Genomic DNA, 115,343 nt, shown 5'->3' with positions numbered 1-115,343 from the left:
GCCTGGAAGAGGCCAATCAAGTAGTGAAAGACTGTACAGCAGAACATTATCATCAGATGGCTCAGCAAGCCAAATATACGTCATTCTTAATTCGAAATGGTTATTTTACAAAAAAATTATTCGTCGATGCGATGATGACCTTGAATGAATGATAAAAAACTGAATGGTGGAAATATCAGTGAGTTAAAATTAAGTTCTTCAGATCCGATTCTGATGGACTTTTTTGATGGAAACATCCGATTTCTCAAGATAAAATAGGGAGAGAAAGAATCCAATTTCAAAAAGTGGTAAATGATTTCAGGAAAAGCTAAAATATGGTAAAATAAAAGAAGAATTAGTGTCTTTGATAGACCCTTTGTTTCATTGTAACAAAAGGATTTTTAGAAGATTCTAATAAGTCCGGAGAAAGAAAAATTATTTAAATTAACATGATGAAACGATCAGAAGTTGGGAAACGATTTTGTTGGACGATTTTATTCGTCTTTATTTATGTGTTTGGTAGTAAAATTGCATTGCCATTTGTTGATTTGTCACGAGCGCTTAATGTGAATGAAACCACTGCGACGGGCCTGCAACTATCCAGTGCCATTATGGGAGGAAATTTACGAGGAATGTCGATTTTTTCAATCGGCCTTTCTCCTTGGATGTCTTCGATGATTTTGTGGCGGATGTTTACCGTATCCAAACGCTTTAATCTCGAAAAGACCAGTGCAGATATTGTAGAGCGACGAAAAATGTATCTAACCTTGGTACTCGCCTTGGTCCAAGCCTTGGCTGTTTCCATGTATTTACCTCTACAAACCAGTCTAGATTCAGCACTTGTGATTGCTGTCAACACGATGATTATGATTGCAGGCACCTTCTTTTTAGTCTGGCTCTCAGATTTAAATGCCGCGCTCGGTTTGGGGAATTCAGTCGTTATCATGATGGCTGGGATGGTGATGTATCTGCCAGAGGATATTATGCGAACCTTATCTAAAATTGATATTCCAACTTATTGGTATACAATTGGTCTCTTTCTCATCTTAGTTTTTGTTTTTACAGCCGTCTTGATCGAGTATGCTCGGTATCGCATTCCAGTTAATAAGCTTGGGATTCACAACAACCTAAAAAGTTATACGTTTTTAGATATTAAGCTAAATCCAGCTGGAGGGATGCCGTTTATGTATGCCATGACCTTGGTATCGATTCCACAGTATGTGCTGTTGTTGGTTCTCTCAATGGATTCAAATGCTAAGTGGGCTGCTAAGCTTGCGAAAGAATTGGTGATGGGTGAGCCTGTCTGGATCCTCCTCTACGTGTTCATGATTGCCCTCTTGTCCTTTGCATTTTCTTTTGTCAATGTCAATGGAGAGGAAATCGCTGAAAAAATGATGAAAAATTCAGAGTATATCGATTCGGTTTATCCTGGTCCAGATACTCGAAAATTTATTAATAGGATTGTGTTACGCCTAACTGTTTTTGGGACCCTCTACCTCATTCTTTTTACTGCCCTACCGTTTTCAGTTTTACTTTGGGATAAGGACTTATTGCGCTTAACAATGATTCCAGGCACCTTCCTTATGTTTGTCGGAATGATATACAACATTCGGGAAGAGATTCATGCTCTCCAAGTAAATCAACGATATACAAGACTATTCTAGGAGTTATCATGTATTACTTTATACCAGCTTGGTACGGGTCAGAAAGGACCTGGCATAGCACCACCATCCCTTGGTACTGGATGAAGGATTCAATCGAGTTTGATGATACCATTAACCAGGTGCGCGTCTTCCAAGATGCAGGGATAGAGCGGAAGTTACTGATTCCACATTATGCTCCGCAACTACGCTATTTTTTACACCGTCAAGATTTGTTAGAAACAGACTATCTTTCTGTCTTTGATCACTTGCAGGGGGTCTCTCCAGATCAGGAAATGATGCCTGTCCAGATTGAGGATTTAGAGTGGCCTTCAGAGACCACTTTTGCCTACACCCCTTTTCAGGTAGTGGCTTTTCGTCGAGGGGAGATGATTGCAAAAATTGATGTGGGTGTAGATGGCAATATCCTCTCTATTACTCGCCTCAAGGATGGAGAGATTGCCTTCATTGAATATTTAGATGATCGTGGCTTCATTTCTAGTGCTATTTATTATAAAAGTGGGCATCCTTATTTCCAAGAGTATCTCAGTGTAGACGGAACTTGGGTTCTACGTGAAATGCTGACGGAAGATAATCATTCGGTTTTTGTGAATGAGCATGTTCAATCCTTATTTAAGAAAGAAGTCTACTCGGAAATCAAAGAAGTCATCATGGAGAAAATGAAGTTCCTGCTTGGGACCATCGTACCTCAGCAAGATCAAGCAGTTTTTGCAGCTCATCCTGCCAACTTGCCCTTCTTGCAAGAATTAGGATTTGGAGTTAAAAAAGTTCTGTCTTTTTATGGAAAACGCCAGCCCTTGTCTCCAGATGATTCCCTACTTCATTTTTGCTTAAAGGATGTCAAGTTGATTGTCACAGATAGTGAACAGACAAAAGAAGCCATTCTTGAACTTTCTCCAACCTTGCAGTCAAAAGTCCACCGGGTGACCTCTTTTGACTCTCGTTTACGATTAGGAAATAGTCAGGAACGCAAAGAATCAAAAATCTTTTTCTATGTGGGAGAAGACGGTTTTCTATCGAAAAAGCTCCTAAAGAATTTGCTGGAAATCTTGGCTAAGAACTCCTTGTTTGAGCTTGTTTTTGCCTTTTACAGTGCATCTGAAAATCATGTGCTTACCTTAAGAAGTCAATTAAATCAATTGATAAAAGAAGAGATTGCCTTAGCTTCAGTGCAACTAACAGTCACAGAGCAGGAACTTGGGGAGAATAAGATCCAGGATGATGAGTTAGCTGTAGAAGCGCCAGAATATCGTTATACAGTGAAGAACTTCTTTAATGAGAATGATATTATCAAGGAGTTGGAACAGACCCGCTTGATTGTAGACCTTAATGATGAACCAAATCTTTATACACAAATTGCGGGGATCTCAGCGGGGATTCCTCAGGTCAATCGAACCAAGACGGAATTCGTTGATCATCTAAAGAATGGCTATATCATATCCAAAGAAGGAGAATTAGAGAAGGCTTTGAAACACTACTTAACAACCTTGAAACCCTGGAACGAAGCTCTGGTTTACTCTGTCGATAAAATTCAAGAGTATACGGGTCCGCGTTTGATAGCCAAGTGGGAAGGATGGATGAAAGAATAGTATGGACAAACAGTCAAAAACAAGTCATATTCTTCAAATTGGTTCAGAAAATTGGCTGGAACAAGTAGAGATTCCAGAAGAAATGGGGTGGCATTATTTTTCAGGCCAAGATTTGCCCTCTTTAAAAGAGTATATGGAAGAGCAGGAAATCCAAAAATTCAAAGCCTTGCTACTAGATCGACCTGAAGATTTGTTGGCTCTAAAGGATCAGATGGACTTTTTTCAACCCTATACCATTTTTTACAATCACCATTTCCAACAAGAAGCCTTTCCGGAAGAAGTGAAGGAGTTGCTTCGGTTGAAACAGGTTAGGGCTTGGGATTTTTCAGACAAATCCCGTTTTCTTTATCAAGTCACTCGTTTCCTTTATGATGGTCAGTATGGGGATGCTTTTACGGCCTATGATATCCGCATTCGTCCTGATTTTCCAGGCTCGCAGACAGTTTTGGGGAAACACCTCTTGCAGCTGAAGGGGGCTTTCGGGAAAGATTTTACTCCCTTGGCTCAGTGGGTTTATAACTATGTTTACGATGGGATCACTCCTATTAATTTATGGTTAGAGTATGAAAAAGAGCCCTCTTGCCAACTTCAATTGCGCATTCAATTCTTCCAAAGTGGGGGCATTAGTGAGCTTGTAAAAGAGATTGTCTACTCTGAGGAAGACCTAAAAGAGCCAATCTTGTTGGATGATTTTGAGCGATATTATCTGTCCTTTTGTCTGGAAGCAAAAGGAGAAGGGGAGTTGAAGATTGGGGCCTTACACAAGCGTTTTTCTCATGGTCCATTCGGAGAAATGACCATTGGAGCTCAAACACTTCGGGACAGCAAGCGTCAGGAAATCTTTGCCTACTTCCATCCAGGAGACCTGAAACCACCTTTAAATATTTATTTTTCAGGGTATCGTCCGGCAGAAGGGTTTGAAGGATTTGTCATGATGCGAAGAATGGGAAGTCCCTTTATTCTCTTCTCAGATCCGCGCTTAGAGGGTGGCTCCTTCTATATGGGCTCTCAAGAACTAGAAGACCAAATAGTTGCTTACATTGATCAGCATCTAGACTGGTTAGGATTCGGTCCAAAAGAGATGAATTTTTCAGGACTTTCTATGGGAACCTTTGGAGCTTTGTACTATGGGGCCTCCTACTCGCCTCATGCCATTTTAGTTGGGAAACCGATTATTAATCTTGGGGATGTGGCAGCTAATTTGAAATTCAAACGCCCTGATGAGTTTGGGACGTCCTTAGATATGATGCAGTTGCTTGTCGGACAAGTCTCAAGGGAGGGCATTGATTTATTGAACCAACGATTTTGGAATCGTTTCAATCAAGCGGATTTGAAGGATACTATTCTGGCCTTGGCCTATATGAGAGATGATGACTATGATCAACTGGCCTACCCGAAAATTTTGGAAGCCCTCTATGATTACCCTGTGCGGATCATTAGTTCTAGTCGACCTGGTCGACACAATGATGCCACTGCACCGATTGTTGAATGGTTTTTAACCCAATACAAAGAAATCATGGAAAGAGATTTTGGAAGGATCGAATGATAACTATTAAACAACAAGAAGCCAGACGGCATTATTGGGGGCCCTTGTCTTCAGCAGACTATTTATGGGGATCGCTTATCCAAGGCTTTGCGAGGGATAAGGTTGTTTTTAAGAACCCCTTGATGCCTTCTGGTCAAATTTTAAAGACCTGGAAATCAATGAGCAATTTCAGCGACAATCGTTTGGCTCCTAGTCTTCCTCTCTTAAAAAGAGGTCAATCTTATGTATTAGATGTGAGCATGACTTCTACGCCTTCTCATACAGTGATGGTGGAGATTGTTTTTCAAGATCGTTTTGGTGTGGCTGTCAAACGTCAGGTAGCATCAGATGGGAGCTTGGCTTTTGTTTATCCAGAGAATGCCTACGCCTACGAAGTGCATCTCCTTAGCGCTGGCATGCAAGAATTTGTTTTTCATTATTTCACTATTACACCCAATTCGTCTGAGGGAGCAGAGGTTCTCGCATAGACGAACCAGACTGCTAGTAAAAGAGGATCACATTGGATTATTTTAAATTAAGAAAAATTAAAAAGATCTTGAAGGAAGTGAATAGCTGGAAAGATCATATGGCCCAATTAACGGATCTCCAATTGCAAGAAAAAACTATAGAGTTTCGTCAACGATTGGCCCAAGGAGAAACTCTGGATGATTTATTGCCAGAAGCCTTTGCGGTAGCTCGAGAAGCTGACCAACGGGTTTTAGGAATGTTTCCCTATGATGTTCAAGTCATGGGAGGGATCGTCCTCCACCAGGGGAATGTCGCAGAGATGAATACCGGTGAGGGGAAAACCCTAACAGCGACCATGCCAGTTTATCTAAATGCTCTAGAAGGCAAGGGAGTGATGGTGATCACGACCAACACCTATTTGGCTACACGGGATGCTGAAGAAATGGGGCAGGTCTATCGTTTTCTAGGTTTGAGCGTTGGGGTGCCTTTGAAGGCTTCTGAAGATGAAGAGCTACCTGCAGATGTTAAGCGCGAAATCTATCGTTCAGATGTGGTGTATACCACTAATACCAGCTTGGGATTTGATTACTTGACAGAAAATTTGACAGCTTCGGTAGATGGACAGTTCTTAGCAGACTTCAATTATGCCCTCGTGGATGAAATTGATTCTGTTCTCTTGGATAGTGCTCAAACGCCTTTGATTATTTCAGGTTCTCCTCGTGTTCAATCCAATCTCTATGGAATTATTGATACCTTGATTCAAACATTCAAAGAAGGGGAAGATTATAAGTTTGACGAAGATAAAAAGCGTGTTTGGTTAACACAAAAAGGAGCTAAATCAGCCGAATCCTTTTTAGCCATTCAAAACCTTTACGACCCTCAGCACAGGGATTTAGTCCGTCATATTAGTTTGGCTCTCCAAGCTAATAAAAACTATACCCGTGACAAGGACTATGTCATCCATCCTAATGCAAGAGGGGAGATGGAAGTCGTTCTCTTGGATCAGGCAACCGGTCGTCTCATGGAAATGACCCGTCTGCAAGGGGGACTTCACCAAGCTATTGAGGCCAAGGAAGGTCTTAGTTTAACGCAGGAGACCCGGGCTATGGCCTCCATCACCTATCAAAATCTATTCAAGATGTTTCGTAAGCTTGGAGGAATGACGGGGACAGGGAAGGTGGCAGAAGCCGAGTTTTTGGATACCTATGCCATGTCCGTCATCAAAATTCCGACTAACCGAAAAAAAATCCGAAAGGATTTGCCGGATGAGATCTATCAGACCCTGCCTGAAAAAGTGTTTGCATCCTTAGAATACGTCAAAGAAGTCCATGAAAAAGGCAATCCAATCTTAGTTTTTGCTGGTTCCGTTGAGATGTCCATCCTTTATTCCAATCTTCTATTGCGGGAGGGCATTGCACACAACCTCTTGAATGCCAATAATGCTCCTCGGGAGGCCCAAATCATTTCAGAATCTGGCCAAATGGGAGCAGTGACTGTAGCAACCTCCATGGCTGGTCGAGGAACCGATATTAAGTTGGGGTCTGGAGTGGCTGAACTAGGAGGGCTAGTAGTTGTCGGGACCGAACGGATGATGAACCAACGGATTGACTTGCAGATTCGAGGCCGTTCGGGTCGCCAAGGAGATCCTGGACGGACCAAATTCTTTGTCTCTTTGGAAGATGACTTGATGAAAAACTGGGGGCCAGATTGGATTCAGGATACTTACCATGACTATGATGTAGACGAGCGAATTGGTGCCACTAAGCCGTTGACCAAACGAAAATATAAGAATCTGGTAGAACGGGCTCAAAATGCAAGTGAAAGTTCGGGTCAGGCCAGTCGTCGCATGACGCTCGAATTTGCAGAAAGTATGAATATTCAGCGGGATATCATCTACAAGGAACGTGACCGCTTGATTAAGCAAGAAGGGCGTTTGGATGAAATTGTCGAACAGGTAGTTCGAGAAGTCTTTGTGAGAGTGGCAAAGAATAAAGATTACATAGAACCCATTGCTTTTTATCGTTATATTTTGGACAATGTGAGCTATCAGGTAGACCCGCAGACAGCCCATCAATCATTCCGTTCTAAAAAAACCAAGGCAAACTTCTTATGGGAAATTGCTCAAAGAGAGTTGGAAGCAAAATATGAGATTTTGGGGACCGATGAAGTAATTGCTCAATTCCAGCGGATGGCTATTTTAAAGGCCATCGATGAAAACTGGGTCGAACAGGTCGATTATCTGCAGCAACTTCGAGCTGCTTTGTCTGGTCAATATGCTAGCCAAAAGAATCCATTAGTTGAGTTTTTCCAGGAAGCCTATCAATCCTTTGAGCGGATGAAGGCTTTGTCTAAAGAACAGATGGTTCGTAATCTTTTACTCAGCCGGGTAGAAATCAATAAAAAAGGGGAAATTGTATTGCATTTCCCATAATAAGAGGAAGTTATGACAGTATACAATATCAATCTTGGAATTGGATGGGCGAGCAGTGGTGTTGAATATGCCCAGGCCTATCGGGCCAAGTTGTTACGAAATATCCAGCAACCAGCTAAGTTTGTTTTTATGGATATGATTTTAGCAGACAATATTCAGCATTTAACCGAAAATATCGGCTTTAAAAATGATGAGATCATTTGGCTCTACACTCATTTTACGGATATTAAAATTGCGCCAACCACTTATACGGTGGATCAAGTCTTGGCAGGCTTTGACGGTCATCCGACTCGAGAGGAAAAAGACGGAAAAGTGAAGCGCTTCTTCTATGAGGACCAGGATAGCTTTTTGACTTGTTATCTTCGGTCCCAAGATAGTCCTTATGTAGAGCGCTGTGAGTATGTTTCAAGAGGAATTTTAGTTCGAAAAGATTATTTCTCCTATACTCGTTACTGTACAGAGTACTTTATTCCTAAAAATAATCAGGCTAACTTGATTGAACGCCGTTTCTACAATGAAGATGGGAGCGTGGCATACAGTATGCAAATGGCGGATGGCCGGGAAATTTACCGTTTTCCAGATCGTTATCTCCTTGGTCGCCAGGAATTGATTCGCTACTTCATGCAAAGCCTCAACTTGACCAAACAAGATATTGTTATCTTGGATCGAGAGACTAATATCGGTCAACCCATCTTTGAAGAAGCTCAAAAAGCTCGACTTGGGGTGGTTGTCCATGCGGAACACTATAGTGTCAATAGTACCGATGAACAATATATTTTGTGGAACAATTATTACGATTACCAATTTACCAATGCAGACAAGGTGGATTTCTTTATCGTGGCTACTGATCGTCAAAAGGAAGTTTTGGCGGCTCAATTTGAAAAGTATACAAATCATTCTCCTGCTATCTATACCATTCCAGTTGGTAGTTTGGCCAGTCTACCACGTACAGACCAGCGCAAACCGTTCTCTATGATTACAGCTTCTCGCCTTGCGACTGAAAAACATATTGACTGGTTAGTTCGAGCTGTCGTGCGAGCCAAAGAAGAGATTCTAGAACTTTCCTTTGACATTTATGGAAAAGGGGGAGAAGAAGGGAAACTTCGTTCCTTGATTGAAGAGTTAGGAGCGGGCGATTATATCCACCTGAAAGGCCATGCGGACTTAGCAGAGATTTATAAGAACTATGAAGTTTACCTCTCGGCCTCTACCAGTGAAGGCTTTGGATTGACCTTGATGGAAGCGATTGGTTCTGGTCTGCCGATTATTGGATTTGATGTGCCATATGGAAACCAGACCTTTGTAAAAGAAGGAGAAAATGGCTATTTGATTCCGAATTTGGCCGACCAAGTCGTGGACCGGATTGCTTCTTCCTTTGCGGATAAGATTATAAACATCTACAAGAATCAGGATATCAAAGCCCTACGTCAAGCATCCTACGCGCGTGCGGAAGACTTTTTGACTAGCCGAGTGGAGGAAGCTTGGTCTCAATTGATAGAAGAGGTGACTCATGTTGAATTTATTTGATAGTTATTCCCGTGAAAGTCAGGATTTGCTCCATTCTCTCCAGGAAGCCGGCTATCAGCAACCGACAGTTGTATTAGAACCTAATGGATTTTTACCAGATGGTGTTGAATCTCCTTTTATCTACTTTTTAGGGAAGCCGTCTTCTAAGAAGCGAGGGCGTTTCTTCAATGAGGTGAAGGTTCCAGATTTCTGGGAAATTTCAGGAGACAACAGTATGGGACGGATCAGTTACTATGGCCAGGAAAAGGCGCGGATTTATTACCATGCGGAGTCTTATAAACGGATTGTCGAACGAGTGGAATGGTTAGATGCCAAAGGGCAACTAGTCTTGGTGGAGCGCTACGATCAGTACGGCCGTCATATTGCGACCACCACTTGTGGGGCTGAAGGCCAGCAACTCGTCACCACTTATTTTGAAGCGGGAGTTGAACGCTTGACAGAGAACCACCAAACAGGGGACTTAATTCTTACCTTGCCTAAGCAAGCTATGCGTATCTTTAAGAGTCGACTAGACTTCTATGTCTTTTATTTGGAATATAGAGGCTTTGATCTTGATCGGGTGATTTACAACACCTTGGCCATGTCCTTTAATGTGAGTCTTCGATTGGGCAATAAGGGATTAGCGGGTCAGGATCTCTTGGTGTGGCAAGAACCGTTGAATGATAGCCTTCCAGGAAACATGCAACTCATTTTAGGCAATGGAGCCGTTCGCACTAAGAAGATTTTGATTCCTCAAACAGATACTTACCATCGGGCCTTGCAGTTAACTCCGCAAGCACAACATGGTTATTTTGGTCCTCTCGGTTATATCTATGATTTTGTAGTCAAAGAGGATATTCGCAAAGACGCTTTTGTATTAACCAATTCAGATCAGATTGAAGCCTTAGCATTTTTGGTCGAACAGGCTCCAGATGTGACCTTCCGAGTTGCTGCTTTGACAGAAATGTCGCCAAGTCTCTTATCAATGGTTCGCTATCCAAACGTTGTCTTATACCAGAATATCAGTCAAGATCGCATCAAGGAAGTCCTTCGAATGTCTAGTATCTATCTGGATATCAATCATTATGGTGAGGTACAAGGTATTGTTCGTAAGGCTTTTGAGCACCAACAAGTGATTCTTGGTTTTGCCCATACTCTCCATGATAGCCGCTATATCGCAAAAGAAAATGTCTTTGATCAAGGAAAAGAAGCAGACCTAGTAGCTCGAGTCAAAGAAATTTACCAGTCAGTAGATAGCTACAAACAGGCTGTAGCCCAGCAAATCGGCCAGTCTAGTGCGATTGAACCAGCCGTTTTCCGTGCGCGTTTCCAAGAAGGGGTAGGTGATAGAAATGCCTGATCAGAAGAAAGATTTATTTTATAAAGAAGTAGAAGGGCGGATGAATGCACTGAAGAGACGTCCCCCTGAAAAAGAAAAAATAACACGCTCAGAAAGAATCAATGTTATCTTTAACGTGGTTATTGGGATCGTCATTTTACTAGGTGTGCTATTTACTCTTTTTAGAGTCTTAGGAGGATCATAAATGGATCTGATATTTGCGGTTGGGATTTTTATCTTGGCTCTTAGTTTGGTTGTTTTAATTACCCTTCAACCTCGCCAACAACAGTCCCTTTCGACCGATGCTACTAGCAATCTAGGCAAGCCTAACTATTGGCGTTCGCATCGAGGGCTTAAACTAGCTACGCTAGTAGTTAGCACCCTCTTTCTCTTATCCTTGTTTATTTATATGTTGCTGGTACAGGCATAGCGATTAGTGAGTCAAAAAAGCCAAGTGGGATGAAAGACCTTTTAAAAGATATTTGCTCTAGTCTATTCTTAGTTTCAGGATGAAACGTTTTTCCAGCCTGATTGTTCTTTCGCATGCCTAGTGAGGGATGCTTGTGTCACAAATCTGATTCACTACCTCAAGGTAGCGCTTTGAACAATCCGTCACAGTGTTAATTTGTGTTTTCAAGTATGGTTTCAAGAGGTCGGACAAAACGTCTGGTCTCTTCTATTTTTTATGACCTCCTCTTCTGTTTTATGTTATACTGATAGCAACCAAATGATTGGAGAGCACGATGAAAAAGATTCCCTTAGCATTTTCAGGTTGTCTGTTAGGATTGGCTGGTGTTGGTAACCTTCTGTCAGATACCTTCCCAGCTCTTGCTCATGTTTTTAGTCTGATGAGCTTGGTCTTATGGTTTTTCTTTTTGGGGCACCATCTGATTCACTGGCAAGAAACGAGGAAGGAACTACAAGAACCGACCCTTCTATCAGGAATGGCGACTTTTCCTATGGCAGGAATGCTCCTATCAACGTATCTCCTACGCCTATTTCCCACATTTGGCTGGCTAGCCCAGACAGTTTGGTGGTCTGCCTTTCTCCTAGATCTTAGCTTGATGCTATATTTTACGAAGACCCATATTTTGCTAGGACCAAGAGCCAAGGCTACTCCTAGCTGGACCGTTCTCTATGTAGGAATTGCAGTGGTTGCATTGACTTATCCTGTTGTAGGTGTGGCTGAGCTGGCCTATCTTACCCTCGGGTTTGGATTTGTTTTGGCTTTTTTTCTTTACCCCCTTATCTATTGTGATATGAAGAAAAATCCTTTACCTAGCCACTTGTTGGGGCAAGAAGGGATCTACTGCGCCCCCTTTTCGCTCCTTTTAGCAGCCCTCGTTCGTGTTGCTGGAGCGAGCTTACCAGTGTGGTTTTTACTCATCATGGTCATACTCTCTCAAGGTTTTTATTTCTTCGTTTTGACGCGTCTGCCCAGAATGTTAAAAGGAGGCTTCCAACCGGCTTTTTCAGCCTTGACCTTTCCGACCGTTATTACAGCTACTTCCTTGAAAATGGTGCAAGGTCTGTTACAAATTCCTCTTTTAAGCCCCCTTGTCTGGCTTGAAACAGTTCTTTGTCTGGTGATTCTTGTGTCTGTTCTACTAGGTTTTGTGGCCAATCTAAAAGAGAAGGAGCAGGTCAATCAATGACTGGATCCTGCCTATGTCGGGAGGAATAGCTAGAAGTTGGAGTCTTTCTCCCAACTTCTTTTTTTACCTCCCTCTCAATTGAATCCTTGGAGTGATTGTGGTAAGATGCAATAAATCATTTGTTATTCCGTTTGAAAGGATATTATGAAATTTTTTAAAAAAAAGTTCTCTTATTTCTATCCAATTTTATTGCTCATATTTTATACTTTTGTTCGTCATCAGTTTAGAGAATTGGCCCAAATCATTAGTAATCAAGTTGGACAAGCAACCAGTTATTTTTGGACTTTACTTTTTCTGGAATGTAGCTATCTCCTTCTAGTATTCTTTCTGGTTAAGAAGCATAGTCAGCGACAAGCTTTCCAATGGGCTAAAAAGAGGCAAGCTCTCCAAGCGATTTATGGAACGATTTTTGCAAGTTGTGCTGTCTACTGGCTGGATTATTTTATGAGTGGCTTTGTCCAGGGACGAGCTGCCATTTATCAAATTTTCCCACGAACCTTAAGTCCCCTAGGGATGCTTTTGCTCCTTGTTTTGGTGATTTTTGTACGTCCGGTAACGGAAGAGTTGATCTTTCGGGGTGCACTGGTTCAAGCTTACTTTAACTCCAGTTCCTTCTATGGTAGGGTCTGGGGACCAGCGGTTATTTATGGAGCTCTCCACCTGTTAGCCCATCCCTTTACTCCAGTCAGTTTTTTGATTTATATCCTTCCATCACTCGTTTTTGGTCTCTTATACGATAAGACGCGTTCTTTGTACTATCCTATTCTTGCTCATATCGGTTTAAACCTGATTTATACCCTACCCGTTCTTCTTGCCACCCTTCAGGGTCTTTCTTCATAAAGACCTGTACAGGAGACTAAGGGGCTCTAAACCAAGGACCAGAAGGTCATTGGTTTTTTTTGAAATTGTGGTATAATAGAATAAATTTAAAAGAGGGAGTGGGAGTTTGAGAAAAAGCTATCGTGTCAAGCGTAAAAAAGATTTTGATGCCATTTTTAAAAATGGTCAAAATTTTGCCAACAGAAAATTTGTCATCTACCGTTTGTCACAAGAGCAACCCCATTTCCGTGTCGGCCTATCTGTCAGTAAGAAACTGGGAAATGCTGTGACACGCAACCGAATCAAGCGTCTGCTTCGGCATGTCTTGATTAAACACCAAGATCGTCTGGTCAGTGATGATTTTGTTGTGATTGCTCGAAAGGGAGTTGAAGAGTTGGACTTCCACCAGGTGGAAAAAAACTTAATCCATGTATTAAAAATAGCGCAAGTCTATCGTCAGGAAGGGAAAATACGTGAAAAAGAAATTAAAAGTAGCTAGCTTACTAGGAGGGGCCCTCCTTTTATTAACAGCCTGTGGAACGTCTGAAGTGACTTCACAATCCACAGGTGCTTGGGAGAAATTCGTTTATTTCTTTGCAGAAGTGATTCGTATTCTCTCGATTGGTGGGAATACTGGAGTGGGGATTATTCTCTTTACCCTCTTAATCCGTACAGTTCTCTTGCCAGTATTTCAATACCAAATGAATTCCTCTCGTAAGATGCAGGAAGTTCAACCCTTAGTAAAAGAAATCCAAGCCAAATATCCTGGAAAAGATCTAGAAAGTCGGACGCGCATGTCGGAGGAAATTCGGGCGCTCTATCAAGAAAAAGGAGTCAAAACGTCTTCAGCCTTCTTGCCTTTATTGATCCAAATGCCCGTCTTGATGGCTTTGTTCCAAGCTTTGAGTCGAGTTGAATTCTTGAAAGTTGGGCATTTCCTTTGGTTGGATATGGGAGCGACAGACCCGACCTTTATCTTGCCCTTCTTAGCAGCTCTCTTCACTTTCTTTAGTACCTGGTTGAGCAATAAGGCCATGCCAGAAAAAAATGGTGGAATGACTGCTATGATGTATGCCATGCCCGTGATGATTTTCTTCTTCGCCATGTATTCAGCGAGTGGGGTAGCTCTTTATTGGGTGGTTTCCAATGCTTACCAAGTTGGACAAACCTATCTCTTGAACAATCCGTTTAAGATTATTGCAGCGCGTGAAGCAGAGCAACAGGCAGTCAAAGATTTAGAAAAACAAAAACGACGTGCATTCAATAAGGCACAGAAAAAGAAAAACTAAGAAGGAGTTTGTCAGATGGTCCAGTTTAGCGGAGTGAATGTTGAAGAAGCCATTCAAAATGGTTTGAATGAATTAGATATCCCTCGTATGAAGGCACATATTACGGTTGTTTCCCGTGAAAAGAAAGGTTTTCTTGGTCTCTTTGGCAAGAAACCTGCAGTCGTAGATATCGAACCAATTGCAGAAACTACGGTTACAAAAGCCAATCAACAAGCAGTCAAAGGGGTTCCAGAGGAGATTAATGCTCAGAACGAACCTGTCAAGAGTGTCAGTGAAGAAACAGTTGATTTGGGTCGCGTTGTAGCTGCGATCAAAAAAGTCGAAGAGAAGGGACAAGAAGTCTCTAAAGAAGTGAAGGAAGAAATTCTGAAACATGAAAAAGCTCCGACGACGATTCTTGAAGAGAAGGGACATGGAGCCATTTTAGATTCCACTCCAGAAGCCCCGGCTCAAACAGAAGCATCTGGATTTTCAGACCTAGGGATTGAAGTGGAAGAGAGTTATGACATCGAACAAGTCGTTGCCGAGGTCAGTAGCTATGTTCAAACGGTCATCGATGAAATGGATGTGGAAGCAAGTATTTCTAGTAGCTACAATCGCCGCACCATCAATATGCAAATTGATACTAATGAACCCGGTCGTGTGATTGGTTACCATGGGAAAGTTCTCAAGGCTCTTCAATTATTGGCTCAAAACTATCTCTACAATCAGTATTCTAAGAATTTCTACATTGCTATCAATGTCAATGACTATGTTGAACACCGTGCAGAAGTCCTTCAAAGTTATGCACAAAAATTGGCAAGTCGTGCTCTAGAAGAAGGTCAAGCACAACATACAGATCCAATGTCTAATAGCGAACGCAAGATTATCCACCGTATCGTATCGAAAATGGATGGAGTGACTAGTTATTCTGAAGGTGAAGAACCAAATCGTTATGTTGTTGTGGATATTGAAGGTTAATTGTCCGTTTGATAGGTAAAGGGGAGAGATGAGGAAAAACTTAGTCTCTCCTTTTTGTTTTTGTGAAAGGAATGTCAGTATGTATGATAAGATTAGAGAGTTTTTGAATTATCAAGGAATCAAATATGTAGCACCGACTAAGGTGGATGAAGATGCTGAGCGAATGTTGGCCTATCGAGCGTTGGGGCAAGAAGCTCGCAAGGAATTCACCCAATTGGTAACCGACTTTCACCAGCTATATCCACAGTTGAGACAAGATCGCACAAGTCAGTGGATGAATCAAGCTCAACTTCTCCGTCCTCATTTTTGGGCCTATCTTCAAGGCGAAGGAAGTATGGCCGATCCGATGTTTGCCTTGCGACTTTATGGGGATTCAAAAGATTTTGGGGTATCCCTTGAAGTAAGTTTTATCGAACGCAAGAAGGATGAGGAGAGTCTACAAAAGCAGAACCGCGTTTTAACTCTTCCGGTTTCTTCGCTAGTCTATTACTTCGCCCAAATAGAAGGTGTCAGTCAACGATTCCAAGGGACAGAAGCCAATCGCCTACGGCTTCTCAAAGGTGTGGAAACTGGCCAGGTCCGAAAGGTCTTGGTAAAAGTCGATGTAAATCTATCGCAAGCGACTAGTCGAGATGCCATTCTTGAGGAATTAAAGAAAGGAATGGCTAGCTTGCTTCCCTACTATGAAGCAACTCGTCAAAGGATAGAAGGAGATGCCCGATAAAAGCGGTATCATTGAACCCGACCCAACAAATTTTTCATAGCTATTGACAAACAGGCTTGAATCAGATAGAATAGTAAAGTATGTTTAGTAACTGATCACATTATAGCCGGCTAAACGAATACAAAATCTATGAGGAGGTATTCATCGTGAAACGTACTTATCAACCAAGTAAACTTCGTCGTGCGCGCAAACATGGTTTCCGTCACCGTATGGCAACTAAAAACGGTCGTCGCGTATTGGCAGCTCGTCGTCGTAAAGGACGCAAAGTTTTGGCTGCGTAATTCAGATAAAAACCTAAAAACCAGTAGAAACTCGAGACTACTGGTTTTTGTTTTGCCAAAAGTGAATTTAGAGGCTCTTTCTGCTATAATAGAAAGAAGAAAAACTCAGAAGAAAAGGAAAATCATGCAGATTTTTGATACCCATACTCACCTCAACGTTGAAGAGTTTGCAGGGAGAGAAGAAGAGGAATTAGAACTAGCAAAAGAGATGGGAGTCATTGCCCATAATATTGTTGGCTTTGACAAACCAACCATCGAACGAGGAATAGCCTTGGCAGACCAGCACCCAGAAGTTTATCTCACCCTTGGTTGGCATCCTACTGAGGCGGGCGATTATAGTCCTGAGGTAGAGGCCTATCTACTGGAACAGCTGAAACATCCCAAAGTCGTTGCCCTAGGAGAAATTGGTCTGGACTACCACTGGATGACAGCACCTAAGGAAGTTCAAGAGAAGGTCTTTCGCCGTCAGATCCAATTGTCTAAGGACTTGGACTTACCTTTTGTAGTGCATACGCGTGATGCGCTAGAAGATACCTATGCCATTATCAAGAGCGAAGGAGTGGGTCCACGCGGTGGGATCATGCATTCCTTCTCAGGAACCTTGGAGGAAGCGAAGGGCTTCATGGATCTGGGAATGATGATCTCTTTTTCTGGCGTGGTGACCTTTAAGAAGGCGACAGACATTCAGGAGGCAGCCAAAGAGTTACCTTTGGACAAAATCTTGGTTGAAACAGATGCACCCTATCTGGCACCAGTTCCTAAGCGGGGCCGTGAAAATAAAACAGCCTATACCCGTTATGTAGTAGACTTTATTGCAGAGCTTCGTGGAATGACTAGTGAAGAAGTAGCTCAAGCCACCTATGACAATGCGAGAAAGGTATTTGCCCTTGACTGAGAAAAGAAAAATACCAGAAGTGATTGTTGTTGAAGGCAAGGACGATACGGCCAATCTGAAACGCTATTATGAGGTGGATACCTATGAGACACGTGGATCAGCTATTAATCAGGATGACCTGGAACGAATTGCCAAACTACAGGAGTTGCGTGGAGTCATTGTCTTTACGGACCCAGACTACAATGGCGAGCGGATTCGTAAGATCATTATGCAAGAAATTCCACAAGCCAAGCATGCCTTTTTAAATCGTGGCGAGGCAGTACCCAAATCCAAAACTAAGGGCCGTTCCTTGGGAGTGGAGCATGCTAGTTTTGAAGACTTAGAAAAGGCCCTATCTGGACTGGTTGGCTCTTATGAAGATGAGTATTTTTTCGATATTACCAAGACAGACTTGTTGCGCCTCGGTCTGTTGATGGGCAGTGATAGTCGTAAACGACGGGAATATCTAGGAGAAGCCTTGCGTATCGGATACTGCAATGGCAAGCAGTTGCTCAAACGCTTGGAGTTGTTTGGAATTTGTTTGGCGCAAGTCGAAGAGACGATGGCCGGTTATTAAAAAAGAGATAGGGGTGGAAGATGGGATTATTCAACCTGTTTACAGATAAGAAAAAAGTGATAGGCTTTTCTTTAGAGAATGTTCACGCAGAACATCAAAAGAATCCACGACATTTTTTGATTCCTAGTCAAGAAGAAATCAACCAATTGAAGCTTGGGGACCAGGTTCGCCTTATCTTTGTGCTAGATACAGTCTTGGAGAATGGGTGTCGAGCAGAGCGTATGTGGGTCGAACTCACTGAAATCCGTGATGGGAAGTTCAAAGGACGTTTAACCAATCAACCCGCTTATATTACCTCCATCCAGCTTGGAGATGAGCTGGATTTTGCACGGGAACATATTGCAAGCCTGATGGTTCCCCCGCTGAATCTTGATACACAAAAAGGGGCGATGATTACCAAGGATTGCTTCCTACGACGTGAGATTAATTGGGCAATTCACGATGTCCCTCATCATCCACAAGATAGTGGTTGGCAATTCTTTACAGGCTTTGAGTCTCAAGAAGATCTGGACGATCCATCTAAGATCACCATCATTAGCCTTGAAGCGGCCTTGGACATGGAACCCTTGTTGGAGACGGTCTTAGACAAGGATGGGGAAGCTTATGTCTACCAAGCGGAGCAGAATGGCTTTGTGGAAGACTGTTAGACTAGCCTCTGGAGAAGAACAAGTGAGATTAAGTTTATTACTCCTCCTAAACTGATTAGAAAAGAGAAGATATGAGAATTGCAGATTATAGTGTGACCAAGGCAGTCCTTGAACGCCATGGCTTCACCTTTAAAAAATCCTTCGGTCAGAATTTCTTGACCGATACCAATATCCTTCAAAAGATTGTGGACACTGCTGAGATTGATAAGCAGGTCAATGTCATCGAAATCGGTCCCGGGATTGGTGCTTTGACAGAGTTTTTGGCAGAAAATGCTGCAGAAGTGATGGCTTTTGAGATTGATGACCGTTTGGTTCCTATCTTAGCGGATACCTTGCGGGATTTTGATAATGTAACAGTCGTCAACCAAGATATCCTCAAGGTAGACCTTAACCAGTACATCGCGGAGTTTAAAAATCCGGACCTTCCGATCAAGGTGGTAGCCAACCTTCCATACTACATCACGACTCCGATTCTTATGCACTTGATCGAGTCTAAAATTCCTTTCCAAGAATTTGTGGTCATGATGCAAAAAGAAGTGGCGGATCGGATTTCGGCCGAGCCAAATACTAAAGCTTATGGATCGTTATCCATTGCAGTCCAATACTATATGACCGCTAAGGTAGCCTTTATTGTGCCGCGAACCGTCTTTGTACCAGCGCCAAACGTCGACTCAGCCATTTTGAAGATGGTCCGTCGTCCAGAGCCAGCTGTGGAAGTTAAGGATGAAGATTTCTTCTTCTCTGTCAGCAAGGCCAGCTTTGTCCACCGTCGCAAGACACTTTGGAACAACTTGACCAGTCGCTTTGGCAAGACCGAAGAAGTGAAGAAAAAACTGGAAGCAGGAATTGAAGCAGCAGGTTTGAACCCATCTGTACGAGGAGAAGCTCTTAGCTTAGAAGACTTCGCACACCTAGCCGATGGTCTTCTAGAAGCAGGAATTAAATAATGGAAAAGACATGGGTGTAAAGTCCATGTCTTTTTGAGTAATAAAAGGAAAGGACGGGATTTGAACCCGCGCGTGAAGAAGATCCACTTGCCGGATTTCGAGTCCGGTGCCGTACCAAGCTGGGCCACCTTTCCAAGATGCGGAGAAAGGGATTTGAACCCTCACGCCCGAAGGGCACATGCGCCTGAAGCATGCGTGTCTGCCGTTCCACCATCTCCGCTTAGTTCTATTATACACTTTTTAAAAGAAATGCCAAGAAAAAATAGCATGTTTCTTTTTATAGAACCTATAGAGGAAATAGAAAAAGGCTGGGAAAATCCAGCCTTTTCTTTCTTTTACTTATTCATAACTCAGTTGAGGATAGAGTTCTTCTTGTTCTGCAGAGGTATCTTTGAGGATAAAGAAGGCCCATAGGAGAGCGAGAATACAGACGACCAATCCAGGAATCCCACCTTCGGGACCAAATTCCCCACCAGTGATTAGGGTTCTGTTAGAGGTAGTGAAGTACATAAGAGAGGATTCACTATCAAAGCCACTGACGTGGAAGCCGTAGACATTGCCCATGATGAAGTTCCAGGCGAAGTGGAAGCCACAAGGTCCCCAGATATTTCCTCTCTTCAAGGCATAGACAGCTGTGAAGAGGCCGAAAATAAAGAGGTGAACGGTTGAGAGCCAGGAAGCTCCGTTGTTGTTCAAGTGGAAGTAGGAGAACATGGTAGAAGAAATGAGGATGGCTAAGTAAGCATTCTTGTGGTAAGAAATAATCGGAATCAACCAACCACGGATATAAATTTCTTCAGCAGCTGTTTGGAAAATATAACCGATGAGCACTAGAATCCAAGACACAAGGAAAGGAAGACTAAACTGGATGCGGTCGAAACGGGCATCTCCTGTAATGAAAAAGACAATCAAGACCGTGGTAATCATAATGGCGCCGACCAAGACACCTTTAGCGAATTCGGAGAGCCCATTTCCTTTGGAAAAGCCCATGGTCCGAACCGGTCGTTTTTCAATGAGTTTCACCCAGAGGAAGAAGGCAATGATGGTGTAGAGGAAGGACAAAAGGTCTAGAATATTCCACCAGTCTGGAATCCAAGTTTGTTTGTTCAAAAAGAAATTCGTTGAAGCTGTACTAATCGGGGACATATATTGGGTAATGTAATACAAAATAAAAGGAGCTAAAAACCAAGGGGTTAAAAACTTCCCTTTTTTTACATTGGAAACGAGTGGGTTACTCTTGGAAAGAAATGAAAAGCTCATAAAGGACCTCCTTATAACTGGCGGGGATCAGGAATCACGTCAGAAATAGACCTTGGTAGAGGATGCTTCCTACTTTGATAGCTGATCTAGCAACTTTGAACGATAGATTGACTAGTCTCATTCACTTCCTTTCTGCAACTCTTTGTACTCACTTCCCACATGAGATAGGTTGCACCTTCTTGTCTTCTTCCTCTATTATAAAACTATCGGAAAGCGTTTACAATATCCTATCTTTATTTTGCTCAAAAATAGTGCTGAAACTAGTTCCTGTTTTTAAATTCCAAGTAAGTAAGCGCTATTTCCTATTTTTTGATATAATAGTAGTATTAACTTTAAAGGAGTGCTAGTTGCAAGGAACGATTGTCAAAGCCTTAGCTGGTTTTTATTATGTGGAGTGTGAGGGAAAAATCTACCAAACCCGTGCTCGAGGAAATTTCCGAAAGAAAGGCCAAACTCCCTATGTTGGGGATCAGGTAGAATTTTCAGCAGAAGAAAACTCGGTAGGTTATATTCTAAAGATTTTACCACGCAAGAATAGCCTAGTACGTCCCCCTATTGTCAATATTGACCAAGCAGTCGTTATCATGTCTGCTAAGGAGCCAGCATTTAATGTTAATTTATTGGATCGTTTTTTAGTTCTCTTAGAGCAAAAACTGATCCACCCAATCGTCTATATCTCAAAAATGGACTTACTAGAAAATTCGGCTGTCATGCTTCCTTTTCAGGAAGTTTATCGCCAAATTGGCTACGATTTTGTCACGGATAAAGATGACTTGTTGCCTTTATTAAAAGGTCAGGTAACCGTCTTTATGGGGCAAACAGGAGTGGGGAAATCGACCCTCTTGAATACCTTGGCTCCGGAGTTGGAGTTGGAAACAGGAGAGATTTCTGACAGTCTCGGACGAGGCCGTCATACGACACGTGCGGTCAGCTTTTATGATCTCAATGGAGGAAAAATTGCGGATACCCCTGGCTTCTCCTCTTTAGATTATGAAGTGGATAATGTGGAAGATCTTAATCATGCTTTTCCAGATATTGCCCAGGTGAGTCAGGATTGTAAGTTCCGGACTTGCACCCATACCCATGAACCATCCTGTGCGGTTAAACCTGCAGTGGAAGAAGGTAGGATTGCTTCTTTCCGCTTTGAAGATTACTTACAGTTTTTGAGTGAGATAGAAAATAGGCGAGAAACCTATAAAAAAGTATCAAAAAAATTACCTAAATGAGGAGACGGATGACATATGAAAACAATGAAATTAGCCCCATCTATTTTGAGTGCAGATTATGCAAATTTTGATAGTGAATTGAAAAAATTAGAAGCATCTGGTGCAGAGTACGCCCATATTGATGTCATGGATGGTCACTTTGTACCTAATATCAGCTTTGGTGCGGGTGTGGTTGCTAGTATGCGTCCGCACAGTAAGATGGTCTTTGATTGCCACTTGATGGTCACTAATCCTGAGCAACATATCGAAGAGTTTGCGCGTGCAGGAGCGGATATCATTAGCATTCACGTAGAAGCGACTCCACATATCCATGGAGCCCTTCAAAAAATTCGATTGGCAGGAGTAAAACCAAGTGTGGTCATCAATCCAGGAACACCTGTTGAAAGTATTCAACACATCTTGAACTTGGTAGACCAAGTACTTGTTATGACTGTCAACCCAGGATTTGGTGGGCAAGCCTTCCTGCCAGAAACCATGGATAAGATTCGTCAATTGGTTCAATTGCGTGAAGAAAAAGGCTTGGATTTTGACATTGAAGTAGATGGAGGAATTGATGATAAGACGATTCACGCTGCGAAAGAAGCAGGAGCAAACGTCTTTGTAGCAGGTTCCTATGTGTTTAATGGAGATGTGAATGAACGAGTTCAAACCCTTCGAGCAGCCATCCAAGACTAAGGTTGCCATTGTAGCTGGAGGCCGAGTGGAAGCCATTCCGCTAGACTTGGATGTTTATGTCGGAGTGGATGCAGGTTGCCTTTTCCTATTAGAGCAAGGATTGGAACTATCTTTAGCAGTTGGAGATTTTGACTCTGTTGATCCAGCAGAATTCCAGAGTATTCAATCTGCGGCTCACGAATTACGGACTTCGGTAGCAGAAAAAAATGATACGGATCTGGAATTGGCGATTAAGGAAGTATTAGCAGGTTGGCCTCAGGCGGATATTCTAATCTTTGGAGCTTTTGGTGGTCGCCTGGATCACCACTTGGCCAGCGTTTTTTTGCCGAGTGATCCAGAAATCGCACCGCATATGTCTATGCTTCACTTGCTGGATAGACAAAACCATCTTTGTTATCGCCCTAGTGGTCGTCATGTCATAGAAGCGATGGAGGGCTTTAATTATATCGGCTTTATGCCAGCAGAAGGAGCACGTATACGGATTGAGGGAGCCAAGTATCCCTTGTCTGAGGACAATTATTTTAAAAAAGCAATCTATGGATCAAATGAATTTATAGATCAGCCGATCGTTGTAACTGTCGATCGGGGCTATCTCATCATTATCTATAGCAAGGACAGGAACTAATATGGAGATTATCCTTATTATGATAGGATTGGGCAATCTAATCCTGCTCTTTCTTCTATACCAACAAGGACTTCATGAGAGTAAGGACTTGCGAGAGTTGTTAGAGGATCACGAGGATCACTTATCGGATCAATTGGATTACCGATTTGAGCAAGAGCGGCAAGCCCAGCAGATCACTGGCCAGCAGATTGAGATGGCCTTGAGTGATCGCCTCTTAGAGTTACGGACAGAGTTGCATCAGCAAAACACAGCTCTTAGAGCGGAGATGGTTGAAAATTTCAGTAAGAACCGAGATAAAACCGATGAGCGGATGCAACAGATTCAGGCTTCCAATGATTTGCGCTTGGAGCAGATGCGTCAGACAGTTGAAGAAAAATTAGAGAAGACTCTTCAAAGTCGCTTGCAGACCTCTTTTGAGACAGTGTCTAAACAATTAGAGTCTGTCAACAAGGGACTGGGCGAAATGCAGACAGTGGCCCGGGATGTGGGAAGTTTGAATAAGGTGCTTTCCAACACCAAGACTCGGGGGATTATGGGAGAGCTTCAATTGGGGCAAATTATTGAAGATATCCTGACACCTACTCAATACGAACGAGAGTTTGTAACAGTTCCCCATTCTAGTGAGCGCGTGGAATACGCGATTAAGATGCCGGGCCAGGTTAAGGGAGAGTATGTCTACCTACCGATTGATTCCAAATTCCCTCTGGAGGATTATTACCGATTAGAAGATGCTTATGAAAGCGGGGATAAGGAGGAAGTAGAGCGCTATCGCAAGGCCCTTTTGGCCAGTGTGAAACGTTTTGCCAAGGATATTCAACAAAAATACTTGTATCCTCCTGTGACGACAAATTTTGGGATCCTCTTTTTACCGACGGAAGGGCTCTATTCAGAAGTCGTCCGCAATCCAGCCTTTTTCGATCTCTTGAGAAGAGAAGAGCAGATTGTCGTGGCAGGTCCAAGTACTCTGTCTGCCTTGTTAAATTCCCTATCAGTTGGATTTAAGACTTTAAATATTCAACAAAGTGCTGATGATATTAGTAAGGTATTAGCTTCGGTCAAAACAGAGTTTCATAAATTTGCGGGGGTACTAGCTAAAACCCAACGACATTTAAAAAATGCATCAGGAAATATTGATGATCTTCTAACCCGAAGAACCAATGCCATAGAGCGGACTCTCCGCCGGATTGAAACCAGAGATTACGAGGGAATGGAGAATCTACTTGATTTAGAAGATGGAGAAGACGATGGTCAAAATTAATCAAATGAAAAAAGATGAACTCTTTGAAGGATTTTATCTTATCAAGTCAGCAGATGTTCGTCAGACCCGTGCAGGAAAGAATTACCTTGCCTTTATATTTCAAGACGATACTGGAACGATTGAAGGAAAATTATGGGATGCGCAGCCCCATAATGTAGATCAATTTCAGGCAGGGCGTGTCGTCCATATGACTGGTCGACGGGAAGTTTACAACAATACTCCCCAGGTGAACCAATTGACCTTGCGTTTGCCTCAAAATGGAGAACCGAAAAATCCAGCAGACTTTAAAGAGAAACCTCCGGTAGATCCGACAGACTTAAAGAACTATCTATCTGAGATGATTTTCAAGATTGAAAATCCGATTTGGCAACGCTTGGTTCGAGCTCTCTATGGTAAATACGATAAAGAATTTTATTCCTATCCGGCTGCGAAGACGAATCACCATGCCTTTGAGGCTGGCTTAGCTTACCATACGGCGACCATGGTTCGTTTGGCAGAAGGGATCGTCCAAGTCTATCCACAGTTGAATAAAAGTCTCCTTTTTGCGGGAATCATGCTTCATGATTTAGCGAAAGTCCTTGAACTATCAGGTCCTGAAAATACCGAATATACAGTTCGAGGGAATCTGATTGGTCATATCGCTCTGATTGATGAAGAGATTACCAAGGTCTTGCAAGAACTCAAAATTGATGATCAAAAAGAAGATGTCATTGTTTTACGCCATGTTATCTTGAGCCATCATGGCCTTTTAGAGTATGGAAGTCCTGTTCGTCCGAAAATTATGGAAGCTGAGATTATTCATATGATTGATAATTTGGATGCTGAGATGATGATGATGACCTCTGCCTTGGCTTTAGTAGGGCCAGGGGAAATGACCAATAAAATCTTTGCCTTGGATAATCGCTCCTTCTATAAACCACATCTCAACGATTCTTTATAAATGAGGAGAGTTGATAAATGTGGACATAGTCCACGACTTATTTCAACTATTAGAATAAAAAACGAAAAACGAATCTTGTTCAATCCGCAATGTTCGTTTTTTTGATACAATATGGTATAATAAAAAGAAAAACTACATGGTGAGAAAATGAAATTAAGAAGAAGTGAGCGGATGGTGGTTATCTCTAACTACTTAATCAACCACCCTTATGAATTAACCAGTTTAAATACCTTTGCGGAGAAATATGAATCTGCAAAATCCTCTATTTCAGAAGATATCGTCATCATCAAACGAGCTTTTGAAGAGATGGAAATTGGGAACATTGATACCATAACTGGTGCAGGTGGGGGAGTCATCTTTACGCCCTCTATCTCAGATGAAGAATCAAAAGAGATTATTCAAAATCTCTGTGATCAACTCTCTGAGAGCAACCGTATTTTACCTGGGGGCTACATCTATCTTTCTGATCTCCTCAGCAACCCGAAAATCTTAAATAATATTGGACGAATTATTGCCAAGGCCTTTCGCGATCAAAAGATTGATGCAGTCATGACGGTAGCTACTAAGGGAGTTCCGTTGGCTAATGCAGTCGCGAATGTTTTGAATGTACCTTTTGTGATTGTCCGTCGTGATTTAAAAATTACAGAAGGATCGACTGTTAGTGTCAACTATGTATCAGGTTCCAGTGGGGATCGGATTGAAAAGATGTTCCTGTCTAAACGGAGTTTGAAGGCTGGAAGCCGCGTTCTTATCGTTGATGATTTCCTAAAAGGGGGTGGCACCATTAGTGGAATGGTCAGTCTTTTAACGGAATTTGATTCTGAGTTGGCAGGTGTAGCTATCTTTGCAGATAATGCTACAGCCCGTAGTAAAGACTTATTTGATCACAAATCCCTGCTCAAAGTAACAAATATTGATGTATCATCCAATAAAATTGATGTTGAAATCGGGAATATCTTCGATAAGACGATTGTCTAGAGTAGGAGTTGGAAAGAATGAAAACAATTTTAGACCGTTTTGATCGTAGCCCCTTATGGATCCGTTTAACCACTATTCTGATCCTAACAGGTGTTCTTGTCGGAGGACTCTACACAGTCCGTAAAAATTCTGCAGAACAAGTTACCATCGTGAAACAGCAAACCAAGAAAACAGGATCACTCCCTGTAAAGAAAAAAGACCCTAAAAAAGAAAAAGAGGAAAAAGAAGAAGCACTCCTCACAGCAGCCGAAAAAGCAGTGTCTCAGTTTGAAACAACTGCGAGTCAAGAAACTCTGATCACTGCCCAAGCTGCTGTAGATAAGGTCAAGGATGAGACAAAAAAGCAAGCCTTTCAAGCTCGTATTCAGTATATTGTAGACTACTATGGCATGCAGACAACTCATACGACTCAGACAAATCAAACGACTCAGACAAATCAAACGACAGTTCAAACGGAGGTTCCTCAATACAATGAGACTCCTCAGTATAATCAATCTCCGCAAGTTCAAAATGGAGTAGATTCTACAACAACGGAAACCCCGGAACAGTAGAACCCCCTTCCATTTTGAAAGGTTTTATCTAATAAAAAAGAGAAAAATTTCTTGACAGTGAAAGTGCCGCTATGTTACAATAATAGACGGTACTTTTTACTTTTGGTCTCTCAAGAGTGTACAGGGACGTGCTGACAAATGTTGCAAAAGTACACACAGATGGTAGCTGTCACCAAGTGTATCATCACCAAAAATAAAAAAATACAGGAGAATGTAGATGCCTACAATTAACCAATTGGTTCGCAAACCGCGTAAATCAAAAGTAGAAAAATCTAAATCACCAGCTTTGAACGTTGGTTACAACAGTCATAAAAAAGTTCAAACAAACGTTTCTTCACCACAAAAACGTGGTGTTGCAACTCGTGTTGGAACAATGACACCTAAAAAACCTAACTCTGCCCTTCGTAAATTCGCTCGTGTACGTTTGAGCAACTTGATCGAAGTTACTGCCTACATCCCAGGTATCGGACACAACTTGCAAGAGCACAGCGTGGTGCTTCTTCGTGGTGGACGTGTAAAAGACCTTCCAGGGGTACGTTACCATATCGTCCGTGGTGCACTTGATACTGCAGGTGTTAATGATCGTAAACAAGGCCGTTCTAAATACGGTACTAAACGTCCAAAAGCATAAGGAAAGGGGATAAAGAGAAATGAGTCGTAAAAATAGAGCTCCAAAGCGCGATGTATTGCCAGATCCGCTTTACAATTCACAACTAGTTACTCGTCTTATCAACCGCGTTATGCTTGATGGTAAACGTGGTACAGCAGCTTCAATCGTTTACGGTGCTTTTGAGCAAATCAAAGAAGCTACTGGAAATGACGCACTTGAAGTATTTGAAACAGCAATGGAAAACATCATGCCTGTACTTGAAGTACGTGCACGTCGTGTTGGTGGATCTAACTACCAAGTCCCAGTTGAAGTTCGTCCAGAACGTCGTACAACACTTGGACTTCGTTGGTTGGTAACCATCGCTCGTCAACGTGGTGAGCACACAATGGTTGACCGCCTTGCTAAAGAAATCTTGGATGCTGCAAACAACACTGGTGCAGCTGTTAAGAAACGTGAAGACACTCACCGTATGGCTGAAGCTAACCGTGCCTTCGCACACTTCCGCTGGTAAGATCATGATGCTAGGAACGGTAAGGATGCAAGGTGAAAATAGGAAACTGACGCAGTATTCGACGAATACAAGGAAGTTTATCTTTTTCACACAGCATCCCGTTCCGGCTCAAATCGGCTAACTAACTTTAGCCCGAGTACAATTCAACTTACCATCTTGCAAGTTGAAACCAACCAAACAGGATAAACAATGAGAACGGGTAGGTCCTGCCTATCCGTTTTTGTTAAATCATGTTATAATAGTATAGAAATAAAAAATATAGGAGAACAAAACCTCATGGCACGCGAATTTTCACTTGAAAAAACTCGTAATATCGGTATCATGGCCCACGTCGATGCTGGTAAAACAACTACAACTGAGCGTATCCTTTACTACACTGGTAAGATTCACAAAATCGGTGAAACTCACGAAGGTGCGTCACAAATGGACTGGATGGAGCAAGAGCAAGAACGTGGTATCACCATCACATCTGCTGCGACAACAGCTCAATGGAAAGACACTCGTGTTAACATCATCGACACGCCAGGACACGTGGACTTCACTATCGAAGTACAACGTTCACTCCGCGTTTTGGACGGTGCTGTAACGGTTCTTGACTCACAATCAGGTGTTGAGCCTCAAACAGAAACTGTTTGGCGTCAAGCTACTGAATACCGTGTTCCTCGTATCGTATTTGCGAACAAGATGGATAAAATCGGTGCTGACTTCCTTTACTCAGTAAGCACACTTCATGATCGTCTTCAAGCAAATGCACATCCAATTCAATTGCCAATCGGTGCTGAAGATGACTTCCGTGGAATCATCGACTTGATCAAGATGAAAGCTGAAATCTACACCAACGACCTTGGTACAGATATTCTTGAAGAAGATATCCCAGCTGAATACCTTGACCAAGCTCAAGAATACCGTGAAAAATTGGTTGAAGCAGTTGCTGAAACTGATGAAGACTTGATGATGAAATACCTTGAAGGTGAAGAAATCACTAACGAAGAATTGAAAGCTGGTATCCGTAAAGCAACTATCAATGTTGAATTCTTCCCAGTGTTGTGTGGTTCTGCCTTCAAGAACAAAGGGGTTCAATTGATGTTGGATGCAGTTCTTGACTACCTTCCAAGCCCACTTGATATCCCTGCAATCAAAGGTATCAACCCAGATACAGACGAAGAAGTAGAACGTCCAGCATCTGACGAAGAGCCATTTGCAGCGCTTGCCTTCAAGATCATGACTGACCCATTCGTAGGTCGTTTGACATTCTTCCGTGTTTACTCAGGTGTCTTGAACTCAGGTTCTTACGTATTGAACACTACTAAAGGTAAACGTGAACGTATCGGACGTATCCTTCAAATGCACGCCAACACTCGTATGGAAATCGAAACAGTTTATTCTGGTGATATCGCTGCTGCTGTTGGTTTGAAAGATACAACAACTGGTGACTCATTGACAGATGAAAAAGCGAAAGTTATCCTTGAGTCAATCGAAGTTCCAGAACCAGTTATCCAATTGATGGTTGAGCCTAAATCTAAAGCAGACCAAGACAAGATGGGTATCGCTCTTCAAAAATTAGCTGAAGAAGATCCAACCTTCCGCGTTGAAACAAACCCTGAAACAGGTGAAACAGTTATCTCTGGTATGGGTGAGTTGCACTTGGATGTCCTTGTTGACCGTATGAAACGTGAATTCAAGGTTGAAGCCAACGTTGGTGCTCCTCAAGTATCTTACCGTGAAACATTCCGCGCTTCTACACAAGCACGTGGATTCTTCAAACGTCAATCTGGTGGTAAAGGTCAGTTTGGTGATGTTTGGATCGAATTTACTCCAAACGAAGAAGGAAAAGGATTCGAGTTCGAAAATGCTATCGTCGGTGGTGTGGTTCCACGTGAATTCATCCCTGCAGTAGAAAAAGGACTTCAAGAATCTATGGCTAACGGTGTCCTTGCTGGCTACCCAATGGTTGACGTGAAAGCGAAGCTTTACGATGGATCATACCACGATGTCGACTCATCTGAAACTGCCTTCAAGATTGCTGCATCTCTTGCTCTTAAAGAAGCAGCTAAGTCAGCTCAACCAGCAATCCTTGAGCCAATGATGCTTGTAACTATCACAGTTCCTGAAGAAAACCTTGGAGATGTTATGGGCCACGTAACTGCTCGTCGTGGACGTGTAGACGGTATGGAAGCTCATGGTGCAAGCCAAATCGTTCGTGCTTATGTACCACTTGCTGAAATGTTCGGTTACGCTACAGTCCTTCGTTCTGCAACTCAAGGACGTGGTACCTTCATGATGGTATTTGACCACTACGAAGATGTACCGAAATCAGTACAAGAAGAAATCATTAAAAAAGCTAAAGGTGAAGCATAATTTTACCATCTAGCTAAAAGCTTTCCTCTTAGGAGGAGAGCTTTTTTGATTCGAAAAGAGTTCAACACCTCTTCCTCATAAGAGATAGTGAAAATGAATATGAAAGTTTGTGTAATATTTCTAATCCTAATGAAATCAGTTGCATTTTAGGGGAAGAAAGTATATAATAATATTGTTGAAAGATGATTTGTAACCTATCAAGTTACTCTTTTCACATAAAAATTTTTTGATTTTCATAAGGAGGAAATCACGAATGGTAGTTAAAGTTGGTATTAACGGTTTCGGTCGTATCGGTCGTCTTGCTTTCCGTCGTATCCAAAACGTAGAAGGTGTTGAAGTTACTCGCATCAACGACCTTACAGATCCAGTTATGCTTGCACACTTGTTGAAATACGATACAACTCAAGGTCGTTTCGACGGTACTGTGGAAGTTAAAGAAGGTGGATTCGAAGTTAACGGTAAATTCGTTAAAGTTTCTGCTGAACGCGATCCAGAACAAATCGACTGGGCTAACGACGGTGTAGAAATCGTTCTTGAAGCAACTGGTTTCTTTGCTACTAAAGCAGCTGCTGAAAAACACTTGCATGCTGGTGGTGCTAAGAAAGTTGTTATCACTGCTCCTGGTGGATCAGATGTTAAAACAGTCGTATTTAACACTAACCACGATATTCTTGATGGTACTGAAACAGTTATCTCAGGTGCTTCATGTACTACAAACTGCTTGGCTCCAATGGCTAAAGCTCTTCAAGATAACTTCGGTGTTGTTGAAGGATTGATGACTACTATCCACGCTTACACTGGTGACCAAATGATCCTTGACGGTCCACACCGTAAAGGTGACCTTCGTCGTGCACGCGCTGGTGCTGCTAACATCGTTCCTAACTCAACTGGTGCTGCTAAAGCAATCGGTTTGGTTATCCCTGAATTGAACGGTAAATTGGACGGAGCTGCACAACGCGTTCCTACTCCAACTGGATCAGTAACTGAATTGGTAGTTGTTCTTGAAAAGAACGTTACTGTTGATGAAGTAAATGCAGCTATGAAAGCTGTTGCTAACGAATCATACGGTTACACTGAAGATCCAATCGTTTCTTCAGACGTTGTAGGTATGTCTTACGGATCATTGTTTGACGCAACTCAAACTAAAGTTCTTGACGTTGACGGTAAACAATTGGTTAAAGTTGTTTCATGGTATGACAACGAAATGTCTTACACTGCACAACTTGTTCGTACTCTTGAATACTTCGCAAAAATTGCTAAATAATTCAATCGTATATTAGGAGGAGGGTTTCCTCCTCTTTTTTTGTACTTATTTTAGTTCCTCCTGTCATTATTATAGGACTTTTGAAAATGCATTGACACAAGCGCCTTCGAAGGGGTAAACTATCTTTGATTGATGATTTCTAATCCATAAAAATAAAAGCGATTGCAAAGATTGCGCTTGGGAAGGAGATTAAAGGAAATCCGTCAGATGTGTCAAAAAAGAGTCAAATAGGAGGTTAAGATGAAAGGTCATCTGTTTGAAAAGAAAAATAAGTACAGTATTCGTAAACTGAGTGTAGGTGTCTGCTCAGCTTTGATTGGCTTAGCCTTTTTAGGGGTAGGGGCTGTCTCAGCTGATGAGGAAACCACTAGTAGTGAAGTATCTCTCGAAAGCACAGTTGCTTCAGAAGAGGCGGTTAATGCTCTCATCAGTGAAGGGGGAGTCTATACAGCGGATGCAGTGCTCCCATCAAGAGAAACTACTAGTCATGCTTCAGAAACTCAACCCTCAAGCTCATTAGATTCTTCAGCATCCGATACTGTCCTAGACAAAGATGTTGAAAAACCAGTAGCAGAAAAGGTGTCAGATCTCCCAACCAATGAAGAAAAACAACTGAGACCAAAGGAAGTTAAATTTGATACTTGGGACGATTTGTTAAAATGGGAACCTGGTAAACGAGTGGACGATGACCTCAATCGTGCGAGTATCCCTCTTGCTAGTCGCTACCAAGGAAAACAAATAAATGAGCAAGCAAACCCGGATGCTAAGATTCAAGCGCTGTCTAATATGAACTCTAAAGCTAAGGACCATGCTTCAGTAGGTGGTGAAGAGTTTAAGGCCTATGCCTTTGACTACTGGCAGTATTTGGATTCTATGGTCTTCTGGGAAGGTTTAGTTCCATCAGCCGATGTGATTGATGCTGCTCATAGAAATGGGGTGCCTATTTATGGAACTCTCTTCTACAACTGGTCAAGTAGCATCAAGGATCAAGAGCGCTTTGCAGAAACCTTGAAAGAAGATAGCGAAGGGTCAAAGACCTTCCCGATTGCCCGAAAATTAGTTGAACTAGCTAAGTATTACGGCTTTGATGGTTACTTTATCAACCAAGAAACAACAGGGAACCTAGTAGAGCCTTTGGGGCCAAAATTAAGAGATTTCCTTCTTTATACTAAGGAGTATGCGAAGAGCCTCAACTATCCGATCAAGTACTCTTGGTATGATGCCATGACTTATGAATATGGTCGCTACCACGAAAATGCACTGGGTGAGTACAACTACAATTTCATGCAACCTGAAAATGGAGAAAATCCAGTTGATACCTTCTTTGCCAACTTTAACTGGGGCAAATCAGAAGTCGATTATTCCATCAGCACAGCCAAATGGATTCAGCGCAATCCTTATGATGTTTTAGCAGGACTGGAGCTCCAAAAAGGGGGCTCTTATAAGACCAATGTGGACTGGAATGCGATTTTAGATGAACATGGCAAGTTGCGCCTTTCTCTTGGTCTTTATGCGCCAGATACCATTACGGGTCTAGGAAAAACGGGAGAAGGTTATCATACTCACGAAGATCTCTTCTGGACAGGCTTCCAAGGGGATCCGACTAAAGGGAAGCCAGCAGACCAATCTTGGTACGGCATGTCCAATCTAGTAGTGGATAAAACTCCAATTACAAGTGCTGATTTTAATACATCCTTTAATACAGGCCACGGCAAACATTGGTTCGTAGACGGCAAGATTTCTAAAGAAGGCGAATGGAACTACCGTTCTGTCTCTGGCTACCTTCCAACATGGCGTTGGTGGGTGGAGCATAGTGAAGATAGTACGCCATTGAAAGGGCGCTATGATTTTGATCAAGCCTACAATGGTGGGAACTCTTTAACCTTTGAAGGGGATTTGAAAGCTAATAGTAGCCAGAATGTCATGCTCTATTCGACCAAGATTCCTGTGTCAGAAACGACAAAATTAAGTGTCTCTCACAAGGGTGGAGTCGGTGCAGCTACTTGGGTAGCAGCTGCTACAAAAGAAGACTACTCCGAATATGTATGGAAAGAATTGACGCCAAGCGCAGATTGGTCGACTCAAACCTTTGATTTGGGAGACCTGGCTGGCAAGACCATTTATGCGATTAAATTCTTCTTTGACCATGATGCAGATGTCAAAGACTACAAATTTAATCTCGGTCAGTTGTCGATTACGTCGAACCAAGAAAAACCAGCTGCGCCTTCTGAAGTAACCGTGCAAGGCAAACGCCTGCAAAATGCGCAAGAAGCAGAAGCAGTCCTAAACTTTAAGGGAGTTGCAGATGCAGATTACTATGAAGTCTATGAGAAAGATGGCGATAACTGGCGTCTCTTAACAGGTTCTTCAGCTACAACCGTCTATCTTCCAAAAGTTAGTCGTTCAGCAAGTGCTGAAGGGACCACCCAGGAACTCAAGGTTGTTGCTGTTGGGAAGAACGGTCAACGTTCAGATGCGGGAACTGTGGCCTTTGATTGGGGCATGACCGTGTCAGATACCAGTCTTCCAAAAGCCCTAGCACCAAACGTGGTCATTGGAGCCAAAGTCATCGGTTCAAGTTTCCCAGATGCAGATGGTAGTGAAGGCATCGAGGGGATGTTAAATGGTACCATTACCAGTCTTTCGGATAAATGGTCTTCGGCTCAATTGAGTGGAACTGTCGATATTCGCTTGACACAACCACGGACCATTGTTCGTTGGGTCATGGACCATGCCGGTGCTGGCGGAGAGTCTGTCGATGATGGCAAGATGAATACCCGTGACTTTGACCTTTACTACAAGGATGAAGCGGGTGAATGGAAGCTCGCTAAGGAAGTTCGTGGCAATAAAGCCCATGTGTCTGATATTACACTCGACCATCCGATCAAGGCCCAAGATTGGCGTCTTCATGTCATTACGGCAGATAACGGAACCCCATGGCAAGCCATCCGGATTTACAACTGGAAGATGTATGAAAGTCTGGATACTGAAACGGTCAACATCCCAATGAAACATGCTGCAGCGCAAAACTTAGGCAATCATTTTGTCCAAGTCGGCTTCAAAGATGTTCCGGCCAACACCACACTAACTCTTTATGCGGATAAAGAAGCCACTAGCCCAATTGCGACCATGACAGCTGATCAAGCTGGAAATCTGATCTTTAAACCGCTAGCTTTTGAATCCACCCCATCTCTTCTCTACTATCGTGCGCAAGAACCTGGAAAAGATATCAGTAATGTCTTGGCGATCGAAGTTCCAAAGAATGATAAAGAAATTAGTGGAGTTCAATTAGAAGAAGGGTTAGCTAAGAAGGTTTACCGGGAAGGGGATGCTCTTTCCTTGAAAGGAGCAACACTCCGTGTTCATTATAAAGATGGCCAAGCAGATCAACTAGTCAACCTCACCAACTCAGGTGTAGAGATTCTTGGCTTTGACAGTAGCAAGCTTGGAGAACAACACCTAGAAGTTTCTTACCTTGGTCAGAAATTGGATAAGACTCTCACTGTTTTTGTGGTCAGTGCAGAAGAAGCAGGTGAAAAAGCAGTTGCTGGACTTGAATTGACAGAAAAACCGAAGGTAGAATATATCGTCGGAGAAGCATTTGAAAAAGAAGGCGGACGCTTTACAGTCGTCTTTGAAGATGAAACGACTGAAACGCACGCCTTGAGCGATGAAGGGGTGGAAGTAACTGGCTTTGATGCGAGCAAGGAAGGCCGTCAAACCATCACCATCCATTACAAAGGAGCTAGCACAAGCTTTGATGTCCTCGTGAATCCAAAACCAGCTCTCAACGATGAATACCTTAAGCAAAAATTGGCTGAAGCTGAAGCTGCAAAAGCCAAAGTAGACTTTACATTTGCCACTCCTGAAGTCAAAGAAGCCTTGTTGGCTGGAATGGCTGCTTCTGAAAAAGTCTTGAAAGAGCATGATACCAGCACACAAGATCAGGTCAATGATCAGTTGAACCAATTGACCGCTCTCTTGAAAGCCTTGGATGGACAAGCTAATCTAGTCAAAGAGAAAGACGCTCTTTCTGCTCTGACAGAGGAAGCGACTGCTCTATTAGCAAGCAAGCCAAATCATCCTTCTGGTGATGCTTTGCAGGCACTGATTGAGAAAAATAAAGAGCTTTTAGCTTCTTCAGAGCTCACTCCTGAAGCGCTTGGGACTGCAAAAACAGGTCTAGAGACCTTGATTGCACTCCTGAAAGAAGATAAGCCAGCTGTCTTTGTAGACCCTGCGACTGGAGTCGAAGTTCAATTCTCCAATTTAGAGCCAACCGTTGTCAAAGGACTAAAAGTCGCAAAAGTTGAAGCCAATCAGACAGAAAAAGAAGAACTGAAGGGACGAGAAGCGACTATCTTTGATATCGAGGGAGTCGATGCAAGTGGCCAAAATGTCGATACGCAGCACCCATCACTTGTGAAGATCCCTGTGGATAAGGATAAAGAAGTGGAACAAGTCCTCTTCTTCCCAGAAGGTCAAGCACCTCAATCCTTGGCATTTGAACGAGTGGGAGATGTGGTTATCTTTACCGCCCCTCACTTTACCCACTATGCGATTGTCTATAAGACACCAAGTCCAGTCCTACCAGATCAACCGATTCAGCCAGAGGAACCATCTAAACCGGATCAACCGCTCCAACCAAATCAGCCACTAGAGCCAAGTGAGAATCCTAAGAAACCAGTTCAGCCAAGTCCAACTGAGCAAAAGACTTTATCAGTAGGCCATGCGGGCCTCGTGGATCAAAAGATTGACCAATTAGTAAGTCAACATCAAGAACAGACGCAAGAAGAAGGGGAAAGTCAAGAGGTCAAAGAGGAAAGTCACCCAACTTCATCTGATAAGTTGCCAACAACAGCAAGTTTAGAAGCTACTTTTGCAGCAGAAGCTGTTCTTTTAGCAGCGCTTGGAGGTTTCCTCTTGGCTGGTAAGAAGAAAGAAGAGTAACTTTTTAAGAGTCATTATACTGACTGAAAAGGTCACGATGAATCGTAAACCTCCTTTGTAAAAAACAAGGGAGGTTTTATGATGCGGATTCTAATAGAGGAGGATCACTCTAGACTTGCTAATAAGAGGTAGAAATCCACTATTTTTCTACCTCTTTTACAGCTTTTGTGATATAATTATCATGTATTAAAAATAGAAGGAGTCATATCCAATGGCAAAATTGACTGTTAAAGACGTTGACTTGAAAGGGAAAAAAGTTCTCGTTCGTGTTGACTTCAACGTTCCTGTAAAAGATGGCGTGATCACAAACGACAACCGTATCACTGCTGCTCTTCCAACAATCAAGTACATCCTTGAGCAAGGTGGACGTGCAATCCTCTTCTCTCACCTTGGACGTGTAAAAGAAGAAGCAGACAAAGAAGGAAAATCACTTGCTCCTGTAGCTGCTGACTTGGCTGCTAAATTGGGTCAAGAAGTTACATTTATCCCAGGTGTTACTCGTGGTGCTGAATTGGAAGCAGCGATTAACGCTCTTGAAGATGGACAAGTTCTCTTGGTTGAAAACACTCGTTATGAAGATGTTGACGGCAAGAAAGAATCTAAAAACGATCCTGAACTTGGTAAATACTGGGCATCACTTGGAGATGGTATCTTCGTAAACGATGCATTCGGTACAGCTCACCGTGCGCACGCATCTAACGTTGGTATCTCAGCAAATGTTGAAAAAGCTGTTGCTGGATTCCTTCTTGAAAACGAAATTACTTATATCCAAGAAGCAGTTGAAGCTCCAGAACGTCCATTCGTGGCGATTCTTGGTGGTTCAAAAGTTTCAGACAAGATCGGTGTTATCGAAAACTTGCTTGAAAAAGCTGATAAAGTTCTTATCGGTGGTGGGATGACTTACACATTCTACAAAGCGCAAGGGATCGAAATCGGTAACTCACTTGTAGAAGAAGACAAATTGGATGTCGCTAAAGCTCTTCTTGAAAAAGCAAACGGCAAATTGATCTTGCCAGTTGACTCAAAAGAAGCAAACGCATTTGCTGACTACACTGAAGTGAAAGACACTGAAGGTGAAGCAGTAGACCCAGGATTCCTTGGTTTGGATATCGGTCCAAAATCTATCGCTAAATTTGATGAAGCATTGACTGGTGCGAAAACAGTTGTATGGAACGGACCTATGGGAGTATTTGAAAACCCTGACTTCCAAGCTGGTACAATCGGTGTGATGGACGCTATCGTGAAACAACCAGGCGTGAAATCAATCATCGGTGGTGGTGACTCAGCTGCTGCAGCGATCAACCTTGGTCGCGCAGACAAGTTCTCATGGATTAGTACGGGCGGAGGCGCTTCAATGGAACTCCTTGAAGGTAAAGTTCTTCCAGGACTTGCAGCCTTGACTGAAAAATAAGACGGTTCCTCATGAACCATAGAAGAAGCACCGAAAGGTGCTTTTTTTAGAATGTATACAAACTAATTTTTATATAAGATAAGTGATTCTGTATCGAAATAAAATGTGGCTCTTTGTCAACTGTAGTGGGTTGATGAAAAGTTACAACCTGGAGAGGACCAAATTGGTTCTCTCCTTTTTGATGTTCAAAGCAATTAGAATTCTAGTTTTAAAGTTGTCAAAGTTCCGGAAGCCAAAAGCATTTCGCTTGATGACTTTGATGAGGTTATTTGTGGCCTCAAGTTTTGCGTTTGAGTAGGGAAGTTCCAGTGCATTCATGATCTTGTCCTTATCTTTCAAAAAGGTCTTAAATACAGTTTGAAAAATAGGATTTACAGAAGAAATTGTTTCTTCAATAAGACTAAAGAAATGGTCCGTCTGTTTCTCTTGAAAATGAAAGAGTAGGAGTTGATAGAGATCATAGTGCTGTCTAAGTTCTTGAGAGTATGAAAGCAACTTTTCTAGAACCTCTTTATTGGCCAAGTGTGACCGAAAAATTGGTCGATAAAATCGTTTATCACTGAGTTTACGGCTATCCTGTTGAATGAGTTTCCAGTAACGTTTCAGTGCTTTATATTCGTGTGATCTTCGATCAAACTGATTCATAATTTGGATGCGTACGCGATTCATTGCTCGACTGAGATGCTGGACAATGTGAAAGCGATCAAGAACGATTTTAGCATTTGGAAAAAGTTTTCTGGCAATATCGTAGTAGGGACTAAACATGTCCATAGTAATGACTTTCACGCAACTTCTCACTTGTTTAGAATAACGAAGGAAATGATTGCGAATAGTTGCTTGAGTCCGTCCATCTAGGATAGCCACGATCTTTCTTGTATCGTAGTCCTGTGCAATAAAGCTCATCTTACCTTTCTTGAAGCCGTACTCATCCCAGTTCATATGTTCTGGAAGGTAGTTAAGGTTAGTCTTAAATTTAAATTTATGTAACTGACGAATAACTGTTGAAGTAGAGACGGATAAACTTTCGGCTATGCTAGTCATAGGGACTTTCTCAATCAATTTTTGAGTGATTTTCTGTTTGACGATGGTTGCGATCTGGTGATTCTTCTTGACTAAGGAGGTTTCTGAAACTGCCATTTTCCCGCAGACTTTACAACGAAAACGTCGTTTTCTCAATCGAATGAGAGTCTTGTAGCCCGCACACTCTAGATAGGGAATTTTGGATTCTTTTTGGAAGTCATATTTAGCCATTTGTCCATGACAGCTGTGACACTTAGGTGTAGGGTAATCTAGCTTAGCGATGATTTCTTTATGTGTTCCAGAATCCAGATAATCCAAGATTATGATGTTCTTGTCTTTAATTCCGAGTATGTTTGTGATAAAATTTAATTGTTCCATAAGATTCTTTCTAATGATGGTTTGGTCACTTTTCATTATAGGTCTTATGGGGCTTTTTTTCTACAACAAAATAGACTCCATAATTCCTATGGTGGTTTTACCCACTACAGAAATTATAGAGCCTAAAATGTGATCTCATTTTTGAAATTAATCAAGAAAATCCCGAAACTTTCCGCCGTGAGAAAAGTGCTTGAAACATTTGTTTCAAGGACTCGGGAGTTTTGAGAGTAAAACAGTTTGGGAAACTGTTTTAGCCTGAGCCCGAAAATTAAAGAGCGAGGGGGTTCAAAACTAATTGAACACGGGCTGCGGATTGTGTCAAAAAGATAAGTTTTCCTAGAATCTAAAGATTCTGCGTCAAACTTCCTATTTTGACTTTATCCGCAGACGCCCTTTGTATCTTAATTAGTCATGGAGCTTCCTGGATTGCTGAAATCATCCACTGGATAATTTCACCTAACCTCCGTACTCACCTAAGGAAAGTTTTTAAGATGACTTTATAGATTAGAAGGAAGCTAGTCGATCTTCATTTCCCTGCTTGAACCTTTCTGGAAATATGTTAGAATAAAAGAGATAGAAAGATAGGGGACAATGGATTACTTTAAACGACATAAATTTGACCGTTCCAAATTTCGATTGGGAATGCGAACCTTCAAAACAGGGATAGCCGTTTTTCTGGTTCTATTGATTTTTGGTATCTTTGGCTGGCGAGGCTTGCAGATTGGGGCACTGACAGCTGTCTTTAGTTTGAGAGAAGATTTTGATAAGAGTGTTCACTTCGGAGCTTCGCGCGTGATGGGTAACAGCATCGGTGGTTTTTATGCCCTGCTGTTCTTTATGATTAAGATCCTCTTCCACGATGCTTTTTGGGTAACCCTGATTTTTGTGCCCATTGCGACCATGTTAACCATTATGACAAATGTCGCTATGAACAATAAAGCCGGAATCATCGGTGGTGTTTCAGCCATGTTGATCATTACTCTCTCGATTCCGACAGGAGAAACTTTCCTGTACGTTTTTGCCCGCATCTTTGAAACCTTTATCGGAGTCTTTGTTGCTATTTTAGTTAATTCAGATGTGGATCGAATTCGAGATTTTATAAAAGAAAAAAGGAAAACCATGTGAGATTATGTGACATTTTAATCTTGACATCGGTTTTTTTTGCGTTATAATAGAAGGGAAAGGAGGTCAGATATGAAAGAAAAGGAATTAAGACGAACGTTAGCGGTCTTTCCGATCGGTAGTGTTATGAAATTGACGGATTTAACAGCTCGTCAGATTCGCTATTACGAAGATCAGCAACTCATTACTCCAGATCGAACAGAAGGCAACCGTCGGATGTTTTCTCTCAACGATATGGATCGTCTGTTGGAAATCAAGGATTACTTGTCGGAAGGTCTTAATATTGCAGGGATTAAAAAACGGATTGCTGAGAAAGAAGCTAAACGCCAAGCTGCCAAGGTAGTCAGCGAGAAGGAAGTTCGCAAGGCCCTTCATCGCGACATTCTTCAGCAAAGTCGCTTTCATACGACCTCATCGCCATATGGTCAGTTACGCTGATCATTCTTTTTGCTTATTGTTTTATTCATAAGGAGACACACATGTCAATTACTGTTGAAGATATTCGTCGCGAAGTCAAAGAAAAAAATGTAACCTTTATTCGGTTGATGTTTTCAGATATCTTAGGAACCATGAAAAACGTTGAAATTCCAGCAACAGATGAACAGTTGGAAAAGGTCCTTTCAAACAAGGCTATGTTTGATGGATCTTCTATCGAAGGGTTTGTTCGGATTAATGAGTCAGATATGTACCTCTATCCAGACTTGGACTCCTGGACGGTTTTCCCATGGGGGGATGAGAACGGTAGTGTTGCAGGATTGATTTGTGATGTCTATACAACAGAAGGAGAACCTTTTGCAGGAGACCCACGTGGTAACCTCAAACGTGCCCTTCGTCACATGGAAGAAGTTGGCTTCAAATCTTTCAACCTTGGACCAGAACCAGAGTTCTTCCTCTTTAAGCTCGATGAAAATGGAGACCCAACTCTTGAAGTGAATGACAAGGGTGGCTATTTTGACCTGGCTCCGACAGACCTTGCCGATAACACTCGTCGTGAGATCGTTAATGTCTTGACTCAAATGGGCTTTGAAGTAGAAGCCAGTCACCATGAAGTAGCTGTGGGTCAGCATGAAATTGACTTTAAGTATGATGAAGTTCTTCGCGCATGTGACAAGATCCAAATCTTTAAACTCGTTGTCAAAACCATTGCTCGCAAACATGGTTTGTATGCAACCTTTATGGCTAAGCCAAAATTTGGGATCGCTGGTTCCGGTATGCACTGTAATATGTCCTTGTTTGATGCGGAAGGAAACAACGCCTTCTTTGATCCAAATGATCCAAAAGGAATGCAGTTGTCAGAAACAGCTTATCACTTCCTTGGTGGCTTGATTAAGCATGCCTACAACTACACTGCCATCATGAACCCAACGGTTAACTCTTACAAACGTTTGGTGCCAGGTTTTGAAGCTCCTGTATACATCGCTTGGGCAGGACGTAACCGTTCCCCATTGGTGCGCGTGCCTGCTACTCGTGGAATGGGAACTCGTTTGGAACTACGTTCTGTTGATCCAATGGCCAATCCGTATATTGCTATGGCTGTTCTTTTGGAAGTTGGTTTGCATGGGATTGAAAACAAAATCGAAGCACCCGCTCCGATCGAAGAAAATATTTACATCATGACAGCGGAAGAGCGTAAAGAAGCTGGAATCACTGACCTTCCATCTACCCTTCACAATGCTTTGAAAGCTTTGACGGAAGACGAAGTAGTTAAGGATGCTCTTGGTGAACATATCTATACCAGCTTCTTAGAAGCCAAACGCATCGAGTGGGCAAGCTATGCGACCTTCGTTTCACAATGGGAAATTGATAACTATTTAGATCTTTACTAAGCTGAGAAATATAAGATGAGCTAGGTGATGTTCTCTAGCTCATGTTTAGATAAACAGAAAAAGGAGGAGAGCCTTAGGTTCTCCTCCTTTTCTGGTTTCTTTAATCATCTTCATCCGGTGTCAAAATCATCGGGATAATGATTGGTTCTCGTTCCGTACTTTCGTAAAGGAAAGGACGGAGGGCGTTGACAATAGCACCGTGTACGGTTTGAATATTGGCATCTTTGTTCTTCAAGGCGATTCGGATTGCATTGAAGAGGATGCGTTGACTTTCACGGATTAGGTCACCGGACTCTCTCATATAGATGAAGCCACGGCTGAGAATATCTGGTCCAGCTAAAATCATCTTCGACTTGAAGTCAACTGTTGCGACAGCTAGAACGACTCCATCTTCCGATAAATCTTTACGGTCACGAAGGACAGTAGCTCCGATTTCTCCGATGCGATTTCCGTCGACATAGATATCTTGAGCATTGAAGCTTCCTGCGATACGAGCCGAGTTGGCTGTTAGGGCAAGGACATCTCCGTTACTCATGATGAAAATGTTATCCTTTTCTACTCCGCAATCACGCGCAAGTCCAGCGTGGATTTTCTGCATGCGGTACTCACCGTGGACAGGCATGAAGTATTTAGGCTTGATCAAACGCAACATGAGCTTTTGTTCTTGTTGGCCACCGTGTCCAGAGGTATGGATGTTGTTAATCTTACCGTGGATGACATCGACTCCTGCTTCAGAGATGATGTTGATCAGGCGGTTGACGCTAGTTGTGTTGCCAGGAATTGGACTAGAGGAGAAGATAACGGTATCACCCGGTTGCAATTGTACTTGGCGGTGGGTTCCATTAGCGATACGAGATAGTGCCGCCATTGGCTCCCCTTGGCTCCCTGTACACATAATGAGGATTTCGTTTGCCGGGTAGTCCTTGATCTCACTTGGTTCAATAATCGTTCCAGGTGGTACCTTGATATAGCCGAGCTCAATTCCGTTGACAATGGCTTTTTCCATCGAGCGTCCAAAGACAACAATCTTGCGGCCAGTTTTCACAGCGGCATCTGCAGCCTGTTGGAGACGGAAGATGTTGGATGCAAAGGAAGCGAAAATGATACGTCCATGAATGCCTTCAATAATCTTCATAATGGATTGGCCAACGACTTTTTCAGAGTTGGTAAAGGTTGGGACTTCCGCGTTGGTTGAGTCAGAAAGCAGACAGAGGACGCCTTCCTCCCCTAGAGCTGCCATCCGGTGAAGGTCGGCCGGCTCACCAACAGGTGTGAAGTCAAATTTAAAGTCTCCCGTGCAGACAATTTTTCCTTGAGGTGTGTGAAGAACGATCCCCAAAGGTTCTGGAATGGAGTGGGTCGTACGGAAGAAGGTCGCTTTAATATGCTTAAAGGTCAACTCCGTATTTTGGTTGATTTCATAGAGTTTGGCACCACGAAGGAGGCCATGCTCTTCCAATTTTCCACGAATAAGGGCTAGGGCCAAAGGTCCAGCATAGATTGGCACATTCGCTTGTTTCAAGAGGAAGGGAATTCCTCCGATATGGTCTTCGTGTCCGTGAGTAATCAAGACCCCTTTGACACGGTCGATATTTTCAACGATATAGGAATAGTCAGGAATCACGTAATCAATCCCTAACAAATCATCTTCAGGGAACTTAATACCAGCATCCACAATGATGATTTCGTCTTGGTATTCAATCCCATAGGTATTTTTACCGATTTCCCCAAGACCTCCAATGGCGAAAACACCAACTTCTTCAGGTTTTAAGGTATATGCCATGGATTAGAACTCCGTAATTTCAAATGCGCCAGACTCTTTTTCATATTCTAGATGTTGGTCTGACAAGAGGGTGATAAATTCGATGTTGTATGATGTATTTTCTTCAACGATGCGACGAGCTTCAATGCGTCCTTCCAACTCATTCTTAGCATCAATATCGAGATAGAGGGCATGAGTCGTTTCACGACGAGGGTTGCGTTCTTTTGTTTCTTGGTAGAAAACTTTGTAAATCATTTTCGTTTCGGTTCCTTTCGCTTGTTCGGACTGTAGCAGAAAAGAAACAGCTAGTAGCTAGCTGAGACTTCTATTCTTACTTTCTGTTGTCCTGATTCGATACAATTATTATTCATTATACCATAAATAAGCCTTTAGGAAAAGAAGCAAGCAGGGTCTGATGGCAGAAGGAAGCGCTTTTTTAGAAGGAATAAGGAACAGAAAAGTGAGGAGAGAATTTCATAGGCCGGGAAAGCTTCCTCTACCGTTTGGCGTCTATTTGTAGTATAATATGAAACAGACAACGAGGAGAAAATATGAAAGTATTAGCATTCGACACCTCCAGTAAGGCCCTATCAGTTGCTCTTTTGGAGGAAGAAAACTTATTAGCAGAGCTGACGCTTACGATCAAGAAAAACCACAGTATTACCTTAATGCCTGCCATTGAATTTTTAATGGCCAGCATTGATTGGAAACCGACGGATCTAGATCGCATTATAGTAGCAGAAGGCCCAGGATCCTATACTGGCTTGCGGATTGCGGTAGCAACGGCTAAAACCCTGGCCCAAACCTTAAAGATCGATTTAGTAGGGGTCTCTAGTTTACTAGCCTTGGTGCCAGAAGAGATAGAAGGTCTGGCCATTCCAGTAATGGATGCGCGGCGCAACCATGTCTATGCGGGCTTTTACCAAGAGGATCAGCTGGTCTACCCGGAGGCTCACCTTTCTTTTGAAGCGGTGTTAGAAAGAGTAAAGGGAGCTGAAAAGGTGACCTTCCTTGGGGAAGTGGAAGCCTTTCGTGAGCAGATACAAGAAGCCTTGCCACATGCTCAGATGGTAGAAACCCTACCGGATGCGGTACGGATCGGCCGATTAGGACTTAAAAAGGAAGCTGTCTCCGTTCATGGTTTTGTCCCCAACTACCTCAAGCGCGTAGAGGCTGAGGAAAACTGGCTCAAGGACCATCAAGACTCCGGTCAGTCCTACATCAAACGCCTATGATCCGAATCGAGAAGGAAGTAGGTCGACTAGATTTAGCCCCTCAGTTGATAGAAATCTTAGATGATGTCTATGGACAAAGTCCTTGGACCTTGAAGCAAGTCCTAGCGGATCTTGGTCAATCTCAAAACTGGTATGCCTTTGCCTATAGTGGCGAAGAATTGGTCGGTTTCTTAGCCATACAAGAAAACCTCTATGAGTTAGAAGTCGTCCAAATTGCTGTTCGAAAAGAGTGGCAAGGTCGCGGGATTGCTCGTCAGTTACTAGAAACTGTTTCTCAGGAGAAAGAGGTCTTTTTAGAGGTGAGAGAAGGAAATGTTCCAGCTCGGACTCTCTATCAAAAACAAGGATTTAAAGAAATTGGTTGCCGGAAAGGGTATTATCATGCACCTACCGAAGACGCTATTATGATGAAAAGGGAAGCAAATGAAGGATAGATATATTTTGGCATTTGAAACATCTTGTGATGAGACCAGTGTCGCCGTTTTAAAGAACGACACAGAGCTCTTGTCCAATGTCATTGCCAGCCAAATTGACAGCCATAAACGATTCGGGGGAGTGGTTCCAGAAGTCGCCAGTCGGCACCATGTCGAAGTCATTACAGCCTGTATTGAGGAAGCGCTAGAAGAAGCGGGAATTACAGAAGAAGAAATCACAGCGGTTGCGGTGACCTATGGACCAGGTCTGGTTGGAGCTCTTTTGGTCGGCCTTGCTGCGGCCAAGGCCTTTGCTTGGGCGCATGGAATTCATTTGATTCCTGTCAACCACATGGCCGGCCACTTGATGGCAGCTCAAAGCGTCGAGCCTTTAGAATTTCCGCTCTTGGCCTTGCTGGTCAGCGGAGGGCACACCGAGTTGGTCTATGTTTCGGAGGCTGGTGATTATAAGATTGTTGGGGAAACGCGTGATGATGCGGTTGGTGAGGCCTATGATAAGGTTGGCCGCGTCATGGGCTTGACCTATCCAGCCGGTCGCGAGATTGACGAGTTAGCGCATAAGGGTCAGGATATCTACGATTTCCCCCGTGCCATGATCAAGGAAGATAATTTGGAGTTCTCATTCTCAGGGCTCAAATCAGCCTTTATCAATCTCCACCACAATGCCGAGCAAAAAGGTGAGAGTCTGTCTAAGGAAGATCTATCGGCTTCCTTCCAAGCTGCGGTGATGGATATCTTGATGGCCAAGACAAAAAAAGCCCTAGAAAGATACCCGGTTAAAACCCTGGTGGTAGCTGGAGGAGTCGCGGCCAATCAAGGTCTTCGTGAACGCTTGGCTTCTGAGATCACAGATGTTAAGGTCATCATTCCTCCTCTGCGCCTCTGCGGTGACAATGCAGGGATGATTGCCTATGCCAGTGTCAGCGAATGGAATAAGGGAAATTTTGCTAGCTTAGATCTCAATGCCAAACCAAGTCTGGCTTTTGCTCCGATAGAAGAGAACTTAGATTAGTTAAAAAACGAACATAAAGGACGGGAGGACGATTCCCGTCCTTTTTTTGTTATAATAGATAGCATCAAAAAAGAAAGGAAGAAAGAGTGGAGAAGAATTTTCAGCAGGGGGTCAGAGATGCTCTTCCGACAGCTCTAGGTTATATCAGTATTGGCTTAGCCTGTGGTGTGGTGGCATCGCCCTATCTCTCGCCTTTAGAAATGGGATTGATGAGTCTCTTGGTTTACGCAGGAGCTTCTCAGTTTGCCATGATCTCTTTGATTGCGGTTCATTCGTCCATTATGAATATTACCTTAACCGTCTTTTTCATCAATTTGCGTAATATGCTTATGAGTCTCCATACCTCCCCCGATTTTAAGGAGGCTAGCCTGCTCCAGAATATTGGAATTGGTAGTTTGTTGACAGATGAAAGTTACGGGGTTTATTTAAGCGAAAAATTGAAAAATGACCGAATCACTGTTCCCTGGATGCATGGCAATAACGTGGTCGGTTATTTAGCCTGGGGCTCATCAACCATTTTGGGGACAGCGCTGGGTTCGCTCTTACCTAATCCTAGTGCCTTCGGCCTGGACTTTGCACTAGTTGCCATGTTTATTGGGATTTTTGCTGGTCAGTTTCAAGGGATGCGTTTGACGGAAAAGATGACAACCATGCTCCTTGTCTTAGGTGCAGTAGCTCTTAGCTTTTTCCTCTTGACCTTCTTTTTGACTCAATCATTAGCCGTTTTAGTAGCTACTTTAACAGGTTGTTTCGTGGGGGTGATGTGCGATGCGCGTGAATAGCTGGATTTTTTTGGTTATTTTGATGTCCGCAGTGGTCACCTGGATTCCACGTATTCTGCCCTTCGTTTTGGTCAAATACCGGGGTCTGCCAGATCCAGTTCTGCGTTTTCTAAAGTACCTTCCCATTGCCATCATTTTTGCCTTGATCCTTTCAAGTCTAGTAGAGGGGAAAGCGGGCCAGCTCCCTCAGGTTCGGTGGGTGGATCTGGTCGCAACCATTCCGACCATGATGGTAGCATTTCGCTACAAAAACCTAATGGGAACGGTTCTATTCGGGATTGTCTTGGTTGCCCTCTTCCGATTGCTAGTCGCCTGAATCTCCTGAATTTTTAGACAAATTACTATTTGTTGCAAATATTACAAAAATATTTCAAAAAAAACTTGACATTGTGTAATATTGTAATATAATAGCTAATATAAATTTTAGTGAGGTATCATGATCATGAAAAAATGGACAAGTTTAGCACTTTTAGGATTAACTTCTGCAAGCCTACTCGTAGCCTGTGGTTCAAAAAAAGAAGAGAGCAACTCTTCTGCAAAAGAAACACAGACTTCAATGTCGTCTAGTCAGAAAAAAACAAATCAGTCTTCTAAAAAGAAGAACACAAAAACAACTGAAGCGAGTTCAGAAGAGGCAGTAAACTCAAGTCAAACTGCTACAGCATCTGGCACGACAAATGATGACAAGGCTTCTCCGGCTTCAACTCAAATGGTTCCAGAAGAGCTTATAGGGACTTGGACTGGAACAACTGAAATTGCCAAAGATGTCCAAATGACCGTTGCTGCGGACGGAACAGTCACTACGACAGCAAACTTTTATCAAGCTGATGTGAACCCAATTCGCACAGCGACAGCTAGAGCCAAGGCAGTCCAAGCTTCTGGTAATGTCTATTACTGGGAAACAGATGAACCTGGAGCTTTTGATGCTCTTCTTCCAGGTATTGCTGGACTTGGGGGAGCCAATGCTAAGGTAAAAGCCGGTTTCATTTTGGAAGAGGGTCATTATACACCAATTGTATTTGTAACAGGGCTTAATGAAGACTTTGACTACAGCAAATACAATGATTTCCGTGTTTCCCTTACAAAATAAAGAAAAATCCACGAATCCCAGAGGGTTCGTGGATTTTGTTTTAGATAAATTGTGTAATAAAGACAATGAGGATGACGATTGGAATCACAAAGCGAAGCAAGAAAATCCAGAGCTTGAAGAAGAAGCGTTTGGATTTCTCTTCTCCCACCTTGAGTTCTTCTTGGGCTAGGACTTGATCAAAGAGATAGCCTGTAAATAAAGACAGGCAGAGAGCCCCAAAAGGCATAAGGAGGTTGGAAACCAAAAAGTCCATACAATCAAAGAAGGATTTTCCAAAGAGGGTCCATTTAGAGAGGATGCCATAGGAAAGGGCAGATGGAATCCCAAAGATAAAGGTCAGAAGGCCAATGATCTGACTCCATTTAGCCCGCTTTTTATTGTTTTGGTTGGTGACGTTCCCGACATTAATCTCTAACATGACGACAGATGAGGTAATGGTCGCAAAGAGAAAGAGAAGCAGGAAGAGCAGGTAGAAGAGGGTACCAAAAGGCATCTTGTCAAAGACTTGTGGAAGGACTACAAAGAGGAGGCCCGGTCCACTAGTAGAAGGGATTTGAAAGGCTGACATAGCTGGGAAGATCGCCAAGCCCGCCATGATGGAAACGGCAATATTCATGAAGACGACGGAAATCCCGGATTGGACCAGGTCAGTGTCCTTGTCCAAATAGGAAGCATAGGTCAACATGGCCGTTACCCCTAGGGAGAGGGCGAAAAACGATTGGCCCAAGGCATAGAGTAGACCTTGGCTGGTTATCTTGGAGAAGTTTGGCTTGAGGAAGTAGCTAACTCCCTCCCAAGCGCCAGGTAAGGTCAAGGAACGACCAATCATGACTAAGAAAATAATGAAGAGGAGAGGCATCATGAATTTTGAGGCCTTTTCAATCCCTTGTTCTACCCCCTTTGAAACAATCAAGACATTGAGGAAGATGAAGATGGCTTGGGCTCCTAGAGCCAACCAGGGATTTGAAATAATCTCCCCAAAGAGCTGGGTGTAGTCGTTAACTGAAAGAAGCTGGAATAACTCTCCCAAGGCGACCCCTAAATAAATCAGGATCCAGCCACCGATGACACTGTAGAAGGAGAGGAGGATGAACAGGGCAAAGGCACCGATCCAACCGATCCCATCATAAAGGCGACGGCCACCGAGTTTTCCAAAGGTCTTAATGGCAGAAACACCAGCTGCACGTCCTAGAGTAAATTCAGCCAGTAAGAGAGGGAAGCCGATAAGTAGAGTTGCTATCAAAAAAATAAGAAGGAAACTTCCGCCTCCATTAGCAGCGGTCATATAGGGAAACTTCCAAACAGCCCCAAGGCCAATTGCAGAACCTGCAGAGGCTAGGATGAAGCCAATTTTGGAACCCCATTGAGATTTTTCAGACATCTTTAAAACTCCGATCTATTTTTAAATAAGAAAAGGCTACTTGAGTTGTCAAATAGCCTTCTCTCAATGGCTCTTTAGGAGCCTTCTGTGTGATTGATAGACTTGATTATCCTATCATGATTTTTAAAGACTGTCAAGAAAGCGGTTTTCATGTTTTTATAGTTTTCTCAAAAAGTTAAAAATTTTCGCAAAAACACTTGACTCTAACCTAAGGGGAGGGGGTATACTATCATTGTAAGGAGCAAATCATGTACCAAATAAAAGAAGCTGCGCAGCTTTCAGGTGTCTCTGTCAAGACCCTGCACCACTATGACAAGATAGGACTCTTGGTCCCCTTAAAGTCGGAAAACGGCTATCGAACTTACAGTCAAGAGGATTTGGAACGCCTTCAGGTCATTCTTTACTACAAATATCTAGGGTTTTCTTTAGAGAAAATAGCAGAGCTATTAAAGGAAGAAAGAATAGATTTATTGCCCCATTTGACTAGACAGTTGGACTATCTAACTCGAGAAAGGCAACATCTGGATACCTTGATTTCCACCTTGCAAAAAACGATTCAAGAACAAAAAGGAGAAAGAAAAATGACCATTGAGGAAAAATTCACTGGATTTAGCTATCAAGATCATCAAAAATACCAGAAAGAAGCGGTGGAGAAGTATGGCCAAGAAGTCATGGATCAAGCCCTCGAACGCCAAAAAGGTCGTGAAGATGAGTCTACGGCTGCCTTTAACCAAGTCTTTCAAACTTTAGCACAAAATCTTCAAGCTGGTTTACCTGCAACAGCAATTGAAAACCAAGAGCAAGCAGCCAAGCTCTTGCAAGCCATTCGTACTTATGGATTTGACTGCTCTATTGAAGTCTTCGGACATATCGGTAAAGGATACGTCTATAACCCTGAGTTCAAGGAAAATATTGATAAATTTGGACCTGGAACAGCCCAGTACACATCAGATGTGATTGCCCACTATGTTGAAAAACAGAGCAAATAATCGACGGAGGACTCTCCGCCGACTATTTGCTATTTTAAATCATAAAGCCAGTCGTCACCGTCTTTATAGTAGAAGAATTCACTGAGATCATCTTCCAAAAAAACACGAAGCATATCAGACATATCATTGGTTGCAAGTTTTAGATGAGATAGATTTTCAAATTCTTCCCACCAGGCCTTTCCTTCGTCTGAAGACTGGAGCTCACCAGTAAAGTGTTCGGTCTTGTAAAAAAGGACGACATAACGGTAATCCTCATCATCGTACCAGTCCTTGATACCACAGAGTTGGGGTTTAGAAATGGTTAGACCCGTTTCTTCTCTCACTTCACGAATGACCGCAGCGACAAAGGATTCGCCACGTTCAACATGTCCGCCAGGAAAAGTAATGCCAGGCCAGTCAGGACTAACTCGATCTTGAACCAGAACCTTGTCCCCATTTTTAATCATGCACATGTTGACAAATTCAACTGACTCTCTTCTGTTCATTTTTCACAACCTTTGATATTTAATCATAATGCAGACTTCCTGCCACCCAACCAGTACAGAGAGCAGCTGTAATATTAAATCCTCCTGTATGGGCATTGATATCCAAGACCTCCCCAGCAAAATGAAGGCCAGGGACCAACTTACTTTCTAAGGTTTTGGGATTGATTTCCTTAAGGCTGACGCCACCTTTGGTTACAAAGGATTTGGCCAAGGACATCTTCCCTGTTATAGGGATTGGGAGTTCCTTTACTTTCTCTAGTACTACATCGATTTCTTTAGGAGAGAGTTGTTTCACCTTTTCGGGAAGATCCTGAGCAAAAAACTCAGCCAGGCGTTCTGGCAGATAGGCCTTCAGAACATTCTTTAAGGACTTCTCACGATTTTTCTCTAGGATTTCTGTGAGTTCTTCCTTAGAATAGTGAGGGACACTGTCCAGCGTAAGGATCTCTCCCCCCTTGACAAAGCTTGACATGCGAAGGGCAGCCGGGCCAGACAAGCCAAAGTGGGTAAAGAGGAGGTCATGGGTAATGTGGTGTTTGCCATAGTGGAGGGTCACATCGTCTAAGGAAATCCCTTGAAGGGCCTTGTGGGGGAAATCTGTGAGAAGGGGGCTTTCAGCAGCTTCTAGATCCGTAATAGTGTGCTGGAAGTGACGGGCGATATCGTGGCCAAAGCCGGTAGAGCCCGTCGAAGGGTAGGACTTTCCACCAGTTGTCACAATCAAGCGGTCTGCAGTCCAGGTCTCATCTTTTGATTTGATGACAAATTGTCCGTCAATTTTCTTCACAGAGGTCACCTCCACCTGGCAGCGGACTTGACCGCCGAGCTCGGCAATCTTATCTGTCAGAGCTTGAATAATCGTTTGGGAACGATCTGAAGCTGGAAAGACACGACCATGGTCTTCAACCTTGAGTTTGACCCCGTTTTCTGTGAAGAAGCGGACGATATCTTGGTTGTCAAATTGAGAAAAGACACTGTAAAGGAAGCGTCCGTTTCCTGGAATTCCTGCTAGGAGATCGTCTAGGCTTCCATTGTTGGTCACATTACATCGACCTCCACCAGTCCCAGCTAGTTTTTTCCCTAGCTTGCGGTTCTTTTCCAACAGGAGGGTTGTTTGTCCGTAGAAGGAACTGGAGATAGTAGCCATCATGCCGGCAGGTCCTCCTCCAATGACAATGGTATCATAGTGGTTCATAAGGTCTCCTTTTTCTTGTCTCATTTCATTTCCAGTTCATTGTAACATAAAAAATGGACCCTGTCCCCAGGCTCCACTTTTGATTGTTTAATCGTCTTCGTCCGGATTTTGACGGAGGTGGATGGAATAACGCTTAGGTGGGTAAATTCCGATTTGAGGTCCCCAGCGCGGGAAGAGCTGGTTTGGTTTCTTACCAGCAGCATATTTGGCTTCTGCAGCCATTTCCCAGAGTTCTTCGTAAAGGTCTCCTAGTAAAAAATCGAGCTCTTCAAAATAGACTTCTGGCTTTCCATAGTCACTGATACTCCGCTCCATCAAGCCATAGACTTGTAATTTGTGGTCCATGAGCCTGCGTCCGTCCACCTTGTTTGAATGGACAATAATGCGTCCATAGGGATCATTTCTCCGAATACGTTCGAGTTCTTTATAGGCATTAATTCCAGAGTCTCCATGACAGGAAAAGAAGTAAATGTTTTTTAAGTCATAATCGATATAGGCGATATTCCCATTATAGACGAGTTTCACTGGTAGATTGCGGACCCGCTTTTTTTCCAGATAGTTATTAATATGCTCGACTAACAGCTGGGAGGGATAATTGTATTCAATCACATAGATCATAGTGTGCTTCCTTTTCAGTTGTTTAAATTGACCAACCAGTCTTTCCAGAGTATTCTGACTTTTAGTCATGACTAGTATATAGGTTTCTGAAGTAAAAAAGGGGGAAAAATCTATTTGGTCGCTTTTAGCACCTATTTGGTTCATTTTTCATGGATAAATAAGAAGATGTTCCTGAACGGGTACGAAGAAAATTCCTAAATAGTTCATTCAACTTTATGCAAGAGCGAATTCAATAAGGTTATTTAAAGATACTGGGGAAGGCAGATAAAATTGTTCAACGGCCAGGTAAATAATCAAGATTCTACCTTTTTCGGAGAAGAAAAACATGCTATAATAGAAGAGAACTGTCCATCTTTTTACTAGAAAATGGGCAGAAGTGGGCAGTAACCATTAAACAAGAGGTCTAGCCCCTTGATACGAAAGGAATCTAGAAAATATTATGATGAATATGCAAGACTTAATTTAAGATTCTTAAAGTCTTGTTATTTATCAAAATACTGGTATTAAGGGATTTCGCATCCGTTTAAATCAATAAATTATAGATGTGTTACAGTATATTGGACAGTAAATGGACAGTGACAGAGTGTTTGAAGGAGAGTAAAAGAGGCCAAAGTGCCTCTTTTATTATAAGAAATTGATACTTTTATTGTATAACTTGTTATTTTTTAGTTTTATCATAAATTCATACTTTAATAACAGTCTCTATCCTTTAGGTGAAAATACCGATTTTATGGTATAATAAGGATAACTCTATATAAGGAGGTGTGCCATGACTCTTGATGTAAATAAAGAAGAATTAACAATTTTAGGGATTCCCTTTGATAACTTTTCGGATTTTGATACTGTCTGGTATGCTATTGGATCATCAATGATTGAAAATTATGAACCTACTGTTCAAGATGTGATTGATTTAAAAACTTATGTTGTCAATAGACGAAAGGAATTGAATATTGGTTAAAAATCAATACGAAGGCTATAAGTACATTGACCCTCATCACCAATATACCTATCCAAATTCCACAGTCTTAATCAACAAACAAAATGTTACAAATATTGAAGAAGCCTATCGAAATGAACACTTATTCGTTACTAAAAGACTTGCAGACTTGCGCTTGAAAGCCATTGAAGTCTATTCCATGAGTAATATTTTAGCCATTCATAACTATTTGTTTCAGGATGTTTATGCCTGGTCAGGACAATATCGCAAGGTGAATATCTCTAAAAGTGGTAATCCTTTTATGTCGATACAGTCGTTTAATGCTGCTGAAACTTATATAAATCATCTCATTCATTCCTATCATCAAACTGCCAACTCAAAAGATGAAATCATTAAACATTTAGCAAAAATTCTTGATAATCTTAATTATTTCCATCCCTTTCGAGAAGGAAATGGACGAACTCAACGAGAAGTTATTCGTTCCTTAGCACTATCAAAAGGATATTCTGCACAAATACGAGTGGAACAAGATGATGAAGTTTACAACCTTTATATGGACGGAACTGTATATGGAGACTTAGGGAAGCTAGAAGAATTATTTGGTAAAATATTAAAAGAAATATAGATTGTAATACTTGATAATTACAGAGGTGAAATAGGGATTCACTACACGTCAATAGATGTGAGAAACCTTGATTTTAAGCGATTCTTGAAATTCTAAATTTCACTACATTGCAATATAAATCAACCGAATCACTACCTTTTTCACTACCTTTTTTGAAATAAGAGTAATGATTCGGATATTTAAAAGAAGAGGAACTTTATTGTGAAGCTCCTCTTTTTGTTATGTGTTCTTTTTCTTACAAATCGTATGACCTGGTTTGAACAACTTTTGTTTAAATAAATCTCAAAAGCCTTTAATATCAAGTGCTTTTAGACTTTTCTGAAAGCGTTACTTCATTCAATTTCAACTAATTTCATCTGAATGGTGTGAATTTTAACCTTAAAATACACTAATTGAGCTAGAATTTTACCAAAAGTCCACACCATCTGGAGATATCATTCCCAAATTATCTTTAACTCTTTTACATCGGTTTCTGATAAGACATGAATTATTCTTTCAAAATTTAGAGGGGATTTTCTTGACTTTATTAAACCTTTAAATGGTTTACCAGGAGTTAAAATCCTATATAAAGTTCTTATAATCGCATTTATGTATTTACGCTCTCCATTAGAATAATTTTTGAATGCTTCTCCACTTCGAGTATATGTTATCGGTTCATCATATGGTATAACCTCAAAGTCATCAAAGGAGTTATTACATACAAAAGCAAAATCAACACTTTGTACACTAAACATTATTCCTTTTCAAGATCTTATTCCCAACTTAAGCCAAATCTACATAATTACTCACCATCTAAAATATTTTCTAACATTGGTTCGATAGAACTATGTTTCAAGTCCTCTATAAGCCTCTGGGCATAGAAACGATTTACTTCCCGAGCTACATAATATAACATCCTTGCAGCCATTTCTTTACTCAAGTAATCAAAATGTTCATCTTTTAATACATCAAATGCAAGAGATGCAAAAATATCATTTGAAGAAAAAGAGGTTGCAACTTCTTTTAATGATGGAAAAAGTTTTTGAATCAAGAATAGTGCATTTTCTGGGCTTATTTTCATAAATTTAATGCAAGCCAATTTGTAATTCTCTCCTATGTCAATAAGTTCCCGGCACAAATCCACATTCGAAATATTATTAAGATATATCGTTATTGTTTCATCATATTCTCTCTGTTGAATTTTTTTTAATATTTTCTGCTTTGAATCCTTTTGATGAAAAATTCGCAGGTGATAACTTAGTTGTTCAAGCATTTCCCCTGCATCTCTAAACCTTAATTCTGGTTGATAAGAGGTGGCTTTTTGAACAAAAGTTCGTAGAACATGTTTTTCGTTAGTTGGGTTTCCAGTTAAACAAAAATTAACCACCTTTCCTAATGAATAGACATCACTCATTTTAGTTGCATTTTTTAGACCAGTTATCTGTTCTGGCGCACAATAATAAAACTGCCCATAATTATTTGTGTTCATAGTCAAATGAGAATGATTGACAGTAGAATCTTTAGCCAATCCAAAATCAGATATCTTTATAAGCCCATCACATAGAAAAATATTGCTTGGACTCAAATCTCTATGATAGATACCTCGAGAATGAACATCAGCCATTATTGTCAATATTTGAAACAACAGATTAAATATTTGGTTTAATTTTAATTCATTATTTACAATATAATCATTTAAAGTAAAATCAGCTTTCTCCATCGTATAGCTAAACTCTGACTCATCGAATTCATAAACTTTAATAATCCCATTTACTTGCGATAGAGACTGCATAATTTCAAACTCTCTTTTAAAGCGACTTTTTAGAGCAGAGTTCTGTTTATATTCATTTTTCAACTTTTTCACAATCCGTTGAGAATGTTTTTGTAAATAAATTTCAGCAAAGCCACCTTTAGTGAGAAAGGACTCGTCAGTTTTTATTATTTCTTTCCCCATATGGGCATAGGAATTTAGCATTTCTTTTAACTTCTCTGCTTGTTTATTCTTAATATCAGTCTTTTCAGAACTACTATCTGGAAGGTCATCATAATAAGTTAGTAAATCCCTTACCAACTTAATAATATCGTTATCAAGAGCTTCATCTATATATGCTTCAAATGACTTTCCTTTTGACAAACCGTACTTTTCCTGAATTTTTACACCAATGGAGTGATAAGTAAATTTATCAAAAGTACGATTTGAAAAATCTAGAACATATCCACCCTCATTAAAAAATTTTTTTATCATGTTTTTATCATGAAATGTGATTTTCGACATTATGATCCCATTCTAACTTATAAAACAATTCTCAAGTTAAACAAAAATTACTGCACATCAATTTCAATTACTATTATACCAAATCGAATCTATGATATTTATCTTTTCAATTTTTTAACAACATGATACAACACTATCCTAATATAGAAATTCATCTAAAATTACAAGAAATACCCAAAATGTTCCTTTGGCATACATATATGTCACTTAGAGTTTATCTCAACCGTCAATAGATGGAATAAATTTACTACTATTTTCACAACCAAAACTAAGATTAAGAATAAAAAATACATAATGACTATATGATTGTAGCATAGCATTTGGATAAAGTTCACACCATTATTCTTGAAGAAAAGAACAATATATGCTATCATGGAGGTACAATGAAAAAGCCAAAATTTGAGTTTTATACTCGGTTAAATGGACACACCGAGTTCCTAGAATTTTTACAAACTATACCAATTAAAGACAAACAAAAATTACTGGCAACTATCGCCACTATACAAGAGCATGGTCTTTTAGTTGCTCAACGTATGGAATGGGTGAAAAAGCTAGATGACGACATCTTTGAAATCCGCTCAAAGGTTGCTTCTAACATTCAAAGGGCACTTTATTTTCATGTTATCAATGAACGCTATATCATCACCCATGGCTTTACCAAAAAAACACAAAAAACACCCCAGAGTGAGATAAAACACGCTAAGGATTTAAAGAAAGAATTTGAGGACAACAACCATGACCACAATTAAATTTGATGATTTTTTAGAAAACGAACTAGCAGACAATAAATTTAAAGAAGGGTTTTTAACTGAAAAAGCTATTTTGGAAAGTGCTATTGCAGTTTATGACGCACGACAAACAGCAGGTCTCACCCAAAGAGAGCTAGCTTCCCTATCTCATGTCCCACAGTCTACCATTGCTCGCATTGAACGTGGAAATAACACAAGCATTGAAACAATGAGCAAAATTGCACTTGCTCTGAATAAAAATCTAACTATCAACATAAGCTAATAGTCAAATTAAGCTCTCAAAAAAGCTGATGAATTTATATTTCATCAGCTTTTTTGAGAGCTTAATTTAGCTGAATAAAACAGATAAAACCTGCCCATTGGGTGGGGGGTGTGTGAGTAAAATGAATGAATCTACTTGACAATTAATAGTTAAGTAAGATAATATGAGCTTATAAAACAACTTTCCTCCTTATATGTATTTTCAGCGTAATTATAATTCATGAACAATTCTTATATTTTACTTAGACATGCTCATTCGAGATTTTCGAGTGATGATTTTAATAGAACTTTATCGGAAGAAGGATTTGTATCTCTAAAGCAATTGGAGTTTTTGAATTCTTTTAATATTGATTACTATTTTTCTAGTCCTTATAAGCGAGCTTTTGAGACAGTAAATAGTTCTCCTGTACAATTTGATAAGATAGTGCTTGATGATCGTTTGCGTGAAAGAAAATTATCTTCAAGATTTATTGAAGATTCTGAGTTTGAAGAAACGATTCAATATTTATGGCAAAATCCAGATAAATCACTTATTGGAGGTGAATCTAATCAAGAAGCATTAATGAGAATCTTAGATTTATTGCAGGATTTAGAAGAAAGGTATTCAGATAAAACCATTTTACTGAGTTCTCATGGAAATTTGCTAGGAATCTTAATCAATCATTTTGATCCAAATTTTGATTATAAAAAATGGAAGCAGATGACTTTTCCAGATTGCCTTCTAGTTGACAAAGATGATAGTGTGAAAAGAATTATGAAAGTTACTTCTGGGTAATCATTTAGTTCAATCTATCTGATTTTATTTGATACTGTCAATAATTTTGTGTAAACACCCTAGTAGAGTTATGGAGTTTTAATCAAATAAGCTTTCAAGTGTGTCAGAACATTGGCCAAACCCATTATGGATTCGTTGACTTTGCTTGAAATTATATTCTGAATAGTTATTTGAGGTTATAATAGACATTTCTTCATTTTTCCGTTATAACAGACACTGACATACTCTTGTAATATTATTTTGGTATAATTAAAATTATAGAAGGAGGCACAGATTATGAGAAAATTAATAGGTATATTACTACTTTCATTATCAATAATTACGTTAATTGCTTGCTCTAAAAACAACTACCAATCTTTAGATGGTGAGTATTATTGGATCTCAAGTGAAAGAAACGAGTTAGCGTTTACTATTAAAGGAAATAATGCTTCCATTGAGCATGGAGAAGCCGACGGCTTTACCATTAACAAAAAAAAGAATACGATCGAATTAACTGGACAAAATATTGCAAGTCGAACAGAAGAATATTCATTTAAAGATGGGGCCTTTTCTGTTGATATTAGTGGAGTTAAGCACGACTACTATCTTAAAAATAGCGAAGCATATAATAACGCACTAAAACAATATGGATATAAATAACATCATTCACACCTATTTTCCCGAATAGGTGTTTTTTTGTGCTAAATAGATTCCTCAAAAAACTTTTAAGCTTATTATTAACCGAATTGTGATGATTGCCGATAAACAAACACTTTGATTTTTCTTTTTATTTCTTTATTCTTCTTATCATGCAAGATTCAGAGAATAAAGCTAGTTACATCCACTGCTCCAACACTAATTAAGGCTTTAGTTTTGACTTTATTTAACATCTTAGACCTTCTTTCTATAAAAACTAAGTCAAGAATACCAGATAAAGCTTGAAAAAAGTATCACAGAAGTAAAAATGCCACCCGAAGGTGGCCAATATAACTTACAAAATTAGTAATCCGTCTGATAAATTTTTTTATACAAACCATTTTTCAGATACCATAGACATAATGATTTCCTCCTTAATTACTAATAGATTATCAAATTTACTGTTTATTAGAATGAGTAATATGTGCAATTTTTGTAAATAAATTAAAAAAGCTGCATCTTCTGCAACTTTTTAATCTGGTGGGAAATAGCCCAACTGCTCAGCGATGTGAATCGCCTCCTGCCTGTTAGTCACTCCCAATTTTGAAAAGATATTGGCCAAGTGATTGGAAACTGTACGTTTACTCACATAGACCTTGTCACAGACATCATCAATGGTCAAGCCATTTCTAACCAGTTCTAGTATCTTGATTTCTCTTGGTGTTAGCACCTCTACCATCACTTCATCAGAAAAGACCTTACCACCTAGATAAATCTTTTCCAGTTTTTTCACCAACTCATCTGGGTCCATACTTTTGTCTAGAAAGCCATAAGCCCCCATAACTTTAGCTCGGTGTTCATACATTTTTTTACTGTAACCTGTCAAAATCACAACCTTACTAGAACAACCATTATCGATAATCTCTTGTGCCAAGGTCAGCCCATCATCTTGATACAGACTCGTCAGGTTGATGTCAATCAAAATAATGTCGTAGTCATTAAAAGCAATCTCCGAAATAGTCGAAAAATTATCTACTAACTGGACCTTTTTAATGTTTTCCGATAACTCTAAAATCATCTTGATACTTTGGCTAAATAATTTATGATCATCAATTAACAAAATTTTCATAACACAACTCCTTATCAATCGGGAGAGTAATTTCTACACGAAATCTCTTATTATTTTCAAAAATCTGCATTTGACCACCTAAAACACTAATTTTATTAGACATATTTTTCAAGCCATAACCTAAGGATTTTTCTTTTTGAAGGCAGTCATTTTCAGAAATGATAAAAATAGCGTCATCATGCACATCAATCTTCAAAGAAATCCTTCCACCACTAGCGTACTTAACGGCATTGGTCGCCAACTCCTCAACCAGACGATAGGCAATTTTATCGTAAGGAGATAAAAGCCTAAAGTGGGCAGGAAACTGTGTGACGACTTCATTTTCTGCGTGATAGCGTTTGACAATCCGATTAATCAGCCCTTGATACTGGATGTCTAACTGCTCGTCTGTTTCTACCATTGGCTGATAATAATCCATCCGCTCACGAATCCGCTGAACCAACTCCTCTGTTACCAGATTGATCTGTTCACCAAAAGCTTGATTGCTACTATATTTATTGAAATTTTTTATTGCCATAACATTTTGCAGGATTTCATTGTGAAGAAATTCGGAGAACTGTTGTTCTGTATCTTCATTTGCCAGCAGATTTTTCACCATACGGTTACGCTTTAAAAAGAGAACTTTTACATAATCCCTAGAATCTAGCATTTCAGCAGAACGAAAGAGGCGAATCAATTCTTCCGAACAAATCCCGAACAATAGTAACATGATATTCAAGACCAAAAAGCTCGTGTTTAAATCTAGACGAAAGATGATGAAAATGCCTACTAACAAAAACATAACCAGTAAAAACAAGCGTGAAAAAGCTTTTATATAGGACAATTTTAACTCTGATACCTTTTTTTGAAGAGAGCTGATAATTGTTTTGAAGTGTAAAAAAGCTAAGATACTAAGAATTTCTAGATACCAGACTAGGTTCGTCACTCCTGAGCCCGTCGTATTGATATACAAAAAGAAATAAGAAAGAGGCAATATCAAAGCTAATATCCACAAATTTCGTCTCTGATACTTGAGTTTACTTTTCAACTCTTTATGATATAAAATCAGTAAAATCAAGGGAACAAGGTTTAAAAAGAAAGACGCAAACAAGGACAGAAATAGAAAAATTGAAGGACTTAACAGATATGAACTAATGGTGATTAGTGTCAACACAAAGGACACACTCAACAGTTCTTCTCCTATTTTCTCTCCCAGAAAGATAATAGACAGAGAACTATACACCAATATAAAAGAGTTGAGCGGATGAAGAATATCAAAAAAGTGCAACAGGGTGCTCGCAACTCCTTGATTAAATATGGATTGCCAGCTAATGAGAAACATCATCAGGAGCAACCAAAGTTTCAACTCACTATACCGAAAGGTCACAATATTACAAATATAGCTAAATACAATTAAAGCAATAATCAGCAATAAAACCATCTGCAAGGAAAAATCTGTCGAAAAGTCCAGAGGGATCCTATGATAAATATAAATCATTAAAGCTAGATGATTCAAAATCGTCAACCACCACAATAAAAGTGAGTTTTTCGAGAACAATTTGACAAACTGTTTCATATGTATCTACTTCCTGAACTACTTTAATATTATTATAACACAATACCAGAATTGCAGGATAGGCAACTCTGGTATTTGACTTAATTTTCAATAATTTGCCAACTTACTCTGTAAGTCACTAGCAAGTAAAGGACAAAGAGTAAAACCGCTACTCCCAGATAGGTGATATCAATAGAAATGCTGGTATTAGCGAAATTCTCAAAATAGCCCAAAAGAGCGGTACTCAAGGCAAATGCTAGCGGACCTGCGATGACCAGCGGAACCAAGAAATAACTTAGAATCTGTTGCAAAAGAATAGAGCGATTTTGCTTCCTCTTATTCCCAAGAAGATATAAGATTTGATAATCATTGACACTATCCAAAGCACTTGTAGAAGTTTGAAGGGACAAGATACTGAGGGAAATAATGATAAAAATAACACTGACAAAAATCATGACAAAGACAATGACGCCCATAAATCCAAGATAAATCTCAAAAATTCTTCCTTTGGTCTGATAGGTGAACGGATTCAACTCTGCTCCATCACGAGTGAAGTAGTATTTTTCTATCCACTGACTTAAGAATGTTTCTACTTTCCGTTTGTCGATATTTTCTTTGAAATTGGCAACATAGGTCGTGTGGTCTTCCGTCAATCCAACTACTACCTTATCTGGTACAATTAAGGTTCCTGTATCATTTGTACCCACTGACGATAAAAAGTAAACTGTTTCAAGTGGATTCGAAGAGGCAAGGTTGAGAGAATGACCGTTAATCATGAGGGTTTTGGTCGTTGATAGAAAGTCCTGGATCTGCTTGGCAGTTCCTTTATAGTTTGCATTGACCAGAAATTGGTTATCTGCCAAGTCAACCGCTTTTTCCCCTTGCAGTTTGCGGAGATGATTGTAGGCAGAAATTCCTAAAATCGGTACTTTTGATTCAGGAAGTTCCTTATCATGCGCCCAGAGATTGCTAGTATCAATCAAATCTTTATAGATTAAATCACTAGAATAGATAGGATAGCTGTACTCCTCTTTGATGAGGTTAAAGTCAAATCCATCTGCTTTTAATCTATCTTTGACAGATTCCTGAGAAAACTGGAACTCCTGACCACGATAGAGATTGACAGTTACATCATAAGGTGAGTATTTGTTCAGCTCTCGGTTCATAGTCGTATAGGCACTACCACTAAAAACTAGTAAGCTGAGAGCCAGTGTCAAGGTCAAGGATAAGACAGCCAACGTGACCGAATTACTATCAGCTTGTTTTGAAAATTGACGGATTTTAAAAGTGTTTAATTTGTTATAGTAGGTTTGAGGCAGTTTTCTAAGGGAAACCAAGATAAAATGGCTCAAGGTATTGTAAAATAAAATCACAAAAATCACGAAGACAGATACCAGCAAGATACCCCAGCTTTTCAAGAATGATAGATGGTGATAGTCTGAAAAATAGAGAGCACCAAAACCGATAACAGCTGTCGAAAGAATAAAGAGAAGTGCTTGAAGAACTGGCTTGCCTTTTGCCAAGACAGATTTCTTGACCCCATTTTCTTGAATGAGTGCAATGATATTTTGCTTTCTAAAGGTAAGAATGTCCATGACACCAACAATAAAACTGGTTACCAAATAGGAATAAACTAGTAAGATGACAGACTTGCTATCAAAAAAAAGCAGACTACCAAAGTAATTGGCCATAAAAAACTCAGATGCAACCTTAGATAGAATGACCAGTAAAATCAAGCCAAGCAAGAAACCTAGAATCAAGGAAAAGATATTGACCAGCATGGTTTCAAAGAACAAGGTACGGATAATCTGCTTCTTCTTCATTCCCAGCGTTGCATAAAGTCCCAGCTCTTTCTTACGACGTCCCAGGACAAAGTTTGTGGAATAAACGACGAGAAAGGCAATCGCCGATAGAATCAGATAGGAAAGCAAGCCCATGTACTGACTCATCACCGTCGTCAACATTTCCTTTGCCCCTGATAAACTTTGCATCACTGGATGGCTTGGTAAAGCATTAAAAGCATAGAGCAAGCTATAAATCAAGGTTAGACTGAAAAAGTATATGGTGTAAGTCTGTAAATTTCGAAATACATTTCGTAAAATTAATTTTGGATACATACTCTCTTCCTCCTATCTGGTACGGCTGTAAATCTCTTGCAAATACTGTTCATTAGATAAGCTGTTACGTTCCAAATCATCCATAATCTTTCCATCGCTAAGTAGCACCATCCGTGAGGAATACTTGGCTGCGGCAGGGTCATGCGTAACCAGTAAAATGGTAATACCAAAACTTTTATTGATTTCCTGCAAAAGTGCCATCAGTTTTTCAGAATTGGCAGAGTCCAAGGCTCCTGTCGGCTCATCTGCGATAATCAGTTTAGAATCATCAATCAAGGCTCTAGCAGTTGCCACACGTTGTCGCTGGCCACCTGATAACTGATTAGGAAACTTATCTTTTAAGTTTTGAATGGCCAACTTATCCAAAATTTCCTCAATCTTATCCTGATGTTTTTTGATATTTTTCCCCTGAATTTGAAGAGGTAGAATGATATTTTCATAGACCGTCAAGGTTTCCACCAAGTTGTAGGCTTGGAAAATATAGGAAATGTTTTTAGCACGATAGTCAGCTAATTCATTTTCCTTGGCATGGATGATATCAAAATCTTCAAATCGAATCTCACCTGATGTTGGTTTATCAATCGTTGAAATACAGTTGAGGAGTGTTGTTTTTCCACTACCACTGGCACCCATAATTGCCAGAAATTCACCTTTTTCAACGGACAAATTCACATCTAATAAAGCATGAACGATATTATCTCCTTGACCAAATGTTTTCGTTAATCCTGTCACAATAAGCTGTTTCATCATTTCATTCCTCCGTTTCTTTATTACTGTCTCATTATACGGTTTCTTTCAAGGTTTTCCATGAGTATTTTGTGCAATATATTCAAGTTATAAAAAACCGATGCCTTTTTCAGGTATCGGTCGATGTTGATTATTTGCGATCGTTTCTTTTTTTCATAAAGTAAACAATCCCTATGACAATAACTCCTAAGACCAGTACAGGTGCATAGAATTCTAGTGTTCCAATAATTCCTTCCATTTTATCCTCCTGTCAAAAAATAGAGAGTTTTATCCACAGCGCACGTTTGGCGAAGTAAATTCATAAGAATGTGTAAACCACTAACCATCTCCTGATTTCCCGGAAAGTTCATGGTTTTCAACCTCGAAACTTTGAGAATCAATCTCTAGACGACTTGTATTTTTAGCCATAGGGTTGCCTCCTTACTTCTTTTAGATGATTATCCTTACAGTAACTAGTATAAACTCTAATATTGGATAAGTAATGAGTAAATCGTGCAAGTCTCTTATTTTCGAGGAAAAATTTTATAGTGCCCAATTAAAAAGTAGCTGAACAATCTTGTACTGACCCCAAAAGTTAGATTTTTCTGTCTAACTTTTAGGGTGCAGTTCAAAATGATATTTGCTCTTTTTCATTTTCAAAACCATTTTTTTGATAGTTATTATAAATAATACTATCACTATCTTTTGTTTTAAAATATTCCTCTGGAAAAAGCTTATTATTTTTTACTTCTAAAAGATAATCTTCTACAGATAGTTTATTCCATTCTTTCTCTGATAAATCGTTCCAAATTTTAAATAATCTGTAATCATGGGATACTGGGGTATGGATGTGAAACAATGTTTTACTATATTTCCCACATTTATTTTTAGTTTTCAGTAATTCATCATATGCCTTTTTTATTTCATTATTTTCTTTTCCCATTTTCAATCTCCATAAACAAAAAAATAATACACTATTATTATTTTACATTAACAATATCACTGTTCAACAGGTAAGAAATTCCCTACAATAATCCCTACAATTCTAGGATCTTCATCATACGAAAGAAAAATATCTCGATATTTTGGATTGATAGAAACTAATCGCAAACCCTGTTCTTCCTGGTAAACTCTTTTAATGTATGTCTGATTATTACAGACTACTGCATATACTGCACCATCATAATCAAACCCTGTTTCACGAATGAGAGCCACAGAACCATTTTGATATTTGGGTTCCATTGAGTCACCAGAAATCCATGAGGCGAAATCGTGGGCTAGTTCTTCATCAAAATAGACAGTATCATAGTTTTGATCGTTATACACTGATGAACCGATACCAGCAGACATTTGTTCGTAAACATGGTATTCGTATAGTTTTTCTGACATTGAAACAATGTTCTTACATTTTTCTTTTTGAACTAGGCCTCTGACATAACTAAGTGCATTATTCTTACCTTCATCCGATAAAGTATTATATAGTCGGACGATTTCAAGCTCTGTAAAATAACCTTTTGGTACTTTTAGAATCTGCTCCAAAAGCTTTACTTTTTCTCTAGACGGTTGTTTTACTCCACGCTCCCATGCAGAATACGCTTGGTAGGTAATACCTAATTGATCTGCAATATCCTTTTGAGTCATTTTTAGCTCTTTTCTACGAGCCTTTAGTTTTTCTGGTTGATACATCGTTTTCCTCACATTAATAGTAGTTTCAATTCAGCTTTTTGTTTTGCCTCTTTGTCCGTTAGCTTATTTTTATCCCAAACATAAGCTATAGATTTTCCTCTATCATAAATGAGCCATACTTTTAAATTCTTTCGGCAAGTCTTTATTGTTTTCCAATTCTCTTGATCTAGAAGTTCTGGATACTCTTGACTAGTTACAAAACCTCTTTTGCTCACAGATAGCTCTATCTTATTGATGAGAGAAGTCTGGTAGTTGTTAAACTCCTTTATAATATGTTCTTTGATGCTGTGAAACAAAAGGAGTAGTGTGGCATTTTGTCCATCAATATAAGCATCGATAGCCTGCCTAATGGTATTTTCTTTTTCAGGATAATATTCTCTAAGAAGATCTAAAAGGCGAAAGAACAATGCCTGTTTTGAGACATCGAGGCTATTTTGAATGTGTTGAAAGGTGTCGCAACTATAATAAATCTTTGACAACAAAACAATGTCAGGCATTAATACTACAGCAGAGAAAATATTCGCTTCACGCTCTAGTAGGTTCTCCTGATTATCAATAGATTCTGCAAAATAATTACCTTCATGCTCTAGGATAAAATGTCCTAGCTCATGACACAGCGTAAAATTTTGCTTCACAATGGGATTATCCTTTTCATAAGAAAAACTAATACCTAATTCATCAATAACAGTTAATCCTTCAATCTTGTGATTTGAGAAGTGGTGACTAATTACTTGAATTTGATATTTTTGAATACAATATTGAAAGAAGTAGTTGAAATTATAATTTAGTAATGAAATATCATGATCCTTCATGTATTGGTATAACACATGTTTTGTAGACTTACTTATTCTTGTATACAATTCATCCAAAGAATGGTACCTCCTTTAAGTATAAATTACAAAACTAAACCAATTTAGTTGAGTTTAGTATATAAAAAAAGTGGACGAATGTCCACTTTAATCTTAATCTTTTAAAAGAAATAGAATAACTTAAATCGATTTATCTCTTTTTCTTCAAAATAATAGCTAATTACAATTTCTTTATACTTATCACGTAAATTTATTTTATTATTTTGGGTTAATTTCATTTGTTGTTCTTCAATCTTACTAATTTTTTTTTCATTTTCTTCAATATATTTTTTGTCAAAGTTACTCTCTTTCTCTACAGCAAGAGCATAAGTAGCCGATAGTCTTTCTATTTCCAATGAATGATATGTTGTTACGTTTTTTAAAATATCTTTAAGTTCTTTTGCATACTTATTATTGTTATTAATTGAATCTAAAATTACAGCATAATAAAACTCATCACTTATATTGATTTGAATCTCTTCCTGTTTTGTAGATACGCTCTTCTCATTTTTACTAACAAATAAAAGTTCTTTTTTTTCTAAATTGATTAAATAATCAATGGAATTCTGATATAAACTTTCTAGCTTAGAATTTGAGGAGTTTATTCTATTAAAATTTGCAGAAGCCGATAATGCAAGTAAAGAAATAATTAAAGCCACGTTTATTTTTGATGATATTTTTTTAAAAAATTCTTTAATCTTTTTCATTTATTTAAAAATCCTATACTTTCTATTTATTTCCCAAAAGCTTTTTTTCTCTCATCCATAAACTCAATCAATTCTTTTCTAAAGATTTCCTTTTCTTCATCGGTCAATCCCTTTGAGTTCATACGGAAAAGCAATTCAATATTGTCTAAGTCATTCGATTTTTCTTCAGAGTTTCCAACTAAATAATCGACCGATACATTTAAAACTTGTGCAATCTTCACTAGATTATCTTGGGTTGGTTTTTTTATTCCACGTTCCCATGATGCATATGCTGGTTGCGAAATTCCTAATTTATTTGCTACATCAACTTGAGTTAAACCTGCGTCTTTCCTAAGCTTTTTTAAGCGTTCCGAAAATTCCATTTTTGACCTCTAAAAATATTTTTAACTTTTCAAAATAATCCCTTGACAAATATAACTAACGGTTATATAATATAAATATAGCTGGTGGTTATATAGGATTTAAAAATAATAACACCTAACTATCGGCATTATGATCATTGACAATTAAATAAAAAGTGCGTCTGACAACCAGAGGATTGATCATCAGAACTACACATAAACTTCGTACCTTTATTGTAAATGTTTTGATACCAAAAGTCAAGTCCGTTTTATGGTTGAAGTGAAGATATAAAACAAGACTAATTTCTTGTGGGCTTCCACGCATTTCGGACTTTCGCACTTTTCCGAATAGTAAAGTGAACTGGCTTCGCCAAAGGGCGTAAGAGAATCCCTTGGGTATGATGAGGACTACCTGAAGAGATTGGCTGGGAAAGCGATGGTAATTGACGCAAAGCACCTTGCTAAACGTTGCCACCGTGAAGGACGGATCCTTCAACCAAATAACTTTTCTTTACTGCCGTCTATCTAATAAGATAGACCTACTCTCAAGCTACTAAGTTATTTCCTTTTTTCACTTAGTAGCTTTTTTACTATTACAATAAAGGAGAATGGTATGACAAACTTTTTTCGCACTACAATGTAAACGACTCTATGATAACTATGAATTTACCTATGGCATGTTTAGTGACTCTGATAAACTACAAGCTAAACTCTATGCTCAAGCGCAAGTAGATCTAGTTCATCTAGCTCAAAATGCTCGTAGAAATGGCTATGCTCATGGGGATATTCAATTCTATAGTCGCATGTTTAAACGAAAACTATTTACCCACTATTACTCAAGAGTAAAGCAACTAGCTTAACTCTTTTTATTTTACACTCAGAAAGGAAAATCTTATGATCTCAGAAACACTTAAAATGAAACCAGAATTTATTGGCCCTGCTTACTACGAACGTTTGGGAAATGCTCCTAAATTTATTTTTGGAAAAGAAGGTAAATATCAACGCCACATTCTAAACAGCGCAGAGCACGGAGCCTTTCATGTCATTACACCAGCCTCTACAACAGTCTTTCCAGAAGATGCTCTAGTAGAAGCAGTTAACCCAATCTTTTTCCCAGACACTGCTTTAAATGGCAATACTGTTGCACCTTACCTCAATGTCTTTGCGGAAAAATTAGTACTCAAAAAATAAGAAATAAAAGGAGAAAATCACATGGCTAAAATCGGATTAAACTACGGAGAAAAACTACAAATTGCTGACAAGACTTATCGTGTCATTACAGATGGACTAGATGTACCAGCAGTTCTTGGAAAACTGACTTTCCGAGGCATTGAGGGCCCTGATATCATCTTTGAAGTGGATCGCACACAACGTAATCCTGATGGATCATTTGTCCAAGTCAATACAGGTGAGATCCGTGGAATTGTTGTAGGAATTCATTCTTCTGTCCAGCATGAAACACTCTTTTTCACTATCGCAGATATGTCAGAGTCTGAAATTGAAGATTTGGGCATTAAATACCGAGAAGAGGTTGAACTAGAAGATATTGTTATCACTCATACCCATGTCAATCGTAATGATATCTATAAGCTCTTTGCTTCTAAAATCAAGAAAAAAGCTGGAGGCACACCAACTAAAGAAAACAAACCGGTAGAAAATAAGAAGGAAAACTAGGAGGTGATGCACCATGAAACTCTTTACCTATCGGGGAAAAAGAGTTCGAGTTTTTCATCGTAAACTAAAGGGAATCACATGGTTTATCTGGTGGTTTCCTTTTTTGTTGGCTATTAGTTACTACAGCTACTTACATCTAGAAGAATTAAAAGTCCATCCCTTACCACAAGCATATTTTCTAGGAGCTGGGCTACTTTTTTCATTGATTCTTTCTTGGTTTATCAATCGAGTTTGCTACAGAAAGATGCTATTTTTTCAAAAGCTCAACAGCCTTCGAATTCTTTCTCGTTTTTTGCTAGAGAATAACCTCTATCTAGTTAAAAAGGTTAGACGTGAAAACAAGATCATTGAAAAAATCGCTTTGCCTCAAGTGTATATCAAACAGTCTCGCTACAAGATTGAAGTAAGTTTCATTCTAGAAGGTAATAAATTTCAAGATCGCTTTCTAAACCTTGGGGCCACACTTGAAGTTATGTTTAACGGGGACTTTCGCAATAAAACCTTTGATAATCGCTTTATCAAGTATGAAATTGCTATTAACCGAATTGATAGCAGGATAACCATCGATGAAGTAAAAGTAAAAGGTTCAAAACTCCAGCTCATGAAAGATATATCCTGGGATTATATCGAAGAACCTCACCTTCTCATTGGTGGTGGAACTGGTGGAGGAAAAACCGTTGTCCTCATGACTATTATCTACGCCCTAGCTAAAATCGGCTTTGTTGATATCTGTGATCCAAAGAATTCAGACCTTGCTGGATTAAAGAAAATTCCAGTCTTTCATAGTCGAGTCTACACTAGTAAGGAAGATATCATTAACTGTTTTAAAGAGAATGTAGAGTTCATGGAAAAACGCTATGAACAGATGTCTTCTTCGTCAAAATTTCAAGCTGGAAAGAATTTTACTCACTATGATATGAAACCAAAATTCATTCTTGTAGACGAGTGGGCAGCCCTTATGGCAAAAATTGACCGTGACTATAGCCAACAGTCAGAACTCATGGAATACCTCTCCCAGTTAGTTCTAGAAGGTCGCCAAGCTGGAGTCTTTATCATCTTTGCTATGCAACGGCCCGATGGTGAATTTATCAAAACGGCTCTTCGGGATAACTTTATGAAGCGTCTCTCCGTCGGTCATTTAGAATCAACAGGATATGACATGATGTTTGGGGATGCCAATAAAACCAAAGAGTTTAAAAAGTTAGATGAAATTAATGGAGTAAAAGTAGTTGGTCGTGGCTATATTGCTTCAAGTGGGAATCTAGCTGGTGAATTTTATTCACCTTATATTCCACTTGACCAGGGCTTTTCCTTCTATGATGAATACGCTAAAATCCCGATCATGGAGTTTGAAGGTCAAGAGTTCTCAGTATTTGAAGAATACCTGGAGGAGAAGAAATCAAAAGAGAAAATTAAGGTAGATGAACAATTACAAGAACCAGAAATTATTCATCGTCCACTCAAGGAATTTGCGGAGGAGTACGATCTAAAGATGCAAACTCTTCGAAAAATCATCCCTTATATGGAAGAGCACGGGATCTCATTTAAACGTACTGATTCCGCTATTCTCATTGAACCTTTCCAAGAAAAGTTACTTCTTGAAACAATCACTCAATTTGAGGAAGATGGACGCAAGTCTTATCCAAAAGCTATTGAAGCGATTGTCAGTCATCATGGGCTAGGACAAGGGCAAGGGCAAGCCTGACCGCAGGTCAGGCGAAGACCGAAGCCCGCCGTTCCTGGCTCATGATGACAAGTAACCCCCGTTTTCTAATAGGGGGGTTACATTTGGCAAAAACGCCAAGTCCACCCCTCCTCATTCCTTATGGGAGTTGGGTTTTCGAATTTTATAAAGTGTGTCACTTTCGTAAAAAAAGTGTGTCACTTTGTTAGAAAGAGGTGTTGCGATGAATGGACAAAATTAGTCCTTTTCATATTAAGAATTTTAGAAAACAAACAGGACTTAGTCAAAAAGCATTTGCACAAGCTGTTAATCTTCCAACTAGAACCTACCGCTCTTATGAAACAGGCGAAAGAGGACTGACGATTGATAAGTTTAGGGAACTAAAAGAAAGGCTCGGTTACTATCAAGATTGCGATAAAAATTGTCTTCGGGCTCAAATCGACTATCTACGATTGACCTTTCCTAGATTAAAGGATTTAGATGCTTTCTGTGAAAATTTTCTTCATTGTCACCTAAGCGAATTTACAGACCAAGAAACCCGTCTTATGAACTATACCCACTTGTGGCAACGAGGAAACATCTGGATTTTTGATTTCTTTGATAAGTCAGTGACTAATGACTACCAAACTTGTCTTCAACTATCTGGTCAAGGATGTCGTGAATTGGAACTACTTCTAGAAGACAAGGGAATTACTTGGCAGATTTTTCTTCAAAATATTCTTTATTCCTATGAAGATGTTCGGGTGAAACGACTCGATATTGCTCTGGATGAACTCTATAAGGGTTATGGTCATGAGGACGAACAAATTCAAATTCCCAAATTGATTGATAAACTCTATTCCAAAGAGATTGTTCTAGATACGATCAAGAAATGGAATATCACGGGTGGTGGATCTTTCACAGATAATGAAAACATGGAAGCGAATCACGGCTTATCCATTTACTTTGGAAGTCGTCAAAGTCAACTCTACTTCAACTTTTATGAAAAGCGCTATGAAATAGCTCGTATGGAAAACATCTCCTTGGACGAATCCTTGGAGATTTTTGGTATCTGGAATCGCTATGAACTCCGCTTTTCAGATCAAAAAGCCCAAGGCATTGTAGAGGAATACATTAACGGTGTAGATCTCGGAGAAATCGCAAGAGGGATCATCAATAAAGAAATCCAAGTCTATGATGGACTCACTCGCTTTGGAGCCTACAAACCGGATGAAAAATGGCAACGGCTCTTTGGAGGTGTCGAACCCTTAAAACTCTCCACCAACCCACAACCATACAGTATTGAGCGAACCATTCGCTGGCTGACCTATCAAGTTGCTAACTCTCTTGCACTAGTCACTGAAGCAGACAAGATCCTCCAAACAGAATACATGAAAATGATTCAGAATAGCGGAGAGATTACTGATCGAGGAAAAGCCATGTTACGACTTCTCAAAGCCAATAAACACTATGAACACTAGAAAGGAAAAACTATATGGAATACAAAGTTCAAATCAATTCACTAGACAACTTTAAAGCCTGGTCAGGTGGATTGGAAACTCTAAACACTGTCCGTGAACGTGGTGGAGTGGATACCCTAACCGTCATTTGTGAGGATATCTTCTCTGGTGATACACCAACTGAAGGGCAAATCAATGACTGGCTCTGGTTTGATTCAGATTTTATCTACCAAGCTCTAGGCTACGATGATCTGCTTGAGGCTTCTTGAGATGCTGAAGAAGATTTATCAAGCAGACTTTCTGCTTCTTCCAGAACAAGAATTCTGGAATATGTATATCCTCTTACGAAAGGGCAAAGATTTTTACTACGAATGTGCAGGCAGATGTACAGAAGATCTTCCAGATAGTAGAGGGTTCTATAACTATGAACATGCCTGTTTCACGCTAGATGGTCAAGTGTTGAGTGTAAATAAAAAAATGCGCCCCTCACTGATTACTTATATCCAAAAGACCATCAAAGACAATCAAGAAAAATTTAGAAAGGAAATTGAAATGGCCACTAAAACTATTTTTGAAAAGAAAGTCTCTCAAGTCACGAATGAACTGGGAGAATTACTTAAAAAGAAAGATCACAGAGAGGCTTGGACCAAGGCTGGAGAATTAAATAGTCTCCTTAAAAAAGAAGAAGCCAAAGACCTAAAACCTGACCTGATCGAACAACTCCAAACTGAGCTACGAGGCTACTATTACATTAATGGCGAGATCGAAAAAGCCAATAAGCGCCTCTATGCAAAAGGCTCAAAGCTCATTGAACTTGCTAGTCTCTAAAAGGAGGATCTATGGATAAAGCCAAACGCTACTTGCTTCAAGCAAAAGAATACCTCTCACACTTTAAAAAGGTGGAGAAAAAAGGAGGCCCACAAAAACTAAAAGTCACCAATAAAAAGACCGTCAATATTGCAGTCATAGGAGGAATTGCTTTCCTCCTTTTTGTTGGTCTCTTGGGATCCTTTCGTGCTATTACACTATCAAATAAGGTAGGTACACTACAAGCTCAAGTAGAGGCTACTAAAAAACAAAAGGCACAGCCAATGGAGTCTAGTAGAAAATACGACTATAAACTCCAGTACTACTTGAACGACTATGTCTATGCTTATTTCACCCTTCCACAAGAAGGAGACAAACAACAAGCTCAAGTGGAATACTTAAATAGCTTTTACAACTTCATTCCTGATGTGAAAGCTCAAGGTCAAGTTCGAAATCCTAGTGAACTTCTCTACTCTCAGTTAGTGACTGTAGAAGGAAAAGTTGCGACCTATAAGGTTAAATACAAGGAAAGCATCCATCGGGATAACAACACAGAAGAAAAAGAAATTGTGACAGGTTTCAATATTCCATTTGATGAAAAAGATGGGAAATATTATGTTTCTGGCCTTCCTTGGTTTTCTGCTATAGAATCCTCACAAGCTGGACACTTTAGCGAAGACGATCAGCTTCAATTAACCGCTAACGATCACTTTTCAGATACTCAGCGTAAGAAGGTTGAAAAGTTCCTCAAGGTCTTCTTTACCAACTATACTACTAACCAAGATAACCTTAATCTGATTGCTAAGGATGTGGATATTATAGCCAATACCACCTTCAAAACAATTGATTATACTTACCTTAAAAAAGATGGTCAGAATCTAATCGCATATGTCCAAGCAACCTTTGAGGTTGGAGGAACCACTCACTCAGAAAACTTCACTTTTACCCTCTCAGAAAAAGAAAAGACCTACTATGTCACTAAACTAGAACACACCATTCCACTGAATTATGCAAATAATAAAGAATAGGAGAACTCTATGAATACAGACAATCTACGAACCTTCCTCCAGGGGGATGGAATTTGGATCCTGACAGCCATTGCTGTAACATTAGCTATAAAGGCTTGGCGAAATAGTTCCTGGCTCCAGCTTTTCTACGTCGTTGGTTTCTATGCCGTCATTGTTTCGATGGCTAAAGGACAAGAAATCCTAAAACCAGTCGGCTGGTTCCTGCGTCTTTTTGGAGTTGAAACAGGACTTTAATCATGAAAGAAGAAAGACTTTATGATTACAGTAAGGGCCTAAATGCACCTTATTGGATCCAAGAAATTAAGACAAAAAAGGGCACTCGATTATGGTACTTTGCGACACCTATGCAGTTGTCCTTTTTCATTGTCTTTATCATCGTTTTTGTGGCCATGTTACTCTTTGGAGGGTTTATCTTTGTGCCACTCGCAAAAATCACTCACTCAATTTCTCTCTTGCTCTATTGGTATCTTCCGTACAAATTGGCCAAATTTTATACTGAATACGAGCCTCACGGTAAAAAGATGCACGTCTTTATAGGAGATTACCTGATTTACTTCTGGGATTTTAAGCTAAACAAAAAAGCTATCTACCACGAAGATCGAATAGAGCCTGTAGAAGAAATTGTCTTTGAAAAAACAAATCTATAGAAAAGGAGGACCTATGAGTATTACTTTAACCTATCCTATTAGGGAAACACATGAAAACCTAGCTCTCAAAAAAGATCAAACCGTCGTTGCTTATTATCGTATTCCAAACACTCCTATCACGATTACGGATGATGAAAAAAAGGGCAAACACAAAATCACTGTTGCTCAAATGATGAAGAAGCTCCAGAAAAACAAGTTCTTTGAAATATCTCTGATCCCTAAAGACTATCTTTTAGAGGAGAAAATGCGGGACTTTTCAGATGCTCTAGCAGATGACAGCCGAGAACTAGGAGAAGAACTTCTTCTTTACACGGTGGATCGTCTAACGGATGAAATGGAAATTCCTTATCAGTTTGACTGGGTCGTTGGAGTGACCTTGCGCAAACAAAATCATGGAGCGACCGTCAAAGACTTGGCCTATGAGAGCTTCAATGAGTTCTCAGAAAAAATTGCCAAGGGTCTTGGCTATGAATATGAATTAAGTCCCACTTGGTATGAAGACTATAAAAGTGATGAATTCACTATTTTTCAAGCCTTCTCTGTCCTTCGGGCAAAACGGTTATCTAATGAAGAACTCTTTTATTACCAGCGGATGCAGTACCTTCGCTATATCCCTCACTACAAGAAGGAGGTGCTCGCTAATCGTGCTCAATTCAATATCACAGATACCTTGATCAAAGTCCTAAAAGGTGGCTTTCTTAAGCTAGAAAGCCCTTATGGATCTTCTTTTGTGACTATTCTTCCGGTTGGTAAATTTCCTGTTCAATTCAATGGTTTTCATCTTGGCGAATTTATCCAACGCTTAAACTTTCCCGTAGAGCTACGAATCAAGGCAGAATTTATTGATACTGGTAAAATCAAGGGGCGAATGGGACGCTCGAATACACGTTACAGAAACATCATGGAAGAGGCAGAAAATACTGATACTGTCCAACAAGACGAGATCATCATGGGCTCTATCTCCCTAAAGGACTTAATGAAGAAAGTCGGAAACAAGGAAGATATCATCGAATATGGAGCCTATCTGATTGTCTCTGCTTCTAGTGTGAACCAACTCCGTCAAAGACGGCAAGTGGTTTTGAACTACTTTGATGATATGGGAGTCGAAATTAGTGAAGCCTCTCAAGACGGACCTTATCTCTTTCAAGCTCTGCTTTATGGAGAAAACCTCCAAAAGAAATCTCGCACCTGGACACATATGGTCACAGCTCGTGGCTTTTCAGAACTCATGCCTTTTACCAATACCTCTTCTGGAAACCGTATCGGTTGGTATATCGGCCGAGTAGATAACTGGACAGGCCGTTGGGACAATATTTCTAAAGCTATTGATTCCTCAAAGAACATTGTTCTCTACAATGCGACAGTAGGAAATAAAGAAGATATCGCTGGAAAGATTACCAAGAACCCACACATCATTATTACGGGGGCAACAGGTCAAGGAAAATCCTTCCTTGCTCAGATCATCTTTTTAAGTGTGGCTTTACAGAATGTCAAGACACTTTATATTGACCCTAAACGTGAACTTAGAAATCACTATCAAGAAGTGATCAACTCACCTGAATTTGCACATCTCTATCCTGAACGCAAGAAACAGATTGAGAACTTTAACTTTGTGACACTAGATAGCTCGCTTCCATCAAACCACGGAGTCTTAGATCCTATTGTCGTTCTAGATAAAGAACAAGCTGTAGAGGTCGCAAAGAATATGCTTGAGTTTCTACTACAAGCTGTAGATGATGTCACAATGGACCAGAAAACAGCGATCACAGAAGCTATTAATGCGATTGTAGAAAAACGAGTCGCTGGTGAGAAAGTCGGATTTAAACACGTCCTAAAAGTTCTGAGAGACTCTACTTCCTCTGAAATTGCTTCGGTTGGTCGTTATCTGACCTCAATTGTCACAAACTCTATCTTGGAACTAGCCTTTTCAGATGGGACTACTCGAGGACTTAACTATGAATCACGAGTGACCATCCTTGAGGTCAATAACCTCAAGCTACCAAAAGACGATTCCACAAAGATTTCAGATCACGAACGCAACTCTATTACCCTCATGTTTGCGCTGGGTGCTTTCTGTACTCACTTTGGAGAACGAAATGAAAATGAAGATACTATTGAGTTCTTTGACGAAGCATGGATTCTTATGAAGTCCGCAGAAGGAAAAGCCGTTATCAAAAATATGCGTCGGATTGGACGCTCCAAAAACAATACCTTGGCACTGATTACTCAATCTGTACATGATGCAGAAAATGACGATGATACAACGGGATTTGGGACTATCTTTGCTTTCTATGAAAAGTCTGAACGAGAAGATATCTTAAAACATGTCAATCTCGAAGTCACTGAAAGCAATCTCGAATGGATTGACAATATGATCTCTGGTCAATGCCTATACTATGACGTGTATGGCAATCTCAATATGATTTCCGTACACAACATCTTTGAAGATATTGATATGCTTCTAAAACCAATGAAAGCTACGGTATCATCAAGCCTTGAAAATAAATACGCTAGTTAGGAGGTGAATCCATGCAAGAAGCTTTTGACAAACTAAGGGGAGTTGATATCTTCTCTCTCAAGTCTTACATGGAGCCTACTGGGTTCGCTTCCTTTAACGGGGCTTGGGTTCTGATTAATGAGCTTTTCGTCAACTTCTTCTTTTTCATTCTAAACGCAGTGGTGGGCTTCTTTTCTTTGCTGATTCGGATTCTCGAAAAGATTGATCTCTACTCCAACTACAAGGACTATGTGTTTAATGGAGCAATGAATATTTGGAAAGGATTTATCGGTTCAAGTTCTGGTGGAGTCGCAAAACAATCACTCGTTTCAATGTTGCTTCTGATTCTAGCGTTTTATCTCTTTTATCAGTTTTTCTTTTCTAAGGGAGCTTTTTCAAGAACACTCCTTCATGTCTTTCTAGTTCTCATCCTTGGTTTTGGTTACTTTGGAACAATTGCTGGAACATCAGGTGGTCTGTATCTACTTGATACTATCAACCATGTCTCTCAAGATGTCACTAAAAATATCACGAATATCAAGGTGGAGTATGGAAATAATAAATCCATAAAAATTGGCGATTCCATGGCAGATAGCTATATTGCAGAAACCTCTTATAAAGCTTATGTCTTTGTCAATACAGGACAAGAAAACGGGAAATATAAGAATAGCCAAGATGGGAAACAAGAAACTTTTGACGATAGTAAGGTACTAGGAACAGGCGATAAGAATGGAAACTTTAAATCAGTAAAATCGAAAGATCGGAATAAATATCTTGATGAACTAGGAAATGGAGCCAATGATGATGGTGAAAAGAACCGGTGGGTTTCAGCTATGCCTGACTTCATCTTTACCCGTATGTTTTACGTCATCTTCAAAATCTGTGAAGCCTTCGTATTAGCGATACCGGTTATTTTGATTCAAATGTTAAACGTCATTGCGCAAACACTCGTCCTGATGATGATCCTGCTCTTTCCAATTGTACTTCTAATGTCCTTTGTACCAAGAATGCAAGATTTGATTTTTGGAGTCTTGAAAGTCATGTTTGGCGGGCTACTTTTCCCAGCTATCACAAGTCTATTAACTCTATTAGTCTTCTACATTGAAAAAATGATAGAAAATATCGTCATTACAGGTTTTGATAGTATCCTTAAAACTCTTCCATCCTTGATCATCTTCGGCCTTGTCTTTAAACTACTCATTTCAGTCGTCTCAAAGGGACTCGTATATTTCTTTCTATGGAAATACAAAGCTGAACTGATCCAATTCATTCTTGGATCCAAAGCTCGAATGGTTGCGAATGATATTGGAAACAAAGTTGAAAAAGGGGTCACAAAGACCAGAGAGGTAGCTTCACAAGTACCATCGAGAAGTCTTTCATCTGCTCAACATCTTGGGAATTTTGCCTTAGCAGGTGCTGGTTTCGGAGCCGGAATGGTGATGAATGCCAAAAGTCACTTCCAAAATGTCGGATCTTTCTTTACCAATAAGGGATCAGAGCACCAACCTGATGAAGTGCTCCCAGCAGAAACACTTGAGACTCCGATAAGTCCAGATGCTCCAGAACCAAGCATTCCGAAAACAAAGCAAACGCTAGAAGGGATTAAACCAGTTGAAGAAAAAATACCACCAACTCCTTCAATGGAATCTGCAATCACAGTAGAGCCAACACCAAGTTCAAACGAGGAATTTCAAACTCTTAAAGAAGAGTGGATTTCTCCATTTAAACAGCTCCGCATTAATAGTATTGAGCACAAATTAGAGGAATATAAAGATCCTCAAGCCATGTACAAAGCCCAAGGATCCAATGCCTTCACTCGTGCTTATAGGAAAACCATGACACGAGATGATAAATTGAGAACCAATATTGAACGAAGAGACCGATTAACAGAACGCTTAAGACAACTTAGAGGAGAATGATATGAATACCAAGATACGCTCAAGAACTGCTTTTCCAAGAGTTCTTGAAGAAACTCTTTATCAAGCCTACCAAGAAGGAAAACGCTCAGTCGATTTCCTTCTTTTGTTTCCAGTATCAGAACAAGAAAGAGACAAAATCATCTTACAGGCTAAGTCCTATTCAGTCGTTTTAGATGCAAAATGGCGTTTTGGGACTGTTCTGTTCACTGCTTATATAAGACATTAACTAGAAAGGAGATTCGATGAAAAAACTAAAATGGTTTCTATTAGCCGGTCTCATTCCTCTCTTTCTACCGGTCCTCATCATCATTATCCTTATGGGGGCTGTCGGAGGTGGTGGAACGAATGGCTCACCTCAATCCCAAAATGGAGTGACTTATGCGGATCACTGGTCAGATGGTGATCCCTATACTCACAACCTACTGGTTCATCGCTTCGGTATTACAGCAGAGCAATTAGACGGCTTTTTAGATACGTTAGGAATCTCCTATGATAAGAACCGAATTAATGGGAAAAAGCTCCTCGAATGGGAAGCTAAATCAAATCTTGATGTTCGTGGAATCGTTGCGATCGCACTGAATGAAAGCTCCCTTGGAACTGCTGGGGTAGCCACTAATCCTGGAGCCAATATGTTTGGTTTTGGGGCCTATGATTCCAATCCAGAATATGCCAATAACTTTAATGATGAGGTTGCTGTTGTTGGACTAACCCAGCAAACCATCATTGGGAATAAAAACCAAACCTTTAAAATACAAGATGATAAAGCTAAAAAGCTTGCGAATGGAACACTTAATCCAGCAACTGATGGTGGAGTCTATTTCACAGATACCACAGGATCAGGGAAAAGACGTGCCGAAACCATGCAAAAACTGGATGCCTTCATTGATGAACATGGAGGAACACCAAAAGCTCCTGAACAAACTACAGGAAAAACTAGAGATGGTGGAGGAGTCACTTCAAATGATATACCAGCAGGTTACAGTCTGACAACAGCTATTGATACCACAGAATATATCACTAGTACTTATCCTTGGGGACAATGTACTTGGTATGTCTTCAACCGTGGAAAACAAGTCGGAGTCAACTTTGATCCATTTATGGGAAATGGTGGTCAATGGATGAATAAACCAGGATTCACAACAACTCATACACCGACTGAGCATTCTGCTCTATCATTTAGCCCTGGACAAGCTGGAGCCGATCCAATATACGGACATATTTCATTTGTGGAACAAGTTAAATCAGACGGCTCAATTCTCGTCTCAGAATATAATGTTAAAGGATTGGGGATTATTAGTTACCGCACGTTTGATGCAGAAACTGCCAAACAATTTACCTATGTAATAGGACATTAGAAAGGAATAGATATAGATGATTCAAGTTGTAGATAAAAATGATTTAATGGAATTGATTGGATATTCTGAAACACAAGCTAGTAAATTAATACGAAAAGCTAAGAGCCAGCTTGTACAAGAAGGATTTGAATGGTATAAGAACAAACGCATTGGACGTGTACCAATTATCACAGTTGAATCCATTCTTGGTTTTCAAATACAATTAAAAAATGATATAATTGAGGGGAACCTTCAAAACGCTGTCATGACTGAAGGAGAGAAATAGCATGGCGGTAATTAAACAGGATGATGGACTGTGGCTAGTTGATATTAGTGATGGTAAAAGTTCCTTAACTGGCAAACGTACACGACATCGTAAATCTAATTTTTTAACAAAAAAAGAAGCAGAGGAATATGCGGCTTATTACCGTATCCATAAGTTAAATCAGATTCAGAATACAAAAAAACTTACCATTTCCTCTCTTTATGTAATGTTAAAAGAAGAAGATGAGCTTCGTGGAAATAAAAAAGGTACAGTAGATACCCAGAACTCATACTATACCCAATATGTATCGCGATTCTTTGAATACGCTGATATGTCTTCAGTTACCATTCAAGATGTAAAAAAATATCGAGATTGGCTAATTGAACAGCCAAGTGTAAAAGGTGGGACACTTACACCAATGCATATTAACCAACAAATGATTTTTGTTCATAAGTTGTTTGATATTGCTATTTCGAAAGGATATAGACAGGATAATCCATGTGATGCCATTCGGAAACTTCCAGAAAAGCATAAAGAAATGTCTTATTATACTCCTGAACAATTCAAGGAGTTTGAATCTTATTTTGAAGAAAGTGAGTATCCTTTTAAACTTCTGTATCGTGTACTTATGTTTACGGGAATTCGTATGGGGGAGGCACTTGCCTTAACTTGGAGAGATGTTTTTCTTGACGAGGGATATATTAAGATCCGTAAGTCAGCCTATTATCGCAATGGGAAAATACATATTGGATCTGTAAAGACGACTCAATCAAATAGAGAAATCTATATCCATAAAGCTTTTGTGGATGAGTTGAAAACCTGGAAGTCAGTACAAAGTCAGAGACTGTCTAAGCTAACTGATTCAACAGATGATTTGCAGATTTTCCAATTTTCAGGGGAGCCTATGACTGCTCCGAATGTCTCTAACTTTAGAGCAGCATTCAAGAAACGATTGCCAGAAGACTTCAAATTGATTCGAAACCATGATTTTAGGCATTCACATGTAGCCTTTTTGATAAATCAGGGATTGAGGAGAGGAGAAGGAAAGGATTATATCTTTTTCACTCTGATGAAACGACTAGGACATAGTTCTATCAATACAACAATAAATATCTACTCACATTTGTTCCCATCACAACAAAAAGAAGTCGCTAACGCATTTGACGATTTTTAAAAAAATGGGCAGAAGTGGGCAGTAAAAATTAAGCAACAGGGTCTAAACCCTTGATACGAAAGGAATCTAGAAAATCTTATGATGAATATGCAAAATATGATGAAGCAAGCGCAAAAGCTTCAGAAACAAATGGAACAAAGCCAAGCAGAGTTAGCTGCGACTCAATTTGTCGGAAAATCTGCTCAAGACTTGGTAGTTGCAACTCTTACAGGTGACAAGAAGGTGGTATCCATCGAATTTAACCCAGCAGTTGTGGATCCAGAAGATACAGAAACTCTTTCTGATATGACGGTTCAAGCCATCAATGCGGCGATTGAAGAGATTGATGCAGCAACGAAGAAAAAATTGGGTGCTTTTGCTGGTAAATTACCATTCTAAGCATACAGAAAGAACCTCTATCATTTGATAGAGGTTTTTTAGTCGTTAAAATAATTAGAGAGGTCCAATCCACCAAAAGGAGAGGTAGAAAAGGATTCTTGTTCCTTTAGGAGGTTCCGTGCCCGATCTGATTCGAGAAAGGCTTCATAAACGAGGGCGGTCATTCGTGCATCTTCTAGACTATCGTGCGATTTTCCAGCCACTCCTAAAAACTGAGCAACTGTATGAAGCTGCAAGTTTTTAATCCCATGGAGGTCAGACGGGCGTCGTTTAGAAGCTTCCTCAAAGACATCAACAGCATATTGATCCGTGAACTCTAGCCCATTTTCCGCTAGGATAGGGAGGTCACTCTTGATGGCATTGTATCCAATGAGGGGGATGTCTGCGACAAAATCTTGAAATTCCTCTAGGACTTGCTCAAGAGGGGGGGCTTGGAGGATTTTATCAGATGTAATCCCGGTGAGGCCATTGATAAAGCTTTTTAGTGGTTTATCCGTATAGGCATAGGAATCATAGTGGGTAACTTCTTGTCCATTTGTAAAGCGGACAGCAGAAACTTGAATGATGTGGTACTTTCCTTCGAATTGATTGAATTCTAAATCGAAGGCGACATAGTGGTTTAATTCTTTCAAGGGAACTCCTTTATTGAATGATGGGGATGGGGGTCTGGTGATTATGGAGAGGAAGAGCATAGAAAAAACTGACCGAGGTCAGTTTTTTAGCGTCCGAAGACACGTCTCCAGAAGCCTTTACTCTCTTGTTCTTGAACCTTTTCTTTGGCTTGATCTAATTCCAATTTCAAGGTTTCACGGTCATTCATGGCTTGAAGGGTTAATTGTTGTTGCTGGTCTAGTTGTTTATCTTTTTCAGCAATTTGAACATCTTTGACCCGAAGTTGTTCATCCTTCTTAGCTAGTTGCTCATCTTTTGCTTTTAGTTGTTCATACAACCGAACAATTTCAGCATTCTTTTCATCCACTAACATTTCCATAAGTTCGCGCTGTTTGACATCATCACTAACAGGCTCATCTTCAAAGATGGTTTTTTTGTAGATTTCTTCTAACTTGATCAAGCCACTACGGGTTACGACGGTAACACCTTTATCATTTTTTTCTGTATCTTCAGGATCTAGGGCCTTGACACGGTTGTTGACCGCTTGGCGACTAACTCCTAGAATTTCAGCAATTTCGCTGACTGTTTTTTCGATAGCCATAATATCCTCTAAACTCTTTTTCTATGAAATACTCTCTTAGATATTATCATAAGTAGGCAAGGCTGTCAAATGAAGCAAGGGAAGGGACGACTGGGGAAAAGGCTGGATTTCCTTACTCCATTTCAGGAAGGGTCAGGCTAGAGTTGGCCAGGTCAATGGTGAGTTGGTAGTCCGTCTGGTCGCGGACGGTGATCTCGAAATCGGTTGTATAAAGGACAAGACGAAGAGTAGTCCCTTTTTCCAGCTTGTAGATGGTTGGTTGGAGTTCAAAGTCGAATTCCATCCATTCCCCTGGGGTTACAGGTTCGACTTGTAAAAGATCATGACGGTTTTGAAGGTTGAGATACCCCTTTGTAATTACTCGTTGGCCGGCTTCCTTGAAGGGCAACTCGGTCAAGTTGTCCAGCATATGGTAACGACCGTTATCAAGGGTACGGACGGATAGGACGGCTGGATAAGGCTGGAGGTACTTCTTGCTTCCTAGCTCCATCAGTTGGGCTGAGAGCAAGCCCTTGTCAGTGCTAGATTGGAGCCGTAGGTGAAGGCGAGCTTTTCCGTTGAGGTGTAGGTCTTTTTCTATCGGAAGATCGATGGTCACTTGCTGGGCCTTATCTTGGTAAAGATCAGTTAAGAAGGTTGGATAGGCCTTGCCATAGCGCTCATAGTCTTCTGTAGCATAGCGGTTTTGGATAACTTTTTCACTGTCACCAAGAGAGAAGGTCAGCTGAGCTGTTTGGTTGCCAAAATCTTCTAAGCTAGTCCAGCGTTGCTCTCCTGTATTGTCCTGCCAGATGACAGTTGGCAATTCATAGTTTGAATCATAGCCTAGTAACTTTTTAGAGAGGAGGGCGTTCATGCTTTCACGGAAGTCAATGGACTGCCAGTTGTTGAGATAGACATGGGCTCCATTGTGGTAGAAGAGGTGTTTCTTGATGTTGGCTGGAAGGGCTTGGAACATTTGGTAAACATGGAGGGGCTTCACGTTCCAGTCTTGGGAACCATGAGTGAAGATCACCTCTGCCTTGACTTTGTCTGCCTGAAGGAGATAGTTGCGGTCGTGCCAGAATTGGTTGTAGTCACCTGTTTTGCGATCCAATTGCTTCTTAACCTCTTCCAAATCAGCGACATGGGCTGCATGGTGGCGGAGATAGTCTCCAGCCCGAAGGGCACGTGAATAAGTCAACTCAGCAAGCGAATCAAAATCCTCTCCAGGATAGCCGCCAGGACTCGTCACGAGTCCGTTTTCCCGATAGTAGTTGTACCAAGAAGAGATACCGGCTTCTGCGATGATAACTTCTAGGCCATCGACACCGGTGGTAGCCAGTCCATTGGACATGGTCCCTAGGTAGGACAAGCCCGTCGTAGCAACTTTGCCATTAGACCAATTGGCCTTGACTTGACGCTGGCGACTGTGGTCTGTGAAGGCACGACAGCGTCCGTTGAGCCAGTCGATGACATTTTTGTAGGCTTCGATTTGGCGGTAATCCCCGTTGGTCATCAAGCCTTGAGAGTCCTTTGTTCCAAGACCGGAAACGTAGAGATTGGCAAAGCCACGAGCGAGCAGGTAGTCATTGAGAGTATAACTGCTGTTGATATGAGTGAGGGTTTCTTCAGCCTCAGAGACCAGTTGGGCTTCTCCAACGGGATCAACAAGCTCGAGTGTAGGTTGGCTGACTTGGATGGTCCCTGCTTCTTTTTTCTCCAGGTCCACATTCATATTATAGAGTGCCTTGTCACTAGCCTTGTCATTGGTTCCTTGGTGATAAGGGCTGGCAGTCATGACGGCTGGGATTTTTCCTTCATAGCGAGGGCGAATAATATTGACCTTGACCAAATCTAGAAGGCCATCTTGGTCGCTATCAATCCGACTTTCCACATAGACCACCTCACGAATCACATTATGGCAGTTAAAGGTAGCTAGACTTTTTCCGTTGAAAAAGTGGTAGCGATTGTCTTCAGGAATCAAGCCATCGCTGACCAACTGCTCAATTAGTAAATTCCCTTTGACTGTTCGAGTATTGAGGAGGTGGTAGAGGTTTTCGACCAAGTTTCCATACTCAATCGGAAATTGGACTTCTTTCAAGAAACTGTCCGTATCTTCAAAGTCAATAAAATAGCGGAAACCGAGCAACTGGAGAGCTACTGTGTAAAAAATCTCCGGCGACCATTCACGGTCTGATTGGAAATAGCTCAGGAGATCTGTTTCAGCATCCGCCACTAGGTTAGAGATGGGATAATCTGTATTTTTGTAGGTGAAATAAACCTTGCGAACAAACCATTCAAACAGTTCTTTTTCCGAGAGGTGAGTAGGAAGGTCAAAGCCAATTTCTTTTAATTCTTTTTGAATACCTTCTTGGTCAAAAGCCAAGTAACTAAATTGATTGTATTTCATAGGATGCTCCTTTTATCAGCTTCACTGTTTCTTTACTTCTTATATTATACTTGATATAATAGTATTTGTCTAAAGACCTTTGATCTCTGAAGGAGGGTGTCATGGTGAGAAAATTATCTGTTGAAGAAGTTGCAAGAAGACGGACTTTATTGTTTGGGGTTCTTGCCGTCATTTTTGGGATCCTCATTTTTCGAAACGGTGTTGGTTTCACAAAATTTTCCTTGGATCTATTAGCCATTTACTTTTTAGTTGATGGACTAGGAAGCTTTCTTCTTCGCTTTTTGTTACGTAGCAAGTCTATTTCCTATAGCCACTCTATTTGGTTTATTTTTCTTTCACTTGCGTTGATCTGGTTGAATCGACTGAGTAGTCTGCCCGTAAACTTAGTTGTGATTTGTTTAGGGGCATATCAGTTGGGGAGTGCCATTGTCTATGGGATCACATTTTGGCTTTATAAGGCCAATCGGGTAAAAGGAGGCTGGCTCTATTTATGGGATGCGCTTTTAAACGGTGGGATTGGTCTAGCAACTGTCTTGGAACCTGGTTCAGATGGGCACTTCCAATTTATCCTCTTGGGGGCTTATCTGGTCTTGTTGGGGATTTCTAATATTCGAGATGGTATTTTATTTGACAAAGACCAACAAGGCCAAGAGTTAAAACGTCGCTTTCGTATTAGCCTACCGGTTATCTTTGCAGCCTTTATCCCTGCTAAGGAGTTAAAACGGTTTAACCAGTTTCTTCAAAAAGGGAGCTCGGCGGGACACACAGGCCCTTATCGATTGGTGAAAAAAGAAGAAGAGGCAAGGGAATTAGAAATTTTGGTTCATACTTCTGACAGCAACTTATTTGGAGCGATTGGGCATGTAGATATTTGTTATCAGGGGAAGGTCATTTCTTACGGAAGTTACGATCCCTTTTCAGAGCGTCTATTTGGGACGATTGGGGATGGCGTACTGTTTAAAGTGGATAAGGAACCATACATCGAACTATGTAAAAAAGAGAGTCAAAAGACGCTGTTTGGCTACAGCCTATCCCTTACCGAAGAAGAGAATCAGGCAGTAGAGAAGCGTCTGGCTGAAATTGAGCAGTTGTTAGAACCTTGGGATCCACCTAGTAGGTTACTGGAAGACGGTCAGCCGACCTACGCTTACAAATTGAAATATGATTTAGGGGCTGAGCTATATAAATTTACTTCTTCGCGTTTTAAATCTTACTTTGTTCTGTCTACGAATTGCTGCCTGTTAGCAGATTCCATTGTGGGACAGGCGGGAACGGCTGTATTAGATGTGCGTGGAGTGATTGCACCAGGGACCTATCAGGATTACTTAGAATACGAATTTGAAGCTCCAAACGGGCGGGTCCATACACGAACAGTATATTAAGTAAAGAAAGACAGATTCAAAATTTTGAGAAATCTGTCTTTTTTGCACAAGATTTCTTGTAAAAAAAAAGAAAATCTTTTAAAATATAAAAGACTTGGAGGAATTATGTGCATAAATAAGATTAGTAGTATTTCACCCGTATTAAAAACAAACAATCGAAATGTCAATCAAGAATTTTTTGAAAAGGTCTTAGGAATGAAAACCCTGTTGGAAGATGGGGCTTTATTATCCCTTGGAGACCTATCGAAGACAGACCGCCTCTATTTAGAGGAATCCCCTAGTATGAGAACCCGCAAGGTGGAGGGGCCAAAACGCCTGGCTTGCTTAAAGATTCGCGTGACCAACCCTCAAGAAATTGAGTGGCTTCTGGCTCGGGGGCATCAAGTTGATCGCCTCTTCAAAGGAAAAAATGGCTATGCCTTTGAAGCCCTTTCGCCAGAAGGAGATCGTATCTTGCTCCATGCGGAAGAGCAAGTGGACAGTTTAACTGAAATTGAGGAAGTTCCAGATTTTCAAGCGAATGAAGAGTTTACAACCTTGACGGAGTTTTTCGTAGAAAAGATAGTTCTTCGTGTACCTAATGTAGAGACTTCTACAGCTTTCTATCAACAACTACCTGGCTTAGAAGAGTATTTAGACTTAGAAGCATCAGATGGTCCGGACCTCACACTAGCAAATGGACAGACTTGGGACCTTTGTCAGGTCAAGGTCATTCTAGAGCCATTTGTAGCAAGTGAAGTGGCCTCCTGCTTTGGAGATCAGGTGACTTTTGTACCAAAAAGGCAACAATTTGTCTTAGTTGAGGATCCAAGCAAGATTGAATGGTGGTTCGAAGCTTAAGCAAGTCTTTGGCTGATTGAAATGAGTGAAGAAAAATGGAAAAAATCATCCAAAAAATTCAAGAGCAAATAGGAGCAGGCATCTACCCAGGTGCCTCTCTTGCGCTCTATCAGAAGGGAAGCTGGCAGGAGTATTACTTGGGACTGGCTGATCCAGCCAAGCAAGAGCCAGTTATTGCTGGCTTGACCTATGATTTGGCCAGTGTGAGTAAGGTCGTCGGAGTTGGAACGGTTCTTGCTTTTCTGGTCCAACAAGGGCAAATTGATATCGATCGTCCCTTAGCTTCTTACTATCCGGATATGGAGCAGACAGAGGTGACCATCCGTCAGCTCTTGACCCATACTTCTGGGCTGGATCCTTTCATCCCCGGACGAGATGACTTGGATGCTGAGGGCTTAAAAGAAGCCCTGCACCGTTTGAAGCTCAAGGACAATCGCCAGTTCCACTATACAGATGTCAATTTTCTTTTGTTGGGCTTTCTTCTGGAGAAGTGGTATGGTCAGGATTTGGCCCAGATTTTTCAGGAGCAAGTCTTTGCACCTTGGCAAATGAAGGAGACTACTTTTGGCCCGGTTTCTCAAGCGGTGCCAACCCTTCGTGGCGTTCCAGCTGGTGTCGTCCATGATCCGAAAGCGCGTGTACTGGGAGTCCATGCCGGAAGTGCAGGTCTGTTTTCAACCATTAAAGATATGAAAATATTCTTGGAGCACTACTTACAGGATCCTTTTTCAGAAATCCTCTCCCAGAACTATGCCTTAGAGGAAGGGAAGACGCGCTCTCTGGCCTGGAACCTGGAAGGAGACTGGCTGGACCATACAGGTTATACAGGAACCTTCCTTCTCTATAACCGCAAGCTCCAATTGGCAGCTATTTTCCTATCCAATCGGACCTATGAAAAAGATGAGCGGTCCCAATGGATCCTAGATCGGAATCAACTCATGGAGCTCATCAAAAGAGAAATGGAAGGGACCGGCAAAAATCCTTCCTAAGACGGAGAAAGAAGCGTGGTTTAGCCATCGCTTTTTTTCTTTATTTATATTAAAATGGAAGGAGAGAAGATTGTATCTAGCAATCTATAGCAGAAAAGAATGAAGATAACTGAGAGACGTATGACGAAATCGATAGGTGTCGGCCAGGCACATAGCAAGATTATTTTAATAGGAGAGCATGCGGTTGTTTATGGCTATCCAGCCATTGCCCTGCCCCTCCTTCACATTCAGGTTACTTGTCAGATTGTACCTGCGGAGCGTCCGTGGGTCCTTTTTGAGAATGACAGCTTATCGATGGCGGTCTACGCTTCCTTAGAGTATTTGGGGATCGAGAAGGCAACCATCGCTTGCCGGATTGACTCCATGATTCCAGCTCAGCGGGGGATGGGATCTTCGGCTGCTGTCAGTATCGCGGCAATTCGAGCGGTCTTTGATTACTTCAAGCGAGATTTGAGCCAAGAAACCTTGGAAATCTTGGTTAATCGAGCAGAAATGATTGCCCATATGAACCCAAGTGGGCTGGATGCCAAGACTTGCCTCAGTGATCAGCCGATTAAATTCATTCGCAACGTCGGTTTTAGTGAGTTAGAAGTTGATTTAGGTGCCAAATTGGTCATTGCAGATACAGGTATCCACGGCCATACCAAAGAAGCCATTCAGAAAGTCAAGGACTTGGGAACAGTGGCCCTTGCTAGTTTTCATGAAATTGGCCTCCTCACCGAGCAGGCAGAAAAAGCCCTTGCTCAAAAAGATGCTCCCACCTTGGGACGTATCTTAACAGACTGCCATCATCATTTGCAGGCAGTGGGAGTGAGTTGTCCAGAAGCCGATCAACTGGTGGAACTAGCCTTAGTGAGTGGAGCCTTGGGAGCCAAGATGAGCGGTGGTGGGCTCGGTGGTTGTATCATTGCCCTTGCTGCAGGCCAGGAACAAGCAGAAATCATCGCAAAAGAACTAAGAAATAAAGGAGTGGAGGAGTTATGGATCGAAAGCTTGTAAGTGTAAAATCGTATGCCAATATCGCCATTATTAAGTATTGGGGCAAGGAAAATAGTGAAGCTATGGTGCCATCAACTAGTTCTATTTCCTTGACCTTGGAAAATATGTATACGGAGACGCGACTCAGTCCTTTGGGTCCTGAGGCCAAGGCCCATGCTTTCTATATTGATGGGGTCTTCCAAAATGAAGCGGAGCAGGCCAAGATCGGAGCAGTCATCGACCGCTTTAAACCAGAAGGGGAAACAGGCTTTGTGCGGGTTGATACTAGCAACAACATGCCGACAGCTGCAGGGCTTTCTTCTAGTTCCAGTGGTCTATCTGCCTTGGTAAAAGCCTGCAATCGCTATTACCAACTGGGGATGACGCAGGCAGAACAAGCTCAAGCGGCTAAGTTTGCTTCCGGTTCGTCTTCTCGTTCTTTCTTTGGCCCTTTAGCGGCTTGGGACAAGGATACCGGAGCGATCTACCAGGTGGAAACGGACCTCAAACTGGCGATGATTATGCTGGTGTTAAACGACCAACAAAAAATTCTTTCTAGTCGGGAAGGGATGAAGCGGTGCACTGAAACCTCTAGCAATTTCCAAGAATGGATCCGCCAGTCAGCCCAGGATTACCAAGATATGCTGACTTACCTAAAGGACAATGACTTTGAAAAAGTAGGGGAATTGACCGAACGAAATGCTCTTCTTATGCATTCTACAACCAAGACTGCTAGCCCATCCTTCTCCTATTTGACGGATAAGAGCTACGAGGCCATGGATTTTGTGCGCTCTCTTCGTAACGAAGGAAAACGGTGCTACTTCACCATGGATGCAGGACCGAATGTGAAAGTTCTCTGTCTAGAAGAGGATCTGGACCAGTTGGTTCCACTTTTTGAACAAGATTATCGTATCATTGTTTCCAAGACCAAGGATCTATCCCATGAAGAATAAAAAAGCAGTTCGAGCAGGTGGGAAGCTGTATATCGCTGGGGAATATTCTATCTTAACCCCGGGACAAACAGCCATTATTCAGTTTATTCCCATTTACATGCAGGCAGAAATCCAACCAGCATCTACTTATCGGATTCAGTCGGACATGTTTTCCTTTGCGGTTGATTTGACTCCGCAGGCGGACTATGCCCTGATCCAAGAAACCGTGCATCTAATGAACGCCTACCTCCAGTCACAAGGAGTGGCACTTGCTCCCTTTGATTTAAGTATTGGGGGGAAATTTGAGCGAGAGGGTAAGAAATTCGGAATTGGCTCTAGTGGCAGTGTGGTCTTGTTGACCCTCAAAGCCATGGCAGCTCTTTATGATTTTCTCCTGTCAGCAGATTTGCTCTTTCGTTTGGCCTGTTTAGTCTTGATTCGACGTGGAGATAATGGGTCCATGGGAGACCTAGCCTGTATCGCCTATGAAGGCTTGGTTAGCTACCGCTCTTTTGACAGACGGGCACTGGCTGAGCAATTACAAGATCAGGATTTAAACCAGGTCTTAGCCCTGGATTGGGGTTATGAAATCCTGCCTCTTGCCCCTCAGTTGTCCTATACTTTCTTGGTGGGCTGGACCCAGGAACCTGCTATTTCAAGAGACTTGATTAACCAGGTTCGTTCAGCTATTGATTCTGTCTTCTTAGAGGGGACGGAGCAGGCTGTACAAGACCTCTTAGTGGCCTTTCAAGAGGCAGACCGAGACTTAGCCTGGTCTTCTATCAGTCGGGCTAGTGACTTACTTAAATCTCTCAATGAGGTGATTTATACCAAAAAACTGGCCCAATTAAAGAGGGCAGAAGAGGGACTAGAGGCCATTGCAAAATCCAGTGGCGCTGGAGGAGGAGATTGTGGGATTGTCCTCGCATTTGAGGAGGCTGCTGCCCAAGAAATCGTCAGACGCTGGCAAGAAGCAGGGATTGATTTATTATATGCAGAAAGGATGGGAGAGAATGACGACCAACCGAAAGGATGAACATATTCGCTTGGCCTTGGAGCAAACTCCAGGTTACAATAGCTTTGATGAGGTTGAGTTGATTCATTCCTCTTTACCAACTATCGATTTAGATCAGGTGGATTTGACGACCCATTTTGCGGGTCGTGATTGGGACTACCCTTTTTATATTAATGCCATGACAGGTGGCAGTGCCAAGGGGGGAGAAATCAATCGGAAGTTAGCCCAGGTGGCAGAAGCCTGTGGCATTCTCTTTGTGACGGGTTCCTATAGTGCAGCTTTAAAAGATCCCCAGGACAGCTCCTATCGAGTCAAGGACCTTTATCCGGATCTTCTCTTTGCAACCAATATTGGGATTGACAAACCGCTTGAACTGGGCTTGCAGACCATTGAGGAGACCCAGCCCCTCTTTCTCCAACTCCATGTCAACCTCATGCAGGAGCTTCTCATGCCCGAAGGGGAACGAAGCTTTAGAAACTGGCAAGAGCATTTAGCAGACTATGCAAAGCAATTACCAGTGCCGTTGGTGCTAAAAGAGGTCGGTTTTGGTATGGATGCCAGAACTATCCAAAGAGCCATCGAATTAGGTGTCAGGACCGTTGATATTTCTGGTAGAGGCGGAACCAGTTTTGCCTATATCGAAAACCGTCGGGGAGGCAATCGTTCCTATCTCAATGACTGGGGACAAACAACAGTCCAAGCCCTGCTTGGAGCTCAACCATTGATGGATCAGGTCGAGGTTCTCGCCTCTGGTGGCGTTCGTCATCCTTTGGATATGATCAAGGCACTGGTTCTAGGAGCCAAGGGGGTCGGTCTTTCTCGAACTATTTTAGAATTGGTCGAGACACAGCCGATTGAAGAGGTCATCGCCCAAGTCAATGCTTGGAAAGAGGATTTACGCCTGATCATGTGTGCTCTTTCTTGTCAGACACTTGCCGATTTGAGAAAGGTTCCCTATCTTCTTTATGGTCGTGTAAAAGAAGGATATGAACAAATCCTCTCCATCCATGATTAACTTGAAGAAACTAACAAAAATCCCTCCGTCTGCACGGAAGGATTTTTTACTTGCTTTGACGAATGTTCTCTAATATAGCTTGGGCTTTTTCCAGGTTAAAGGGTTTGTCTTCTAGCAGGGCTTGGACCACCGGAGCTACCTCTGACGGACTAGCGCCAGCAAGTAGGGCAAGTGACTTAGCTTGGAGTTTCATATGCCCATGCTGAATACCGGTGCTGACCAAGGCCTTAAGCGCTGCAAAGTTTTGAGCCAGGCCAACGGAAACAATGATCCGCGCAAGAGTTTGGGCGTCGGGATTTCCAAGTAGGTCATGAGCCACTTGGACACTTGGATTGAGTCCGATGGAGCCTCCCTTGGTAGCGATAGGCATGGGAAGAGTCAACTGGCCTTCTAGAACTTGCTGATCTGGATGAGCTATCCAGTTAGATAGTCCTTGAGCTTGTCCTGTTCGGCTAGCATAGGTATGGCCACCCGCTTCAATCGCCCGCCAGTCATTCCCAGTTGCCAAGACGACAGCATCGATGCCATTGAAAATTCCCTTGTTGTGAGTCGCTGCTCGATAAGGATCAACAGCCGCTAATTGACTGGCCAGAGCTATTTTCTGAGCGATTTCGGCCGCTTCCTTGGGATCGCGACTGAGGAAGCGGTAGTCTATGTGACAACTTGCCGTGACCAGGGCATCTGTCGCTAGGTTAGACAGAATAGCCATTAATCCCTGACCCTCGGATAAATCTTCTAAAGGGTTGACCAGGGCTTCTAGCATGGTGTTGAGCATATTAGCCCCCATGGCCTCTTTGGGATCGACAGACAGGTAGCAAATGAGAAAGTCCCCTTTCACCTCTGTCCAGAGATCTCGTGCCCCACCTCCCCGTTTAACGATGGAAGGATAGGCTTGATTGGCCAGTTGGAGCAGTTCTTCTTTAGCTTCTGTAACCGCCTGACTGGCCTTTTCTTTATGGCTAACGTCATAGAGAGCCACTTGACCGATCATTTGACGCTTGTGAACCTGGGTCTGAAACCCACCTGAGCGCTTGATTAGTCCAGCAGCGTAAGAAGCAGCAGCGATGACAGAAGGTTCTTCCGTCACCATTGGGACTTGGATTTCCTGACCATCTATCTGGAAGCCAGGAGCCAGACCAAAGGGTAAAGCCAAGGTGCCGAGGACGTTTTCGACCATTTCATTGGCAAGAGAAAGGGGCAATGTTTCATTGTCCCTTACTGTTTGTAGACTTTCTTCTGAAAGGAGTCCGGCCTGAGCTAGTTTCTCGATGCGCTCTGCTGGACTTGCTTTTGAAAAACCAGTTAATTTAACCATGGTGTTCTACCTTTACATAGGTTCGTTGGTGTTCGTTGATTTCTGATAAGGCATAGGTTTGATCTTGGTAACCTTGGAAGGTTTGATTGCCTTCAGCATCTAATTGTGCCTCTTCGAAGAAGATCTTCTCATATTCGGCAATCGTAAGAGCTTTTCGCTGATCCAATTCTGCCATACGGTTTGGATGGAGCATTTGCTCATATCCTTCGACCAAGTGAGCACTAAAAATCTCAGCGACTGCACCACTTCCATATCCATAGAGGGCGATGCGATCGCCAGCCACTAGTTGAGGCTGATTCTCTAAGAGAGAAAGCAAACCTAGGAAGAGGGAGCCCGTATAGATATTCCCAACCTTTTGGCTGTAGAGAATGGATTGTTCAAAATTGTATTGCAATTGGGCTTGTTTCTCAGGAGAAAGACCCTTGTCAAGAATCTTTTTTAAGCCCTTGAGGGCGAGCTTGGGATAAGGCAGGTGGAAGCAGACCGCCGCAAAGTCATCCAAGGTTAAGCCAGTCCGTTTTTGATACTCTGTCCAAGTTGTTTTCAAGCAATCCAAGTACTGTTGGGTCGAATAAATCCCATTGACAAAGGGTGTGCTGGAATAGTTGGGACGCCAGAAATCCATGACGTCACGGGTCTGAGCAACATTATCATCATTAAAGGCTAGGATACGTGGATTCTGCGTCACCAGCATAGCGACAGATCCAGCTCCTTGAGTCGGCTCTCCAGGGGTGTCGATCCCATATTTTGCAATATCGCTGGCAATGACCAAGACCTTGCTCTGTGGGAATTTTTCAACATGAAGTTTAGCATAGTCCAAAGCGGCAGTGGCAGCATAGCAGGCTTCCTTCATTTCAAAGCTCCGAGCAAAGGGTTGGATTCCTAGGAGACCGTGAACGAAAACAGCAGCAGCCTTACTCTGATCAATTCCTGACTCGGTCGCTAAGATGACCATATCGATTTCTTCTTTTTCTTCTTCGGTTAAAATACTATGGCTGGCACTTGCTCCAAGTGTGACGATATCCTCTGTAATAGGGGCAATACTCAGTTCTTTCAATAAGAGCCCTTTACTGAGTTTTTCTGGATCAGTATTTCGAGCAGCCGCTAGCTCACTTAAGCGCAAGACATACTGGCTGGTCGCAAATCCAATCTTATCAATACCGATTGTCATAAATAACCTCTTTTAATTTGATATCTACTAGTATATTTCGTTACTATTTTACCATATTTGAGAGCAAAACTCCCTTGAAAAAGCCAGAACAGAATGGAAATCATTCTTAGGACCGAGTTGGGCAAGGGGATTTTTTGAAAAAGAGAGGACGAAAATCAAAAAAGCCATCCTTAGATGGCTTTTCAACTCTTATGCTTGCTTATCTTTCTTAGGGTTACTCATAACCCGTATGAAGAGTTCTTTGCATTTGTCTCTTAGAACTTTTTCGTAGAAGACGAGTATAGCGATGTCCGCAATCAGAAAGATCAAGGTCAGATAGAACAAGTCAAATGAATTACGGGCATAGTAAGTCGCTGATAGATAGGAGGAGAAGGCTCCTAGAATCACCCAAGGAAGATACTTGATATACTTGTTTACCATCATTCAGCACCTCGCATACTTTAAAGGATTTGTTTTTTTCACTATCATTGTACTCCTTTTAATCAAAAATACAAGCGATTACATAGATAAGTTTTGAAAAACCAATGCTAGTTGGCATTGGTCATTTTTCTTTTTTGATGGCGTTGGTAAGAATGGTAGAGTTTCAAGACGACAGACCCGCTAGCCATCCCGATAGAGATGACCAAGGCCAGAATAACAACTAGGGTCACACTGGTCACGGCTTGCTGATATTGGCCACTAACAAAGAAGGAGGTGGTCCGATAGGAAATATATCCAGGAACCAAAGGAGCGAGAATAGCTAGCATAAAGACAACGACAGGCGTCTTGTAGATGATACTTAAAGTTTGACTGATACAAGAACCGACAATGGCGGCGATAAAAGTCGCAATGATAACATTGGTAGGTCCTTTCAAGATATAGTAGAGCAACCAAATAGCCATCCCTAAAATTCCTCCAGGGACTAGCATGGAACGTTGCACGTTGAGGACGATTAAAAAGGTAATGATGGCAATCAAACTAGCCACGGCTTGGATTAAAAATTCGATTAGATTCATGATTCTATTTCATAAGGACAAGAGCGACGGTCGTTCCGGCACCAAGGGCAAGAGTAATGAGCAGGGTCTCAAAGAGTTTACTCATCCCAGAGTTGAGGTGGTTGTTCATCAGATCCCTGACGGCATTGGTCATGGCAATCCCAGGAACGAAAGGCATGACACAACCGGCAATAATGAGATCAGTATTGGAAGGAAAACCACTATAGCGGGCCCAAATATGGGCCAAAAAACCAAAGACAAAGGCTGCCGCAAAAGCAGTGGCAAAAGGGATGCGGACGTATTTCTCAACGACTAGAGAGAAAGCAAAGGCGAAGATGGTCGCAATACCTGCTCCTATCGCATCATAAAAATTCCCGCCAAACATGATGGAGAAAAAAGGGGCACTTAGAGTAGCCGCAATGGTTAACTGTAGATTGGTATAAGGGACTGCCTTCTGCTTCAATTGGATCAAGGCTTGGTAGGCTTCTTCGAGATTGATGTGCCCAGAGACTAATTGGCGAGAAATCTGATTGACATCACAGACCTTTTCGATATTGTAATTGGTCCGCAGGATCCGCTTCATCCGCGTGATATTGGCATTTTCGATTGAAAAGAAAATAGCGACTGGCATCGCTAAGGCATTGCAATCATCGATTCCTTGAGAATGAGCAATCCGGATCATGGTATCCTCCACCCGATGGATTTCAGAACCACTCTCTAAAAGGAGGGTTCCTGCCAACATGAGGACATCAATCACGCGGTCCATATCTTTAGACGCTTCCATTGTTCTTCCTGTTCTGTTAATAGATTGTCTCCATTATATCAAAATTTCACTGATTTGTACTAGTGTTACCACGGATTTAGTCAAGACAGGAAAAGAAAAAACCAGCCGTTTCCGACTGGTTTGAAAAATCTATTTGAATCTTAGCTCAATGCATCATCCATAGAAAGAACTTCATGGAAGACACGTTGTGTCAATTCAGTTTTTTGTTCTGGAGTGAGGTATTTAGTGTTTACACAGTATCCAGAGATACGTACGATAACATCTTCACCGCTCATGATCTTTTCGTAAACATCTGACAAGTCCATAACGTTCAAGTTAACGTGTTGTCCACCGTTTTCGAAGTATCCATCAAGGATAGTTACCAAGTTGTCTACTTGTTCGTCACGAGTTTTACCAAGAGCACGAGGTGACACTTGAGTAGTGAGTGAGATACCGTCAGCTGCGTAACCAAAGTCAAGGCTAGCAAGTGAGTTCAAGTTTTGCAACCAACCACCTTTCGCTTTGTTAGATGGGTTAGCACCTGGTGAGAAGAATTCCAATTTGCTTGTGTTCACAGAACCATCTTCGTTGAGGTATACCCCTTTGTGGACTGGTGAGTTACCAGTTTGTTTAGAGTAAGCAACGTTAGAAGTGATAGTCAAAAGTGAAACTGTAGCTTCTGCATTCTTGTAAAGTTTGTGGCTGCGAAGACGAGTAGTGTAAGCTTCGATCAACCATTCTGCCAATTCGTTAGAACGTGGGTCATCTTCACCCCAACGTGGGTATTCACCAATTGTTTCGTAATCGTAGATGTAGCCATCTTCGTCACGGATTGGTTTAACAGTAGCGTATTTGATTGCTGACAAAGTATCAACAGTGTTAGCGAATCCACAGATACCGAATCCCATGTTAGCGCGTTGGTGAGTTGGCAAGAAGGCCATTTGAACAGCTTCGTAGTTGTACTTATCAGTCATATAGTGGATGATGTTCAAAGCATCTACGTAAGTATCTGTCAACCAGTCAAGTGATTTTTCGAAGTTTGCTTTAACAGATTCGAATTCAAGAACTTCGTCACGGATAGGATCGATGTCAAATACTTTATAGTCTTTATGAACGTCGTCGTAACCACCGTTCAAACCAGTAAGAAGAGCTTTAAGAACGTTTACACGAGCACCGAAGTACTGGATGTTGTGGCGTTGTTCTTCGTTTTCTGGGTCAAGTGGAGATACACAACATGAGATACAGCTCATTTCACCGTATCCGTCTTTAGCCATAGTAGTTACACCTTCGTATTGAATAGAAGAGTGTTTGTGGCTCATGTGCATACAGTAGCGACGGAAGCTGTATGGCAATTTGTCAGTCCAAAGAACTGTCAAGTTTGGTTCTGGAGAGTTACCGATGTTGTCCAAAGTGTTCAAGAAACGGAAGTCCATCTTCGTAACACGGTGACGTCCGTCGTTACCCATACCAGCCATAGAAGTTGTGATGAAGGTTGGGTCACCTGAGTACAATTGGTCGTAAGCTTTTGTACGAGCAAATTTAACAGTACGCAATTTCATAACGAAATCGTCAACGAATTCTTGGATTTCAGACTCAGTGTAAGTGCCACGAGCCAAGTCACGTTCAGCGTAGATATCCAAAACGATTGGCACACGTCCAAGAGAAGTAGCAGCACCGTTGATCACACGGCAGACAGCCATGAAGGCGATGTTTGTCCATTGGATTGCTTCTTTTGTATCGAAGGCAGGACGACGTACGTCTACACCATAAAGGTCACCCAATTTAACAACTTCTTGAAGTGCTTGGTATTGAAGGTTTACTTCTTCACGAAGACGGATTGATTCTTCATCGATTTCAGTAATCGCGTTCCAGTCGTTTGCTTTTTCAGCCATCAAGTAGTCAGCTCCGTAAAGGGCCAAACGAGCATAAACCCCGATGATACGTCCACGTGAGTAAGCATCTGGAAGACCAGTTACTGTGTGAGCGTGACGTGCACGACGGATGTTTGTAGTATAAGCACGGAAGATACCGTCGTTAACTGTTGTTACATATTTAGTGAAGATTTCATGCACAGCTGGATCTGGCTCATATCCATTTTCTTTCAAAGTAGTTTCCGCCATACGGATACCACCACGAGGCATGAAGTTCAATTTGAACAATTCATCGTTTTGGATACCGAAGATCACTTCGTTTTCTTTGTCGATGTATCCAGCTGCGATATCAGCGATAGAAGTTGGACGAGTATCGTATGGGAAACGAGTTTCTTCGTAGTGTGCTTTTGTTTCTTCAACAATCTTCTTGATGTGAAGAGAACGTTCAGTTGGTCCAGCTAGGAAGCTTTCGTCTCCATCATAAGGAGTGTAGTTAGCTTGTACAAAGCGTGAGACGCTGGCTCTTTCTTTCCAGTCTTCCCCTTGGAAGCCTTCCCAGGCTTTGTCAAAAATATCTTGTGCTTCAACAACTGTTTTAACAACCATGTTTAAATCCTCTTATATCTTTCTAGCAACAAATCTGTTGCACTTACAATAGTAGTATACCACATAGAAATCGGTTTCACAAAGGGAATAGCAAAAAGATTTTGGATTCTTTTATAATACAGAAGGGAATATATGGATAAACTGTATTATATTTTTGCCTTGGGAGAAGTAAAAATTAGTAGGAAAAAATCGGTGATAGGGATATAATGAAAGAGGAGGTTGCCCATGCTCATATTTCCTTTAGTAAATGATACGAGTCGTAAAATCATTCATATCGATATGGATGCCTTTTTTGCGTCCGTTGAAGAGCGCGACCATCCTGAATTGAAGGGAAAGCCTGTCATTATTGGCCATGATCCCCGTTTGTCTGGCGGAAGGGGAGTGGTATCGACCTGCAATTACGAAGCCCGAAAGTATGGGGTTCATTCGGCTATGAGTTCTAAAGAAGCTTATGAACGGTGTCCTCAGGCAGTTTTCATCTCTGGCAACTACGAGAAGTACCAGGCTGTCGGTCTCCAAGTCAGAGAAATATTTAAACGTTATACCGATCTGATTGAGCCCATGAGCATTGATGAAGCCTATCTGGATGTGACCAACAATAAGCTTGGTCTTCAATCTGCTGTCAAGGTAGCTCGCTTGATTCAGCATGATATTTGGAATGAGTTGCATTTGACTGCTTCTGCCGGAGTTTCCTACAATAAGTTTCTAGCAAAAATTGCCAGTGATTACCAGAAGCCTAGGGGACTGACCGTCATTTTACCCGAGCAAGCTCAAGACTTTTTAAGTCAGCTGGATGTAGCTAAGTTTCATGGTGTGGGAAAACGGACAGTGGAGCGACTTCATGATTTGGGAATTTATACTGGTGCAGATCTCTTAGAAGTGCCGGAAATGACTCTCATCGATCACTTTGGTCGTTTTGGGTTTGATCTTTATCGAAAGGCTCGGGGGATTCATAATAGTACGGTTAAAAGCAATCGCATTCGAAAGTCCATTGGGAAGGAACGCACCTATCGAAAATTGCTGGTGGCCGAGGATGATGTGCTAAAAGAACTAGCTAACCTATCTGAAAAAGTGGCGAGTAGTTTGGCCAAGCATCAGAAAATCGGCAAGACCTTGGTGCTCAAGATTCGTTATGCCGATTTTACGACCCTGACCAAGAGACGAAGTTTAGAAGAAGCAACCAGAGACCCAGAAGTCATTCAGAGAGTAGCCCAGGAGCTCTACCAGAGCCTAGAAAGTAACTCCTCAGGTATTCGCCTTTTAGGGGTGACCCTCACTAATTTTTCTTCCGAGTCTCAGGAATCCCATGAAGGATTTCTAATAGAAGAAACCCCGTAGGTATACTTGACCTACGGGGAATTTTTAGCTAGTTTTTGAAGAACTGTTGAATTTCTTCCTCTGTGAGGCCGATCATGGGATCAATGCTTAAGTAATTGTCCTCTGTTAATCGATAGCCTTGTTGAGGAGCTTGGGAAGCAGGTGAGTCAGAGCGGTTTTCAACTGAGAGGAGCTCCCTTTGGGGATCAGTTTTTTTAATAGGCTCTTCCAGATGGACAGGACTCTGTAAGGAAGAGTCTCTACCTTGAGGGGTTCCATCCGAAAAACGCTCAATCAGATAGGTTTTGCGAGCAGTTCCAGTATTCTTTGTCGCAAAGTCAAATGCAGTGTATTCTCCTAGGAGAATGAGCTTGCTTTTGGAACGGGTGATGGCCGTGTAGATCAGATTGCGTTGGAGCATGCGCCGACTCTGATTGGTCAAGGGCAGAATGACCACAGGAAATTCGCTTCCCTGTGACTTGTGGATGCTCATGGCATAGGCTAAACGAATCTTGTACCATTCATTGCGGGGGTAGACCAATTCATTGCCATCAAATTGGATGGTGAGTTCATCTTGCTTGGATTCGGTATACTTAGCTGGCAAGAGGTCGGTGATGTAGCCAATATCTCCGTTAAAGACATTGCTTTCGGCATCGTTGACCAAGTGGATGACCTTGTCACCATTTCGATACTGGCAATCTAGCGCTTGAAAGAAAAGAGCATCTGTTTCTAATGGATTGAGAAGTTCTTGCATGAGACCATTAATCTGGTCAATGCCAGCAGAACCTCGATACATAGGAGCGAGGACCTGTATGTCTCGGGCCGGGATGCCGTTGCGAAGGGCTGCGCTGGTGATTTTTTCAATCATGGGAGCGATGAGCTCACTCGGTGCTTCAAAGTAGGAGCGATCAGGCTTTTTCTCTGTGAAATCAGGAGGTAGTTGGCCTTTGCGAATCTGACTGGCCAGAGTGACGATAGTCGAATCCTCACCTTGACGGAAGATGTGTTCCAGTTTGACTTGAGGGATGCTTGGGATCTGTAGGAGATCGGACAAGACTTGTCCAGGACTCACAGAAGGAAGCTGATCGGCATCTCCAACGATTAGGAGTTTGGTATTGGAGGAGATATTGCTGAGAAGTTGATTTGCCAGCCAAGTGTCCACCATAGAAAATTCATCGACAATGATGAAGTCAGCGTCTAGATAATCATCCAAGTGACTCGTGTCGTCGTCCCCCGTCATTCCTAAGTGACGATGAATGGTAGCGCTCGGAAGACCAGTCAGTTCACTCATTCTTCGCGCTGCTCGACCGGTTGGAGCAGCTAAGAGGATTGGTAATTGAGATTTCTTCCGAAGGTCCAATTGGTGCAGGCGGGCGTAGGTTCCGATAATCCCGTTAATAACAGTTGTTTTCCCCGTTCCTGGTCCACCTGTTAGCACGAAGACCTTTTGCTGGATGGCTTCCTGGATAGCCTTCCGTTGGATGGGATCGTAGTGGATCTGGAGATCCTCTTCAATGTCATCGATTGTTTGTTCGATTTTTTCTGGTTCGAAAGATTCTTGCTTTCCTTTTTCTAGCAGGCGACCGATATGGCTTCTAATCCCTTCTTCCGCAAAGAAGAGGCTGTTGTTGAAAATCTTAGTGTCAATGTTTTGCACCTTGTCTTCCTCGATGAGGCTAGCCAATTCTTGGGCAATGCTAGCTGGATCGAGCTCGACTGGACGAGATGCTTCTAGAAGTTGGATGGTGGCCTGAAGTAATTCTCTAGCTTCAACATAGGTGTCGCCTGTTTCTAATGAGAGGGTTAGAAGACTATGGACGAGACCTGCTCGGAAGCGTTCAGGGGCATCACTAGCAATCCCTAATTCTTCAGCCAGTTGGTCGGCAATCTTGAAGCCCATTCCCTGGATGTCTTCGACTAATTGATAAGGAGCCGATTCGACGATTTGTAAGGTTTCTTCCTTGTAGAAATCTTGGATTTGGAAGGCTAGTTTATTAGGGATGCCATAGTTGGCAAGTTGGGCAAGGACCCGTTCTGTACCATAGTTGAGCTGTAGTTTTTCGACAAAGGCCTCGCGATTCTTTTTGGAGAGCCCGGAGATTGAGGCTAGTTTTTCAGGAGCTTGGAGAATTTTATCAATGGTATCCTCACCATAAAGATCGACAATCTTTTGGGCCGTTTTGAGCCCAATTCCTTTAAAATGATCACTAGAGAAATATTTCACCAAGCCTTTGCTGGTTGGTTTGGCCCGTTCATAGCGATTCATTTGCAATTGTTGACCGTATTTTGGATGATGGACCAGTTCTCCCCAGAAGCTATAATCTTCTCCTTCAACAATATCTGCCATCGTTCCAGTGACAATAATCTCAAAGTCCTCATAGTCTTCCGCATCTGTGTCGTTAATATCTAATAGGAGGATTCGGAAGAAGCTACTTTGATTTTCAAAAATGACCCGCTCAATAGTCCCGGAGAAATAGTATTCCATACAGAGTTTCCTTTAATCAGTCAGATAGAGAAAGTAAGATATTCTCAAAAGTTGTACGATAGAAAAGAGATTGGAACAGGAGTCCCAACCTCTCAACGGGCTAATAGGTCTTAAATGGAAGAAGTGGCCAAAGGCGGAAAACAGCTTCCCCTTTGATCTGGCTCTTCTTGAAGGCCCCTACTTGACGGCTGTCCTTAGAAACAATCCGGTCATCCCCTAGGAGAAGGTACTCATCATCTAAGAGCTTTTTCGTGAAGGTCGCACTTCCGTCTTGATCGACCGTAAAGGCTTGGGCACTTTGGGCCATTTGTCGGAAGAGCTCTCCATTTTCTTCAAACCCTTTTCCAGTGTAGGTGGACTGTAATTTATCTTCTTTAAACTTCTTGATGTATTCCTTCAAGTAAGGTTCATCTGTCTTCTTTCCGTTGATATAGAGGGTATCGTTCTCGTATTGAATGGTGTCACCTGGAAGACCGATAACCCGCTTGACAATTTCTTTGGTCTTTCCATTCTCTGTTTCACTGGCGACCACGATATCAAAACGATTGATAGGAAGCTTGTTAATCACCAACAAGTATTCATTGTCTGCTAAGGTAGGATCCATAGAATGACCATCTACTCGAACCGGAGTCCAGAGGAAAATCCGGGAGAGTATGATGCTTGTGATGATGAGGATAAAGAGTCCCCATTCCTTTAAGAAGGCAAGGATGGGATTGGAAGAGGTAGTAGTTTGACTGCGTTTCATTGCTTATCTTTCTATCATTTTTTTTGCTTTTTCTGTATTTTTAAAATGGAGTTTAGCACTATAGTCAAGGGCTTGGATTCCATAGGCTTTTAATAGTTGACTAGCGACTTTATCAGACTGACTCCCTGCACCGCTTGGAAGGCTATAGCCGAGTTCTTGACTCAAATCTTCAAGATTTTGGAGGAAGAGGTCTCGAGCAATAATGGAACTAACCGCAACTGCTAGGTATTTGCCCTCTGCTTTTTCTTCTAAGGTAACGGCTTGCGTCACCTGATTGGTTTCTGCTTGAACATAGCGTTCATAATTCTTCTGGGTCGTAAAAGCATCGATGATAATTTTCTCAGCCTGAACCCCTTGTTGTAGGAGCAAAAAAATGGCTTGATTATGAAGAGCGACCTTGACAGAAACGGCGTTATAACCAGATGCAATGACCTGATTGTATTTTTTTGGAGCTAGAAGTAGGGCCTGATGTTGGATCTCCTGTTTTAGAATGGGAGCCAAGGTTCGGATTTTACGATCATCTAAGGTCTTGGAATCACCAACTCCTAAGCTTCTTAGTCGCGCGTGTTGGTCAGGTGTGACTAGGCAAGCTACAACAGCCAACCCGCCAAAGTAGGAGCCATTTCCAACTTCGTCTGTTCCAATCAGTGGGAAGTCCTGTCCTGCATTTGTGACCGTTTGTATTTTTTGTTGATAACCCAAGGCTTGCGCAAAGATTTCAGCTTTGCTCCCTTGCAAGACGACTTTTCCAGATGTATAGATAGAAATCGTTGCACCAGGAGCCTTGAAAAAATACGCGATGTAGGGGTTTTTGGAAGGCATCCGGTAGTTTTGGTAGTGCTGGACGAATGCTTGAATTTCCTCTGGCAGAGGGGACAATGTGATGGTTTCCATACTCCCTATTGTACCATAAAACCAACTTCAAAGGCTAGAAAAAGGAAGCTAGAATTAGTCTTTGAGGATTTCCTTCAGACTTTCTTCAATGGCTTGAGGAGGAGTTTTAGAAGAGAATCGTTGGACCACTTGTCCTTCTCGGTCAATCAGGAATTTAGCAAAATTCCATTCAATGCGTTTTCCTAAGGGACCACTCGCTTGTTCTTTGAGCCATTGGTAGAGGGGGTTAGTTTCTTTGCCATTCACCTTGATTTTTGCAAAACGTGGGAAAGTTGTTTGGAAGTTGAGACTACAAAATTGATTGATCTCTTCTGCACTGCCTGGGGCTTGACCCATGAATTGGTTACATGGGAAATCGAGGATCTCGAAGCCTTGCTCATGGTAGCGATCATATAGTTCTTGCAAGCCCTGATATTGTGGAGTGAGGCCGCATCCTGTTGCCGTATTGACGATGAGGAGCACTTGGCCTCGAAAATGTTCGAGCGAGATATTGGTGCCATCTTGGCTTTCTACCGAAAAATCAGTTACATTCATTTTAAATACATCCTTTCCTAATCACTTTATTGTATCATGAATAAGGCTCAATGAACCCTTGAGAAGTGTTTAAAAAAGGGATTTCTTTCGTACTAGATGAGGATTTTGCTACTGACAAGTAAAGGAGATTTTGATATAATATCGTGAGGTGATTTTTTATGTCCAGCTTAAATAGATACAAATTTACTTTTGGTAATAAAGCGCTGACCCTAACCACTAATCATGACAACCTCTTCATGGAAGAGGTTGAAAGGGTCGCGAAGGAAAAATATGAAGCGATTAAAGAACAAATGCCAGTGGCAGATGATGAGACCTTGGCCATTTTATTAGCCATCAATAGTCTGTCTACTCAATTGAGTCGTGAGATTGAGTTTGATGATAAGGAAAAAGAATTGGAAGATTTTCGACGCAAGGCCCTTGATGGTCTAGTTGGTAAATCATCTAATTAAGGGGAAAATCATATGTTTTCAATCCTTATTTTGTTGATCCTGGCCTGGAGCTTTTACATAGGGTATTCGCGGGGAATCCTTCTTCAAGGCTACTATTTTGTGATTAGTATCCTAGCTTTATTGATAGCAGGGTCTAGTTATCAATCCTTGGCGAAAACCATTAGTTTGTGGGTCCCATTTTCTAGTGCTACGCAGGCTTCTAAGACCTATTTCTTTTCAGAAGAGCAACTCTTTCATTTAGATAAGGTTTTTTATGCAGGTCTTGCTTTTTTTATCCTGTATGTCTTAGTCTATGCAATCGGACGGGTGATTGGACTCTTTGTCCCGCTGATTCCGACACCTGAAAAATGGGAAGAACGCCCCTTTCAGATTGCCAGTGGTGCGTTATCGGTCTTGGTTACCTATTTTGTTTTACAGATGGGATTCACAATTTTAGCGACCATTCCTATGGCGACTATTCAAGATCGTCTTCATGGAAGTTTTCTTATTCGCTTTATGGTGCAGTATAGTCCCCTTACAGCAAGCCTTTTAAAACAGCTTTGGGTTGTAAAAATCTTAGGTGCTTAAGAACTTCTCGTCATGAATTTTCTTCATGATGGGTATAAATAGAATGGAAGGGGAGGCTATGATGAGAACAAGCCTCCTTTTCTGATGTGGAGAAACATGAATAAAAAAATTCTCGAAACCTTAGAGTTTCAAAAAGTTAAAAACTTAGTAGAGCCTTATCTGCAGACAGAGCAAGGCGAAGTGGAGTTGCAGGAACTAACCCCTCTCTCGAAAAAAGAAGCGATTGAGACAGCCTTTCTTGAAATGGCGGATATGGCTCAGATATTTGTGGAGCATCCGCACTTTAGCGTGTCTACGATCCAAGAAATTCGTCCAGTGACCAAACGTTTAGAACTAGAAACATCGCTCAATATTGATGAATTGTTAGCGGTGAAGAAAGTCTTACGCGTGACCCATGAATTAAGAGAATTCTATGAGGAGTTAGAGAATGTTCGCTTGGAAAAATTGGATCGGATTTTTGAAAATCTAGTCGATCTACCACAGTTGCAGGGAAGCCTCCATGCCATTAATGAGGCTGGATTTATCGAAAATTTTGCCAGCGAAAGCTTGGCTAAAATCCGTCGACGGATTCAAGAAAATGAACACCAAGTGCGAGAAATTCTGCAAGAGCTTCTGAAGACCAAGTCAGAAATGCTGGCTGATCAGATTGTTGCTAGCAGAAATGGGCGAAATGTCTTGCCAGTGAAAAACACTTACCGTAATCGGATTGCTGGTGTGGTGCATGACATTTCAGCTAGTGGAAATACCGTCTATATCGAACCTCGAGCTGTCGTCAATCTCAACGAAGAAATTGCTAACCATCGTGCGGATGAACGCTTCGAGATGCTTCGAATCTTGGAAGAAATTTCAAACCTCCTTCGTCCACATGCTGGGGAGATCAGGAACAATGCTTGGTTAATCGGTCATATTGACCTCGTTCGTGCCAAGCATCGCTTTTTACAGGACCGAAAAGGGACCATTCCATCCTTGTCAGATCAGGGTGAAATCCAGCTTTTGCAAGTTCGTCATCCTTTGATCGAAAGAGCGGTTCCCAATGATGTCCACTTTGGCAAAGACCTAACAGAGATTGTGATTACAGGACCTAATACGGGTGGGAAGACTATTATGTTAAAGACACTGGGCTTAGCTCAACTGATGGCCCAGTCGGGGCTGCCTATCTTAGCGGAGTCTGGGAGCAAGGTAGCTGTTTTTACAGAAATTTTCTCAGATATTGGGGATGAGCAGTCGATTGAACAAAGCTTGTCTACCTTCTCCAGTCACATGACCAATATTGTCTCTATTTTAGAGCAGGTCGATGAGGAATCCTTGGTCTTGCTGGATGAGTTGGGAGCTGGAACGGATCCTCAGGAAGGGGCTTCACTAGCGATTGCCATCCTAGAAGACCTCCGCTTACGAGGGGTCAAAACAATGGCAACCACTCACTATCCAGAACTCAAGGCCTATGGGATTGAGACTCTTGGTGTCCAAAATGCCAGCATGGAATTTGATACCGATACCTTAAGACCAACTTATCGCTTTATGCAGGGGGTTCCAGGACGATCCAATGCCTTTGAAATCGCTCGTCGCTTAGGCTTAGCTGAAGTGATCGTTCGTCAAGCGCAAGGGATGACCAATCAGGATCGGGATGTCAACCGCATCATTGAAAAGTTGGAAGCTCAGACCCTAGAAAGTCGCAAACGACTCGAGTCCATCCGAGATGTCGAACAGGAAAATCTGAAATTCAACCGTGTCCTCAAGAAATTGTATAATGAGTTGACCAGAGAGCGCGAGACAGAGCTTAACAAGGCGCGTAAAGAAGCGCAAGAAATTGTAGATCTGGCTCTAGCAGAAAGCGACCAGATCTTACAAGGTCTCCATGCCAAATCTCAACTCAAGCCCCATGAAATTATTGAAGCTAAGTCTCAGTTGAAGAAATTGGCCCCAGAAACGGTCGACCTATCCAAAAATAAGGTCTTGAAACAGGCTAAAAAAGCCCGTGCTCCAAAAGTAGGAGACGAAATTTTGGTGATCAGCTATGGGCAACGGGGAAGCCTTACCAACCAACTCAAGGATGGTCGTTGGGAAGCCCAAGTAGGACTGATCAAGATGACCTTAGAAGAAAAAGAATTTAATCTTCTGAAAGCTGAAAAAGATGCTTCTCAACCGAAAAAACGCCAGATCCATGTGGTCAAACGTTCCAACACAAATGGGCCTCGGGCTCGCTTGGACCTTCGTGGCAAACGATATGAGGAAGCCATGGAAGAATTAGACAGCTTTATCGACCAAGCCCTTCTCAATAATATGGCCCAAGTCGATATCATCCACGGGATCGGAACGGGCGTCATCCGGGAGGGAGTTACCAAGTACCTACGTCGCAACAAGCATGTCAAAAGCTTCGAATACGCTCCTCAAAATGCAGGAGGAAGCGGAGCAACAATTGTGACCTTTAAATAAGCAAAGAGTCAGTCGTGCCTTTTAATCAGGCACGCTTTTTGCTATAATACAGTCAGTTTAAACGGAAAGAAGGAAAGCTTATGACCCCTAATCGTTCGTCAGATTCTTGTACTACTATACTCGTCGGAAAAGATGCCAGCTATGATGGTTCAACGATTGTAGCTCGCACGGAAGACTCTCAAAATGGAGTGTTTACCCCTAAGAAATTTATCGTCGTTCAACCAGAGGATCAACCTCGTCATTATCGGTCAGTCCTATCTCCTTTTGAGATAGAGCTGCCAGATAACCCTGTTCGCTACACAGCAGTGCCAGATGCCATTCCAAAAGATGGCATCTGGGGAGAAGCAGGAATCAATCGGTACAATGTAGCCATGAGTGAAACCGAGACCATTACAACCAATAGCCGGGTCTTGGGAGCGGATCCTCTTGTGGAAAGCGGCATTGGAGAGGAAGACATGCTGACCTTGGTCCTTCCTTATGTCCAGACTGCCCGGGAAGGTGTTCTTCGCTTGGGGGAAATTCTGGAGGAATACGGGACCTATGAATCTAATGGGGTGGCTATCAGCGATGTCAATGAAATCTGGTGGTTGGAAACCATCGGAGGTCATCACTGGATGGCACGTCGCGTACCAGACGACGCCTATGTGACCAATCCCAATCAATTGGGGAGTGATCGCTTTGAGTTTAATCGCCCAGAAGAGTTTTTATGTGATCCAGATTTGAAAGATTTTGTGGAACGCCATCACTTGGCCTTGGATTTTGACGGTTCGTCCTTTAACCCTCGTTATGCTTTTGGGAGCCAACGAGACAAGGACCGTCATTACAACACACCACGTGCTTGGGATATTCAACGTTTCCTCAACCCAGAAGTGGAGCAAGATCCTCGATCCTTCTTCCTTCCTTGGTGTCAAAAACCTTATCGCAAAATTACGATTGAAGATGTCAAATATGTCCTTAGCAGTCACTATCAGGATTCAGCTTATGATCCCTATGGTTCAGAAGGGGATGCTCATAGTCGTCGGACCTTCCGTACCATTGGCATCAACCGGACTAGCCAGACGGCTATTCTCCAATTGCGACCAAATCGTCCTCAAGAAACAACAGGAATTCAATGGCTTTGCTATGGGTCTATGCCTTTCAATACGGCCGTTCCTTTCTTTACGCAGGTAGATACGACACCGGATTATTTTGCCAACACGACAGAAAAAGTGACGACGAATTCCTTCTATTGGACCAATCGAATTATTGCTGGTCTGGCAGATGCCCACTATAGTCATCATGTTGGAGATTTAGAAGATTACCAAGAAAGCACTATGGCCCTTGGACATGCCCGGATTGGACGAGTGGATCAAGCCTTGGCAGCAGGGGATATCGTTGACTTTGAAAAAGAAAATCAGGCCATGAGTGATCAGATTCAAGAAGCGACGGATCGCTTGTTGGATAAGGTCTTATTAGATGCAAGCAACTTGATGACCAACCGTTTCTCTTTGAGTGACTAGTTGGGGATTGCTGGGGAATTTTCATGGAAACTTCTGAAAACGTAACTATCATCTAATTGCTTTATTCGCTCTTTCGTCTCCGATGTTTAGGGAAAGCAAAAGCTACTTTATGAAAAAAGAAAAAGACCAGATCGTGTGATCTGGTTTTTCTGAATTAATAGCGTTTTTCTTTTGGCCAATCTTTCATTTCAGAAATGGCTGTAAAAAGAACATCGGTGGACGAGTTGAGGGCTGTTTCGCAAGAATCTTGGATAACCCCAATAATGAAGCCGACACTAACGACTTGCATAGCGATATCATTACCGATACCAAAAAGGCTACAAGCAACTGGGATCAAAAGTAGAGACCCTCCGGCCACTCCAGAAGCGCCACAAGCTGAGATAGCGGCTACGACGCTGAGGACGAGGGCCGTTCCAAAGTCGACCTGAATCCCTTGGGTATTGACAGCAGCTAGGGTCAAGGTATTAATTGTAACAGCAGCTCCTGCCATATTGATAGTAGAGCCTAGAGGAATAGAGACGGAGTAGGTGTCTGGATTGAGCCCTAGTTCCTTACAGAGCTTCATATTAACAGGAATGTTAGCAGCGGAACTTCGAGTAAAGAAGGCAGTTAATCCACTTACTCGTAAACATTTAAAGACAAGTGGGTAAGGATTCTTGCGAATCATGATGAAAGCAATCAAGGGATTGATGACCAGGGCAACGAAAAACATGGTTCCAACTAATAGAAGTAAGAGAATTCCGTAGCTTTTCAGACCAGCAAACCCTTGCCCTGCAATCGTTTTGTAGACCAAACCAAGAATTCCAAATGGAGCTAGGTTGATAATCCATTCGACAATCTTGGAAGTGATATCAGCCAGGGTTTGAAGAAGGTCCTTACTATGTTCACTGGCTTCTCTCATGGCAATCCCAAAGACTACTGCCCAGGATAAAATCCCGATATAATTAGCCTGGATAAGGGCATTGAGGGGATTGTCCACGATTTTTAAAAGAAGGTTGCTGATGACTTCCCCTAGTCCATCGGGAGAAGTTCCTTCAGCACTAGTTCCCGTTAAAGAAATGGTAATAGGAAATAGATAGTTCACCAGGACTGCTACCAGGGCTGCCGCAAAAGTTCCCAAAAGATAGAGGCTGATGACCGATTTCATATTGGTTTGGGTTCCCTTTTGGTGCTGGGAGAGGGCGTTAGCGACAAGTGCGAAGACTAAAAGAGGAGCAATTGCCCGCAAGCCTCCTACAAAGATTTCCCCTAATAGACCAATTGCAGATGCTTGAGGAAGAAGCAGAGCTAAGAGGGCTCCGACTAAGATTCCGATTGCAATTCGTTTCATGAGATTAGTTTTGTTCCAAGCGCGAATGATTCGTTTGACCATAAGAACCTCCTTATTTGAAAAGTTTACCGTCCATTATACGATAGTAAGAGCTTAAAATCAATGGTTGTTTCAATAAGGGCGCTGGTTCAATAGCCTAAAATTTGATATAATCAAACCATTAGAAGAGAGAAGGAGACTATTAGAAGGAATGAAGAATGTTATTTCCCGTTATGTGAATCAATTTGATTGGACCAAGATCATGGATGACCTGGTTTCAAAAGTAATTTCCTTAGCTATTTTATTTGTCTTGTTTTATATTGCAAAAAAACTGGTCCACAGTTTAGTGAAACGCATTTTAAAAGCGTCTTTGAATTATGTAGGTCAGGATGAATCTCGTAAAAAAACTATCTTACGTCTGGTAGAAAGTCTGTTAAATTACGGCCTCTATTTTATTCTGATTTATTGGATTCTTTCTATTTTGGGCTTGCCAGTCTCAAGTCTTTTGGCGGGTGCTGGAATCGCAGGGGTTGCCATCGGTTTGGGAGCTCAGGGCTTCCTCTCTGACTTAGTTAATGGCTTCTTTATCCTTCTGGAACGACAGATAGACGTCGGGGATACTGTTCGTTTGACAAATGGTCCTATCACCATTGCTGGAACTGTTTCTAGTGTGGGCATTCGGACGACCCAGGTGCGGGATGCGGATGGGACCTTGCATTATGTGCCCAATCGCAATATCATGGTTGTCAGCAATCTCTCTCGAGGCAACCAGCGCGTTCTCATCGATATGCCAATTTCAGCTCAGACAGATCTGGATAAGATTTATCAAATCTTCCAGCAAGTCAACGATGAACAAGCACAGAAACATCCAGAAATCTTAGATGGTCCGACGATTTTAGGACCACAAATCGAAAAGGGAACGGGTCGCTATTCCTTCCGTGTCGCCATGATGGTCCAATCAGGAAGTCAAATTGCCATTTACCACCTTTATTACAAACTCTATCATGATGCCCTCTTACAAAATGGGATTGAGATTCCAACAACTTTCTCTGTCACACCCTAAGAAAAAAAGACCCATCGGTCTTTTTTTCTTATTCTAAAATAAGCATGCCATCTTTGACAGCGAAAGGATCTTTCGGATTGATCCGATCGTAGAACATAACGCCATTAATGTGGTCAATCTCGTGTTGGACAACGATGGAGTTGTAACCTTTAAGTTTGATGCGGTGTTTTTCCCCTGTTTTATCAAAGTAGTCTACTGTCACGCGTGCATGGCGAACCACATACCCGGGAACATTACGATCTACAGAAAGACAACCTTCACCATCTCCAAGAGCTGCATCTTGTACAGAGTGGGAGACAATTTTAGGGTTGTACATGACTTCTTGAATGGAGTATGCTTCTTTTGGAGGATTTCCTTCTTCGTCCTCTGGATTTGGGACGAGGACAGCGATGATGCGCTTAGAAATATCTAACTGAGGAGCCGCTAGTCCGACTCCTCCTCGAAGACCCAATTTTTCTGCCATGACAGGATCCTGTGAATGGTGCAAGAACTGCATCATTTTTTCTCCTAGAATGAGCTCTTGGTCTGACAGAGGGAAAGTAACTTCCTCAGCAATAGCTCGTAGGGTTGGGTGACCTTCACGGATAATATCGTTCATATCAATTAGATGGGCAGCTTTTGTAATGGTTTCGATTGCAGACATGTTCTCATTCACTCCTTTTTTCTAAAATCCATCATATCATAATTCCCCCCAGAATGAAAGTTTCCTATTTATCCAATGATTGCGAGTGGACTGAACGGAAAGTGGTCTAAAGTAATGAGAGAATCCAGGACCAGTTCATGATATAATGAAAAGAAGGATAAAGGAGAAGAAGATGCGTCTAGACAAATTTTTAGTAGATTGTGGTGTGGGAAGTCGGACAGAAGTCAAGCAAGTTCTCAAGCAGAAAAAAATTCAGGTCAATGGGAAGGTTGAGACATCTGCCAAAGTTCACATTGATCCAGACACAGATCAGGTAACCTATCTGGGAGAAAAGCTCCTGCATGAGGAGTTTGTCTACTATCTGCTCAATAAACCCAAGGGGGTCATTTCAGCGACTGAAGATGATCACCATCAAACTGTGTTAGATTTGCTAGATGACACGGCCCGTCATAAGGAAGTCTTTCCTGTCGGACGCCTTGATATCGATACTCACGGCTTACTCCTCTTGACCAATAATGGCAAGCTAGCCCACGCTATGTTATCACCTAAGAAGCATGTGGATAAACTCTATCGTGCCCAAGT

115 protein-coding genes, 2 tRNA genes and 1 pseudogene (2 of these 118 only partly in view) are annotated in these 115,343 nt (G+C 41.4%); 81 read left to right on the top strand and 37 right to left on the bottom strand.

The window, feature by feature from the left end; all coding sequences use genetic code 11:
- The 21 genes from E5S68_RS07200 to rsmA form a co-directional block, all read left to right on the top strand.
- A protein-coding gene (locus E5S68_RS07200) for a sugar transferase (protein WP_135782932.1) crosses the window boundary here: on the top strand, nt 1-152 show its 3' end. 856 nt of this gene lie to the left of the window's left edge; only the last 152 of its 1,008 coding nucleotides appear in the window; its start codon lies beyond the left edge, outside the window; the stop codon is at nt 150-152.
- Between the two features lie 276 nt (nt 153-428).
- The gene (secY2, locus tag E5S68_RS07195) at nt 429-1,643 is read left to right on the top strand and encodes an accessory Sec system protein translocase subunit SecY2 (protein WP_135782931.1); all 1,215 of its coding nucleotides are present in this window, start codon (nt 429-431) and stop codon (nt 1,641-1,643) included.
- Between the two features lie 8 nt (nt 1,644-1,651).
- A complete protein-coding gene (asp1, locus tag E5S68_RS07190) occupies nt 1,652-3,229 on the top strand; it encodes an accessory Sec system protein Asp1 (protein WP_135782930.1) in 1,578 nt (525 codons plus the stop codon).
- 1 nt (nt 3,230) lies between these two features.
- The gene (gene asp2, locus E5S68_RS07185) at nt 3,231-4,775 is read left to right on the top strand and encodes an accessory Sec system protein Asp2 (RefSeq protein WP_135782929.1); all 1,545 of its coding nucleotides are present in this window, start codon (nt 3,231-3,233) and stop codon (nt 4,773-4,775) included.
- On the top strand, nt 4,772-5,242 hold the full coding sequence (gene asp3 / locus E5S68_RS07180) for an accessory Sec system protein Asp3 (RefSeq protein WP_135782928.1): 471 nt from the start codon (nt 4,772-4,774) through the stop codon (nt 5,240-5,242). The genes asp2 and asp3 overlap by 4 nt, the downstream gene beginning before the upstream one ends.
- Nucleotides 5,243-5,268: 26 nt before the next feature.
- On the top strand, nt 5,269-7,653 hold the full coding sequence (secA2, locus tag E5S68_RS07175) for an accessory Sec system translocase SecA2 (protein WP_200773496.1): 2,385 nt from the start codon (nt 5,269-5,271) through the stop codon (nt 7,651-7,653).
- A gap of 12 nt (nt 7,654-7,665) precedes the next feature.
- On the top strand, nt 7,666-9,180 hold the full coding sequence (gene gtfA / locus E5S68_RS07170; RefSeq protein WP_135782926.1) for an accessory Sec system glycosyltransferase GtfA: 1,515 nt from the start codon (nt 7,666-7,668) through the stop codon (nt 9,178-9,180).
- Nucleotides 9,164-10,519 (top strand): accessory Sec system glycosylation chaperone GtfB, encoded by a 1,356-nt coding sequence (gene gtfB / locus E5S68_RS07165; protein WP_135782925.1) that lies wholly within the window; start codon nt 9,164-9,166, stop codon nt 10,517-10,519. The genes gtfA and gtfB overlap by 17 nt, the downstream gene beginning before the upstream one ends.
- Nucleotides 10,512-10,703: an accessory Sec system protein Asp4 gene (asp4, locus tag E5S68_RS07160; RefSeq protein ID WP_135782924.1), complete on the top strand. Its 192-nt coding sequence runs from the start codon at nt 10,512-10,514 to the stop codon at nt 10,701-10,703. Before gtfB ends, asp4 begins: the two co-directional genes overlap by 8 nt.
- On the top strand, nt 10,704-10,928 hold the full coding sequence (asp5, locus tag E5S68_RS07155; RefSeq protein ID WP_135782923.1) for an accessory Sec system protein Asp5: 225 nt from the start codon (nt 10,704-10,706) through the stop codon (nt 10,926-10,928).
- A gap of 313 nt (nt 10,929-11,241) precedes the next feature.
- Nucleotides 11,242-12,153, top strand: coding sequence for a TDT family transporter (locus E5S68_RS07150; RefSeq protein WP_135782922.1), 912 nt, complete (start codon nt 11,242-11,244; stop codon nt 12,151-12,153).
- Nucleotides 12,154-12,297: 144 nt separating this feature from the next.
- Nucleotides 12,298-12,993: a CPBP family intramembrane glutamic endopeptidase gene (locus E5S68_RS07145; protein WP_135782921.1), complete on the top strand. Its 696-nt coding sequence runs from the start codon at nt 12,298-12,300 to the stop codon at nt 12,991-12,993.
- 106 nt (nt 12,994-13,099) lie between these two features.
- Complete coding sequence (gene rnpA / locus E5S68_RS07140; RefSeq protein WP_135782920.1) at nt 13,100-13,471, top strand: ribonuclease P protein component; 372 nt, start codon at nt 13,100-13,102, stop codon at nt 13,469-13,471.
- A complete protein-coding gene (locus E5S68_RS07135; protein WP_135782919.1) occupies nt 13,446-14,261 on the top strand; it encodes a YidC/Oxa1 family membrane protein insertase in 816 nt (271 codons plus the stop codon). Before rnpA ends, E5S68_RS07135 begins: the two co-directional genes overlap by 26 nt.
- A gap of 15 nt (nt 14,262-14,276) precedes the next feature.
- A complete protein-coding gene (gene jag / locus E5S68_RS07130; protein WP_135782918.1) occupies nt 14,277-15,221 on the top strand; it encodes an RNA-binding cell elongation regulator Jag/EloR in 945 nt (314 codons plus the stop codon).
- 79 nt (nt 15,222-15,300) lie between these two features.
- Nucleotides 15,301-15,945: a ribonuclease P gene (locus E5S68_RS07125; RefSeq protein WP_135782917.1), complete on the top strand. Its 645-nt coding sequence runs from the start codon at nt 15,301-15,303 to the stop codon at nt 15,943-15,945.
- A gap of 146 nt (nt 15,946-16,091) precedes the next feature.
- Nucleotides 16,092-16,226, top strand: coding sequence for a 50S ribosomal protein L34 (rpmH, locus tag E5S68_RS07120; RefSeq protein ID WP_003003086.1), 135 nt, complete (start codon nt 16,092-16,094; stop codon nt 16,224-16,226).
- A 124-nt stretch (nt 16,227-16,350) separates the two neighbouring features.
- Nucleotides 16,351-17,121 (top strand): TatD family hydrolase, encoded by a 771-nt coding sequence (locus tag E5S68_RS07115; RefSeq protein WP_135782916.1) that lies wholly within the window; start codon nt 16,351-16,353, stop codon nt 17,119-17,121.
- Nucleotides 17,093-17,677 carry a ribonuclease M5 gene (gene rnmV, locus E5S68_RS07110; protein ID WP_200773497.1) on the top strand — a complete coding sequence of 195 codons (585 nt, stop codon included), beginning with the start codon at nt 17,093-17,095 and terminating at the stop codon, nt 17,675-17,677. Before E5S68_RS07115 ends, rnmV begins: the two co-directional genes overlap by 29 nt.
- Nucleotides 17,678-17,697: 20 nt before the next feature.
- Entirely contained in the window at nt 17,698-18,324 is a 627-nt protein-coding gene (locus E5S68_RS07105; RefSeq protein ID WP_135782914.1) for an immunity protein Imm33 domain-containing protein, read from the top strand.
- Between the two features lie 71 nt (nt 18,325-18,395).
- Complete coding sequence (gene rsmA, locus E5S68_RS07100; RefSeq protein ID WP_135782913.1) at nt 18,396-19,271, top strand: 16S rRNA (adenine(1518)-N(6)/adenine(1519)-N(6))-dimethyltransferase RsmA; 876 nt, start codon at nt 18,396-18,398, stop codon at nt 19,269-19,271.
- Between the two features lie 45 nt (nt 19,272-19,316).
- On the opposite strand, the gene E5S68_RS07095 is transcribed toward rsmA, so the two are convergent.
- The 3 genes from E5S68_RS07095 to E5S68_RS07085 all read right to left on the bottom strand — a co-directional run bounded on the left by E5S68_RS07095 (nt 19,317) and on the right by E5S68_RS07085 (nt 20,531).
- Nucleotides 19,317-19,405, bottom strand: a tRNA-Ser gene (locus E5S68_RS07095).
- A gap of 4 nt (nt 19,406-19,409) precedes the next feature.
- Nucleotides 19,410-19,491, bottom strand: a tRNA-Leu gene (locus tag E5S68_RS07090).
- Between the two features lie 119 nt (nt 19,492-19,610).
- Complete coding sequence (locus tag E5S68_RS07085) at nt 19,611-20,531, bottom strand: CPBP family intramembrane glutamic endopeptidase (protein WP_135782912.1); 921 nt, start codon at nt 20,529-20,531, stop codon at nt 19,611-19,613.
- Nucleotides 20,532-20,878: 347 nt separating this feature from the next.
- On the opposite strand from E5S68_RS07085, the gene rsgA reads away from it, so the two are divergent.
- The 13 genes from rsgA (at nt 20,879) to E5S68_RS07015 (ending at nt 37,888) form a co-directional block, all read left to right on the top strand.
- Nucleotides 20,879-21,757, top strand: coding sequence for a ribosome small subunit-dependent GTPase A (gene rsgA / locus E5S68_RS07080; RefSeq protein ID WP_135782911.1), 879 nt, complete (start codon nt 20,879-20,881; stop codon nt 21,755-21,757).
- A 15-nt stretch (nt 21,758-21,772) separates the two neighbouring features.
- The gene (rpe, locus tag E5S68_RS07075; protein WP_135782910.1) at nt 21,773-22,432 is read left to right on the top strand and encodes a ribulose-phosphate 3-epimerase; all 660 of its coding nucleotides are present in this window, start codon (nt 21,773-21,775) and stop codon (nt 22,430-22,432) included.
- Nucleotides 22,392-23,057 (top strand): thiamine diphosphokinase, encoded by a 666-nt coding sequence (locus E5S68_RS07070; protein ID WP_135782909.1) that lies wholly within the window; start codon nt 22,392-22,394, stop codon nt 23,055-23,057. Before rpe ends, E5S68_RS07070 begins: the two co-directional genes overlap by 41 nt.
- 1 nt (nt 23,058) lies before the next feature.
- On the top strand, nt 23,059-24,315 hold the full coding sequence (locus E5S68_RS07065) for a DNA recombination protein RmuC (RefSeq protein WP_135782908.1): 1,257 nt from the start codon (nt 23,059-23,061) through the stop codon (nt 24,313-24,315).
- On the top strand, nt 24,302-25,255 hold the full coding sequence (locus E5S68_RS07060) for a 3'-5' exoribonuclease YhaM family protein (protein WP_135782907.1): 954 nt from the start codon (nt 24,302-24,304) through the stop codon (nt 25,253-25,255). Before E5S68_RS07065 ends, E5S68_RS07060 begins: the two co-directional genes overlap by 14 nt.
- A 147-nt stretch (nt 25,256-25,402) precedes the next feature.
- Nucleotides 25,403-26,233, top strand: a complete 831-nt coding sequence (gene purR, locus E5S68_RS07055; RefSeq protein ID WP_135782906.1) for a pur operon repressor — start codon at nt 25,403-25,405, stop codon at nt 26,231-26,233.
- Between the two features lie 17 nt (nt 26,234-26,250).
- Nucleotides 26,251-26,784, top strand: a complete 534-nt coding sequence (locus E5S68_RS07050; protein WP_135782905.1) for a hypothetical protein — start codon at nt 26,251-26,253, stop codon at nt 26,782-26,784.
- A 217-nt stretch (nt 26,785-27,001) separates the two neighbouring features.
- Nucleotides 27,002-27,415: a 30S ribosomal protein S12 gene (gene rpsL, locus E5S68_RS07040; protein WP_001142332.1), complete on the top strand. Its 414-nt coding sequence runs from the start codon at nt 27,002-27,004 to the stop codon at nt 27,413-27,415.
- A 19-nt stretch (nt 27,416-27,434) separates the two neighbouring features.
- The gene (gene rpsG, locus E5S68_RS07035; RefSeq protein WP_003003105.1) at nt 27,435-27,905 is read left to right on the top strand and encodes a 30S ribosomal protein S7; all 471 of its coding nucleotides are present in this window, start codon (nt 27,435-27,437) and stop codon (nt 27,903-27,905) included.
- Nucleotides 27,906-28,181: 276 nt separating this feature from the next.
- A complete protein-coding gene (gene fusA, locus E5S68_RS07030) occupies nt 28,182-30,263 on the top strand; it encodes an elongation factor G (protein ID WP_135782904.1) in 2,082 nt (693 codons plus the stop codon).
- 253 nt (nt 30,264-30,516) lie between these two features.
- Entirely contained in the window at nt 30,517-31,527 is a 1,011-nt protein-coding gene (gap, locus tag E5S68_RS07025) for a type I glyceraldehyde-3-phosphate dehydrogenase (RefSeq protein ID WP_006154814.1), read from the top strand.
- Between the two features lie 240 nt (nt 31,528-31,767).
- Nucleotides 31,768-36,477, top strand: coding sequence for an endo-beta-N-acetylglucosaminidase (locus E5S68_RS07020; RefSeq protein ID WP_135782903.1), 4,710 nt, complete (start codon nt 31,768-31,770; stop codon nt 36,475-36,477).
- Nucleotides 36,478-36,688: 211 nt separating this feature from the next.
- On the top strand, nt 36,689-37,888 hold the full coding sequence (locus tag E5S68_RS07015) for a phosphoglycerate kinase (RefSeq protein ID WP_135782902.1): 1,200 nt from the start codon (nt 36,689-36,691) through the stop codon (nt 37,886-37,888).
- A 141-nt stretch (nt 37,889-38,029) separates the two neighbouring features.
- On the opposite strand, the gene E5S68_RS07010 is transcribed toward E5S68_RS07015, so the two are convergent.
- A complete protein-coding gene (locus E5S68_RS07010; protein ID WP_135782046.1) occupies nt 38,030-39,286 on the bottom strand; it encodes an ISL3 family transposase in 1,257 nt (418 codons plus the stop codon).
- Nucleotides 39,287-39,877: 591 nt separating this feature from the next.
- On the opposite strand from E5S68_RS07010, the gene E5S68_RS07005 reads away from it, so the two are divergent.
- The 3 genes from E5S68_RS07005 (at nt 39,878) to glnA (ending at nt 42,234) form a co-directional block, all read left to right on the top strand.
- Entirely contained in the window at nt 39,878-40,411 is a 534-nt protein-coding gene (locus E5S68_RS07005; protein ID WP_135782901.1) for an FUSC family protein, read from the top strand.
- A gap of 69 nt (nt 40,412-40,480) precedes the next feature.
- Nucleotides 40,481-40,846, top strand: a complete 366-nt coding sequence (locus tag E5S68_RS07000; protein WP_023024490.1) for a MerR family transcriptional regulator — start codon at nt 40,481-40,483, stop codon at nt 40,844-40,846.
- Nucleotides 40,847-40,887: 41 nt separating this feature from the next.
- Entirely contained in the window at nt 40,888-42,234 is a 1,347-nt protein-coding gene (gene glnA, locus E5S68_RS06995) for a type I glutamate--ammonia ligase (RefSeq protein ID WP_135782900.1), read from the top strand.
- Nucleotides 42,235-42,334: 100 nt separating this feature from the next.
- Here the strand turns inward: glnA and rnjA are convergent, their stop codons facing one another.
- Nucleotides 42,335-44,017, bottom strand: coding sequence for a ribonuclease J1 (rnjA, locus tag E5S68_RS06990; protein ID WP_135782899.1), 1,683 nt, complete (start codon nt 44,015-44,017; stop codon nt 42,335-42,337).
- A gap of 3 nt (nt 44,018-44,020) precedes the next feature.
- Entirely contained in the window at nt 44,021-44,251 is a 231-nt protein-coding gene (locus E5S68_RS06985; RefSeq protein ID WP_126404878.1) for a DNA-dependent RNA polymerase subunit epsilon, read from the bottom strand.
- 296 nt (nt 44,252-44,547) lie between these two features.
- Here E5S68_RS06985 and tsaB point away from each other — a divergent pair, with 296 nt between their 5' ends.
- From tsaB to E5S68_RS06955, 6 genes are all read left to right on the top strand, one after another.
- The gene (gene tsaB / locus E5S68_RS06980) at nt 44,548-45,231 is read left to right on the top strand and encodes a tRNA (adenosine(37)-N6)-threonylcarbamoyltransferase complex dimerization subunit type 1 TsaB (protein WP_135782898.1); all 684 of its coding nucleotides are present in this window, start codon (nt 44,548-44,550) and stop codon (nt 45,229-45,231) included.
- Nucleotides 45,228-45,665: a ribosomal protein S18-alanine N-acetyltransferase gene (rimI, locus tag E5S68_RS06975; protein ID WP_135782897.1), complete on the top strand. Its 438-nt coding sequence runs from the start codon at nt 45,228-45,230 to the stop codon at nt 45,663-45,665. Before tsaB ends, rimI begins: the two co-directional genes overlap by 4 nt.
- Entirely contained in the window at nt 45,655-46,677 is a 1,023-nt protein-coding gene (tsaD, locus tag E5S68_RS06970) for a tRNA (adenosine(37)-N6)-threonylcarbamoyltransferase complex transferase subunit TsaD (RefSeq protein ID WP_135782896.1), read from the top strand. Before rimI ends, tsaD begins: the two co-directional genes overlap by 11 nt.
- A gap of 86 nt (nt 46,678-46,763) precedes the next feature.
- Nucleotides 46,764-47,459, top strand: a complete 696-nt coding sequence (locus E5S68_RS06965; protein WP_135782895.1) for an AzlC family ABC transporter permease — start codon at nt 46,764-46,766, stop codon at nt 47,457-47,459.
- Complete coding sequence (locus E5S68_RS06960) at nt 47,446-47,775, top strand: AzlD domain-containing protein (protein WP_135782894.1); 330 nt, start codon at nt 47,446-47,448, stop codon at nt 47,773-47,775. The genes E5S68_RS06965 and E5S68_RS06960 overlap by 14 nt, the downstream gene beginning before the upstream one ends.
- Before the next feature lie 126 nt (nt 47,776-47,901).
- The gene (locus E5S68_RS06955; protein ID WP_135782893.1) at nt 47,902-48,549 is read left to right on the top strand and encodes a superantigen-like protein SSL4; all 648 of its coding nucleotides are present in this window, start codon (nt 47,902-47,904) and stop codon (nt 48,547-48,549) included.
- Between the two features lie 40 nt (nt 48,550-48,589).
- On the opposite strand, the gene E5S68_RS06950 is transcribed toward E5S68_RS06955, so the two are convergent.
- Nucleotides 48,590-49,930, bottom strand: coding sequence for a sodium-dependent transporter (locus E5S68_RS06950; protein WP_135783111.1), 1,341 nt, complete (start codon nt 49,928-49,930; stop codon nt 48,590-48,592).
- 248 nt (nt 49,931-50,178) lie between these two features.
- Here E5S68_RS06950 and E5S68_RS06945 point away from each other — a divergent pair, with 248 nt between their 5' ends.
- Nucleotides 50,179-50,919 (top strand): MerR family transcriptional regulator, encoded by a 741-nt coding sequence (locus tag E5S68_RS06945; protein WP_135782892.1) that lies wholly within the window; start codon nt 50,179-50,181, stop codon nt 50,917-50,919.
- A gap of 29 nt (nt 50,920-50,948) precedes the next feature.
- Here E5S68_RS06945 and E5S68_RS06940 read toward each other — a convergent pair whose 3' ends face one another.
- The 3 genes from E5S68_RS06940 to E5S68_RS06930 form a co-directional block, all read right to left on the bottom strand.
- Nucleotides 50,949-51,404: an 8-oxo-dGTP diphosphatase gene (locus E5S68_RS06940; RefSeq protein ID WP_135782891.1), complete on the bottom strand. Its 456-nt coding sequence runs from the start codon at nt 51,402-51,404 to the stop codon at nt 50,949-50,951.
- Nucleotides 51,405-51,423: 19 nt separating this feature from the next.
- Nucleotides 51,424-52,599 (bottom strand): aminoacetone oxidase, encoded by a 1,176-nt coding sequence (gene aao / locus E5S68_RS06935; protein ID WP_135782890.1) that lies wholly within the window; start codon nt 52,597-52,599, stop codon nt 51,424-51,426.
- An 87-nt stretch (nt 52,600-52,686) separates the two neighbouring features.
- On the bottom strand, nt 52,687-53,217 hold the full coding sequence (locus tag E5S68_RS06930) for a hypothetical protein (protein ID WP_135782889.1): 531 nt from the start codon (nt 53,215-53,217) through the stop codon (nt 52,687-52,689).
- Nucleotides 53,218-53,986: 769 nt separating this feature from the next.
- Between E5S68_RS06930 and E5S68_RS06925 the strand changes: the two genes are divergently transcribed.
- Together E5S68_RS06925 and E5S68_RS06920 are read left to right on the top strand one after the other, a co-directional pair.
- The gene (locus tag E5S68_RS06925; RefSeq protein WP_000171300.1) at nt 53,987-54,175 is read left to right on the top strand and encodes a hypothetical protein; all 189 of its coding nucleotides are present in this window, start codon (nt 53,987-53,989) and stop codon (nt 54,173-54,175) included.
- A complete protein-coding gene (locus E5S68_RS06920; protein ID WP_135782888.1) occupies nt 54,168-54,779 on the top strand; it encodes a Fic/DOC family protein in 612 nt (203 codons plus the stop codon). The genes E5S68_RS06925 and E5S68_RS06920 overlap by 8 nt, the downstream gene beginning before the upstream one ends.
- Nucleotides 54,780-55,213: 434 nt before the next feature.
- Here the strand turns inward: E5S68_RS06920 and E5S68_RS06915 are convergent, their stop codons facing one another.
- Together E5S68_RS06915 and E5S68_RS06910 are read right to left on the bottom strand one after the other, a co-directional pair.
- Entirely contained in the window at nt 55,214-55,513 is a 300-nt protein-coding gene (locus tag E5S68_RS06915; protein WP_135782887.1) for a hypothetical protein, read from the bottom strand.
- Between the two features lie 47 nt (nt 55,514-55,560).
- The gene (locus E5S68_RS06910) at nt 55,561-57,033 is read right to left on the bottom strand and encodes a serine/threonine-protein kinase (RefSeq protein WP_135782886.1); all 1,473 of its coding nucleotides are present in this window, start codon (nt 57,031-57,033) and stop codon (nt 55,561-55,563) included.
- A gap of 383 nt (nt 57,034-57,416) precedes the next feature.
- Here E5S68_RS06910 and E5S68_RS06905 point away from each other — a divergent pair, with 383 nt between their 5' ends.
- The 4 genes from E5S68_RS06905 to E5S68_RS06890 all read left to right on the top strand — a co-directional run bounded on the left by E5S68_RS06905 (nt 57,417) and on the right by E5S68_RS06890 (nt 59,457).
- Nucleotides 57,417-57,782, top strand: coding sequence for a type II toxin-antitoxin system RelE/ParE family toxin (locus tag E5S68_RS06905; protein ID WP_061597416.1), 366 nt, complete (start codon nt 57,417-57,419; stop codon nt 57,780-57,782).
- On the top strand, nt 57,769-58,044 hold the full coding sequence (locus E5S68_RS06900) for a helix-turn-helix domain-containing protein (protein ID WP_135782885.1): 276 nt from the start codon (nt 57,769-57,771) through the stop codon (nt 58,042-58,044). The genes E5S68_RS06905 and E5S68_RS06900 overlap by 14 nt, the downstream gene beginning before the upstream one ends.
- 219 nt (nt 58,045-58,263) lie before the next feature.
- On the top strand, nt 58,264-58,818 hold the full coding sequence (locus E5S68_RS06895; protein WP_135782884.1) for a histidine phosphatase family protein: 555 nt from the start codon (nt 58,264-58,266) through the stop codon (nt 58,816-58,818).
- Between the two features lie 276 nt (nt 58,819-59,094).
- Nucleotides 59,095-59,457 carry a hypothetical protein gene (locus tag E5S68_RS06890; protein WP_135782883.1) on the top strand — a complete coding sequence of 121 codons (363 nt, stop codon included), beginning with the start codon at nt 59,095-59,097 and terminating at the stop codon, nt 59,455-59,457.
- 161 nt (nt 59,458-59,618) lie between these two features.
- Here the strand turns inward: E5S68_RS06890 and E5S68_RS06885 are convergent.
- The 10 genes and pseudogenes from E5S68_RS06885 to E5S68_RS06840 form a co-directional block, all read right to left on the bottom strand.
- Nucleotides 59,619-59,687, bottom strand: a pseudogene (locus E5S68_RS06885) (peptidylprolyl isomerase); the annotation flags it as partial.
- Between the two features lie 278 nt (nt 59,688-59,965).
- Nucleotides 59,966-60,562, bottom strand: coding sequence for a response regulator transcription factor (locus tag E5S68_RS06880; protein WP_135782882.1), 597 nt, complete (start codon nt 60,560-60,562; stop codon nt 59,966-59,968).
- Nucleotides 60,543-62,117, bottom strand: a complete 1,575-nt coding sequence (locus tag E5S68_RS06875) for a sensor histidine kinase (protein ID WP_135782881.1) — start codon at nt 62,115-62,117, stop codon at nt 60,543-60,545. The genes E5S68_RS06880 and E5S68_RS06875 overlap by 20 nt, the downstream gene beginning before the upstream one ends.
- Before the next feature lie 80 nt (nt 62,118-62,197).
- Complete coding sequence (locus tag E5S68_RS06870) at nt 62,198-64,213, bottom strand: FtsX-like permease family protein (protein ID WP_135782880.1); 2,016 nt, start codon at nt 64,211-64,213, stop codon at nt 62,198-62,200.
- A 12-nt stretch (nt 64,214-64,225) separates the two neighbouring features.
- Nucleotides 64,226-64,960: an ABC transporter ATP-binding protein gene (locus E5S68_RS06865; RefSeq protein WP_050543105.1), complete on the bottom strand. Its 735-nt coding sequence runs from the start codon at nt 64,958-64,960 to the stop codon at nt 64,226-64,228.
- 607 nt (nt 64,961-65,567) lie between these two features.
- The gene (locus E5S68_RS06860; RefSeq protein WP_135782879.1) at nt 65,568-65,882 is read right to left on the bottom strand and encodes a hypothetical protein; all 315 of its coding nucleotides are present in this window, start codon (nt 65,880-65,882) and stop codon (nt 65,568-65,570) included.
- Between the two features lie 56 nt (nt 65,883-65,938).
- Nucleotides 65,939-66,625 carry a LexA family transcriptional regulator gene (locus tag E5S68_RS06855; protein ID WP_135782878.1) on the bottom strand — a complete coding sequence of 229 codons (687 nt, stop codon included), beginning with the start codon at nt 66,623-66,625 and terminating at the stop codon, nt 65,939-65,941.
- 8 nt (nt 66,626-66,633) lie between these two features.
- A complete protein-coding gene (locus tag E5S68_RS06850; RefSeq protein WP_135782877.1) occupies nt 66,634-67,494 on the bottom strand; it encodes an ImmA/IrrE family metallo-endopeptidase in 861 nt (286 codons plus the stop codon).
- A 101-nt stretch (nt 67,495-67,595) separates the two neighbouring features.
- Nucleotides 67,596-68,180, bottom strand: coding sequence for a hypothetical protein (locus tag E5S68_RS06845; RefSeq protein WP_135782876.1), 585 nt, complete (start codon nt 68,178-68,180; stop codon nt 67,596-67,598).
- Nucleotides 68,181-68,206: 26 nt separating this feature from the next.
- Nucleotides 68,207-68,542, bottom strand: coding sequence for a helix-turn-helix domain-containing protein (locus E5S68_RS06840; RefSeq protein WP_135782875.1), 336 nt, complete (start codon nt 68,540-68,542; stop codon nt 68,207-68,209).
- Nucleotides 68,543-69,198: 656 nt separating this feature from the next.
- Here E5S68_RS06840 and E5S68_RS06835 point away from each other — a divergent pair.
- From E5S68_RS06835 to E5S68_RS06755, 17 genes are all read left to right on the top strand, one after another.
- Nucleotides 69,199-69,381 carry a hypothetical protein gene (locus tag E5S68_RS06835; protein ID WP_135782874.1) on the top strand — a complete coding sequence of 61 codons (183 nt, stop codon included), beginning with the start codon at nt 69,199-69,201 and terminating at the stop codon, nt 69,379-69,381.
- Between the two features lie 34 nt (nt 69,382-69,415).
- The gene (locus tag E5S68_RS06830) at nt 69,416-69,712 is read left to right on the top strand and encodes a hypothetical protein (protein ID WP_049526014.1); all 297 of its coding nucleotides are present in this window, start codon (nt 69,416-69,418) and stop codon (nt 69,710-69,712) included.
- Nucleotides 69,713-69,733: 21 nt separating this feature from the next.
- The gene (locus E5S68_RS06825) at nt 69,734-70,195 is read left to right on the top strand and encodes a conjugal transfer protein (protein WP_135782873.1); all 462 of its coding nucleotides are present in this window, start codon (nt 69,734-69,736) and stop codon (nt 70,193-70,195) included.
- Between the two features lie 13 nt (nt 70,196-70,208).
- On the top strand, nt 70,209-71,900 hold the full coding sequence (locus E5S68_RS06820) for an FtsK/SpoIIIE domain-containing protein (RefSeq protein ID WP_135782872.1): 1,692 nt from the start codon (nt 70,209-70,211) through the stop codon (nt 71,898-71,900).
- 206 nt (nt 71,901-72,106) lie between these two features.
- Nucleotides 72,107-73,339, top strand: a complete 1,233-nt coding sequence (locus tag E5S68_RS06815; RefSeq protein ID WP_135782871.1) for a replication initiation factor domain-containing protein — start codon at nt 72,107-72,109, stop codon at nt 73,337-73,339.
- A gap of 14 nt (nt 73,340-73,353) precedes the next feature.
- The gene (locus E5S68_RS06810; RefSeq protein ID WP_135782870.1) at nt 73,354-73,587 is read left to right on the top strand and encodes a hypothetical protein; all 234 of its coding nucleotides are present in this window, start codon (nt 73,354-73,356) and stop codon (nt 73,585-73,587) included.
- 1 nt (nt 73,588) lies between these two features.
- Nucleotides 73,589-74,146, top strand: a complete 558-nt coding sequence (locus E5S68_RS06805; protein WP_135782869.1) for a conjugal transfer protein — start codon at nt 73,589-73,591, stop codon at nt 74,144-74,146.
- A gap of 11 nt (nt 74,147-74,157) precedes the next feature.
- Entirely contained in the window at nt 74,158-75,153 is a 996-nt protein-coding gene (locus E5S68_RS06800) for a conjugal transfer protein (RefSeq protein ID WP_135782868.1), read from the top strand.
- A gap of 9 nt (nt 75,154-75,162) precedes the next feature.
- Entirely contained in the window at nt 75,163-75,387 is a 225-nt protein-coding gene (locus tag E5S68_RS06795) for a TcpD family membrane protein (protein ID WP_135782867.1), read from the top strand.
- A gap of 2 nt (nt 75,388-75,389) precedes the next feature.
- Nucleotides 75,390-75,800: a conjugal transfer protein gene (locus E5S68_RS06790; RefSeq protein WP_135782866.1), complete on the top strand. Its 411-nt coding sequence runs from the start codon at nt 75,390-75,392 to the stop codon at nt 75,798-75,800.
- A 13-nt stretch (nt 75,801-75,813) separates the two neighbouring features.
- A complete protein-coding gene (locus E5S68_RS06785) occupies nt 75,814-78,318 on the top strand; it encodes an ATP-binding protein (protein ID WP_135782865.1) in 2,505 nt (834 codons plus the stop codon).
- An 11-nt stretch (nt 78,319-78,329) separates the two neighbouring features.
- Nucleotides 78,330-80,216 (top strand): phage tail family protein, encoded by a 1,887-nt coding sequence (locus tag E5S68_RS06780; RefSeq protein ID WP_135782864.1) that lies wholly within the window; start codon nt 78,330-78,332, stop codon nt 80,214-80,216.
- Between the two features lies 1 nt (nt 80,217).
- A complete protein-coding gene (locus E5S68_RS06775; RefSeq protein ID WP_001092961.1) occupies nt 80,218-80,442 on the top strand; it encodes a hypothetical protein in 225 nt (74 codons plus the stop codon).
- Between the two features lie 16 nt (nt 80,443-80,458).
- Entirely contained in the window at nt 80,459-81,571 is a 1,113-nt protein-coding gene (locus tag E5S68_RS06770; protein WP_135782863.1) for a CHAP domain-containing protein, read from the top strand.
- Nucleotides 81,572-81,587: 16 nt separating this feature from the next.
- Nucleotides 81,588-81,836: a DUF3173 family protein gene (locus E5S68_RS06765; protein ID WP_049486003.1), complete on the top strand. Its 249-nt coding sequence runs from the start codon at nt 81,588-81,590 to the stop codon at nt 81,834-81,836.
- A gap of 1 nt (nt 81,837) precedes the next feature.
- The gene (locus tag E5S68_RS06760; protein ID WP_049486002.1) at nt 81,838-82,989 is read left to right on the top strand and encodes a site-specific integrase; all 1,152 of its coding nucleotides are present in this window, start codon (nt 81,838-81,840) and stop codon (nt 82,987-82,989) included.
- Between the two features lie 78 nt (nt 82,990-83,067).
- A complete protein-coding gene (locus tag E5S68_RS06755) occupies nt 83,068-83,367 on the top strand; it encodes a YbaB/EbfC family nucleoid-associated protein (RefSeq protein WP_135782862.1) in 300 nt (99 codons plus the stop codon).
- 38 nt (nt 83,368-83,405) lie between these two features.
- On the opposite strand, the gene E5S68_RS06750 is transcribed toward E5S68_RS06755, so the two are convergent.
- The 3 genes from E5S68_RS06750 to E5S68_RS06740 all read right to left on the bottom strand — a co-directional run bounded on the left by E5S68_RS06750 (nt 83,406) and on the right by E5S68_RS06740 (nt 86,972).
- Nucleotides 83,406-83,999, bottom strand: coding sequence for a 3'-5' exonuclease (locus E5S68_RS06750; protein WP_135782861.1), 594 nt, complete (start codon nt 83,997-83,999; stop codon nt 83,406-83,408).
- 86 nt (nt 84,000-84,085) lie between these two features.
- The gene (locus E5S68_RS06745) at nt 84,086-84,580 is read right to left on the bottom strand and encodes a DUF536 domain-containing protein (RefSeq protein WP_135782860.1); all 495 of its coding nucleotides are present in this window, start codon (nt 84,578-84,580) and stop codon (nt 84,086-84,088) included.
- A gap of 112 nt (nt 84,581-84,692) precedes the next feature.
- A complete protein-coding gene (locus tag E5S68_RS06740; protein ID WP_135782859.1) occupies nt 84,693-86,972 on the bottom strand; it encodes a Xaa-Pro dipeptidyl-peptidase in 2,280 nt (759 codons plus the stop codon).
- Between the two features lie 101 nt (nt 86,973-87,073).
- Between E5S68_RS06740 and E5S68_RS06735 the strand changes: the two genes are divergently transcribed.
- From E5S68_RS06735 to fni, 7 genes are all read left to right on the top strand, one after another.
- Entirely contained in the window at nt 87,074-88,354 is a 1,281-nt protein-coding gene (locus tag E5S68_RS06735; protein ID WP_135782858.1) for a DUF308 domain-containing protein, read from the top strand.
- A gap of 105 nt (nt 88,355-88,459) precedes the next feature.
- Nucleotides 88,460-89,194, top strand: coding sequence for a CppA N-terminal domain-containing protein (locus tag E5S68_RS06730; RefSeq protein ID WP_135782857.1), 735 nt, complete (start codon nt 88,460-88,462; stop codon nt 89,192-89,194).
- A gap of 35 nt (nt 89,195-89,229) precedes the next feature.
- Complete coding sequence (locus E5S68_RS06725) at nt 89,230-90,183, top strand: serine hydrolase domain-containing protein (RefSeq protein WP_135782856.1); 954 nt, start codon at nt 89,230-89,232, stop codon at nt 90,181-90,183.
- Nucleotides 90,184-90,303: 120 nt separating this feature from the next.
- Entirely contained in the window at nt 90,304-91,182 is an 879-nt protein-coding gene (mvk, locus tag E5S68_RS06720; RefSeq protein WP_135782855.1) for a mevalonate kinase, read from the top strand.
- Nucleotides 91,164-92,114, top strand: a complete 951-nt coding sequence (gene mvaD, locus E5S68_RS06715; protein ID WP_135782854.1) for a diphosphomevalonate decarboxylase — start codon at nt 91,164-91,166, stop codon at nt 92,112-92,114. Before mvk ends, mvaD begins: the two co-directional genes overlap by 19 nt.
- Nucleotides 92,104-93,129: a phosphomevalonate kinase gene (locus tag E5S68_RS06710; RefSeq protein ID WP_135782853.1), complete on the top strand. Its 1,026-nt coding sequence runs from the start codon at nt 92,104-92,106 to the stop codon at nt 93,127-93,129. Before mvaD ends, E5S68_RS06710 begins: the two co-directional genes overlap by 11 nt.
- Entirely contained in the window at nt 93,107-94,123 is a 1,017-nt protein-coding gene (fni, locus tag E5S68_RS06705; protein ID WP_135782852.1) for a type 2 isopentenyl-diphosphate Delta-isomerase, read from the top strand. Before E5S68_RS06710 ends, fni begins: the two co-directional genes overlap by 23 nt.
- Nucleotides 94,124-94,169: 46 nt before the next feature.
- On the opposite strand, the gene E5S68_RS06700 is transcribed toward fni, so the two are convergent.
- From E5S68_RS06700 to pflB, 6 genes are all read right to left on the bottom strand, one after another.
- A complete protein-coding gene (locus E5S68_RS06700) occupies nt 94,170-95,438 on the bottom strand; it encodes a hydroxymethylglutaryl-CoA reductase, degradative (protein ID WP_135782851.1) in 1,269 nt (422 codons plus the stop codon).
- Nucleotides 95,431-96,609, bottom strand: coding sequence for a hydroxymethylglutaryl-CoA synthase (locus E5S68_RS06695; protein WP_135782850.1), 1,179 nt, complete (start codon nt 96,607-96,609; stop codon nt 95,431-95,433). Before E5S68_RS06695 ends, E5S68_RS06700 begins: the two co-directional genes overlap by 8 nt.
- A 189-nt stretch (nt 96,610-96,798) precedes the next feature.
- Nucleotides 96,799-97,029, bottom strand: coding sequence for a hypothetical protein (locus E5S68_RS06690; RefSeq protein ID WP_118095561.1), 231 nt, complete (start codon nt 97,027-97,029; stop codon nt 96,799-96,801).
- Nucleotides 97,030-97,136: 107 nt separating this feature from the next.
- Nucleotides 97,137-97,604 carry a threonine/serine exporter family protein gene (locus tag E5S68_RS06685; protein ID WP_135782849.1) on the bottom strand — a complete coding sequence of 156 codons (468 nt, stop codon included), beginning with the start codon at nt 97,602-97,604 and terminating at the stop codon, nt 97,137-97,139.
- Between the two features lie 4 nt (nt 97,605-97,608).
- Complete coding sequence (locus E5S68_RS06680; RefSeq protein ID WP_135782848.1) at nt 97,609-98,367, bottom strand: threonine/serine exporter family protein; 759 nt, start codon at nt 98,365-98,367, stop codon at nt 97,609-97,611.
- Nucleotides 98,368-98,507: 140 nt separating this feature from the next.
- On the bottom strand, nt 98,508-100,823 hold the full coding sequence (pflB, locus tag E5S68_RS06675) for a formate C-acetyltransferase (RefSeq protein ID WP_048688403.1): 2,316 nt from the start codon (nt 100,821-100,823) through the stop codon (nt 98,508-98,510).
- Nucleotides 100,824-101,048: 225 nt separating this feature from the next.
- Here pflB and dinB point away from each other — a divergent pair, with 225 nt between their 5' ends.
- Entirely contained in the window at nt 101,049-102,161 is a 1,113-nt protein-coding gene (dinB, locus tag E5S68_RS06670) for a DNA polymerase IV (RefSeq protein WP_135782847.1), read from the top strand.
- 28 nt (nt 102,162-102,189) lie between these two features.
- Here the strand turns inward: dinB and recD2 are convergent, their stop codons facing one another.
- The 4 genes from recD2 to E5S68_RS06650 form a co-directional block, all read right to left on the bottom strand.
- Entirely contained in the window at nt 102,190-104,625 is a 2,436-nt protein-coding gene (recD2, locus tag E5S68_RS06665; protein WP_135782846.1) for an SF1B family DNA helicase RecD2, read from the bottom strand.
- Nucleotides 104,626-104,725: 100 nt separating this feature from the next.
- A complete protein-coding gene (lepB, locus tag E5S68_RS06660) occupies nt 104,726-105,370 on the bottom strand; it encodes a signal peptidase I (RefSeq protein ID WP_135782845.1) in 645 nt (214 codons plus the stop codon).
- A 3-nt stretch (nt 105,371-105,373) separates the two neighbouring features.
- On the bottom strand, nt 105,374-106,264 hold the full coding sequence (rnhC, locus tag E5S68_RS06655; protein ID WP_135782844.1) for a ribonuclease HIII: 891 nt from the start codon (nt 106,262-106,264) through the stop codon (nt 105,374-105,376).
- 54 nt (nt 106,265-106,318) lie between these two features.
- On the bottom strand, nt 106,319-106,798 hold the full coding sequence (locus tag E5S68_RS06650; protein WP_135782843.1) for a glutathione peroxidase: 480 nt from the start codon (nt 106,796-106,798) through the stop codon (nt 106,319-106,321).
- Between the two features lie 158 nt (nt 106,799-106,956).
- Between E5S68_RS06650 and E5S68_RS06645 the strand changes: the two genes are divergently transcribed.
- The 4 genes from E5S68_RS06645 to E5S68_RS06630 all read left to right on the top strand — a co-directional run bounded on the left by E5S68_RS06645 (nt 106,957) and on the right by E5S68_RS06630 (nt 111,746).
- Nucleotides 106,957-107,247 carry a hypothetical protein gene (locus E5S68_RS06645; protein ID WP_135782842.1) on the top strand — a complete coding sequence of 97 codons (291 nt, stop codon included), beginning with the start codon at nt 106,957-106,959 and terminating at the stop codon, nt 107,245-107,247.
- Between the two features lie 12 nt (nt 107,248-107,259).
- Entirely contained in the window at nt 107,260-107,814 is a 555-nt protein-coding gene (locus tag E5S68_RS06640; RefSeq protein ID WP_135782841.1) for a CvpA family protein, read from the top strand.
- Between the two features lie 96 nt (nt 107,815-107,910).
- Complete coding sequence (locus E5S68_RS06635; protein WP_135782840.1) at nt 107,911-110,247, top strand: endonuclease MutS2; 2,337 nt, start codon at nt 107,911-107,913, stop codon at nt 110,245-110,247.
- An 80-nt stretch (nt 110,248-110,327) separates the two neighbouring features.
- Complete coding sequence (locus E5S68_RS06630; RefSeq protein ID WP_135782839.1) at nt 110,328-111,746, top strand: C69 family dipeptidase; 1,419 nt, start codon at nt 110,328-110,330, stop codon at nt 111,744-111,746.
- Between the two features lie 154 nt (nt 111,747-111,900).
- On the opposite strand, the gene sstT is transcribed toward E5S68_RS06630, so the two are convergent.
- Nucleotides 111,901-113,118 (bottom strand): serine/threonine transporter SstT, encoded by a 1,218-nt coding sequence (gene sstT, locus E5S68_RS06625; RefSeq protein WP_135782838.1) that lies wholly within the window; start codon nt 113,116-113,118, stop codon nt 111,901-111,903.
- Nucleotides 113,119-113,266: 148 nt separating this feature from the next.
- On the opposite strand from sstT, the gene E5S68_RS06620 reads away from it, so the two are divergent.
- Nucleotides 113,267-114,118 (top strand): mechanosensitive ion channel family protein, encoded by an 852-nt coding sequence (locus E5S68_RS06620; protein ID WP_135782837.1) that lies wholly within the window; start codon nt 113,267-113,269, stop codon nt 114,116-114,118.
- A gap of 28 nt (nt 114,119-114,146) precedes the next feature.
- On the opposite strand, the gene def is transcribed toward E5S68_RS06620, so the two are convergent.
- Nucleotides 114,147-114,761 (bottom strand): peptide deformylase, encoded by a 615-nt coding sequence (gene def, locus E5S68_RS06615; protein WP_135782836.1) that lies wholly within the window; start codon nt 114,759-114,761, stop codon nt 114,147-114,149.
- A 172-nt stretch (nt 114,762-114,933) separates the two neighbouring features.
- On the opposite strand from def, the gene E5S68_RS06610 reads away from it, so the two are divergent.
- Nucleotides 114,934-115,343, top strand: the 5' portion of a protein-coding gene (locus tag E5S68_RS06610) for a pseudouridine synthase (RefSeq protein WP_135782835.1). Its footprint extends 319 nt past the window's final position; only the first 410 of its 729 coding nucleotides appear in the window; its start codon is at nt 114,934-114,936; its stop codon lies beyond the right edge, outside the window.

This window comes from Streptococcus rubneri (assembly GCF_004785935.1).
GTDB classification, from domain to species: domain Bacteria; phylum Bacillota; class Bacilli; order Lactobacillales; family Streptococcaceae; genus Streptococcus; species Streptococcus rubneri.
The sequence above is the reverse complement of the archived record's forward strand: the minus strand, read 5'-3'. Positions and strand labels throughout refer to the sequence as shown.

Excerpts from the sequence above, each read along its gene's own strand:
- secY2 (WP_135782931.1), top strand. The coding sequence starts at position 429 with ATGATGAAACGATCAGAAGTTGGGAAACGATTTTGTTGGACGATTTTA.
- asp1 (WP_135782930.1), top strand. The coding sequence starts at position 1,652 with ATGTATTACTTTATACCAGCTTGGTACGGGTCAGAAAGGACCTGGCAT.
- asp2 (WP_135782929.1), top strand. The coding sequence starts at position 3,231 with ATGGACAAACAGTCAAAAACAAGTCATATTCTTCAAATTGGTTCAGAA.
- asp3 (WP_135782928.1), top strand. The coding sequence starts at position 4,772 with ATGATAACTATTAAACAACAAGAAGCCAGACGGCATTATTGGGGGCCC.
- gtfA (WP_135782926.1), top strand. The coding sequence starts at position 7,666 with ATGACAGTATACAATATCAATCTTGGAATTGGATGGGCGAGCAGTGGT.
- gtfB (WP_135782925.1), top strand. The coding sequence starts at position 9,164 with ATGTTGAATTTATTTGATAGTTATTCCCGTGAAAGTCAGGATTTGCTC.
- asp4 (WP_135782924.1), top strand. The coding sequence starts at position 10,512 with ATGCCTGATCAGAAGAAAGATTTATTTTATAAAGAAGTAGAAGGGCGG.
- asp5 (WP_135782923.1), top strand. The coding sequence starts at position 10,704 with ATGGATCTGATATTTGCGGTTGGGATTTTTATCTTGGCTCTTAGTTTG.
- E5S68_RS07150 (WP_135782922.1), top strand. The coding sequence starts at position 11,242 with ATGAAAAAGATTCCCTTAGCATTTTCAGGTTGTCTGTTAGGATTGGCT.
- E5S68_RS07145 (WP_135782921.1), top strand. The coding sequence starts at position 12,298 with ATGAAATTTTTTAAAAAAAAGTTCTCTTATTTCTATCCAATTTTATTG.
- jag (WP_135782918.1), top strand. The coding sequence starts at position 14,277 with ATGGTCCAGTTTAGCGGAGTGAATGTTGAAGAAGCCATTCAAAATGGT.
- E5S68_RS07125 (WP_135782917.1), top strand. The coding sequence starts at position 15,301 with ATGTATGATAAGATTAGAGAGTTTTTGAATTATCAAGGAATCAAATAT.
- E5S68_RS07115 (WP_135782916.1), top strand. The coding sequence starts at position 16,351 with ATGCAGATTTTTGATACCCATACTCACCTCAACGTTGAAGAGTTTGCA.
- rnmV (WP_200773497.1), top strand. The coding sequence starts at position 17,093 with ATGCGAGAAAGGTATTTGCCCTTGACTGAGAAAAGAAAAATACCAGAA.
- E5S68_RS07105 (WP_135782914.1), top strand. The coding sequence starts at position 17,698 with ATGGGATTATTCAACCTGTTTACAGATAAGAAAAAAGTGATAGGCTTT.
- rsmA (WP_135782913.1), top strand. The coding sequence starts at position 18,396 with ATGAGAATTGCAGATTATAGTGTGACCAAGGCAGTCCTTGAACGCCAT.
- E5S68_RS07085 (WP_135782912.1), bottom strand. The coding sequence starts at position 20,531 with ATGAGCTTTTCATTTCTTTCCAAGAGTAACCCACTCGTTTCCAATGTA.
- rpe (WP_135782910.1), top strand. The coding sequence starts at position 21,773 with ATGAAAACAATGAAATTAGCCCCATCTATTTTGAGTGCAGATTATGCA.
- E5S68_RS07070 (WP_135782909.1), top strand. The coding sequence starts at position 22,392 with ATGAACGAGTTCAAACCCTTCGAGCAGCCATCCAAGACTAAGGTTGCC.
- E5S68_RS07065 (WP_135782908.1), top strand. The coding sequence starts at position 23,059 with ATGGAGATTATCCTTATTATGATAGGATTGGGCAATCTAATCCTGCTC.
- E5S68_RS07060 (WP_135782907.1), top strand. The coding sequence starts at position 24,302 with ATGGTCAAAATTAATCAAATGAAAAAAGATGAACTCTTTGAAGGATTT.
- purR (WP_135782906.1), top strand. The coding sequence starts at position 25,403 with ATGAAATTAAGAAGAAGTGAGCGGATGGTGGTTATCTCTAACTACTTA.
- E5S68_RS07050 (WP_135782905.1), top strand. The coding sequence starts at position 26,251 with ATGAAAACAATTTTAGACCGTTTTGATCGTAGCCCCTTATGGATCCGT.
- rpsL (WP_001142332.1), top strand. The coding sequence starts at position 27,002 with ATGCCTACAATTAACCAATTGGTTCGCAAACCGCGTAAATCAAAAGTA.
- rpsG (WP_003003105.1), top strand. The coding sequence starts at position 27,435 with ATGAGTCGTAAAAATAGAGCTCCAAAGCGCGATGTATTGCCAGATCCG.
- fusA (WP_135782904.1), top strand. The coding sequence starts at position 28,182 with ATGGCACGCGAATTTTCACTTGAAAAAACTCGTAATATCGGTATCATG.
- gap (WP_006154814.1), top strand. The coding sequence starts at position 30,517 with ATGGTAGTTAAAGTTGGTATTAACGGTTTCGGTCGTATCGGTCGTCTT.
- E5S68_RS07020 (WP_135782903.1), top strand. The coding sequence starts at position 31,768 with ATGAAAGGTCATCTGTTTGAAAAGAAAAATAAGTACAGTATTCGTAAA.
- E5S68_RS07015 (WP_135782902.1), top strand. The coding sequence starts at position 36,689 with ATGGCAAAATTGACTGTTAAAGACGTTGACTTGAAAGGGAAAAAAGTT.
- E5S68_RS07010 (WP_135782046.1), bottom strand. The coding sequence starts at position 39,286 with ATGGAACAATTAAATTTTATCACAAACATACTCGGAATTAAAGACAAG.
- E5S68_RS07005 (WP_135782901.1), top strand. The coding sequence starts at position 39,878 with ATGGATTACTTTAAACGACATAAATTTGACCGTTCCAAATTTCGATTG.
- E5S68_RS07000 (WP_023024490.1), top strand. The coding sequence starts at position 40,481 with ATGAAAGAAAAGGAATTAAGACGAACGTTAGCGGTCTTTCCGATCGGT.
- glnA (WP_135782900.1), top strand. The coding sequence starts at position 40,888 with ATGTCAATTACTGTTGAAGATATTCGTCGCGAAGTCAAAGAAAAAAAT.
- rnjA (WP_135782899.1), bottom strand. The coding sequence starts at position 44,017 with ATGGCATATACCTTAAAACCTGAAGAAGTTGGTGTTTTCGCCATTGGA.
- E5S68_RS06985 (WP_126404878.1), bottom strand. The coding sequence starts at position 44,251 with ATGATTTACAAAGTTTTCTACCAAGAAACAAAAGAACGCAACCCTCGT.
- tsaB (WP_135782898.1), top strand. The coding sequence starts at position 44,548 with ATGAAAGTATTAGCATTCGACACCTCCAGTAAGGCCCTATCAGTTGCT.
- rimI (WP_135782897.1), top strand. The coding sequence starts at position 45,228 with ATGATCCGAATCGAGAAGGAAGTAGGTCGACTAGATTTAGCCCCTCAG.
- tsaD (WP_135782896.1), top strand. The coding sequence starts at position 45,655 with ATGAAGGATAGATATATTTTGGCATTTGAAACATCTTGTGATGAGACC.
- E5S68_RS06960 (WP_135782894.1), top strand. The coding sequence starts at position 47,446 with ATGCGCGTGAATAGCTGGATTTTTTTGGTTATTTTGATGTCCGCAGTG.
- E5S68_RS06955 (WP_135782893.1), top strand. The coding sequence starts at position 47,902 with ATGAAAAAATGGACAAGTTTAGCACTTTTAGGATTAACTTCTGCAAGC.
- E5S68_RS06950 (WP_135783111.1), bottom strand. The coding sequence starts at position 49,930 with ATGTCTGAAAAATCTCAATGGGGTTCCAAAATTGGCTTCATCCTAGCC.
- E5S68_RS06945 (WP_135782892.1), top strand. The coding sequence starts at position 50,179 with ATGTACCAAATAAAAGAAGCTGCGCAGCTTTCAGGTGTCTCTGTCAAG.
- E5S68_RS06940 (WP_135782891.1), bottom strand. The coding sequence starts at position 51,404 with ATGAACAGAAGAGAGTCAGTTGAATTTGTCAACATGTGCATGATTAAA.
- aao (WP_135782890.1), bottom strand. The coding sequence starts at position 52,599 with ATGAACCACTATGATACCATTGTCATTGGAGGAGGACCTGCCGGCATG.
- E5S68_RS06930 (WP_135782889.1), bottom strand. The coding sequence starts at position 53,217 with ATGATCTATGTGATTGAATACAATTATCCCTCCCAGCTGTTAGTCGAG.
- E5S68_RS06925 (WP_000171300.1), top strand. The coding sequence starts at position 53,987 with ATGACTCTTGATGTAAATAAAGAAGAATTAACAATTTTAGGGATTCCC.
- E5S68_RS06915 (WP_135782887.1), bottom strand. The coding sequence starts at position 55,513 with ATGTTTAGTGTACAAAGTGTTGATTTTGCTTTTGTATGTAATAACTCC.
- E5S68_RS06910 (WP_135782886.1), bottom strand. The coding sequence starts at position 57,033 with ATGTCGAAAATCACATTTCATGATAAAAACATGATAAAAAAATTTTTT.
- E5S68_RS06905 (WP_061597416.1), top strand. The coding sequence starts at position 57,417 with ATGAAAAAGCCAAAATTTGAGTTTTATACTCGGTTAAATGGACACACC.
- E5S68_RS06900 (WP_135782885.1), top strand. The coding sequence starts at position 57,769 with ATGACCACAATTAAATTTGATGATTTTTTAGAAAACGAACTAGCAGAC.
- E5S68_RS06895 (WP_135782884.1), top strand. The coding sequence starts at position 58,264 with ATGAACAATTCTTATATTTTACTTAGACATGCTCATTCGAGATTTTCG.
- E5S68_RS06890 (WP_135782883.1), top strand. The coding sequence starts at position 59,095 with ATGAGAAAATTAATAGGTATATTACTACTTTCATTATCAATAATTACG.
- E5S68_RS06880 (WP_135782882.1), bottom strand. The coding sequence starts at position 60,562 with ATGAAAATTTTGTTAATTGATGATCATAAATTATTTAGCCAAAGTATC.
- E5S68_RS06875 (WP_135782881.1), bottom strand. The coding sequence starts at position 62,117 with ATGAAACAGTTTGTCAAATTGTTCTCGAAAAACTCACTTTTATTGTGG.
- E5S68_RS06870 (WP_135782880.1), bottom strand. The coding sequence starts at position 64,213 with ATGTATCCAAAATTAATTTTACGAAATGTATTTCGAAATTTACAGACT.
- E5S68_RS06865 (WP_050543105.1), bottom strand. The coding sequence starts at position 64,960 with ATGAAACAGCTTATTGTGACAGGATTAACGAAAACATTTGGTCAAGGA.
- E5S68_RS06860 (WP_135782879.1), bottom strand. The coding sequence starts at position 65,882 with ATGGGAAAAGAAAATAATGAAATAAAAAAGGCATATGATGAATTACTG.
- E5S68_RS06855 (WP_135782878.1), bottom strand. The coding sequence starts at position 66,625 with ATGTATCAACCAGAAAAACTAAAGGCTCGTAGAAAAGAGCTAAAAATG.
- E5S68_RS06845 (WP_135782876.1), bottom strand. The coding sequence starts at position 68,180 with ATGAAAAAGATTAAAGAATTTTTTAAAAAAATATCATCAAAAATAAAC.
- E5S68_RS06840 (WP_135782875.1), bottom strand. The coding sequence starts at position 68,542 with ATGGAATTTTCGGAACGCTTAAAAAAGCTTAGGAAAGACGCAGGTTTA.
- E5S68_RS06835 (WP_135782874.1), top strand. The coding sequence starts at position 69,199 with ATGTTTAGTGACTCTGATAAACTACAAGCTAAACTCTATGCTCAAGCG.
- E5S68_RS06830 (WP_049526014.1), top strand. The coding sequence starts at position 69,416 with ATGATCTCAGAAACACTTAAAATGAAACCAGAATTTATTGGCCCTGCT.
- E5S68_RS06825 (WP_135782873.1), top strand. The coding sequence starts at position 69,734 with ATGGCTAAAATCGGATTAAACTACGGAGAAAAACTACAAATTGCTGAC.
- E5S68_RS06820 (WP_135782872.1), top strand. The coding sequence starts at position 70,209 with ATGAAACTCTTTACCTATCGGGGAAAAAGAGTTCGAGTTTTTCATCGT.
- E5S68_RS06815 (WP_135782871.1), top strand. The coding sequence starts at position 72,107 with ATGGACAAAATTAGTCCTTTTCATATTAAGAATTTTAGAAAACAAACA.
- E5S68_RS06810 (WP_135782870.1), top strand. The coding sequence starts at position 73,354 with ATGGAATACAAAGTTCAAATCAATTCACTAGACAACTTTAAAGCCTGG.
- E5S68_RS06805 (WP_135782869.1), top strand. The coding sequence starts at position 73,589 with ATGCTGAAGAAGATTTATCAAGCAGACTTTCTGCTTCTTCCAGAACAA.
- E5S68_RS06800 (WP_135782868.1), top strand. The coding sequence starts at position 74,158 with ATGGATAAAGCCAAACGCTACTTGCTTCAAGCAAAAGAATACCTCTCA.
- E5S68_RS06795 (WP_135782867.1), top strand. The coding sequence starts at position 75,163 with ATGAATACAGACAATCTACGAACCTTCCTCCAGGGGGATGGAATTTGG.
- E5S68_RS06790 (WP_135782866.1), top strand. The coding sequence starts at position 75,390 with ATGAAAGAAGAAAGACTTTATGATTACAGTAAGGGCCTAAATGCACCT.
- E5S68_RS06785 (WP_135782865.1), top strand. The coding sequence starts at position 75,814 with ATGAGTATTACTTTAACCTATCCTATTAGGGAAACACATGAAAACCTA.
- E5S68_RS06780 (WP_135782864.1), top strand. The coding sequence starts at position 78,330 with ATGCAAGAAGCTTTTGACAAACTAAGGGGAGTTGATATCTTCTCTCTC.
- E5S68_RS06775 (WP_001092961.1), top strand. The coding sequence starts at position 80,218 with ATGAATACCAAGATACGCTCAAGAACTGCTTTTCCAAGAGTTCTTGAA.
- E5S68_RS06770 (WP_135782863.1), top strand. The coding sequence starts at position 80,459 with ATGAAAAAACTAAAATGGTTTCTATTAGCCGGTCTCATTCCTCTCTTT.
- E5S68_RS06765 (WP_049486003.1), top strand. The coding sequence starts at position 81,588 with ATGATTCAAGTTGTAGATAAAAATGATTTAATGGAATTGATTGGATAT.
- E5S68_RS06760 (WP_049486002.1), top strand. The coding sequence starts at position 81,838 with ATGGCGGTAATTAAACAGGATGATGGACTGTGGCTAGTTGATATTAGT.
- E5S68_RS06755 (WP_135782862.1), top strand. The coding sequence starts at position 83,068 with ATGATGAATATGCAAAATATGATGAAGCAAGCGCAAAAGCTTCAGAAA.
- E5S68_RS06745 (WP_135782860.1), bottom strand. The coding sequence starts at position 84,580 with ATGGCTATCGAAAAAACAGTCAGCGAAATTGCTGAAATTCTAGGAGTT.
- E5S68_RS06740 (WP_135782859.1), bottom strand. The coding sequence starts at position 86,972 with ATGAAATACAATCAATTTAGTTACTTGGCTTTTGACCAAGAAGGTATT.
- E5S68_RS06735 (WP_135782858.1), top strand. The coding sequence starts at position 87,074 with ATGGTGAGAAAATTATCTGTTGAAGAAGTTGCAAGAAGACGGACTTTA.
- E5S68_RS06730 (WP_135782857.1), top strand. The coding sequence starts at position 88,460 with ATGTGCATAAATAAGATTAGTAGTATTTCACCCGTATTAAAAACAAAC.
- E5S68_RS06725 (WP_135782856.1), top strand. The coding sequence starts at position 89,230 with ATGGAAAAAATCATCCAAAAAATTCAAGAGCAAATAGGAGCAGGCATC.
- mvk (WP_135782855.1), top strand. The coding sequence starts at position 90,304 with ATGACGAAATCGATAGGTGTCGGCCAGGCACATAGCAAGATTATTTTA.
- mvaD (WP_135782854.1), top strand. The coding sequence starts at position 91,164 with ATGGATCGAAAGCTTGTAAGTGTAAAATCGTATGCCAATATCGCCATT.
- E5S68_RS06710 (WP_135782853.1), top strand. The coding sequence starts at position 92,104 with ATGAAGAATAAAAAAGCAGTTCGAGCAGGTGGGAAGCTGTATATCGCT.
- fni (WP_135782852.1), top strand. The coding sequence starts at position 93,107 with ATGACGACCAACCGAAAGGATGAACATATTCGCTTGGCCTTGGAGCAA.
- E5S68_RS06700 (WP_135782851.1), bottom strand. The coding sequence starts at position 95,438 with ATGGTTAAATTAACTGGTTTTTCAAAAGCAAGTCCAGCAGAGCGCATC.
- E5S68_RS06695 (WP_135782850.1), bottom strand. The coding sequence starts at position 96,609 with ATGACAATCGGTATTGATAAGATTGGATTTGCGACCAGCCAGTATGTC.
- E5S68_RS06690 (WP_118095561.1), bottom strand. The coding sequence starts at position 97,029 with ATGGTAAACAAGTATATCAAGTATCTTCCTTGGGTGATTCTAGGAGCC.
- E5S68_RS06685 (WP_135782849.1), bottom strand. The coding sequence starts at position 97,604 with ATGAATCTAATCGAATTTTTAATCCAAGCCGTGGCTAGTTTGATTGCC.
- E5S68_RS06680 (WP_135782848.1), bottom strand. The coding sequence starts at position 98,367 with ATGGAAGCGTCTAAAGATATGGACCGCGTGATTGATGTCCTCATGTTG.
- pflB (WP_048688403.1), bottom strand. The coding sequence starts at position 100,823 with ATGGTTGTTAAAACAGTTGTTGAAGCACAAGATATTTTTGACAAAGCC.
- dinB (WP_135782847.1), top strand. The coding sequence starts at position 101,049 with ATGCTCATATTTCCTTTAGTAAATGATACGAGTCGTAAAATCATTCAT.
- recD2 (WP_135782846.1), bottom strand. The coding sequence starts at position 104,625 with ATGGAATACTATTTCTCCGGGACTATTGAGCGGGTCATTTTTGAAAAT.
- lepB (WP_135782845.1), bottom strand. The coding sequence starts at position 105,370 with ATGAAACGCAGTCAAACTACTACCTCTTCCAATCCCATCCTTGCCTTC.
- rnhC (WP_135782844.1), bottom strand. The coding sequence starts at position 106,264 with ATGGAAACCATCACATTGTCCCCTCTGCCAGAGGAAATTCAAGCATTC.
- E5S68_RS06650 (WP_135782843.1), bottom strand. The coding sequence starts at position 106,798 with ATGAATGTAACTGATTTTTCGGTAGAAAGCCAAGATGGCACCAATATC.
- E5S68_RS06645 (WP_135782842.1), top strand. The coding sequence starts at position 106,957 with ATGTCCAGCTTAAATAGATACAAATTTACTTTTGGTAATAAAGCGCTG.
- E5S68_RS06640 (WP_135782841.1), top strand. The coding sequence starts at position 107,260 with ATGTTTTCAATCCTTATTTTGTTGATCCTGGCCTGGAGCTTTTACATA.
- E5S68_RS06635 (WP_135782840.1), top strand. The coding sequence starts at position 107,911 with ATGAATAAAAAAATTCTCGAAACCTTAGAGTTTCAAAAAGTTAAAAAC.
- E5S68_RS06630 (WP_135782839.1), top strand. The coding sequence starts at position 110,328 with ATGACCCCTAATCGTTCGTCAGATTCTTGTACTACTATACTCGTCGGA.
- sstT (WP_135782838.1), bottom strand. The coding sequence starts at position 113,118 with ATGGTCAAACGAATCATTCGCGCTTGGAACAAAACTAATCTCATGAAA.
- E5S68_RS06620 (WP_135782837.1), top strand. The coding sequence starts at position 113,267 with ATGAAGAATGTTATTTCCCGTTATGTGAATCAATTTGATTGGACCAAG.
- def (WP_135782836.1), bottom strand. The coding sequence starts at position 114,761 with ATGTCTGCAATCGAAACCATTACAAAAGCTGCCCATCTAATTGATATG.